Origin of the sequence: Mycobacterium sp. PSTR-4-N (genome assembly GCF_022348085.1) — a bacterium.
Classification (GTDB): Bacteria; Actinomycetota; Actinomycetes; order Mycobacteriales; family Mycobacteriaceae; genus Mycobacterium.
Window position 1 is genome coordinate 1 of the sequence record NZ_JAKRFN010000002.1, and the last position, 111,215, is coordinate 111,215.

Here is a 111,215-nt window from a genome sequence, read left to right on the forward strand (position 1 = left end):
TCAGCGTGGGCGCCAGGCACCTGCCCTCCCTCGGCAGCACCACCGACCACAGAAATCACGCCCCGCCCCGGGACGTCGGCCCACTACGGCCTCCACACCCCTTGACTCGACCTACAGCCAGCTAACCCTTGACGAGCTCGACGGCCTTGGTGACGAGGTCGCGGGCGCGTCCGGTGTCGATGCGGGCGACGGGCCGATCGGCGACGACGAGCGGATTGGCGGTGACGATCACGATGAACGTGCCGAAGTGCGCGACGTAGTTGTAGAGCTCGCCGGTGCGGGGCCCCTCGGCGGTGACCGTCTGCAGCACACGGTGGGTACCGACCGCCTGCACGCCGTCGACGTCCGGCGCGTCGACCACCTCGACCAGCCCGCGGATGCCGGGCCCCGCGAGCGAGACCTTGCGGCACTGGTCGGTGGGCGCCGGGACGGGCACCGGTTCGGACGTCTCGACGGCGATCACGACGTAGCGGACCCCCTCACCCTCGGCGGTCAGCGCGGCCATGTTGCCCTTGACGTCGGCCGGGACGTTCTGCTGTTGGGCCACCTTCCCGCACTCCGCGGGAGCGAAAGTCAGTCCGGCAGGCAACTTCTGGCCGGCGAGCAGCCGCGGATCGATGGCTGCCGGGCCGGCGTCGGAAACGGTGAACGGCGCCGGGAACTCACTTCGCAGGTCCTTGACGCGGGTGATGTCGGCTCGGGAGTCGTCGTCGGAACTCTGACCACCGCACGATGCCAGAAGTCCCGCGCACAGCAGCAGCGTCACCGACTTCGAGTACGACATCGCCGCCAATGTACCCGCGGCGCCCGCCCGCCCTGTGCTCAGCCGCGCAGCGCCGACACGGTTTCGGTGAGCAGCCGGGCGGCGAAGTCCGGACCCAGCGGAGTCTGCGGGGACCCGGGATCGGTGACCAGCGAGACCAGACACACGTAGCGGTCCAGCGATGCGATGAATGTCTGTGCGTGCAGCCGGGTTTCGGTGCCGCCTTCGACGACGGTGACTGCATCGGTCCGCATGCCGACGACGTCGGCGCCGGCGATGGTGGGAGCGGGCACGCCGACGACGGTGGCGGTGGTCGGACCGGCCGACACGGTCCACCTGCCGCAATCCCGTGGCAGGGCGTGTCCATCGCCCGGCACGGCGGCGATCACCGCGTACGCGATTCCACCGGGCCCGGACCCCGACCAGCCCCGGGAGGTCGACGGGTCAGCAGCCGGGGCGGCCAGGACGGCGCACTGCGGTGGCTCGGTCACGGCGGGAACCCGCATGCCCCACAACGCCACCGGCGCCGGCGGGCCCTGATAGGTGGTGATCTCGTAGCCGGCAGGCAGCGCTGAACGGCTGCGCTCGACGCGCGCCGGGTTGATCGGTGCCGCGGGCTTGGCCGGAGACGGTGTGACCGCGACCGGCGCCGGGCCGGAACCGCACGCCGCCAGCCCCGCCGCCATCGCCACAGCAAGCATGCCGGAGGCCAACCGCACGCTCTGTTGGTACCACGCCGCCGGACCTGCAACGGCGATCGACACCAGGTCGGGCGTCGATCAACTCGATCGCCCGTCGAGTTGGTTATGCTCGCGCTGGCCATCGGCGGACAGGAGACGACATGACCACCTCTACGCGGGCCGGGCTCATCGCGCTGGCCGTCCTCACGCTCGGCGGCGGGTTGTCGGCCTGCTCCAACGACACGTCGGGCACCCCGTCCAGCGCGTCGTCGTCGGCCACATCCTCGGTGTCGTCGACGGCACAGGCCGCTCCTCCCAGTTCGTCGGCCGCGCCCGCGCCGATCGTCACGCTCGCCGACTACATCCGGGACAACAACATCGTCGAGACACCGGTCGCGCCGGGAGATCCCGGCTCACCGACGATCGAGCTGCCCACGCTCGAGGGCTGGGAGGACATGGGCGGCAACGCTCCCGAGGGTTCGTACTCGGCCTCGGTCTTCACCGGCGACCCGGCCGCCGCCGCGGACCCGGCGACCGTCATCACCAAGGTGGTGAAGCTGACCGGCAACGTGGACCCCGCCAAGGTGCTCGAGGTGGCGCCGGGTGAACTCCGTGCCCTGCCGGGTTTCGACGGCCCTGAATCGGGTGTGCCGAACAAGTTGAGCGGCTTCGATGCAACGGTCATCGGCGGCACCTACACCAAGGACGGGGCGCCCCGCATGGTTGCTCAGAAGACGGTGGTCATTCCCGGCCAGGAGGGTCTGTACGTGCTGCAGATCAACGCCGAAGGCACACCGGAGCAGGCGAACGCGCTGATGGACGCGACGGCGGCGATCGACGACCAGGCGACGATCACGCCCTAGCGGTCACGCCCGGGAGATCGCCGATGCCTCGGCGATCTGCTCCGGCGTCGGGCGCACCCCGGTGTAGCGCTCGAATTGTTCGGCGGCCTGCAGGGCGATCACCTGCGCTCCGGTGATCACGGCTGTCCCGGCGCGGCGCGCGGCCGCGATGAGTGGTGTCTCCGACGGCAGCGCGACCACATCGAACACCGTGTGCGCGTGGCGGATCGATTGCTCGTCGAAAGACAGGTCGTGTTCCTCGGCGCCTCCCGCCATGCCGATCGGCGTGACGTTGACGACGATGTCGGCGGTGGGCGTCGCACCGGTGTCGGGTTCGTACGAGTAGCCCAGTCGCTCGGCCAGCGACCGGCCGGCCTGTGTGTTGCGGGCGAGGATCGTGCCGGCGCGGAAGCCGCGGTCGGCGAACGCCGCGCCGACCGCGCTGGCCATCCCTCCGCTGCCCCGGATCAGCACCGATTGCTGCGGGTTCAGGCCGTGGTCGTCGATGAGCTGTTGCACGGCAAGGTAATCGGTGTTGGACGCGGTCAGCCTGCCGTCATCGTTGACGATCGTGTTGACCGACTGCAGCGTCTGCGCCGAGGGCTCCACCTCATCGACGAGCTCGAGCACGTCAGCCTTGAACGGCATCGACACCGAGCATCCGCGAATGCCGAGCGCGCGAACGCCACCGATCGCGGCGACGATGTCGGTGGTGGTGAAGGCCTTGTAGATGAAGTCCAGCCCGAGCACGTCGTAGAGATGGTTGTGGAAGCGGGTGCCGATGTTGCTGGGGCGCCCGGCCAGCGAGATACACACGCGGGTGTCCTTGTTCAGCACAGGTTTACGGTCGCCCGGCCTCATCCGACGGCCCTGATCACCTGGCGCGCGACGTCGCGGATCTGCTGCACGAGCTCGGCGTCGAACGGGAGGTCCGAGGGTTTCGGTACGTCGATCTCGGTGACCACGACACCCAGGTCATCACGGTGCCAGACAGCGCCGGATCGGTCGAGGATCGCCCGCATGGGCATGTTGTCGGAGAGCACACGCGCGGTGAATCGACGCACCCCGTCATCGTGCGCCGCCACCGAGATGGCGCGCATCAGAAACGTTCCGATTCCTCGGCCCTGGTAGGCGTCCCCGACGATGAAGGCGATCTCCGCCTCTTCGGGATGACGTTCGTCGCGCACGAACCGGGCGTCGGCCACCACGGGACCGTCGACGCCTTCGGTCAACACGAACACGAAGTGGTCGAGGTAGTCCACCTCGAACAGGTAGGTCATCAGTGATTTCGTGGGCGATCGGACGGACTGGAAGCGGCGGTACAGCGTCTCGCTGGAGAATCCGACGGGCCCCTGGGCCACGCGTGCGCTGTCGCCCGGCAGCACGGGGCGCAGATAGAGCACGCTGCCGTCGCGCATCATCACCGGGATCGGGGTGATGAACGCAGCCAGGCGCTGACGCGCCGTGCGCACCAGCTTGTCCATCATGCCGGGGATCTCCAGCATCGTGGCGAACGCCTCGCGGCCGCCCACCCAACCGGTCAGGGACTCGGTGGCGATCACGGTCGCGGTGCGCGGAGCGTCGCGCAGCAGCGCGATCTCGCCGACGATCAATCCGGGGCTCAGGTCGACCACGGTGTCGTGGCCATCCGCCCCCGCGTGGCTGACCTCGGCGTGACCCGACCCGATCAGCAGGAAGCTCACCGCGAGTTCACCCTGCTGCATCAGCACCTGCCCGGGGGCGGCCGCCAGCGGCCGCAACTGCTGGGCCAACGGCACCAACGTCGGGACCGCGACACCGGCGAACACGTCGAGGGCGGCGAGGTCGTCAGCTTCCACGGCGCTCACCCCGGACATTCTTCGAGGCTACGGGCGCCCGTCGACACCCGGCAAGGAACGGCCACATGCGACCGGTGTGACGCCCCGCATATTGCTAGGGCACTAACTATTAGGGCACCATGGTTTCGTGACCGCCGCCGCTGACATCGACCCGCTCGCTCTCGAGCAGCAGGTGTGCTTCGCGCTGGCGGTCACCAATCGCGCGGTACTCGCCGTCTACCGTCCCCTGCTGGAGCCGCTGGGCCTGACCCACCCGCAGTATCTGGTGATGCTCGCGCTCTGGGACCATCGCAAGGCAACCGCGGACGGTCACGCACCGCTGTCGGTCAAGCAGATCGCCACCACGCTGCAATTGGATTCGGCCACCCTGTCGCCGATGCTCAAGCGTCTCGAGGCACTGGGATTGATCACCCGCACCCGCAGCGCCACCGACGAGCGGACCACCGACGTCGAGCTGACCTCAGAAGGCATCGCGCTGCGCGAACGGGCACTGGCCATACCGACCACGGTGGTGTCCCGGCTGGGTGTCGACCTGGCCGAACTCGAATCCCTGCGCGCCGTCCTGACCCGCGTCAACACCGCCGCCCTGGCCGCCGGCGCCCTACACGCCTGAACCCCACCACGAGGAGCCGAGATGTCCGCCGACAAACCCACCTTCTGGCAATACCTGACCTACTGCTACGGCCGCCGCCTACCGGCATCGATGCAACGCTGGGTCGCCGAGGACCTCGCCGGGGAAGGCGCGGTGCGCCGGCACATGATCCGCTATTCGATCCCGCCGATCTTCGTGCTCGCCCCGTTCTGGCTGATTCCGGTCAATCTCTACATGCACCTGGAGATGACGGCCCCGATCTACGTCTGGGCGGTGTTGATGGCGCTGGCGTTGAACAAGCCGTGGCGGCGGCACCGGCTGGCCGTGCACGGGCTCGACCCAAACCTGGTGGACGTCATCAAACGCAAGAAGCAGGCGCAGATGCACGAAGACTACGCCCGCCGCTTCGGCGCACGGCCCGAATCAGCGGAATGGCAGCAGAACAGCAGCCCGTTCTAGAGCCCGCATCGGCGATCAGCCCAGGCCCGGCGTGGGCACCAGCACTTCGGTGATGTTGCCCTCCACGTCGACCTGGTTGGCCGGGTCGTTGAGGTTGATGTCCGAGTAGTCGGTGTGCCGCTTACTGGCCTGCCCATCGATCGAGCGCTCGTCGCCGGGGATGTAGTAGCAGAAGCCATCCCACTTGCGGCAGATGTCGACCACCTTGTAGGGCGTGTTCGGCGGGATGCCGAACCCCTGATTCGCCCGCCAGCGGTTCTTGCCCTCGGGGTCGGTGTAGACGAACCCGGTGCCGCGCCGCTCGGGAGCGCCGGTGGTGACGAACCGCAACTCGCTCGGCGGCGGCGCGCTGGGATCGAACGAGAACTGACGCAGCCACCGGTAGATGACGTTGGCGCCCAACGAGTGCCCGAACACGACTTTGGGGCCCGGCGTGTTCCTGATCCATCCGTCGAGCCTGGCCACACCGTCGTCCAGGCTGGCCTGACCGATGGCAGGGCCGAGGAGACCGACGTTCATGTAGTTGAGCGGTTCGCAGACATTCGGCGGCGCGCACAGCGAGCCGTGCAGCTGCTGCATGGTCCGCTCCGGCTTGTCCAGCGCGCCCGCCAGAACTGCCACGCGGGCCCCCGAACCCGCACCGTCGTCGACGTCGGCGTGCGCGACCGCGGGCATGACGCCACACAGCGCCATCATCACGGCCGCGAGGCTCACCAGTCGTGCTGTCATCACGTCGTCCCCAGTCCCGATAGTCCCGATCGAATCTCTGATGGGTGCATCGCAAGCCCAGACCACAAGGTTACGTCCGCGATCGACGTGCCGGCCGATGCTCGCGATTCCGACCGAGGACCTCTCGCCCTTTAGCATACCCCCAGGGGTATGGTAGAAAATCCAGCGAGGGGTTGAGCCGCCGCCTCGGCACGGGCGGGGCGGCTCGCTCGACCGCACGAGAAAGGAACATCCGTGAAGGTGCTCGCGAGAGGGTGGGTCTTCCTCGTCGCCGCGGTGGCCGTGACCGTGGGCGCTGTCACGGTGATCAACCTGCGCGACGCGTTCGGCTCCGAGGCGGTGTTCTCCGCGTCCGGCCGTAGCGCGGAGCCGCTCGCGCCCACATACGTCAAGCGCGTCACCTACGAGGTCTACGGCCCCAGCGGGTCGACCGGCAGCATCAACTACCTCGACGAGAACGCGAACCCACGAGAGGTCGAGTTCGCTTCCCTGCCCTGGACACTGACGGTCTCGACCACCGCGCCTGCCGTGCTGGCCAGCCTCGTCGCCCAGGGCGACAGCGACAGCGTCGGCTGCCGCATCACGATCAACGGAGAGGTCGAGGACGCCCGCTCGACTACCGGCCACCACGCGCAGACCTCATGCCTGGTGAAAGCCGGATGAGCGGCGAGGGCGAGCCCAGGCCGGCACCCATGCGGTTCATCCGCCGATTCGCCGTGCCGATCGTGCTCGCCTGGCTTGCTGTGACAGTCGTCCTGAACGTGGCGATCCCACAGATCGAGGCCGTGGCGCGCAACCACGCGGTCACCATGTCGCCCCAGGACGCACCCGCGATGATCGCGGCCAGGAACATCGGAGCGACGTTCCAGGAGTCCGATTCAGACAGCATCGCGATGATCGTTCTCGAAGGCGACGGCGAGCTCGGCGCCGAGGCACGCCAGTACTACGAGACCTTGGTGCGCGCTCTGCGGGCCGACACCCACCACGTGCAGCACGTCCACGACGTCTGGGGGGACCCGCTGACCGCAGCCGGGGTGCAGAGCCGGGACGGCAAAGCCGCCTACGTCCAGATCAACCTGGCCGGCGACCAGGGCAGTACAGAAGGCATCGCGTCGATCGAATCGGTGCGCGACATCCTCGACCGCTCGTCGCCACCCACGGGGCTGCGGGTGTATCTGACCGGCCCGGCGGCGTTGACCGCCGACATGAACGAGGCCGCCGACAGGAGCATGCTCGTCATGATGGGCGTCACCGGCGTCGTCATCATGGTCATGCTGCTGATCACCTACCGCTCCCTGTCGACCATGCTGATCGTCCTGGTCATGGTCGGACTCGAGATGGGCACTGCCAGAGGCGTCGTCGCGCTGCTGGGGAACAACGGCATGCTCGGCTTCTCGACGTTCGTCGTCGCCATGCTGTCGTCGCTCGCGATCGCAGCGGGAACGGACTACGCGATCTTCCTGATAGGCCGCTACCAAGAGGCACGCCGAGCGGGCCAGGATCGGGAAGCCGCCTACTACAGCATGTTTCGCGGTACCTACCACATCATTCTGGGTTCGGGGCTGACCATCGGCGGCGCCACGCTGTGCCTGCACTTCGCCCGGTTGTCGTACTTCAAGGCACTGGGTATCCCCTCGGCCCTCGGACTGGTCGTGGTGGTGGCGGGCGCGCTGACCGCTGCACCGGCGGTGGTCGTGATCGCCGGCCGCTTCGGCCTGCTGGACCCCAAGCGTCCGGTGAACGTGCGACGGTGGCGCCGGATCGGCACCGCGACCGTACGGTGGCCGGGGGCTGTGTTCGCCGCGACACTGGCCGTCGCCCTGGTCGGCATCGCCTTCGTCCCCACCATGAAGGTCAACTTCAACGATCGCTACTACATCTCACCGGATCTGCCGTCCAACGTCGGATACACCGCTGCGGAGCGCCATTTCACCGCTGCGACCATGAACCCCGACATCCTGATGGTCCAGACCGATCACGACATGCGCAACAGCGCCGACATGATCGTGCTGGACCGAATCGCCAAGGAGATCTTCCGCACCCCGGGGATCGCCATGGTGCAGAGCATCACCCGACCACTCGGCGGCCCGATCCAGCACACCTCGATCCCGTTCCAGATCAGTGCGTCGTCGGTTCCGATCCAGCAGAACCTTCAATTCATGAGGGACCGGACAGCGGACATGGTCACGATGAGCGACGACATCGGCGGCATGATCGCCGCCATGCAGCGACTCCAGGCGTCACTGGCACGTATGGGCACGGTCACCCACCGCATGGTCGGCGACACCGCCGAGATCAAGACGGCGATCGACGAGGTTCGTGATCACCTCGCCGACTTCGACGATGTCGTGCGCCCTCTTCGCAACTACTTCTATTGGGAACCACACTGTTTCACCATCCCCGCCTGCTCGGCGATCAGATCCGTCTTCGACGCGATGGACGGCGTGAACACCTTCAGCGACACGATGACCGGGCTGATCCAGGACATCCGGCACGCCGACGCCGTCATCCCGGAGATGCTGGCGCAGTTCCCGCCCGTGATCGCGGTCGCCGAATCCCTGCGCGCCACCTTGCTCACCATGCACAGCAGCTTTTCCGGGCTGATCACCCAGATGTCGCAGATGACCGACACCGCGAGCGCCATGGGGCAGGCCTTCGACGCCTCTCGGAGCGGCGATTACTTCTACCTACCGCCCGAGGCGTTCACCAATCCGGACTTCGAGCGCGGACTGGCGCTGTTCCTCTCACCGGACGGAAAGGCCGCGCGCTTCATCATCACCCACGAGAAGGATCCCGCCACGCCGGCGGGGATCGCCTCGGTGACACCGACACTCGAGGCGGCTCATCAGGCCGTCAAGGGCACGAACCTCACGGATGCGACGTTCTCGCTGACCGGCACCGCGGCGATCTACCGAGACATCCAATCGGGTTCGCAATACGACCTCCTGATCGTCGGCATCGCTGCGCTGACGCTCATCTTCGTCGTCATGGTGCTGATCACGAGGGCCCTGGTGGCCTCGCTCGTGATCGTCGGCACGGTGCTGCTGTCCCTGGGCGCAGCGTTCGGACTCTCCATTCTCGTGTGGCAGTACCTCTTCGGCCTCGAATTGAACTGGATCGCACCGGTGTTCGGCCTGATCATCCTGCTGGCGGTTGGCTCCGACTACAACCTGCTGCTCGTGTCGCGGTTCCAGGAGGAGATCGGCGCCGGGTTGCGCACCGGAATCATCCGGTCGATGGGCGAGACCGGAGCTGTGGTGACCGCGGCAGGGTTGGTGTTCGCGTTCACCATGATGTCGATGGCGGCCAGCGATCTCATCTCGATCGGACAGGCGGGCACCACGATCGGTATCGGCCTGCTGTTCGACACCCTCATCGTGCGATCGCTGATGACCCCCTCGATCGCCGCACTTCTGGGGCGGTGGTTCTGGTGGCCCCTCAAGGTCCATACGCGCCCGGTCCGCACAGTGTGACCGGTCGCGCCAGTGAAAGGAGAAACGATGATGTGTCGAGCAGTTCAGTGCCGTACGTGCGGGAAGACCACGTGGTCAGGCTGCGGGGAGCACATCGAGGCCGTCCGCCGCGGCGTCCCGCCGGGCGAGTGGTGCGGCGGTCACGACGATGCGCCCTCGGCGGGCAGAAGATGGAACCCGTTCGGCAAGAGACGAGTTCAGTGACACCCCGGTGAGCTACGTCGCCGGATAGGCGTGCACGAGAGCGGATGCCAGCTTCGGTACGGCGTGCGTGAGGGTGTGTTCGGCCTCGTGCGCGATGCGGTGCGCGTCGGCGAGACTGACGTTCGGGTCGATGTCGAGTTCGGCATCGGCGTGGAGGCGGTGCCCGATCCACCGCATCTTCACGCTGCGGACGGCGGTGACACCGGGCGCGGCCGCCAGTGCCGCCTCGGCCCTGTCGACGAGCCGCGGATCGACGCCGTCCATGAGACGACGGAAGATGTCACGGATCGCCGTGCGCAGCACCGCGAGGATCGCGACGGTGATCACGACACCGATGACAGGGTCGGCCAGCGGAAAGCCCAACGCACTGCCGGCTGCGCCGAACAGCACCGCCAGCGAAGTGAATCCGTCAGTGCGAGCATGTAATCCGTCGGCCACAAGAGCCGCTGAGCCGATCTTCCTGCCGACGCGGATTCGGTACAGCGCGACCCACTCGTTGCCGAGAAAGCCGACCAGGCCCGCGACGGCGACCCAGCCCACATGCTCGATGGGCACCGGGTTGATCAGGCGGCGCACGGACTCGATGCCCGCGATGACTGCGGACAGCGCGATCATCGCGACGACGAACAGGCCGGCGAGATCCTCGGCCCGGCCGAAGCCATAGGTGTAGCGCCGCGTCGCCGCTCTGGTGCCCAGAGCGAAGGCGATCCACAGCGGGATCGCGGTCAGGGCGTCGGAGAAGTTGTGGATGGTGTCGGCCAGCAATGCCACCGACCCCGAGACGGCGACGATGCCGATCTGGGCGAGCGCTGTGACGCCGAGGACGAAAAGGCTGATCTTCACCGCGCGGATCCCGGCGGCGCTCGATTCGAGCGCGCTGTCGATGCTGTCCCCGGCATCGTGACTGTGCGGGGCGAAAATCTCGCGCAGCGCTGCGCCGACGGTGCCGCCGTGATGATGGTCGTGCTCGTGATGGTGGTGAGGAGGGTGCGCGTCGTGACTCATGCCGGCTGCTCTCCGGTCGTCTCTGAGTGCAGGACAGCGAGTTCGGAGGCGTCGCGATGATGCCCGGGGACACCGGGCCCGGCGTGTTCGGCGTTGTACACCGCGTCGGTGACCAGTTGCCGCACGTGCTCGTTGTCCAGGCTGTAGTAGATCGTGGTGCCGTCGCGGCGGGTACGGACGAGCCGCGCCATCCGCAGTTTGGCCAGGTGCTGGGACACCGAGGGGGCAGGCTTTCCGATGTGGGCGGCGAGATCGTTCACCGACATCTCCCGGCTGCCCAGAGCCCACAGCACCTGAACTCGCGTGGCGTCCGCGAGCATGCGGAACACCTCGACGACGAGGTCGACCTGGTCATCGGGAAGTCGACGCGTGCATCCCCGCGTATCTGCATGCATACGCAGATAGTAGGAACCTGCGACGCAGTCGGCAAGCAGCATATACCCCCGCTGGTATCGTGAGAGCGAGCCCGATGACGTGCCGAAACGAGGAGCAGAGATGTCGTACGCGCTGTCGACCACCGTCCACACGAGCTTCGCCGACGCGGTCGAGAAGACCCGGCAGGCGCTCGCCGAGCAGGGGTTCGGGGTGCTCACCGAGATCGACATGAAAGCGACGCTGAAGGCCAAACTCGGCGAGGACATAGAGGACTACCTGATCCTCGGGGCCTGCAATCCCCCGCTGGCGCACCGCGCCGTCGAGGCAGACCGTCAGATCGGATTGCTGCTGCCCTGCAACGTCGTCGTGCGCAGCGATCCGTCGCAGGACGGCGTGGTGATCATCGATGCGATGGACCCGAAGGTGATGGTGCAGGTCTCCGACAGCGCACAACTCAGTGAGGTGGCGGACGATGCCGCAGCCAAGCTGCGCGCCGCCCTTGCATCTCTCGACGCACCCTAGACTTCGTACCCTAGCCGGGAAACGGTTCGGGGCGTAGATCTGCTGACATGGCACGCTCAGAGCTGCGCCGGGCAGAGAGCGGTGCGCGACCGCGGTGGAGTCGGCGTGACTTCCTCGCGGGCAGTGTCGCCGCAGCCGCAGCGTTGACGGCCTGCGGTCGACTCCCCGTGTCACCTACTGACCGCGGGTTCGACATGATGGCAGCGATCGAGCGCACGGAAGCGCAGCGCCCGCACTCGGGCCGCACCGTGTCGGCCACCCTGACTCCGCAGCGCGCACCTGTTGATCTGGGTGGAATCGATGTCCACACCTTGGCCTACGGCGATGCCGTTCCCGGTCCACTGATCCGGGCGAACGTGGGCGACGAGCTCGCCGTGACGGTGCACAACCGCCTCGATCACCCCACGTCGGTGCACTGGCACGGCATCACCCTGCGCAACGACATGGACGGCGCCGCCCCCGCCACGCCGAACATCGGCGCCGGGCAGTCGTTCACGTATCGGTTCTCCGCCCCGCACCCGGGCACCTACTGGGCGCATCCGCACACCGGCCTCGACGCCGACTACGGCCTGTACCTGCCCGTGATCATCGATGATCCCCGCGAACGCGGTGACTACGATGCGGAATGGATTGTCGTACTCGACGATTGGACTGATGGCGTCGGACCGAGCCCTGACCGGCTGTTCGACGCTCTCCGCAACCGGGGCATGGGCCGAATGCCCGGTATGGGCCGGATCGGTTCCAGCCTCCTCGGCGGTGACGCCGGCGACGTCCGCTATCCCGCCTACCTGATCAACGGGCGCGTCCCGGCCGCGCCGACCAACTTCATTGCGCGGCCCGGGCAGCGCATCCGCATCCGTCTGATCAATGCCGCGTCCGACACAGCGTTCCGCGTCGCCATGGCCGGCCACCCGCTGACCGTCACGCACACCGACGGCTACCCCGTCGTACCGACCGACGTCGATGCATTACTGATCGGAATGGGCGAACGCTACGACGTCCTCGTCACCGCGCGGGATGGCGTCTTTGCGCTCGTCGCCGCGGCCGAGGGTAAGAACGCGCTCGCCCGCGCCCTGCTGACGACCGCGGCGGGCGGCCCGCCTGATATCGACTTCCTGCCGACCGAACTGAATGGTCGAGTCGGCACCGTGCGCACGTTCACCGCGCCGCCCGAGGCGAACCTGTGGTCGGGGAGATCGGACGTGAACCTGCAGGCGCGCCTCTCGGGCGGCATGATGCGCTACGACTGGGCCATCAACGGAGCGTCCTACGAGAGCCGTCAGCCTCTCGGGATCAGGCAGGGTCAGAGTGCCACCCTGTCCTTCGCGAACACGACGATGATGTGGCATCCCATGCATCTGCACGGCCACACTTTCCAGATCGTCACGGCCGACGGCAGGCCGGGCGCTCGCAAGGACACCGTAATCGTGGCGCCGAGACAGAACGTCGGTGTCGCTTTGCTCGCCGACAACCCTGGGATCTGGATGTTGCACTGTCACAACACATATCACCAGGCCGCCGGCATGATGACCAGCCTCGACTACACGGCGTGACGCGCCGCTGCGGCCCACGGCTGGGCTACGCTTGGATGGCGGTCGGCATGGTGCTGTTCTGGGCACTGGTCATCGGCGGCATCGTGATGCTGATCCGTCTCGCCACCGGCAACCACGCCGCCGGCGGAGCGACCCCACCTGACACCGATGCACGGCAGTTGCTCGCTCTGCGGTTCGCCCGCGGGGAAATCGACGAGGCGGAATTCCGCGGCAAGCTCGCCGTCCTGCGTGACCACGTCCACCTGTGAGACGCGCAGACCAGGGCGGCCTGGTCAAACTCTGTGGAGCTAAGGGGAATCGAACCCCTGACCTACTCGATGCGAACGAGTCGCGCTACCAACTGCGCCATAGCCCCTGATACCGGTAGCAGGCTACCAGTCGCCGGTCAGCGGCAGAAATCGCCTGGACTACTGCCCCGCCGCCCGAGGCAAGTCGTAGTGCCGGGCGAAGGCCACGTATTCGAGATGCTCGAACTCCGGGTCCTCGTCATCGATCTCGAGGACGGCGGCGCCGGGCCGGCGCAACCGTGACGGGACGACGTCGAACTCCTGATCGCTGGTGTTCTCGACCCCGAGCCGTGACCGCGAGATCCGCTGTGCGCGGCGGCGCCGCAATTGCTCCTCGATGCGGGTCTGACGCCGCAGATACGCCAGGTACAGCAGGGTGATCGACGCGATCGTGGCGCAGGCCCACCACATCGACGCCGACCAGGTGAGTGCCGCCACCGCGCTGGCGAGGATCAGGACCGCCATCACGGCCAGCGTGCGGGCGCGGAAGCGATACTTACGCGCGCTCACCGCCGCCGCGGTCGTTGACTCACGCCGGCGGCGACGCGAATCGGCGATGCGCAGGTCGGTGTCCGCGGGCGGCTCCAGACCTGAGGAATCCTCGACGTACTCGTATTCGTCCTCGTTACGAACCTGCTCACCACGGGGTGCGTCGTCGTCGGCGGCGGACAGCTCTTCGGCGTCCTCGAGGTCGTCGTCCGCGTCGTCGTGGACGCTCTCGCCGTCGTTGCGGAGGTCATCGAGGTCGTCCACCTCGGCGCGGGCGTCCACGCGAAGCGTCCCGGTGGTCGTCACCGTGTCCGCGGCCGGCAACGCGTCGGACTCCTCCACCACGTCGACGTCGAGGTAGTCGGGCTCGTCGCTCTCCCGCGTGTCGGCGGCCACCATCACCACGGCGTGGCCAGGCGCGTCGTCGGCCTGCACGTCGCCGTCGTCGTCGGACGGTTGCCAGTGCGGATCGCTGCGATGCCCCGCAGCCGGCCCGCGCCGGCGCAGCCGCGCACCGGCACCGCTGTTGAGCACACGGGTGGCCAGAGCGACATCGCTGGTGCGGCGCACGGCGTCGCGCTTGCTGATCAACATCGGCACCAGCACGAACAGCCAGAGCACGACGAGGGAGATCCAGAGGAGAGATTGGGGGATGCTTGGCATGGCGCCTGCTCCTTTCCCCATCAGGCTAGGTCTGTTCGACCAGCGCATCCGTGAGCGGCGCGCCGGGACAATTACACACCTGTAATTCGCTGAGTACAAGCACCAAACGTCACACGTGTCACATCAGCCACAGAGGGGCCGGCAAAGGGGCGCTCACGCCCACGACGCCCGCCCCGCCCGCACCAGTGCGGAGGTCACCGAACCGTTGACCTCCTCGATCGTGAGCGCCACCAGCAAGTGGTCCCGCCACGCGCCGTCGACGTCCAGATAGCGCCGCAGCAGGCCCTCCTCTCGGAAACCGGCCTTTGCCAGAACCGCACGGCTCGCGGAGTTCTCCGGACGCACCGTGGCCTCCACCCGGTGCAGCATCACCGGCCCGAAGCAGTGGTCCAGGCCCAATGCCAGCGCCCCGGTGGCAACTCCTCCCCCGACGAACTCGCGAGCCACCCAGTACCCGATCCACGCCGACCGCAGCGCGCCGTGCGTGACGTTTCCGATGGTCAACTGACCTGCGAATCGTCCGTCCAGTTCGATCACGTACGGCAGCATCCGCCCCTTGCGCGCCTCGGCCCGCAATCCCGAACACACCGCAGGCCATGATGAGACCGCATGGCGCAGTTGCCAATCCATGTCCGTCGACGGCTCCCACGGCTCGAGGTGCGCGCGATCGGCCAACCGGATCCTGCTCCACTGCGCCGCGTCGCGCAGACGCACGGGGCGCAGTCGAACCGTGCCCGCGGACACCCGCAGTGGACCGACAGGTTGCGGCCAACCGGGGTGCTGCGAACGGGAGCCGAGGAGGTTCATCACGTCAGGGCGGGTTCGGTCTCAGCCGCGCTGAGCCAGGAACGCGACGTCGACGATCTCGCCGGTGCGGATCTGCTCGGCGTCACTGGGCACGATCACCAGGCAGTTTGCTTCGGCGAGCGTGGCCAACAGATGCGACGACGCGCCCGGCGCCCCACCGAGCGCTTGCACCAGGTACTCGCCGGTGTCCTGATCGCGCATCAACTGCCCCCGCAGGTAACCCTTGCGGCCGACCACCGAGGTGATCGGCGACAGCGCCCGCGCCTGCACGATCCGCCGCATGGGCTGTCGCTTCCCCAGCGACAGACGCAGCAGCGGCCGCACCATGACCTCGAAAACGACCAGCGCGCTGACCGGATTGGCGGGCAGCAGGAACACCGGTACGCCATCACTGCCGAGCTGACCGAAACCCTGCACCGATCCAGGGTGCATCCCGATGCGGGTCACCTCCATGTCGCCCAACTGAGCCAGCACCGAGCGCACACCCTCGGCCGCCGCGCCACCGACCGCCCCCGCGATCACCACCGCTTCGGCTCGGCCCAGCTGCCCTTCGACGACCTCGCGCAGCTGCGCGGGATCGGTGGGCACGATGCCGACACGGTTCACCTCGGCGCCGGCATCCCGTCCGGCAGCAGCCAACGCGTAGGAGTTGACGTCGTAGACCTGACCGTTGCCGGGAGTGCGCGAAATGTCGACGAGCTCACCGCCCACACACATCACCGACAAACGCGGTCGCGGATGAACCAGCACGCGCTCCCGGCCCACCGCGGCCAGCAGGCCCACCTGTGCGGGACCGATGATCGCCCCCGCGCGCACGGCGACGTCGCCGGGCTGAACGTCGTCACCGGTACGGCGCACGTACGCTCCCGAGCGGACTCCGCGAAGCACACGCACCCGCGATTCCCCGCCGTCGGTCCATCGCAACGGCAACACCGCGTCGGCCAGCGTCGGCATCGGCGCGCCGGTCTGCACGCGTGCGGCCTGGCGCGGCTGCAACCGACTCGGCGTGCGAGATCCGGCCTCGATCAGCCCCATCACCGGGAGGCTGAGGTCTCTGTTGTCGGGCTCTTCGCCGTCACCGCCGTCCGGACCACCGCCGATACCCAGCACGTCGACACTGCGGACCGCGTACCCGTCGATCGCCGCCTGATCGAACCCCGGCAGCGGTCGCTCGGTGACCACCTCTTCGGCGCACATCAAGCCTTGGGCCTCGGCGATCGCCACCCGTACCGGCCGCGGCGCCACCGCGGCCGCGGCTACCCGAGCCTGCTGCTCCTCCACCGAACGCACAGCATGCCTTTCTTCTGTTGAGCGCCTACGCGCTCCGCAGAAGATACGCGTGATCGGTGGCGCTAGTGCTCGGCCGAATCCTGCCCGAGCCCCAGCCGCTCGACCAACCACCGCCGTAATTCGGGCCCGTAGTCGTCTCGCTCCAAGGCAAAGTCAACCGCAGCCTTCAAGTAGCCCCCGGGATTTCCCAGATCGTGTCGAGATCCGCGGTGGACCACGACGTGCACCGGATGTCCCTCGTCGATCAGCAGCGCGATGGCGTCGGTGAGTTGGAGCTCGCCGCCCGCACCGCGCGGAATCCGCTTGAGCGCGTCGAAAATGGCCCGGTCCAACACGTAGCGCCCGGCCGCCGCATACGGCGACGGCGCCTCCTCGGCCTTGGGTTTCTCCACCATGCCCTTGACCCGCAGCACGTTCGGGTTGGCGGCGTCGGGCACGGTCTCGACGTCGAACACGCCATAGGCACTGATGTCCTCGCGGTCGACCTCGATGGCACACAGCACCGAACCACCACGCTTGGCGCGCACCTTCGACATCGTTTCCAGCACGCCCGTGGGCAGCACCAGATCATCCGGCAGCAGCACGGCGATCGCGTCCTCATCGGGCGAGAGGCTGTCTTCCACACACCCGATCGCGTGCCCGAGCCCTTTCGGCTCCGCCTGCACCACAGACTCGACCTTGATCAGTGCCGGCGCGCGTCGCACCTTCTCCAACATGCTCTTCTTGCCGCGCGCCTCGAGCGTCCCCTCGAGCACCAGGTCCTCGACGAAGTGCGCGACCACGCCGTCCTTGCCCTCCGAGGTGATGATGATGAGCCGTTCGGCGCCGGCCTCGGCGGCCTCGGCGGCCACCAACTCGATGCCGGGCGTGTCGACGACGGGCAGCAACTCTTTGGGAACCGTCTTCGTCGCGGGCAGGAAACGGGTTCCCAGCCCCGCGGCGGGGACGACCGCGGTGTGCGGTATGGGAACTTCAGGCCGATTCATCGTTCACACACTAACCTCTCGGGGTCGGTTGTTCTCTCCTTACCCGGCACGCGGAAGGCTACTCAGTGCGCGAGACGAAAACACAGGTACGCGCCGCAATCCTGGCCGCGCGTGCGGCGTCGACGCCCCAGCAACGGACCGCCGAGGCCGCCGCACTGACAGCTCACGTGCTCGGGTGGGTAGCCCCCGGCTCCACGCTCTGCGCCTATGTACCGGTCGGATCGGAACCCGGGTCCACGGATCTGCTGGACGAACTGACCGACCGCGGGGTGCGGGTGCTGCTGCCCGTGGCGCGCGAGGACCACGATGGCGTTCCCGACGCTCTGCGGTGGGGCGTCTACCGCGCGGGCGGGCTGATCCGAGCGCCGTTCGGACTTCGGGAACCGCGCCCCCCACATCTGCCGCCGGAGGTCGTGGCCGAAGCGAGCACGGTGCTGGTGCCGGCGCTGGCCGTGGACCGTCACGGAACGCGGCTGGGCCGCGGCGCCGGCTTCTACGATCGGACGCTGCAGCACGCTGCCGCCACGGCGGCGCTGATAGCGGTCGTCCGGGACGACGAATTGGTCGACGCGCTACCGCAGGAGCCGCACGACGTCCGGATGACTCATGCGGTGACGCCCGGGCGCGGGATCGTCGCGCTGGAGCGGGAATGACAGCCACCCGCTGGCGGTTCTAGCACTTGAGTCGGTAGAGTGCTAACAAGCGTGACGACCTCGGAGGAAGCTGTGCCCACCTATTCTTATGCGTGCACCGAGTGCGACAACAAGTTCGACGTGGTGCAGGCCTTCACCGACGATTCGCTGACCGAGTGCCCGCAGTGCAGCGGTCGGCTCCGCAAAGTGTTCGGCAAGGTCGGCGTGGTGTTCAAGGGCAGTGGTTTCTACCGCACCGACAGTCGTGAATCTGGTAAGAGCTCGACGAGTGCCGGCGCCAAGAGCGCCGGCTCGGAGTCGAGTTCATCGAGCTCGTCGGACAGCTCGAGTTCCGCGGCGAGCACCTCATCCACTTCATCGTCGGAGTCGTCGTCCGGTTCCTCGTCGAGCTCCTCGTCGGCACCGGCCGCTGCCGCCTCCAGCTAGGGCTGTTATCCACAGGCACTGAATCGCCGGCTGACGCTGCGAGGTCGGCGCCCTAGCGTGGTCGCATGTCCGGCTCGCTCGACCCCACTGCACTGCACCGGTTCACCCGAGCGCTACGTCCCGACTGGGTGCGCACGGTGCTCGCTCGCCGAATTCTCGCTGCGGCCCTCGTCATGCTCGCCGCGGCCGCCGCGTGGCGTGACGATCCTCGCGACGACTCCATCGACGTCGTCGTCGCCGCCCGCGATCTCACCCCAGGCTATGCATTGACCGCGCAGGACGTGCGGCTCGAACGACGGCCCAGTGCAACGGTTCCCGACGGTGTGCGGACGCGCATCGACGACGTCGCGGGGAGCACGTTGGCCGGCCCGGCCCGCCGCGGTGAGGCGTTGACCGACGTACGCCTGCTCGGGCCACGGCTCGCCGAATCGGCCGCCGGCCCCGACGCCCGCCTCGTCGCCGTGCCTCTCGCGGATGCCGCCCTCCTCGACCTGATCCGTGCCGGCGATGTCGTCGACGTGGTGGCCGCTCCTGCGTCCGCCGACACCGGCGCCGAAGCACGCGTCATCGCCACTGACGCGGTCGTCGTGTTGGTGTCGACCAAGAACGGCGGGATCACCGCTCAGAGTGCCAACCGTGTTGTCCTGATCGCACTTCCGTCCCTGTCGGCGAAGTCGGTCGCGGGTGCGGCGCTGATGCAGGCCGTCACCCTGACCCTGCACTGATTCACTTGACCGTGAGGTAGATGACGCTGCCGATGCGAGTCAGGTGCTGATCGTCGAAGTTGGCGTCCCACACGCGCTTCCAGATGTCAGGGCCGGTGGTCATGTTCACGACCGTCGCCTCGTCGAGCGGCACCCTCGACTGACGGGTGACCACGACCCGGTTGCCCGCGGCTTCCAACTCACTGATCGTGTCTTCGGCGCTGGCCGCAGTGGGTGCGGCGAGTGCCGGTGCGGCCAGCCCCAACGCCATGGCAGTGAGAGCGGTAGCTGTTGCGGTGGCGATGCCGGTTTTGCTCATGCCTGTTAAACCCGCAGCTCAGGCGGATCATTTCCGGTGGCAGAAAGTGTTCGATCGATGGCAGGAACGGTTAACGTGGAGCCCTGTCAGTCCACAACTGCGATCGGAGGACCAGCATGATCAAGGGATTCAAGGAATTTCTCGCCCGCGGTAACGTCATCGATCTCTCCGTGGCGGTGGTCATCGGTACTGCGTTCACGGCGTTGGTGAAAGCCTTCACCGACAGCGTCATTCAGCCGCTCATCGACCGGATCGGCGCCGGACCCGACAAAGAGTACGGAATCCTGCGGGTGCCCCTGGGCGCCGACAAGTTCGTCGACTTCAACGCGGTGCTGTCTGCAGCCATCAACTTCATCCTCGTCGCCGCAGTCGTGTACTTCGTGATCGTGCTGCCGTACAAGAAGCTCCGCGAGCGAGGCGAGGTCGAGCAGGCACAGGACACGGAGCTGAGCCTGCTCACCGAAATCCGTAACCTGATGCAGGAGAACACCGGTTCGGCAGGAAAGCACGTCAGCGAGCCAGGCGCCGGACCGAGCCCGGACACCGCGAAACACACCAGCGCAGACCGCGACTGACCGCTGCCACGACGAAGGGCCCCCGGCTTCCGCCAGGGGCCCTTCGGGTGGAACTTCTCAGGGGTTGTTGATGTCGAACGGGATCGCCATCCAGTTCGCGCACCACGGCCCGTCGTACACGCACGCGCTGATGTCACCGGCAGCACCGGAGAACACCCACGCCCGAGTGCCGGGAACGCCCCGGGTCGACGTCCGAACCTCGCCGCCTTGCGAGGCGAGCGCCTCGCCGAAGCCGGAGGTCCGCACCTCACCCTGTGCGTAGACGCCGGACGAGCCATTCGACACGTCGGGCGAGCGCACCGCGCCGTCGGCCTCGCGGCCGTTGCCCGGCGTCGAGGGGTCGGCGCTCATGTCGTCGGCGCTGGCGGTGCCCACGCCGATCGTCATGAGCGCGGCGGCGGCGGCGAGACCGCTCAGCCCCATTGCGATCGGCTTCGCCAATCGCGCGGAAACGGAAGTACCGTACTCGGCCACCGGCCGTCCCTTCTCTCTGAACTGGTTGAAGCTAGGTCCGCTCAGATTACCAGTGTTGACCTCATCGTGCGCAGGTAGCGCAATGTCGAAAATCATCATCGTCACCGTGAGTTTTCCCGTGCCGGAGTGGGTAATCCGACTAGTTCATGTTCCAGGGTTCGCCGTAGGTGGTGACGCTGTCCCCGTCCTTGGAGATCAGCCGCGCGTACGGCCGCAAGAGCACACCACCGGCAGCACCGGTGACCGTGCCGTGCGCGTTCGACACCGCGACCGCACCGTGGTCACCGGAGACGTCCACCGAGAACGTCGCGACCTCCTGGATACCCGGACCATTGCCCAGATCCGCCGAGATCGAGACCCCGGGCAGCAGCGGCGGCGTCGAGATCGGCGGGAACAGGTCGATCCCGCCTCCACCGTTGATGCCGACGACGTCCTGCGCGTCCAGTGCGATGTTGGGCGTGGTGTAGCTGAAGTTGATGCCCACACCCAGCGACCACGGGAAACCGATCTGGTATCCCAACTCCAGCGTGCCGGCGAAGTCGCTCGCGCCGTCGCCCACGACGGAGTACACCGCCTTGCCCGAGTGGAACCACTCCCGGGTCAACCGGTTGCGGTCAAGAGGGAACACCCCATTGAGGAACGTGTCCCACTGCTGGATGGTCAAGGTGCGGCCCTTGCCGTCCACCAGACTGAGTTCGTTGTCCAGCCCTGCGTGTGACGTGCCGGTGCTGACGAGCAACGCCGCGAGGCTCATGCTCAGTGCTACCAACACCCGAGTGATCAGCTTCATGCTCTCCTCAGCCCGTTGACGGTGAATTATTGGAAATTTCTCATCTTTGAGGACATGAAAATAACCAGCGGCGCGTCGAACGGCTTGCCAGCCAAGCTGTTTGGTAACCAACTGCCAGGCTGGTCACAGGAAACGGCCCCTGACCGTGGTCAGGGGCCGTTCATGACGGTGAGCTGATGACTCAGTTCATGTTCAGTTCATGTTCCAGGGTTCGCCGTAGGTGGTGACGCTGTCGCCGTCCTTGGAGATCAGCCGCGCGTACGGCCGCAAGAGCACACCACCGGCAGCACCGGTGACCGTGCCGTGCGCATTCGACACCGCGACCGCACCGTGGTCACCGGAGACGTCCACCGAAAACGTCGCGACCTCCTGGATACCCGGACCGTTGCCCAGATCCGCCGAGATCGAGACCCCGGGCAGCAGCGGCGGCGTCGAGATCGGCGGGAACAGATCGATCGGACCGTTCGCGGTGCCGATCACATCCTGCGCATCGAGCGCGATGTTGGGGGTGGTGTAGCTGAAGTTGATGCCCACACCCAGCGACCACGGGAAACCAATCTGGTACCCCAGCTCCAGCGTGCCGGCGAAGTCCTTCGCGCCGTCACCGACCACCGAATACACGGCCTTGCCCGAGTGGAACCACTCGCGGGTCAACCGGTTTCGGTCAAGCGGGAACACCCCATTGAGGAAGGTGTCCCACTGTTGGATGGTCAAGGTACGGCCTTTGCCGTCGACGAGGCTCAGTTGGTTGTCCAGCCCGGCGTGCGACGTGCCGGTGCTGACGAGCAACGCCGCGACGCTCATGCTCAGTGCTACCAACACCCGAATGATCAGCTTCATGCTCTCCTCAGCCCGTTGACGGTGAACTCATGGGGAACTTCTCATCGTCGAGGAGATGAAGTTATCCAGGTGCGCGGTGAATCGCTTGCTCGCCAAGCTGTTTGATAACCACTTCCCAACCTGGTCACAGGAGGGTTCCGCATCATGAGGATGTGCAGGTCGTGCAGGAGTGCCGGACACGAGAGAAGCGGCCCCTGACCGGAGTCAGAGGCCGCTTCCGCAGTCGAACGATGGTGCGTTAGTTCATGTTCCAGGGTTCGCCGTAGGTGGTGACGCTGTCACCGGCCGACGAGATCAAACGTGCGTAGGGGCGCAGGAGCACACCGCCGGCAGCACCGGTCACCGTGCCGTGCGCGTTCGACACCGCGACCGCACCGTTGGCACCGGAGACGTCCACGGTGAAGGTGGCGACCTCCTGGATGCCCGGGCCGTTGCCCAGATCCGCCGAGATCGACACGCCCGGGAACAGCGGCGGCGTCGAGATCGCCGGGAACAGGTCGATGCCCACGCCGTCGACGCCGATCACGTCCTGACCGTCGAGCGCGATGTTGGGGGTGGTGTAGCTGAAGTTGATGCCCACGCCCAGCGACCACGGGAAGCCGATCTGGTAACCCAGCTCCAGCGTGCCCTCGAAATCATCGGCACCTTCGCCGGCCACGCTGTACACAGCCTTGCCCGAGTGGAACCACTCACGGGTTAGGCGGTTGCGGTCAAGCGGGAACACACCGTTGAGGAACGTGTCCCACTGCTGGATCGTCAGAGTCCGACCCTGGCCGTCGACCAGGCTCAGCTCATTGTCCAGCCCTGCGTGAGAGGTGCCAGTGCTCACGAACAACGCCGCGACGGCCGCGACCATCGCGATCAGCACCCGAGAGATTGTCTTCATGATGATCCTTTTCAGGTGGCGAGAGCGACGGAGTGCCGGCCACCAAGGACCGGCACTCCACCGAACTCATGGGCGATGCCCGTGTGTCAGTTCATGTTCCAGGGTTCGCCGTAGGTGGTGACGCTGTCACCGGCCGACGAGATCAGACGTGCGTAGGGGCGCAGGAGCACACCGCCCGCAGCACCGGTCACCGTGCCGTGCGCGTTCGACACCGCGACCGCACCGTTGGCACCGGAGACGTCCACGGTGAAGGTGGCGACCTCCTGGATGCCCGGGCCGTTGCCCAGATCCGCCGAGATCGACACGCCCGGGAACAGCGGCGGCGTCGAGATCGCCGGGAACAGGTCGATGCCCACGTCGCCGACGCCGATCACGTCCTGACCGTCGAGCGCGATGTTGGGGGTGGTGTAGCTGAAGTTGATGCCCACGCCCAGCGACCACGGGAAGCCGATCTGGTAACCCAGCTCCAGCGTGCCCTCGAAATCATCGGCACCTTCGCCGGCCACGCTGTACACAGCCTTGCCCGAGTGGAACCACTAACGGGTCAGGCGGTTGCGGTCAAGCGGGAACACACCGTTGAGGAACGTGTCCCACTGCTGGATCGTCAGAGTCCGACCCTGGCCGTCGACCAGGCTCAGCTCATTGTCCAGCCCTGCGTGAGAGGTGCCAGTGCTCACGAACAACGCCGCGACGGCCGCGACCATCGCGATCAGCACCCGACTGATTGCCTTCATGTTCTCCCTTGCTCAGTAGAACGGGTCCCCATGTCGGGGCACCGGTTGCTCGTGCCTGGCCGTACCGCTACACCACACACCTCGCAAGAACTTCATGTGAGTGGAATTAAAAAGCCCACATTTTGTTCTTACGAATCACTCATCGTTTTGACGAGAGGAACATAACGAGGAGGCATCCGACCGGCAACGCGTACGTCTGTGTGGTGTCGTGAGATGCACGACGCGGCCATCGTTTGCTGACGACTCCCCGAGAGCCGACTACCCCCTCCTCGCAACGGCGGGGGTGTGTCGAAGAACTCCGTCGCTGATCTTGACCCCGCACCAACGTCTTCGTAACTCGCGGCGCGTGCGTTACACCAGCTTCCTGTACTGCGGCTGTGGTGAACCTACAGGTCAGCCGTGATCGCTGTGATGGGGCGGAATGTTGTCGCGCAACCACCGATCACGATCGTCGTCGTCTCTGGCGTGGTCGGGATCGCGCTCACCGGTCGGCATCTCGGGCAATGTCTCACCGAACACCTTGTTAACTACATCTCGAGATGGCCGGGGTTGTTCGGTCATTGAGCCCACCCTGTGTGACAAAGATCACAGTGCGGTCGCGACTGCCGTTCACCTTCCGTTAACACTGCAGGTAGCGCATGCGGGACGCATACGAGAACGCGGGCCGGAGAGGAAGCTCCTCCGGCCCGCGTGCGGACTAGCTGCTGCCAGCCCATGGCGATTAGATCTCCAAACTGGATAGCTGCGCGATGATGTGCGCGGCCAGTGGCCCGAGGGTGGCCATACCGTCGCGGACCGCGGCCCGTGACCCGGCGAGGTTCACCACCAGGGTGCTGCCGGACACGCCGGCGAGGCCACGAGACAGCCCGGCGTCCGCGGTGCCCGCCGCCAGGCCCGATGCGCGCAGCGCCTCGGCGATGCCGAGAAGCTCCCGGTCGAGCAGATCGCGGGTGGCCTCGGGGGTGACGTCGCGCGGGGTGACGCCGGTGCCGCCGACCGAGACCACGAGATCCACGCCGCCGATGACGGCCGTGTTCAACGCGTTGCGGATCTCGACCTCGTCGGAGGACACCACGATGACGCCGTCGACGACGAATCCGGCCTCACCCAGCAGTTCCGTGACCAGAGGCCCGCTGTGGTCCTCCTCGTCGCCGTGCGCCGTACGGTCGTCGACGACGACGACGAGGGCCCGGCCGACCAACGTGTGGGGCTGTTCCATGGGCACAACCGTATATGTCGGCACGGACAACGTCGCAGCCACTCGAAGGGTGGGCCGCGGCGGACCCTGAACCACCCTCACTGTGCCGCCTTACCCAAGGTCACGTCGACCGTTTGCGGCCGGCCGGAGGGATCCAGATAGGTCAGCGTCACCTTGTCGCCGGGTGCCTTGGACCGCACCGCGGCGACGAGCGCGTCAGCGCTGTCGATCACCCGGTCGTCGAGCTTGGTCACCGTCACCCCGGCGGGGAGACCCGCGGAGGATGCCGCACCGTTCGGCGTGACCTCGACGATCTTGGCGCCGTCCCCGCCGGCGTTGTTGCCCACCTGCACGCCGAGCGAGGCGCGCGACGCGCTGCCGGTCTGGATCAGCTCGTCGGCGATCCGCTTGGCCTGGTCGACCGGGATCGCGAACCCCAGGCCGATCGAGCCGCCCTGGGCTGCACCCGAATCGGCACCCATGGTGGCGATGGCGGAGTTGATGCCGACCAGCTCACCGTTCATGTTGACCAGGGCGCCGCCCGAGTTGCCGGGGTTGATCGCGGCATCGGTCTGGATGGCGTCGAGCACGGTGTTCTGGTTCTGGGCATCACCGCCGGCGGCGACCGGGCGATTCAACGCGCTGATGATGCCCGTGGTCACCGTGCCTTCCAGGCCCAGCGGTGATCCGATCGCGACGACGTCCTGGCCGACCCGCAGGTTGGCAGACGATCCGATGGCGATCGGCGTCAGGCCGGAGACACCCTTGGCACGCACCACGGCGATGTCGCTACCGGGATCGGTGCCCACGATGTCGAACGGCACGTTACGGCCGTCGGAGAAGGTGACCTTGGTCTCCGGGCCGCCGCCGGGGCCGGCCGCCGCGGCGACCACGTGGTTGTTGGTCAGGATCAGCCCGTCGGTGGACAGGATGACGCCGGAGCCCTCCTCGGACTGGCGGCCCTCGTTCACTTCGAGCTTGACCACGCTCGGCACGACCTTTGCCGCGACCTGCTCCACGGAACCGGTGGGCACGCTGGCGGCCGGCTGACTCGGGGCGGCGCCCGATGCGCTGAAACCCGTGGAGTTGTGGGCCGGGTGCACGAGCGTCGCGACACCACCGCCGATTCCTGCGGAGACGATCGCGATGACCACGGCTCCTGTGGCGAGACCCGTTGCCCGAGAACGCTTCTTGGGAGCCGGCGCAGCCGGCGGGAAACCGGGACGCGGGTACGGGTTCGGCATCGGCGCCCCGGCGTAGGGATCGTAGGGAGAGCGGTACGCCTGCCGCTGCTGCTCCGTCGCATACCGCCAGTCCCAGCCGGGTTGCTGCTCATGGGATCCGGAGCGCGCAGCGCCGACCTGACCGTGCGGCGCCTGGCCCGCCATGCCGGGCTGCTGACCCGGATGCGGCCCCGGTGAGTACCTCGGATGGTTGGTCATGTCGCTGCGGTGTCTTCCTCGAGTAGGGGTGGTGCTTCACCAACGAAGTGCGTGAGTCAAGAGTGCCCAGCCGGGCTGAGAGTGCCCTGAGAGTCCCTTCGGTACACGCCCAGATTCTGTCGCGGCCATGGAACCATCGTCGCTGGTGACACGCGTCACCGCGGGGATGACTCAGCGCGTGTCTCCGTGATCTCCGCAGGAATCGGCGCTCGACCGGGCAGCACCATGTGCATCGACGTTCCCGGCGGATCCCCGCCGTCGACGGTGTCGGTGACCAGCAGCGTGCCGCCGTGTTTGGAAACCACCTGCTTGACGATCGCCAGCCCGAGCCCGGACCCGGGCATCGCGCGGGCCGCGGTGGAGCGGTAGAACCGCTCGAACACGAGATCTCGTTCGTTCGCGGGGATTCCCGGCCCGTTGTCCGACACCACCAGGGCTGCGTGATGGGCGTCGATCTGCCTGAGCCGGACCCCGACGCGACCGCCCGGCGGACTCCACTTGGCCGCGTTGTCGAGCAGATTGAGAACAGCACGCCCGAGCCCGGCCGCATCGCCGTACACCTGCCAGGGCGTGACGGCCACGTCGAACTCGATGTCGTTGCGGCGGCGGCGAACCCGCTCCAGCGAGCGATCGATGACGTCGGCGATATCGACGATCTCGTGCACCACCCGGCCGGCATCCTCGCGGGTGAGGTCGACCAGATCACCGACCAGCGTGGACAATTCCTCGATCTGCCCCATGACGTCGGCTTGCAGGTCGGCCATCTCGTCTTCCGGGATGCGCGGGGCACCCGGCCGCATCGACGCCATCAGCAGTTCGACGTTGGTGCGCAGAGAGGTCAGCGGCGTGCGCAGCTCGTGTCCTGCGTCCGTGACCAGCCTGGCCTGGCGATCGCGTGATTCGGCGAGCGCGCGCAACATCATGTTGAACGCCTCGGTGAGCCTGGCCAGTTCGTCGTGGCCGACGACGGGAATGGGCCGCAGGTCATCGGTGCGGGCCACGCGTTCGGCGGCCTGGGTGAGCCGGCGAACGGGCCGCAAGCCGGCGCTGGCCACCATGCCGCCGGCGATGGCGGCGATCGCCACCCCGATCCCACCGACGGAAAGGAGCACGGTGCCGAGGTTTTTCAGGGCCTGGCCGGTCGGAGAGAGACTCTTCCACAGCAACAGGGTGGTGCCGTTGTCGAAGTGCCGGGCCAGTAGGCGGCTGTGGCTCACGGTGCGCAGCGAATACGGCTGCCTGCCGGCGATCACATCCTTCTCGACATCGCCGAGGGCCGGGATCTGCCCGTCTTGATTGGCCGCGTAGATGGCGCGGCCAGGGATCACGAACATCGCCTTGATGTCGGAATACGCCGTGCCTTCGATGATCTTGCCGGGATCGACGGTCAGCGATCCGCTCTCCTGCAGCATGTCGGCTCGCGACGTCAGCTGGTTGTCGATGTCCTGATACAGGGTCTGCGCCATCACCGCATACACCGCGACACCCATCAGCACGACGGCCATCAGCACCATGGACATCGCCAGCAGCATCACGCGCCAGCGCAGCGACACCGAACTGCCGGCCGGTGGCTGGTGATACTGGCCCGGCCACGCGACGTCGGGGTGCGGCTGCATCAGGGCGGCGTCTCCCGCAGGACATAGCCGACGCCCCGCACGGTGTGGATGAGGCGCGGCTCTCCCTCGGCCTCGGTCTTGCGGCGCAGATAGCCGACGTACACCTCGAGCGCATTGCCCGACGTCGGGAAGTCGAAGCCCCACACCTCTTCGAGAATGCGGCTGCGCGTCAACACCCTGCGCGGATTGGCGATCAGCATCTCGAGCAACGCGAACTCGGTACGCGTGAGACTGATCTGCCGCTCGCCGCGGGTGACCTCGCGGGTCACCGGGTCGAGCGAGAGATCCGCGAACGTCAGCGCGGCCGATTCGCTCGAATCGTCGAGCGTGGTGCGGCGCAGCAGCGCCCGCATGCGCGCCAGCAATTCTTCGAGGGCGAACGGCTTCGGAAGGTAGTCGTCGGCGCCGGCGTCGAGACCGGCCACCCGTTCGGACACGGAATCGCGGGCCGTCAGCACGAGGATCGGCAGATCGTCACCGGTGCTGCGGAGCTGGCGGCACACCTCGAGCCCGTCGAGGCGAGGCATCATCACATCGAGCACCACAGCATCGGGGCGATCGGTGGCGATCAGATCGAGCGCTTCGCGGCCGTCCTGGGCCAGCTCCACGGAGTAGCCGTTGAAAGACAGGGAGCGGCGCAGCGATTCGCGGACCGCGCGGTCATCATCGACGACGAGTATGCGCACCGCCACAGTCTCGACCCCGTGTCTGAGAGAGTGCTGAGAGCCGCGCCGACGAAACCTGAATGTTTCCGGTACGCGACCGCGTGGTTAGCGGCGGTCCAGATCGATCAGACCCAAGCGCGCGGCCTTGAGCAGGCGGCGCGGCACCTTGCGCTGCTGACCTGCGACGCTCACGTTGACGAGTCCGGTAGCCGTGGCCTTCCACTGCGCGCGCCGGCTCCGGGTGTTCGCACGCGACATCCTGCGCTTCGGGACAGCCATGATCGAGCTCCATCTGTTTCGGGGTGTCCATCGGTGCAACCCACGGACGTGAACCAGTACTGCCTGCGAGCCTGGGCGAACCGGACGCGGGCAATTGGTCCCCAGGATAGCCGGTGAGCTGGACGGGCTCCAAACTCGACCGATCTCGAAGGATGTTCGGCCGCGAGCGACACGCGGTCGGGTCTTGACGTGCTACCGCCGGTAGCCGCTAACCTACCGGTTGGTTGGGCGCTCAGCCCGCCGGAGCGACGGGAGACTGCGTGACGCCGGTGTCGGACCGCGATCCCGTGCGGATCGGCAACTGCTCGGGCTTCTACGGCGACCGGCTCTCGGCGATGCACGAGATGCTCAGCGGCGGCGATCTCGACTACCTGACCGGCGACTACCTGGCCGAGCTGACCATGCTCATCCTGGGCCGCGACCGCATGAAGGATCCCGATCGCGGCTATGCCAAGACGTTCCTGCGCCAGCTCGAGCAGTGCCTGGGCCTGGCGGTGGACCGCGGTGTGCGCATCGTCGCCAACGCAGGCGGCCTGAACCCCGCGGGCCTGGCCACCGCCGTCCGCGACCTGGCCGAGCGCCTGCAGATCACCGTCGCCGTCGCCCACGTCGAGGGCGACGACCTGCTCCCGCGTACCGAGGAGCTCGGACTCGGCCGTCCGCTGACCGCGAACGCCTACCTGGGCGCGTGGGGCATCGCCGACTGCTTGAAGGCGCGCGCGGATGTCGTGGTGACGGGCCGCGTCACCGACGCGTCGGTGATCGTCGGGCCGGCCGCGGCGCATTTCGGGTGGCAGCGCGACGACCTCGACCACATCGCCGGTGCGATCGCCGCGGGCCACATCATCGAATGCGGCACCCAAGCCACCGGCGGCAACTACTCCTTCTTCACCGAGATCGACGACCTGACCCATCCGGGCTTCCCGATCGCCGAGATCCACGCCGACGGCTCGTCGGTCATCACCAAGCATCCGGGCACGGCCGGCGCCGTCACCGTCGGCACGGTCACCGCCCAGCTGCTCTACGAGATCGGCGGCGCCCGCTACGCCAACCCCGACGCCACCCTGCGGGTCGACTCGATCACGCTGACCGACGACGGACCGGACCGGGTCCGTGTCAGCGGCGTCACCGGAGAGCCACCACCGCCGACCCTGAAGGTCAGCCTCAACAGCCTCGGCGGGTTCCGCAACGAGATGACGTTCGTACTGACCGGTCTCGACATCGAGGCCAAGGCTGCGCTCGTACGTCGTCAGCTGGAGGCGAATCTGACGGTCCGGCCGGCCGAGATGCAGTGGTCACTCGCCCGCACCGACCACGCCGACGCCGACACCGAACAAACCGCCAGCGCCCTGTTGAGCTGTGTCGCGCGCGACCCCGACGCTGCCGCGGTCGGCCGCCGATTCTCCTCCGCCGCAGTCGAATTGGCGTTGGCCAGTTATCCCGGGTTCACGAGCACCACGCCACCCGGGGACGGCCAGGTCTATGGCGTGTTCACCGCCGGTCACGTTCCCGCCGAGCAGGTGCCGCATTTGGCGGTGCATCCGGACGGCACCCGCGTCGACATCGCACCCGCCGCACAGACCCGTGCCCTGGAAGCGGTCCCCGACGGCGAGCCACCGCAGTGGAGCGCCGACGGTCCGACACGGCGGGTACCGCTGGGCACCATCGCCGGAGCGCGAAGCGGCGACAAGGGCGGCAGCGCCAACGTCGGGGTGTGGGTGCGGACCGACGAACAGTGGCGATGGCTGGCGTCCGCGTTGACCGTCGAGAAGCTGCGCGAGCTGCTCCCCGAGGCCGCCGAGCTGCCGGTGACCCGACACCTGCTACCCAACCTGCGCGCCGTGAACTTCGTGATCGAGGACATCCTGGGTCAAGGCGTCGCGTCCGCGGCGCGTTTCGATCCCCAGGCCAAAGGGCTGGGCGAATGGCTGCGCAGCCGAACCATCGACATCCCCGAGGAGTTTCTGTCGTGAGCATCTGGACCACACCGGAGCGGGAAGATCTGCGAAAGACGGTGCGCGCCTTCGCCGAACGCGAAGTCCTGCCCCATGTCGACGAATGGGAGCGCATCGGAGAGCTCCCCCGCGACCTGCACCGCAAGGCCGCCCAGGCCGGGCTACTGGGCGCCGGCTTCCCCGAGACAGCCGGCGGCGAGGGCGGTGACGGCGGCGACGCGCTGATCATCTGCGAGGAGATGCACCAGTCAGGGGCACCCGGCGGAGTGTTCGCCTCGCTGTTCACCTGCGGTATCGCGGTCCCCCACATCATCGCCTCCGGCGACGAGCACCTCATCGACACCTACGTGCGACCGACGTTGCGCGGCGAGAAGATCGGCTCGCTGGCGATCACCGAACCGGGCGGCGGCTCGGACGTCGGGCACCTGACCACGCGCGCCGTCCGGGAAGGCGACGAGTTCGTCATCAACGGCGCCAAGACCTACATCACCTCCGGGGTGCGCGCCGACTTCGTCGTCACCGCGGCGCGTACCGGCGGGCCGGGAGCCGCGGGGGTGTCGCTGATCGTCGTCGACAAAGGAACGCCCGGTTTCGAGGTGAGCCGCAAGCTCGACAAGATGGGCTGGCGTTCCTCGGACACCGCCGAACTGTCCTACACCGACGTGCGCGTCCCCGTCGCCAACCTCATCGGCGCCGAGAACAGCGGCTTCTTCCAGATCGCCGCCGCGTTCGTGTCCGAACGTGTCGGCCTCGCCGCGCAGGCCTACGCCAGCGCGCAGCGGTGCCTCGACCTCACCGTCGAGTGGTGCCGCAATCGCGAGACCTTCGGCAAGCCGCTGATCGCGCGGCAGTCGGTGCAGAACACGCTGGCCGAGATGGCGCGGCGCATCGACATCGCGCGGGTCTACACCCGCCACGTGGTGGAACGCCAGATCGCCGGCGACCACAACCTCATCACCGAGGTGTGCTTCGCGAAGAACACCGCCGTCGAGACGGGAGAGTGGGTGGCCAATCAAGCGGTGCAGCTGTTCGGCGGTATGGGCTACATGGCGGAATCGGAGATCGAACGCCAGTATCGCGACATGCGCATCCTCGGCATCGGTGGTGGCACCACCGAGATCCTGACCTCGCTGGCCGCCAAGTCGCTGGGCTTCCAGGCGTGACGCTCCGTTCGACACTGGACCCGCGCTCCCCCGCCTACCGCGAGGCCGCCGACGCGATGGCGATCAAGCTGGCCGAGCTCGACGCCGAGCATGCCAAGGCGCTGGCCGGCGGTGGCGAGAAATACGTCAGCCGCCACCACGCCCGCGGCAAGATGACCGCGCGCGAACGGATCGAAGCGCTCATCGACCCCGACTCCCCGTTCCTCGAGCTGAGCCCACTGGCCGCGTGGGGCAGCGACTTCACCGTCGGCGCGAGCGTCGTCATCGGGATCGGCGCGGTCGAGGGCGTCGAATGCCTGATCGTCTCCAACGACCCCACCGTCAAGGGCGGCACCAGTAATCCGTGGACGTTGCGGAAAATACTGCGCGGCAACCAGATCGCCCTGGAAAACCGGCTGCCGGTGATCTCCCTGGTGGAGTCCGGTGGCGCGGACCTTCCCACGCAGAAAGAGATCTTCATTCCCGGCGGGCAGATGTTCCGCGACCTGACCCGGCTCTCGGCGGCCGGTATCCCGACGATCGCCTTGGTGTTCGGCAACTCGACCGCGGGCGGCGCCTACATCCCCGGGATGAGCGATCACGTCGTGATGATCAAGGACCGATCCAAGGTGTTCCTGGCCGGCCCTCCCCTGGTCAAGATGGCGACCGGGGAGGAGTCCGACGACGAGTCCCTCGGCGGTGCCGAGATGCACGCCCGCACATCGGGTCTCGCGGACTACTTCGCCGTCGACGAACTGGATGCGATGCGCATCGGCCGGCGCATCGTCGCGCGGCTCAACTGGCACAAGCAGGGCCCGGCGCCGAAGCCGTACATCGAGCCCCTGTTCGAATCCGAGGAACTGCTCGGCATCGTGCCGCCGGATCTGCGCATCCCATTCGATCCGCGCGAGGTGATCGCGCGCATCGTCGACGGTTCGGAGTTCGACGAGTTCAAACCGCTCTACGGCGGCTCACTGGTGACCGGGTGGGCCACGCTGCACGGCTTTCCGCTCGGCATCCTCGCCAACGCGCGCGGTGTGCTGTTCAGCGAAGAGTCGCAGAAGGCCACACAGTTCATCCAGCTGGCCAACCGCTCGAACACACCACTTCTGTTCCTGCACAACACAACCGGATACATGGTCGGAAAGGCGTACGAGGAGGGCGGCATGATCAAGCACGGATCGATGATGATCAACGCCGTCTCCAATTCGACCGTCCCGCACCTGTCGCTGCTGATCGGGGCGTCCTACGGTGCCGGCCATTACGGCATGTGCGGGCGCGCGTACGACCCCCGGTTCCTGTTCGCCTGGCCGAGCGCGAAGTCGGCCGTGATGGGCGGCACCCAGTTGGCAGGTGTGCTGTCGATCGTCAGCCGAGCTGCGGCGCAGGCTCGCGGTCAGCAGGTGGACGAGGCCGCCGATGCCGCACTGCGCGCGGCCGTGGAGGCGCAGATCGACGCCGAGTCGCTGCCGATGTTCCTGTCGGGCCGGCTCTACGACGACGGCGTCATCGATCCGCGGGACACCCGCACCGTGTTGGGCATGTGCCTGTCGGCGATCGCCAGCGCACCGATCGAGGGGACGTCGAACTTCGGCGTCTTCCGGATGTGAGCGGCCGGCCGATGAGCGCATGCGCGAAGAGCAAAGGGTAACGATGATCACTCGCGTTCTGGTCGCCAACCGTGGCGAGATCGCCCGTCGGGTGTTCGCCACCTGTCGGCGGTTGGGCATCGGCACCGTCGCGGTCTACACCGATCCTGACGCAGCGGCACCGCACGTCGCCGAAGCCGACGTCCGGGTGCGCCTCGAGGGCACCCGTGGGTACCTTGACACCGCCCAACTGATCGCAGCCGCGCGGGCCGCGGGCGCCGACGCCGTCCACCCCGGGTACGGATTCCTTTCGGAGAACCCCGACTTCGCGGCCGCCGTGATCGACGCGGGCCTGACGTGGATCGGACCGCCCGTGGCCGCGGTGGCCGCGATGGGCTCCAAGATCGAAGCCAAGAAGATGATGGCCGCTGCCGGTGTTCCGGTGCTCGACGAGCTCGACCCCGACACGGTGACCGCCGACATGCTGCCGGTACTGATCAAGGCCTCGGCCGGCGGCGGGGGCCGCGGCATGCGCGTGGTCCGCGAACTCGGCGAGCTGCCCGGGCAGGTCGAGGCCGCGCAACGCGAGGCAGAGTCGGCGTTCGGCGACCCGACGGTGTTCTGCGAGCGCTACCTCGACGCCGGGCATCATGTCGAGGTGCAGGTGATGGCCGACATGCACGGCACGGTGTGGGCGGTCGGCGAGCGGGAGTGCTCGATCCAGCGCCGTCATCAGAAGATCATCGAAGAGGCGCCCTCCCCGTTGGTGGAACGCACTCCGGGCATGCGGGACAAGCTGTTCGAGGCGGCCCGGCTGGCCGCCACCGCGATCGGATACACAGGCGCCGGCACCGTCGAGTTCATGGCCTCTGATGGGGGAGACTTCTTCTTCCTCGAGATGAACACCCGCCTGCAGGTGGAACACCCCGTCACCGAACTCACGTCGGGTGTGGACCTGGTGGAGTTGCAGCTGGCAGTCGCCGACGGTGCGCCGCTGGACGCGCACCCACCCGCGTCCTCCGGCTCGTCGATCGAGGCACGGCTCTACGCCGAAGACCCCGCCAAGAACTGGCAGCCGCAGGCCGGCACCGTGCACCGATTCGACGTGCCCACGGCAGTCGTGCATTTCGAGCTGCTCGACCGGGCGGGGGTGCGTCTGGACTCCGGGGTGGGCGACGGCTCGGTGATCTCGGTGTTCTACGACCCGATGATCGCCAAGGTCATCTCCTGGGCGCCCACCCGGGACCGCGCCGCCGCGCTGCTGGCCGACGCGCTGACCCGCACCCGGCTGCACGGTGTGCGCACCAACCGTGACCTCCTGGTCAATGTGCTGCGCCACCCCGCGTTCATGACCGGCGCCACCGACACGGCGTTCTTCGACACCCACGGCCTCACCGAGCTCGCCGCCCCGGTGGCCGACGACGCAACGATCGGGCTGTCGGCGATCGCTGCGGCGTTGGCCGATGCCGCTCACAATCGCAGTACCGCAACGGTTTTCGCAGGCATTCCGAGCGGGTGGCGCAATCTCGCGTCGGGTTGGCAGACCAAGAGCTACGTCGATGACGAGGGCGGCACGCACGACGTCGCCTACCGCGTTACCCGCGACGGCGTCCGTGTCGCCGATCGCGACGACGTCACGCTGGTCACGGCGACACCCGAGACGATCGTGCTCGCCGTCGCGGGGGTGGACCGTCCGTTCACCGTCGCCCGCTACGGCCCCCTCGGTGATGACGTGTACGTCGACTCCCCCACCGCGGCGGTGCACCTGACGGCGCGACCGCGGTTCCCGGACCCGGCCGACGCCGTGGCACACGGTTCGCTGCTCGCGCCGATGCCGGGCTCGGTGCTGCGGGTGGGTGCCGCCGTCGGCGACACCGTCACCGCGGGCCAACCGCTGGTGTGGCTGGAGGCGATGAAGATGGAACACACCATCGCTGCGCCGGCCGACGGAGTGTTGGCCGAACTCAACGTCACCGCGGGAACGCAGGTGGAAGTGGGCGCCGTACTGGCGCGCGTCGATTCAGGAGAGGCGTCATGACCGGATTCGTGGAGACCGAGGAACAGCAGGCCCTGCGCAAGGCGGTGGGCGCGATGGCCGCCAACTACGGGCAGGACTACTACCTGGAGAAAGCCCGCGCCGGCCAGCACACCGACGAGCTGTGGGCCGAGGCAGGCCGCCTCGGCTTCATCGGGGTGAACCTGCCCGAGGAGTACGGCGGCGGCGGGGCCGGCATGTACGAGCTGAGCCTGGTCATGGAAGAGATGGCCGCGGCGGGGTCGGCGCTGCTGATGATGGTGGTCTCGCCCGCGATCAACGGGACGATCATCGCCAAGTACGGCACCGACGAGCAGAAGCAGCGCTGGCTGCCCGGCATCGCCGACGGCACGATCACGATGGCGTTCGCGATCACCGAACCCGATGCCGGCTCCAACTCGCACCGCATCACCACCACGGCGCGCCGGGACGGCAGCGACTGGATCCTGTCCGGCCAGAAGGTCTACATCTCCGGCGTCGACCAGGCGCAGGCCGTGCTCGTCGTGGGTCGCACGGCCGACCACAAGACGGGCAACTTGAAGCCCGCGCTGTTCGTCGTGCCGACCGACACCCCCGGCTTCACGTTCACCAAGATCCCGATGGAGATCGTCAGCCCCGAGTTCCAGTTCCAGGTGTTCCTCGACGAGGTTCGGCTGCCGGCCGATGCGCTCGTCGGATCCGAGGACGCCGCCATCGCGCAGCTGTTCGCCGGGCTCAATCCCGAGCGCATCATGGGTGCCGCGAGCGCGGTCGGGATGGGTCGCTTCGCGATCGACAAGGCGGTCGACTACGTCAAGACCCGGCAGGTGTGGAAGACGCCGATCGGCGCGCATCAGGGGTTGTCCCACCCGCTCGCGCAGAACCACATCGAGGTCGAACTGGCCAAGCTGATGATGCAGAAGGCCGCCAGCCTGTACGACTCGGGTGACGACGTGGGCGCGGCCGAGGCGGCGAACATGGCCAAGTACGCCGCCGGTGAAGCGTCGGTGCGCGCCGTCGACCAGGCGGTGCAGTGCCTCGGCGGTAACGGTCTGACCAAGGAGTACGGCATCGCGTCGGTGCTGACCGCGTCGAGGCTGGCCCGCATCGCGCCGGTCAGCCGTGAGATGGTGCTCAATTTCATCGCGCAGACGTCGCTCGGGCTCCCCCGGTCCTACTGATGCTGGTGACCTACGAGCGCGACGGCGCGGTGGTCCGGCTGACGCTCGATTCACCGCACAACCGCAACGCGCTGTCGACTGCGCTGGTCGCGCAGGTGCAGGAGGGGTTGGAACGCGCGTCGGCCGACCCTGACGTACGGGTCGTCGTGCTCGGTCACACGGGCGGGACGTTCTGCGCGGGGGCCGACCTCGCCGAGGCGGCCGGCCGGGATCCCTCCGAGCTGGCCGTCGATCGGGCGCGGGAGATGACGCAGTTGCTGCGCCGCATCCTGACCTGCCCGCGTCCGGTCATCGCGGCCGTCGACGGCCATGTCCGCGCGGGCGGGCTCGGGCTGATCGGCGCCTGCGACATCGTGGTGGCCGGCACGGCCAGCACGTTCGCGCTGACCGAGGCCCGCATCGGGGTGGCTCCGTCGATCATCTCCCTGACGTTGCTTCCGAAGATGACCGCACGCGCCGCCGGCCGTTACTTCGTCACGGGCGAGAAGTTCGGCGCGGCGGAAGCCGCACAGATGGGTCTGGTCACGCTGGCGGCCACGGACGTGGCCGCCTCCGTCGACGACCTGACGGCTGCGATCGCGCAGGCCTCACCGCAGGGCCTGGCCGAATCCAAGGCGCTGACCACTGCCGCGATCCTCGAGGACTTCGATCGACGGGCCGAAGCGCTGACGCAACGTTCGGCGGCGCTGTTCGTCTCCGACGAAGCCCGCGAGGGCATGCTCGCCTTCCTGGAGAAACGCAAGCCCCGCTGGATCGGCTGACAGCTCACAGTTTGGCCACGGACCTTGCATGTATCGCTGATCGTCGTAACCTGGGGGCGATGTGCGGACGTAGCAGGAGGCCCCGATGAGCAGCCCCGCGTCGCGGAGCCGCTCGATGCGCGCTGCCGACACCGATCGCATCCAGGTCGCACAGTTGCTGACCGATGCGGCGGCGTCGGGCACGATCGGCGTCACGGAGTACGAAGCCAGGCTGGCCCGGGCGTACGCGGCTCAGACCTGCGACGAACTGGATCGGCTGTCGGCGGATCTGCCCGGGGCGATCACGCGCGGGCGCAGCGGCACCTGCCGTCCCGCCCCGTCGAGCACCCTGCTGGCGATCCTGTCGGGCTACGAACGGCGTGGCCGGTGGAACGTGCCGAAGCGGCTGACCACGTTCGCGTTCTGGGGCGGCGGCGTCGTCGATCTGCGGTACGCCGATTTCACCGCGCACGACGTCGAGATCCGGACGTACACGATCATGGGTGGCCAGACCATCCTGGTGCCGCCGGAGGTGAACGTCGACCTGCGCGGCGTGTCGGTGATGGGCAGCTTCGACCACAGCATCGACGGGGAAGGCGCCCCCGGTGCGCCCTGCGTGCGGATCTCCGGGTTCGCTCTATGGGGCAGCGTCACGGTCAAGCGGAAGAAGCGTAAGTCGGCCTGAGCGCCACGTCGGATCGGCGGGACTAGCGTCGCCGCTTCGACCCGAGGTAGTCGCCGACCACTGCGGCGCCGAGCCCGTCGAGGTCCGGAACCACGACCCGGCCACCCACGCGCCGCGCCACCTGATCGATGAACCTCGCCAGACCGGGGTCGCTACCGAGCCGGAAGATCGTCACCTGCGCGCCCAACTTGGCGACCTCGTCGAACCCCTTCACGGTGTGGGCGATCGTGCGGGGATGCGGTGGGTAGTCAAAAAAGACAGCAGAACGTCCATCTCGATCGAAATCCTCGAGATGGGCTGTCGGCTCGCCGTCGGTGACGACGAGGACGACCGGCTGTGCGTTCGGGTGTCTGCGCAGGTGCCGGGTCGCCAGCGCAAGCGCGTGGTGCAGGTTGGTGCCCTGCTCGTAGACGCCTTCCAGACCAGTCAGTTCGGCGGCCGTCACCGTGCGCGCGTAGCGGCCGAACGCGACGATCTGCAGCGCGTCGGAACGGAAGCGGGTGCTGACGAGGTGGTTCAGCGCCAGCGCGGTCTGCTTCATCGGCAGCCAGCGGCCCTCCATCACCATCGAGAACGACGTGTCGACGAGCAGCGCGACGGCGGCCTGGGTGCGGGTCTCGGTCTCGGAGATCTCGACGTCGTCGACGGTGATGCTGATCGCGCCGGTGCGCTCACCGGTACCTGCCTCCCGCAAGACGGCGTTGGTGAGCGTCCGCGTCACGTTCCACGGCTCGGTGTCGCCGAACTGCCACGGCCTCGTCGCGCCGGTCAGCTCACCGGCGGCACCGGCACGCCGGGTGTCGCGCTCACCGTGGCGGCCCGAAAGCTGTTGAGCCACATCGCGAAGCGCGGTCTGCCCGAGCTGGCGCATCGCCTTGGGCGACAGTCGCCACTGCCCGTCGGCACCGCGGTCGAGAAAGCCCTGGTTCATCAGCGCGCGTTCTAGTTCGGCCAGGGTGCGCGCGTTCACGGCGGCTTCGTCGCCGAGCTGGCGGGCGAGCATGTCGAGGTCGACGTCGTCCATCGTGGCGCCCGAATAGCTCTGGGAGAGCTGCTCGGCGAGTTGCTCGAGCTCGGCGATGTCGGCCAGGGCCTGCGCGCCCTCGCCCATGCCGAGCGGGTCGTCGCCGGAGAAGCGCTCGGAGCCGTTCCAGTCCTCCCCCGGTCGGGCGGCCTGCAAATGCGCGTCGAGCCGGTCCAGCGCGTTCATCAGCGACGGGGAGCCGAACGCCTGCTGCGCCAGCGAGTCGAGCTCGGCACGCTGCTGCTCGGACAGGCTGTTGCGGAAGCGCTGCGCGGCCGCCGCCCGTTTGGCCAGCGAGTCGAGCAGCTCGTCGATGTCACGGGGATTCTCCGGGAAGAACTCGCCGTGCTTGGCCATGAAGTTCTCGAAGTCCTGCTGGCTGTCCTCGCCCTTGGCGTGCTTGTCCAGCAGGTCGTTGAGGTCGTCGAGCATGTCGTTGACGCGCTGGCGATCCTGGTCGGTCGCGTTCTCCAGTGCTTCTTTCATGCCCGCGAAACGCTGATCCAGCATCTCGCGGCCCATGAGGTCTTTGATCTGCTCGTACTTCTGCCTGGCCTCGGGGGAGCGCCAGTCGTACTCGGAGAGCTCCTGGACGGCCTTGGCCGGCGACGGTGACAGCGAGTCCAGTTGCAGCTCACCGAACCTCGCGTCGTCGTCGAGCGCACGCGCCAGTTCTTTGCGCTCGGCGAGCACCGCCTCGTCGAGCAATTTCTTGATGTCGGCCAGCGTGCCGTCGAGGTTGTTGCGCTGCAACAGTTCCCGGCGCCGACGGTTCGCCTCGGCGGCCAGTTTGTCGGCACCGGGCATGTTCTTCGACCCGCGACGCAGCAGTTCCTGCAGTGCACGCCGCGGCGACGTGCCCTCCATCACGTCCTGGCCGATGGCTTCCAGCGCCTCGCGCAGATCCACCGGAGGCGCCAGCGGGTCCGGCCCGCCGGTGTATCGCGAATACCGCGAGAAATGTTTAGCCATAGATGGTTTCGCCTTCTCCGGACACCTTGTCGATCCGCTTGGCGAGGTACAGCGCCTCGAGCGCGAGCTCGATCGCCGCCGCCCGTTGACCTTCCGTCGACGCCTCGAGGCGGCGCTGGATCTCCGCGACGGCGGGCACCTCGGGCAGTGCGGCGAGCACCTCGCGCGCCGACACCCGCTCCCCCGTCGTGACCGGCGAGCCGTTCTCGACCGCGGTGACGATCGGTCCGACGTCGATACCGCCGAGCAGCCGCTGCGCAGTCTCGGCCGTGGCGCGCCGCAGCAGGTGTTCGAGTACCGCCTGCTCTCGGCCCTCTTCGCCGGACTCGAATTCCAGCTTGCCGCGCAGCACGTCGATCACGGTGCCGAGGTCGACCACCCGCGCCACCGGGTCCTGTTCGCCGAGCAGCGCGGCCCGGTGCCGCGCGGAGGCGGCGACGGTCTCCGCCGCGGCGATCGCGAACCGCGCCGAGACGCCGGAGCGCTGGTCGATCGCGGTCGATTCGCGCAGGGCGCGCGCGAACCGGGCGAGGATCGCCATCAGGTAGGGCGGCACCTCGGCGGCCAGGTGCGCTTCCTGGGTGATGACGCCGACCTCGGCGTCGAGCTCGAGCGGGTAGTGCGTGCGGATTTCTGCGCCGAAGCGGTCCTTGAGCGGGGTGATGATGCGGCCGCGGTTCGTGTAGTCCTCCGGGTTGGCGCTCGCGACGACCAGGACGTCGAGCGGCAGCCGTAGCGTGTAGCCCCGGACCTGGATGTCGCGCTCCTCCATCACGTTGAGCATCGCGACCTGGATGCGCTCGGCGAGGTCGGGCAGCTCGTTGACCGCGACGATGCCGCGGTGCGCCCGCGGGATCAGCCCGTAGGCGATGGTCTCGGGGTCGCCGAGGCTGCGCCCCTCGGCCACCTTGATCGGGTCGATGTCGCCGACCAGATCGGCCACGCTGGTGTCGGGGGTGGCGAGCTTCTCGGTGTACCGCTCGCTGCGGTGCCGCCACGCGATCGGCAGGTCGTCACCGGAATCGGCGGCCCGCCGGATCGACTCCGGGGTGATGGGGCTGTACGGGTGCTCGCCCAGTTCCGCGCCGGCGATCACCGGCGTCCACTCGTCGAGCAGTCCGCTCAGCGCGCGCAGCAGACGGGTCTTACCCTGCCCGCGTTCGCCCAGCAGCACCATGTCGTGGCCGGCGATCAGAGCGCGTTCCAGCTGCGGGATGACGGTGTCGTCGAAGCCGAGGATGCCCGGCCAGATCTGTTCGGCGGTTGCGCCTGAGCTCAGCGCGGCCAGCAGGTTCTCCCGGATCTCGGCCTTGACGCTGCGCTCCTGATGCCCGGAGGCGCGCAGCTCGCCGACGGTGCGGGGCAGGTCTGCGGTGGCGGGCGAGGGTTGGAAAACTGAAGTCACCACTCCACGCTACGACTGTTCCCGGCGAGCGCGCGGGTCTGCACGCAACACACCGCATCTTGCAGGCATTTTGCGCGCGCTCGCCGGAGGTCGTCAGTGCGCGAAGTGACGCGCTCCGGTGAGGTACAGCGTGATCCCGGCTTCCGCGGCAGCCGCGGTCACCTCGTCGTCGCGCATCGAGCCGCCGGGATGCACGACGGCTGTGACGCCGGCCTGCGTCAACGTCTGCAGCCCGTCGGGGAACGGGAAGAACGCATCCGAGGCCGCGACAGCGCCCTGCGTGCGATCACCGGCCCGCTCGACCGCCAGCCGCGCGGCGTCGACGCGGTTGACCTGACCCATGCCGACGCCGACGGTGGCGCCGTCCTTGGCGATCACGATCGCGTTCGACTTGACCGCCCGGCAGGTCCGCCACGCGAACACCAGGTCGGCCAGCACGGCGGGATCGGCCGGCGTACCGGTCGCCAACGTCCAGTTCGCGGGGTCGTCACCCGAGGCGTCGACGGCGTCGCGCTGCTGCACCAGCAGGCCGCCGCTCACCTGCCGGAACTCCGTACCCCCGTCCTGCGGCTCCGAGGCCACCAGGATGCGGATGTTCTTCTTCCCGCTCAGCACCTCCACCGCGCCGGGCTCGTAGGCGGGCGCGACGATCACCTCGGTGAAGATTCCCGCGACCGTCTCGGCCATCTCGACGCTGACCTCGGTGTTGGTGGCGATCACGCCGCCGAACGCCGACAGCGGGTCGCATTCGTGGGCCTTGCGGTGCGCGTCGGCCACCGACACTGCCGAGACCGCGATGCCGCAGGGGTTGGCGTGCTTGATGATCGCCACGCAGATGTCCTCGTGATCGAACGCCGCCCGCCACGCAGCATCGGCATCGGTGTAGTTGTTGTACGACATCTCCTTGCCGTGCAACTGTTCTGCCTGAGCCAGACCCGGCCAGCCGCCGTCGTCGCTGTACAGCGCGGCCTGCTGATGCGGGTTCTCGCCGTAGCGCAGCACCGCGGTGCGCCGGAACGTCGCGCCGAACCACGGCGGCAGAGAGGCGGCGCCGGCCTCGGCGTCAGCCTCGGGCGCCAGCACCGACTCCATCCACGACGCCACCGCGACGTCGTACTCCGCGGTGTGACGGAAAGCCAACGACGCCAACTTCTTTCGCTCTGCGAGCGTGAACCCGCCGGCGCGTACCGCGGCCAGCACACCGTCGTAACCCAGCGGTTCCACGACGACCGCGACGCTGGGATGGTTCTTGGCCGCCGCGCGCACCATCGACGGACCGCCGATGTCGATCTGCTCGACGCACTCGTCGACGCCGGCCCCGGAATTCACGGTCTGGGTGAACGGATACAGGTTCACGACGACGAGTTCGAAGGCTTCGACGCCGAGGTCCTCGAGCGCCGAAACATGCTCGGCCTTGCGCTGATCGGCGAGCAACCCGGCGTGCACGCGGGGATGCAGGGTCTTCACCCGGCCGTCGAGCACCTCGGGGAACCCGGTCACGTCCTCCACCGGGGTCACCGGAACACCGGCTTCTGCAATGGTTTTCGCCGTCGAACCGGTCGAGACGATGCTGACGCCCGCCTCGTGCAGACCCTGGGCCAGCGGCACCAGCCCGGTCTTGTCGTAGACGCTGATCAGGGCGCGGCGGATACGCCGCCTGCCGTCGTTGTCGGTCATCCTATGGTCGCCTTTCGTCCTGTCCAGGTGACGCCGCGGGTGGCCAGCGCCGCCAGGACATCCACCAGAAGTTCTCGTTCGATCACCTTGATCCGTTCGTGCAGCGTGGCTTCGTCGTCGCCGTCGAGCACGGGCACCGCCTGCTGCGCGACGATCGGGCCGGTGTCGGTTCCCGCGTCGACGAGATGGACGGTGCAGCCGGTGACGCGGACGCCGTAGGCCAGTGCGTCGGCGACGGCGTGTGCGCCGGGGAACGCCGGCAGCAGCGCCGGATGAGTGTTGACCACCCGTCCCGGGAATCGCGAAAGAAACTCCGATCCAAGGATTTTCATGAAGCCCGCCGAGACCACCAGGTCCGGCTCGTGCGCCGCCGTGGCCGCAGTGATCGCGGCATCCCACGCGTTGCGATCGGGGTGGGCGCGCAACGGCTCGGTGAACGTCGGGATCGCCGCCCGCTCGGCGATCTGCAGTGCCCTGCACTCGCGGTCGGTACCGACCGCGACGACGCGCGCGGGGTAATCGCCGACCGCGGCCTCGAGCAGCGACGCGAGCAAGGAGCCGGTGCCGGATGCGAGGACCACGAGCCGCGACGGCGCACTCGGGGGGACCCGGACCGGTGGCTGCACGGCTGGAAGCCTAGTGGGTGGTGCCGTCGCGGCCCGAACGCATGTCGTCGTCGGCCACGAAATGGTCCTCCGGATCGTCCAGGTCATCCGGGTCGTTCAGGTCGCCGGCGGTGGCGGAGTCCCGGTGCGCGGGCGTCGGCTCGACGAGCGGCTCGGTTGCCGGCTCGACGACGGGTTCTCCTGCGGCGCTCTCGGGGTCGACGACGACGGTGTCGGGATCGACTTCGACATCGGCGGGCTCGGGCTCGTCGTCCGGAGCCTCGACGGGCGTGGACGTGCGCACCCGGGGTGCGAAACCGCCCGACATGGCGACGGTCAACGCACCGATGCCGGCGAACCACACGAACACAGCAGGACCGAACGTGGCCTGGTCCACGCCCACGTCGCCGAAGTTGCCCAGCGGCCCGCCGCCCGCGTAGCCCAGCAGCGCCATCGTCGCGGCGCCGAGAGCGGAGGCCACCAGCACCTTCGCCAGCGCCTGCGGGGGAGGCAGCGCCCGCCGCGCACACTGCTGACCGAGCGCCACCCCGGACACCGCTCCCACGATCAGCAGCGCCACCCACACAGGACCCAGCGGTGGAGTGGGCACGGCCGCCAGCACCGGTAGGGCCGGTACGTCACCGCCCAGCACCGTGAAGGCGCTGAAGGTGGCCAGACCGACATGGGCGCTGGAGCCCACCGCGACCGCCGCGGCGCCCACCACGACATTGGGCAGGTACAGCAGCGAGAGCACCGTCAGGCTCAGTTGGCCGAACAGCGAGTCGGTGATCGAGTAGAGATCGTCCATCGTCGACCAGTGCACGATCAATGACCCCGCCACCACCGCCGCGGACAGCGCGCACAGGGCGAGCACCCCGACCGCCGCGCCACGGAACGCGTCCGGCAGCCAGGCGGGCAGCGGCGGGCGCAGCAGCCGCCGGCCCACCCGGGCCCCGACGCCCGCGGCGGCTCCCAGCAGGTGCACCGTCAGCACGCTGGCGAAGGCCCGCGTGGCATCCGGCGTCTGCAATTGCGTCAGCACGGAGGCGGCGTCGTGGATCACCGCCAGACACAGCGCCGCGATCAGCAGCGGCCCGCCCACGGCTGAGGCCACCACCCAGCGGGTCACGAACCACGACGTGTGAGTCACCGCAGCCGCGGTGGTGCGCGCCGTGCCGTAGACCATCGCCAGGGCCGGCAACAACGGCATCACTCCGAGCGCACTGCCCCCGATCGACACCGGCACCTGATGCACACCGAGCCACATGCTCGCGATGGCACCGAGCGCCCCCGTCATGTCGCTGTTGGCGATGAGCAGCTGCAGCAGCACGATCGCCGCGATGACCACCAACGCGACCAACGACGGCCCGAACGCCACCCGCAGCAGTTCACGAGCCTGGCGTGGGCCCGCTGAGCCTGGCGTGTTACCCGCGCGTGGGGCTGTGTTCACGGGACGGGCCGCTCCTGGAAGACGCTCTCGGACGCGCGACGGTCACGCACGCGGGCTCGAGACTACGACGCGCTGGACACCACGACGCGCCTGACACCACGACGCTGGTGACACTACGAGGAGGACTGGCCCGACTGCGAGGACGGCGAGGACTGGTGTTGTGTGGGGACCTGCGTCGTCGGGGCGCCGCTCGACGGCGGCTGGCCGTAGGTCGGGTAACCGGTGGGCGGCGTCGGCGAACCCGACTGACCACCGGAGGGCTGCTGACCCGACTGCGGGCCCGACGGCTGCTGCCCCGACGGGGACGTGGCGGGGAATCCGCCGGTCGACGGGCCGGAGCCGGGGTAGCCGCCGTACGGCGTCGGGTAGCCGGGACGCTGCTGCTGGGGCTGACCGTGCTGCTGCTGACCGGGCTGGCCCGGCTGCTGGCCGTAGTACGCGCCGGGGTACTGGCCGTATTGTGGCTGCTCGTACTTCGGCCGCGGGGCCGGCGCCGTGAGGACACCGGCGTCGAACAGCAGGACGACGACCGCGACCGCGGCCTGCAGCAGCGTGAACGCGGTCACCAGCCACAGACCCCACGCGACAGTGGTGCCACTGGGCTTGTTGAGCACTTCCGAGATGACCAGCAGGAATCCCAGTACGGACGCGACCGCGGCCACCGCGACCCGGTGCTTCTGCTTGGGCAGCAGGCCGACACCGGCGACGAGCGCACCGAGGAGCGATGCGACGACGGCGATGCCCAGTCCGACAGAGCTGCCGCTGAGCTCACCCAGACCCGGGAAATCGGAGGACTCCACGGTGAACTGCGGCGCGAAGTACGACAGGTAGGCGAGCAGACCGAGGCCGGCGACGGCCGCGCTCAGGTACTCGGGCAGCCTGCTGGGACCGTCAGCGCCGGGGCCGGGTTCACCGACCCGGGCGAACTGCTGCGTCGGCGCGCTGAACTGTGTGGTCGGCTGCTGACCCGGCTGGTAGCCGTGGCCTCCGGTCGGGCCTTGCGGATACGACATGACATCTCCTGTGGTGTGCGGGCGCCTGAATCGACATCATCGATCGACACGGTCAGTCGATGTGTCGACGCAGGCGACTGCGATCCCGACGGATCGCCTGAGCGATTCGATGAACCACGCTAGCGCACGTCGCTGGGGACCCCGCGCGGCGGAGGCGGCCACTAGGCGGGGATCAGCACCGGTGTGTCGCTCGCCGACCGTTCGGTGGCCTCGATCTCGCGGACGAGCGGCAACACCTTGTCGCCGAAGTACTCGATCTCCTCCTGGAAGTGCAGGAATCCGCCGAGGATCAGGTCGACGCCCCGCTTGCGATACGCCGCGATGCGCTCGGCGATCTGTTCCGGCGTGCCGATCAGCTGGGTGCGGAAGCCGTCGTTGTACTGCACGAGGTCCGCGAAGGTCGAGTCGGCCCACATTCCCTTGCCGTCGGCCGTGGAGTTGCCGGCCTGCTGCACCGCCGAGCGGAAGCCCTCGACTGCGGGGCGGTTGGCCTTCTCGACGATCTCGCGCAGCACGTCTTTCGCTTCTTTCTCGGTGTCTCTGGCGATGATGAACCCGTTCAGACCGAACTTCACCTCGCGGTCGACCTCCCGGGCATGGTTGCGGACGTCGACGATCTGCTCGGTGACGCCCTCGAAGTCCTTGCCGTTGGAGAAATACCAGTCCGCGTAGCGGCCCCCGTTGCGACGGGCGGCGGTCGAGTTTCCGCCCTGGAAGATCTCCGGGTTCGGCCGCTCGGGCGTGTTGACCGGTTTGGGCTTGAGGGTGAACTCGTGGATGCGGTAGAAGTCGCCGCGGAAATCCACGTCGTCCTCGGTCCAGATCTTGCGCAGGACCTGCAGGAATTCGGCGCTGCGGCGGTAGCGCTCGTCGTGTTCGAGCCACGGCTCACCGAGGTGGGTGAACTCGTCTTTGAACCAGCCGGACACGACGTTGACGGCGAACCGGCCGTGCGAGAGCTGGTCGGCGGTGGCGCCGAGCTTGGCCAGCACGCCGGGCTGCCACAGCCCCGGGTGGACGGCGGCGATCACCTTGAGCCGCTGGGTGGCCAGCAGCAGCGCGAGGCTGAAGCTGGTCGACTCGTGCTGGTACTCCGCGCCGTAGCTGGCTTCGTAGCGCACCTGGGACAGCGCGTAGTCGAACCCGTTGTTCTCGGCCGTCTGCGCGAGCTTGACGTTGTAGTCGTAGTTCCAGTCGGTTCGCTGCTCGATATCGCTGGTCACCAGCCCGCCGCTGACGTTGGGCACCCAGTAGGCGAAGGAGACGTTCTCGGCGATGCGTTCGGTCGTCATGAGGTGCCATCGAAGCGGGCCACCGCGCCGGGGTCATCGGTATTGATCGCGGTGAGGCGAACTCATCCCATGACGATCGGGGTGGCCTCGATGCCGTTGAAGCGCGACGCGGTGACCGCGGTGTAGGCGCCCATCATCGGGCTGACGAGGATGTCGCCGACGACGAGCGCGGGCATCGGGTAGTCGCGAGCGATCACGTCGGCGCTGTCGCAGGTCGGTCCGGCCAACGTCACCGGGTGCAGGGCCGGCTCGCTCTGTCCCATCAGCTCGGCCAGCGCCAGGATCGGCGGGTGGACGTCCTCGGTCATCACGTTCGAATAGCTGCCGTAGAGCCCGTCGTCGAGGTAGTGCCACATCCGGCCCGCTCGCTCGCCGCTGCCGACCACCGTCGTGAGCAACGTCATGCAGTCGGCGGCGAGAAACCGGCCCGGCTCGCACAGCAACCTGAAGTCATCGCGCCGCGTCCCGAGGACGTCGTCGACGATGGCGCCGATCTCGGAGATGGGCGGTTCGGGGTCGCGATAACTGACGGGGAATCCGCCGCCGATGTCGATCGTGCGCGTCGGTACCCCCAGGGTGGCTTCGATGTGACCGGTGAGGTCGAGGGTGTGCTGGAGTGCCCGTCGGAACGGTTCCGTCGAGCTGCTCTGGCTGCCCACGTGGAAGCTGAACCCTGCGAATCCGACTCCGCTGGTCAGCACGTGCTTGACCAGCAGTTCGGCGTCCGCGGGCGCCACTCCGAATTTGGAGGACAGGTCCGATTTCGCTGCGGGATTGGCGTAGGCGAGGCGGACCAGGAGCTCGATGTCGGCGGGGCGGCCCGTGAACTTCTGCACCTCGGCGACGTTCTCGACGACGAACGTGCGGATTCCGGCGGCGTAGGCGTGATCGATGTCGGCGGGCTTCTTGATGGGGTTGGTGTGGATGCCGCGGTGCATCGGCAGACCGAGGCGGCCGAGGAGATCCACCTCGCCGCGCGTCGCCACGTCGAAGCCGCCGCCGCAGATCGCGACGGTGGACAGCACGACGGGGTGCGGCAAGGCCTTGACCGCGTAGTGCACGTCGAATCCCGGCAGCGCAGTCTGCAGTTCGCGCAGACGTCGCGCGACCCGATGCGGTTCGAGCACGAGAAGCGGGGTGCCGTACGCCTCGGCCAGCCGGGTCCAGTGCGACGCAGCGCCGCGCAGCTGCTCACGCAGCTGAGACCGTCGGTGCGGGTTCATGACCGCTCCCTTTCTCGATCGGACGGCGATGCGCCAGCAGCGTGGTGAAGCGTTCGTAGCTGAAGACGGCGCACCCGTAGAACGCGACGTCGGAGACCAACTTGCCGAAGATCCAGCCGGCCGCGACGTTGCCGAACACCGCAGGCCCGAGATAGAAGGCGAGCGGCCGTACGGCGATGCTGTCGATCAGTTCGGCGGGGCCGAACTCGATCGCGACACTGCGTAGCGCCAGCAGCACGGACACGACGATGCGGGCGCCGCGGCTGCGGTGGCTGTGGTCGCGGTAGGTCCAGCGCAGAGCGGTCAGGAATGCCGCCGCGTAGTAGCCGCCCGATGCGCCGACCGTCGCCGCGACGGCTGCGGCGGCCAGTGACCCGGTGGCCGCGTAGACCGCCGCGGCGGCTCCGAATTCTCCTGCGGTGCCGGCTATTTCGCACGGCAGGTAGCGTCGTATCCATTCCCCGACCCGGTCCCGGATCGGCGTCGTTGCGTTCATGCCGGAACTGTCCCGCGGCCGCCGGTCCAGGTCTTGAGTAGCCCGCTACCCGAATCGGAGCATCCGGCTACTCACGCACCCCACTTGCGGACGCATATTGGAACACGTTCTAATTCTTTCCATGGACTTTGGGTTGGTGCTGTTCACCTCCGACCGCGGCATCACGCCCGCGGCGGCCGCCTCGCTCGCCGACGAGCACGGCTTCTCCACCTTCTACGTGCCCGAGCACACCCACATCCCGATCAAGCGCCAGGCCGCTCACCCGACCACCGGCGACGAGACCCTGCCCGACGATCGCTACATGCGCACCCTGGATCCGTGGGTGTCGCTGGGCACCGCGGCCGCGGTGACGTCGCGGGTCCGGTTGTCCACCGCGGTGGCGCTGCCCGTCGAGCACGACCCGATCACGCTGGCGAAGTCCATCGCCACGCTGGATCACCTGTCCGGCGGCCGGGTGTCCCTTGGCGTCGGATTCGGTTGGAACACCGACGAACTCGCCGATCACAACGTGCCTCCCGCGCGCCGCCGCACCATGCTGCGCGAGTATCTGGAGGCCATGCGGGCGCTGTGGACCGAGGAAGAGGCCGCCTACGAGGGCGAGTTCGTGAACTTCGGTCCGTCCTGGGCGTGGCCCAAGCCGGTGCAGTCGCACATCCCGGTGCTCGTCGGCGCCGCGGGCACCGAGAAGAACTTCAAGTGGATCGCGAAGTCGGCCGACGGCTGGATCACCACCCCGCGTGACTTCGACATCGACGCACCGGTGAAGCTGCTGCAGGACACGTGGGCTGCCGCCGGTCGGGACGGAGCGCCGCAGATCGTCGCGCTGGACTTCAAGCCCGACCCGGACAAGCTGGCCCACTGGCGCGAGCTCGGCGTCACCGAGGTGCTGTTCGGTTTCCCCGATCGCAGCCCCGACGAGGTCGCCGCCTACGTGGAACGGCTCGCAGGCAAGCTCAGCGCGCTGGTGTGAATTGATGCGCCGGAGGCCCCGGCCGCAACCACGCTGTTCTAGCGCAGAACCGCCCGGTTGCCGTCGTCCGTCGCCGTGACCGAGATGTTCGCGCCCAGCGGGTCGCCGTCAGACATCAGCGCGACCAATTCCTCGTCGGTCGTGGTCGCCATGAAGCGGGAACCGTCGGCGTCGAGACGTCCGACGATGATCCCGGTGCGCACCGGCCAGTCGTAGTGCACCGAGTACGTCTCGACAACACCCGATCCCTCGGGTTTCTTGGTCACCGGAACCGTCGGCAGCGCAGCCACCTGCTCGGTGAGCTCGGCGCTGCGGGACGTCCGCCATTGCGCGGGTTGGGTGGAATAGATGCCGGCCGAATACTTGCTCATGATGCCGCCGTTGGCGCCGACGAAGCCGAATCGCCCTGGCTTGTCGCGCATCTGGACCACGGTCTCGGCGATCGCGTGCGCCGAGTAGCTGTTGCCCGGACCCCCGAAGTAGGGCAGGCCGCCGGTCAGGGTCAGGCCGCGGGGATCGTCACCGGACACTCCGAGCGCCTCGCTCGCCACGAACACCGGAAAGGGGAAGCAGCTGTACAGATCGAATGTCGCGATGTCGTCGACACCGACGCCGGCCACGCGCAGCGCCTCGTGAACCGCATGCACGGCCGCAGGGCTGGCACCCATGTCCGCCCGGCTCAACAGAGCCTGCTCGACGAGATCCGAGTGCCCGTGCACGAACACCCACTTCTCCTGCGGTACCCCGTGGCGCCGGGCCGCCTCGACGGACATGACGATCAGTGCGGCACCTTGGTTCACGGTGTCGCGAGCGACGAGATACCGCGGATAGGGATCGCAGATCATCCGGTTGTCGTCGGTGACCGTTTCGATCTCCTCGACCGAGCGCTCCACCGGGGACGACGAGAACGGGTTCTTCGCAGCGACTTTCGACATCGGCGCGAACAGCTCGGCCATCGCGTGGCGATATTCCTTCACGCCGACGCCGAGGCGGGCCCGGCGTGCGTTGTCGAGCAACCCGTATTGCACCGGGGCGCCGGTCAATCCGTGCGTCACGGTGTATTCGTCGATGTAGCTGTAGATCCCGTGCCCGCGGTCCTCGAGCTGACCCTCGACATGCTCGGTGAAATCGGGCTTGTCATCTCGGTCGGCGAAGTACTTGGCCGTCGACCCCGGCTCCGACCCCATGATCATCACCACGTCGGCGTCCCCGGCGACGATCGCGTTCCCTGCCTCGGCGACCAACTTCTGCGGGCCCTGCCCGCCCACAGGCTCGAGCACGACGCGTGCCGGGTTACCTCCGAGGCGCTGCATCACCGAGCGCGGATAGTTGTTGGACTTGCCGAGCGTCGCCGGCATCGGACCCGAGATCTCGAACTGGCGCAGCCCGAAGACCGTGTCGATGGCGCCTGCCACTGAGGACGCATCCGCACCGGTGTCGGCGAGCGCCGCCCGTGCGGCCTCGGTCGCCAGCTCCACGGCCGACATGCCGCGGTAGCCGGGGTCGTCGATGCGCTCGGTGAACTGGCCGACGCCGACCAGGATCGGGGTGCGCGGATCGATCGGCATGACGGGCCTCCTGACAGGTGTTGATTCGAGAGGCTAATAGAACCGGTTCCAGTTCTTGTATCGGGGTCGACCGGGTACTCCTCCAGCATGGCCCGCGGCGAACATCCCCAACGCACGGTGTTCTACGGCGCATGTCTGGTGGCGGCGGCGTTTCTGTCGTGCTGGGTGGCGGCGTCGGTGCACATCACCTGGGTATCGACACTCATCTACATCGCCGCTGCGGTCGCGGCCTGCGTCGGCGCGGTGATGACGCTGCGCGACTACGGGTGACGCACCGCGCGCTGGAACGCGACGAGCGCGCGCCTTTGTACGGTTGCGACGGTGTGTCGCTGTACAAACGCGCGCGCTCGCGGATGGAAGGGAGCTACAGGTTCTCGAAGATCTCCCGGGCCAGCTTCGCGGTCTCCGACGGCGTCTTGCCGACCTTGACCCCGGCGGCCTCGAGAGCCTCCTTCTTGGCGGCCGCGGTGCCCGACGAGCCGGACACGATCGCGCCCGCGTGCCCCATGGTCTTGCCCTCGGGCGCGGTGAAGCCCGCCACGTAGCCGACGACCGGCTTGCTCACATTGGCCTTGATGTAGTCGGCTGCCCGCTCTTCGGCGTCGCCGCCGATCTCGCCGATCATCACGATGACCTTAGTCTCAGGATCCTTCTCGAACGCCTCGATGGCGTCGATGTGCGTGGTGCCGATGACCGGGTCGCCGCCGATACCGATCGCGGTCGAGAAGCCGAGATCACGAAGCTCGTACATCATCTGGTAGGTCAGCGTGCCGGACTTCGACACCAGGCCGATCGGGCCCTTGCCGGTGATGTTGTTCGGCGTGATGCCGACCAGCGACTCGCCCGGGGTGATGATGCCGGGGCAGTTGGGCCCGATGATCCGGGTCTTCTCGCCCTTGTCTTTGTTGTAGGCCCACGCGAAAGCGGTGTCCTGCACCGGAATTCCCTCGGTGATGACCACGAGCAGCGGGATCTCGGCGTCGATCGCCTCGATGATGGCGTCCTTGGAGAAAGCCGGCGGCACGAACGCGATGGAGACATCGGCGCCGGTCTCCTTCATCGCCTCGGCGACGCTGCCGAACACCGGCAGCTCGACCTCCTGGCCGTCGGAGTTCTCGTGCTTGACCGTGGTGCCGGCCTTGCGCGCGTTCACACCGCCCACGATCTGGGTGCCGGCCTTGAGCATCAGCTTGGTGTGCTTGGTGCCCTCGCCGCCGGTGATGCCCTGGACGATGACCTTGGAATCCTTGTTGAGGAAGATAGACATTTCTTCGTTTCCCTAAGTCCGCTACTTGTTAGCCAGCTCGGCGGCCTTGTCGGCGCCGGAGTCCATGGTGTCGGCCTGGATGACCAACGGATGGTCGGCCTCGGCGAGAATGCGCCGGCCCTCGTCGACGTTGTTGCCGTCCAGTCGCACGACCAGCGGCTTGTTGGCCTCGTCGCCCAGGATCTGCAGAGCCTTGACGATGCCGTTGGCGACCGCGTCGCAGGCGGTGATTCCGCCGAAGACGTTGACGAACACGCTCTTGACCTGATCGTCACCCAGGATCACGTCGAGGCCGTTGGCCATCACCTCGGCCGACGCGCCGCCGCCGATGTCGAGGAAGTTGGCCGGCTTCACGCCGCCGTGCTTCTCCCCCGCGTAGGCGACGACATCGAGGGTGGACATCACCAGGCCCGCGCCGTTGCCGATGATGCCGACCTGGCCGTCGAGCTTGACGTAGTTGAGGTCGTTCTCCTTGGCCTTCAGCTCGAGCGGATCGGTGGCGTCCTTGTCCTCGAACTCGGCGTGCTCGGGATGGCGGAAGTCGGCGTTCGCATCGAGAGTGACCTTGCCGTCGAGCGCGAGGATCTGATCGTCCGGCGTGCGCACCAGTGGGTTCACCTCGACCAGCGTGGCGTCCTCTTTGACGAAGACCTCCCACAGCTTGGCGATGGTGACCGCCGCGGCGTCGAGCACCTCGGCGGGCAGGTGACCCTTCTCGGCGATCTCGCGAGCGAACGCCTCGTCGACGCCCTTGGTCGCGTCGACGGAGATGCGAGCCAGGCGGTCCGGCTTGGTGGCGGCGACCTCTTCGATCTCCACACCGCCCTCGACCGAGCACATGGCCAGGTAGGTGCGGTTGGCCCGGTCGAGCAGGAAGGAGATGTAGTACTCCTCGGCGATGTCGCTCGCCTCGGCGACCAGCAACTTCTTGACGACGTGACCCTTGATGTCGAGGCCCAGGATGTTCTGGGCGTGGGTGAGGGCGTCGTCCGGCGTCGCGGCGTACTTCACACCGCCGGCTTTACCGCGGCCGCCGACCTTGACCTGCGCCTTCACCATGACCGGCTTGCCGATCTCCTCGGCGATGGCCTTCGCATCCTCGGCGCTGTCGGTGACCCGACCCGGCGTGGTGGGAACGTTGTGCTTGGCGAACAGTTCTTTCGCTTGGTACTCGAAGAGGTCCATGGACTCTCAGACCATCCCTGTCTGTCGGCGGCTGGTAGATGTGTGCCCGACGGGCTCCGGGGGAACTGTATCGACCCGGCTTTTCCTCATTGGCACCGCCCGCCTGACATGTGGTCGATCTCACCCGGCCCCAATCGTGATTCAGGTCACATTCTTCGATCGACTACAGTCCCGGGTTGGCATCTCCATTGGAATTTGGTTAACGTCCTGTGGTCTAGATAACGGTCTGGTCACGACGGCTCACGACAGATTAGGACGTCTCAGGTTGGCTCAGCATCGATCGCCTCGCTTCTCTGAGGCCCTCGCGGCACCTGAAGCCACTGAAGTCACCGACATCATTCCGTTCAACGAGTTCGGCGCGCTCGGCGATCTGCGCGACCTCGATTGCGCGTCCGACGACGTGTTCGACCGTGACACCCAGGTCATCCACGCCCCCGAACTCGACGATCTGCTGGACACCGACGATCTCGAACCCCTGCGCCTCGTGCCCGCCGAATTCCGCGCCTCGAGCAGCACCCCACGCAGCTCACGCGCGTACCGCGCCAGCCACACAGACCGCAGCGACGGCACAGCCACCACCGACGTCATCGACATGCGTGGCCGCACCGGTCAGCACCGCAAGCCCGAGGTCCCCGTCAAAGGCCGCCTGATGGTCGCCGCGATGGCCGTGGGTGCGACCGCCGCCGGGGCGTACAGCGTCACCACGGCCGCGGAGAAGCAGCCTGCAGAGACGGTGCTCGCGTCGGACACGACCACGATGGGCGGCTCCGGCGTCATCACCGGGTCGGTGGACGGCATGCAGATCGTCACCGTGGCCCCCGCGGCGAACTCCGCGATCCACGCCGAAGAGATCACCAAGGCTGCCGCCTTCGCGCAGGAACGCGCGGAACGCGAAGCGCGCCTGGCCCGCCCGCAGTTCGCGATGCCGACCCGCGGGGTGTGGACGTCCGGCTTCGGCTTCCGCTGGGGTGTCCTGCACGGCGGCATCGACATCGCGAACTCCATCGGCACCCCGATCCTGGCAGCCGCCGACGGCGTCGTCATCGACGTCGGCCCGACCGCCGGCTACGGCGCCTGGGTCAAGCTCAAGCATTCCGACGGCACCGTGACCCTGTACGGCCACATCAACACCTGGCTCGTCAGCGTGGGGCAGCGCGTCATGGCCGGCGATCAGATCGCGACGATGGGCAACCGAGGCAACTCGACCGGCCCCCATCTGCACTTCGAAGTGCTTCTCGGCGGCACCGACCGGGTCGATCCCGTCGGGTGGCTGGCCAAGCGGGGATTGTCCCCCGGCAGCTACGTTGGCTGAGTGGCCGGCGACGCAGGCGAGGCACCCGAGCAGCACGGTGACGCAGAGACACGGATCCTGCGTCGCGCACCGCTGAACACCGGCTCGCAACCCGTCTCGGAATCGGCCGAGCCGGCCACGTCGATCATCAGGCGTCATCCGACCGGTGAGTTCCCCGCGTCGGCAGAGCCCGCGACCGGATATCTGCCGCGGGCCCAGCCCGTCGCCGTCGGCCCTCCGCGCGCACCGCACGTGCCCGCCCGCTCCGCGATCGCCACCGCCGTCGTCAGCATCCTGTCCGGGTGGGCGACCGCGGTCATCGCGACCAATCTGATCTCCGGCTGGTCGGCGACCGACCCGCTGTTCTGCGTCGCCATCGGCTTCCTCGCCGCGATCTCCGCGGCCGCGACCATCGGCGGGTTGATCGCGCTGCTGCTGCGACGCAGGATGGGCCGGCTGCTGGTGATCGTCGGCGCGGCGATCGCGCTGCTGATCTTCGCGGGGCTGTTCGTCGCGGGCGCCGCACTACCGGCCCTCGTCTACGCCATGCCGGTGCTCCCGGTGGCGTCGATCGTGCTCGCGCTGCTCCCTGAGACAGCGCGCTGGGGACGGTCCTAGAGCTTGCTGACCGGCGCGTGGTTGTGCATGAGCTTGACGCGCCCGGCGCTGCCGAAGTCGATCAGCGACATCGCCGACTCCCCCATCCCCGACACCTCTTCCACGCGACCGAGACCGTACTTGTCGTGGGTGACGCGGTCGCCGGGCTCGAGCACCAGCAGCGGCCTCTTACCTGCCGACGAACGCGCGGGCGATGGGCGGGGCGTACCGAACCGGCCCGCCCCGCTCACCGGCGCCGAGAAGTGCGACGGCGGGGCCTCGACGCGCCGCCAATTGATCAGCTCCTGCGGAATCTCCCGCAGGAAGCGCGATTCCGGGTTGAGCATCGGTTGCCCCCATGACGAGCGGACCTTTGCTCGGGTGAGGTAGAGCCGCTGACGGGCCCGGGTGATGCCCACGTACGCCAGCCGGCGTTCCTCCGAGAGCTCCACGGGGTCGCCGAGGGCCCGCATGTGCGGGAACATGCCGTCCTCCCACCCGGTCACGAAGACCACCGGGAACTCCAGGCCCTTGGCGGTGTGCAGCGTCATCATCGTCACCACGCCGGACCCGTGTTCGGGGATGTCGTCGGCGTCGGCCACCAGCGACACGCGTTCGAGGAACGAGGCCAGCACCCCGGTGTCGGGGACGTCCTCGTCCTCGGGCTCGGCGTCCTCCTCGGCGAGAGCGCGTGCGTTGGCCAGATCGATGCTGAATTCGTGTGCGACGCTGACCAATTCGTTGAGGTTGTCGAGGCGGGCCAGATCCTGCGGATCGCTCGACGATTCGAGCTCGGCGCGATATCCGGTGCGGTCGAGCACCGACTCGACCAGCTCACCCAGTTCGCCGTCGAGCCCGCCCCGGAGCTCGTCGAGCATCTCGACGAAGCCGGCGATCGCCTTCTCCGCACGGGTATTGAGCATCGGTACCTTGCCCTCGGCGGCGGCCACCAGGGCATCGTTGAAGCTTCCGCCGGTGTTCTCGGCGTGCACCGCCACGCATGCCTCGGCGCGGTCACCGATGCCGCGGCGGGGGGTGTTCAGGATGCGCCGCATGCTGACCGAGTCACCGGGATTGTCGAGCACCCGCAGATAGGCGACGATGTCGCGGATCTCGCGGCGCTCGTAGAAGCGCACGCCGCCGACGACCTTGTACGGGATGCCCGCGCGGATGAACACCTCCTCGAGGGCGCGGGAGGAGTTGTTGGTGCGGTAGAACACCGCGACGTCGTTGTACGAGAAATCGCCCTGGCTGTCGGCGAGTGCGTCGATCTCCTGCGCGACGAACCGGGCCTCGTCATGCTCGTTGTCGGCGACGTAGCCGACGATCAGTTCCCCTTCGCCCGCGTCGGTCCAGAGCCGCTTCTCCCGGCGACCGGCGTTGCGCGCGATGACGGCGTTGGCCGCGTTCAGGATCGTCTGCGTGGAGCGGTAGTTCTGTTCGAGCAGAATCGTTGTGGCACTGGGATAGTCGCGCTCGAAATCCTCGATGTTGCGGATCGTGGCGCCGCGGAACGCGTAAATGGACTGGTCGGCGTCGCCGACGACGCACAGCTCGGCGGGCGCGACCCCATCGACCGTTTCGGTGCCGACGAGCTCTCGCACCAGCACGTACTGCGCATGGTTGGTGTCCTGGTATTCGTCGACGAGGATGTGCCGGAAGCGACGCCGGTAGTACTGCGCGATCTGCGGGAACGCCTGCAGCACGGCGACCGTCTCGCCGATCAGGTCGTCGAAGTCCAGCGCGTTGGCCGCGCGCAGGCGGCGCTGGTATTCGGCGTAGACCTCGGCGATCACGCGGGCGAGATCCTCGGCGGCCTCGGAGGCCTCGGCGGCCGCCTGCTCGGGACCGATCAGCTCGTTCTTGAGGTTGGAGATGCCGTTGGACAGCAGACGCGGTGAGAACTTCTTGGTGTCCAGGCCCATGTCCTTGCCGATCATCAGCAGCAGACGGCGGGAATCGTCGGCGTCGTAGATCGAGAAGTTCGAGTTCAGGCCGGGCAGCAGCGACGCCTGGTTGCGCAGAATCCGCACGCAGGTCGAGTGGAACGTCGACACCCACATGTTGCGGGCCCGCGGACCGACCAGTTGCGCCACACGCTCGCGCATCTCGGCCGCGGCCTTGTTGGTGAACGTGATCGCGAGCACCTGGCCCACGCCGACCTCGCGGGCCGCGAGCAGGTAGGCGATGCGGCGGGTGAGTACCGCGGTCTTTCCGGAGCCCGCTCCGGCGACGATGAGCAGCGGGGTGCCCTCGTGGAGGACGGCCTGCCGCTGCTGGGGATTGAGCCCGTCCAAGAGCTCATCGGTTTCAGTGGTAACGATCGACATACTGCCCCAAACCTACCGCCGAACGGTGACAGTCTTTGCGCTGGCACGTCAGGTGATGGCACACTCAGTGAGTGCTTTGTCAGGAGCAACGATTTTTCTACGGGTACCGGCCAGCGGTGCCCGTGGTCTAGCTGCTTCCCCCTTCAGCCCCGCGGTCCGCTTCCGGACCCGGGGCTCGTTTTCTGTGTGAGGCCCGGAACCGGATGAGACCAGACCAGTCACACGACGAGAATCCGGAGAACGACATGACGACCGACACCGCACAGACGCCCGATATCCCAGACATTGCTGACCTGCGCCAGGAGATCGATCGCCTCGACGCGGCGATCCTCGAGGCCGTGCAGCGGCGCACCGAGGTCTCGCAGATGATCGGCAAGGCTCGGATGGCCTCCGGCGGTACCCGCCTGGTGCACAGCCGCGAGATGAAGGTCATCGAGCGCTACAGCGTGCTGGGCCCCGAGGGCAAGAACCTCGCGATGCTGCTGCTGCGCCTGGGCCGCGGCCGCCTCGGCCACTGATCTTTTGGCGATTCGGCGTGATTGCCGTCGCTGAGCGACGACAGGCACGCCGAACTCACTGGGGCTTGACGGCGTCGACCAGCCAGGGCGTGAGCCACTCGACTGCTTCTGGCGTGGGGTGCACTCCGTCGGCGCGCACGACCATCCCGTTGACCTTGGCCTGGTAGTAGCCGTTGGGGCTGAGCTTGCTGTTCAGGTCGAGCACCGTGACGTTCCGGCGTGGTTCGGCGACGCTGCGCAGCAGCGTGTTCCATGCGTCGACGCGCTTGGGCTGATCCTCGGGATAGAGGCTGCCGTCGGCTTTCTCCGCGCGCCGGTTGTAGGGCTCGGTCGTGACGACGATGCGGGCGCCGGTCGAGCCCAGGATGTCAAGCGCCCGGGTGAGCTCGCCCCGCAAGTAGGCGTCATAGCCCGGCTCGCCGATGTGCGTCCACCGGCCCTCGTTCATCCGGTCGACCACCTCCCACCGGCCGACCATCAGCAGAACCACATCGGGTTTCTCGTAGCCGATGCGCTGCGCCCACCGCGCCGGCCAGGAATCGCATTCCGGCTTCTGCGGCAGTTCTTGACCCACGTATTCATAAGGCCCGCCGCGTGCGATGCCGCAGCCGATCGTGGTGAAGTCGGCGAAGTCGACACCGGGGGTGTCGGGCAGGTAGCGCATGATCGTCCAGGCGATCGAATCGCCGAAGACGGCCACCCGCACGTCCCCCGGGGCGCGCTGGCGTACCGGTTGGGTGACCGCGACCGGAATCTCGGGGGCGATCAGGGCGGCCGAATCGATCAACGGCCCCGCCCCGGGCTTGGGGAACGGCGCACCGGACGGAAGCACGGTCATCGCGACCACCGCCGCGGTCGCGGCCGTCGCCGCCGACAGCCGCAACATCGGCACGAACGCCGGACGCCAGTCCCGGATCGGCTGCTCGATCAGCCACCACGACACCGCAGCCACGGCGATCGTCGCCGCACAGCGCAGCGCGAACAGCTTCCACCCCTCCGACCCGGTCCGTTCACCGTTGAGCAGTAGGAAGATCGGCCAGTGCCACAGGTACACGCCGTAGGAGATGGCCCCCAGGCCCACCAGCGGCCCCATCGACAGCATGCGCGCGGCCGGACCGGTCTGATCCAGCGCCACCGGGGCGATCACCAGCACCGCCGCCACGGCGACGACGACGAGCAGTCCACCCCGGAACTCGGCCGCCGTGCCGACGGCCAGGTGCGCCGCCGTGGCGAGGACCAGCAGCCCCAGGACCGGGAGCAGCCAGGCCAGCCAGCGGGCCCAGCGGGAACGCAGTGTCACCAGACCGGCTGTCATCCCGCGCCAGTCCCGCACCACCAACGCCGCCGCGGCAGCGCCGACCAGTAGCGCCTGCATTCGGGTGTCGGTGCCGAAGTACACCCGGTGCAGCGAGTCGTCCGACGCCAGCGCGACCGACGCCGCCGCCGAGCCGAGGACGCCCAGCGCGGCCACCACGAACACCGCAGTACGCACCATCGTCGGGGTGACCGGCACACCACGGCGATAGGCGATGGCGCCCAGCCCCGCGACGATTCCGACGATCAGCAGCGGCCACAGTAGGTAGTACTGCTCTTCGACACCGAGGGACCAGGTGTGCTGCAGCGGTGACGGCGGCGCGCCGGTCGAGAAGTAGTCGGTGTGCTGGGCGACGAACATCCAGTTCGACATCCAGAACAGCGCGGCGACGGCCTCCTCACGCAGACCGGCCACCGACTCAGGCGCGAACAGATCGCGGGCGACCGCCACCGCCAGCACCATCACCACGAGCGCGGGAAGTAACCGGCGCGCACGACGCACCCAGAATCCGCGCAGACCGATCCGCCCGGTTCGGGTCGTCTCGTCGATCAGCAACGAGGTGATGAGGAACCCGCTCAGCACGAAGAACACGTCGACGCCCAGGAATCCGCCCGGCAAGCCCGGCACGCCCCCGTGGTCGGCGAGCACCAGCCCGACCGCGATGGCCCGTACCCCGTCGAGCGCCGGAATCCCCCGGCCCGAACCGACATAGCGGCGTGGGCCCACCCGGATCGGCGCCGCGCTCACGGCAGTCAACTCGTGTGGCCCTCCTTGCCTTCGAACAAGGAAGCCTATTGAGGATCGGGCGCGGAAGCGGGAAGGCGCGCGCTACTTCGTCAGCGCAATGTATTTCGTGTCGAGGTACTCCTCGATGCCCTCGCTGCCACCCTCACGGCCGAACCCGGACTCCTTGACCCCGCCGAACGGCGCGGCGGCGTCGGAGATCACGCCACGGTTGACGCCGACCATGCCGGATTCGATGCCCTCGGCCACCCGCAGCGCGCGATCCAACGACTGTGTGTAGACGTAGGCGGCCAGCCCGTACTCGGTGTTGTTGGCCGCGGCCACGCCCTCGTCCTCGGTGTCGAACCCGGTGATGGGGGCGACGGGTCCGAACACCTCCTCCTTGAGGATGCGCGCGTCGGCCGGCACGTCGGTCAGCACGGTGGCCGGATAGAAGTTCCCGGGGCCGCCCGGCGCGACGCCGCCCACGGCGACCGTCGCGCCGCGGGAGACCGCGTCGGACACCAGCTCGGTGACGGTGGCGACCTGCTTGGCGTTGATCAGCGGGCCCAGCGTCGACTTCTCGTCGAGGCCCTTGCCGAGGGTGAACTCGCTCATCCGCTTCACCAGCTTCTCGGTGAACTCTTCGCGCACGGCGTTGGCGACGTGAAACCGGTTGGCCGCCGTGCACGCCTCGCCGCCGTTGCGCATCTTCGCCAGGATGGCTCCGTCGACCGCGGCGTCGACGTCGGCGTCGTCGAACACGATGAACGGTGCGTTGCCGCCCAGTTCCATCGACGTCCGCAGCAGCTTGTCCGCCGACTGCTTGACCAGTGCTTTGCCCACGCCGGTGGACCCGGTGAACGTCAGCTTGCGCAGGCGACCGTCGTCGATCAGCGCCTCGGTGACACCGCCGGGATTGCTCGTCGGCAGGATCGACAGCACACCCTTGGGCAGGCCGGCCTCGTCCATCAGCTTGGCCAGCAGCAGCATCGTCAGCGGCGTCTCCTGGGCCGGCTTGACGATCATCGTGCAGCCGGCGGCAAAGGCGGGCCCCATCTTTCGGGTCCCCATGGCCAGCGGGAAGTTCCACGGCGTGATGGCGTAGCAGGGGCCGACGGCCTGTTTGGTGACCAGGATGCGGCCGGTGCCGGCCGGGCTCGCGGTGTAGCGCCCGTCGATGCGGACCGCCTCCTCGGCGAACCACCGGAAGAACTCGGCGCCGTAGGTCACCTCACCCTTGCTCTCGGCGACGACCTTGCCCATCTCCAGCGTCATCAACGCCGCGATGTCGTCGGCGCGCTCGGTGATGGTCTCGAACACCGACCGCAGGATCTCGCCGCGCTTGCGCGGTGCGGTCGCGGCCCACTCGCCCTGCACTGCGCACGCGGCGTCGAGTGCGGCGCGCGCGTCGTCGGGGGTGGCGTCGGCCACCTTGGTGATCACCTGGTCGTCGCTGGGGTCGAGCACGTCGAACGTCGACGAGCCCTCCCGCTCCTCACCACCGATCCACAGACCGGTGGGGACTGAGTTCAGCAGCGCGGCTATATCCATACCCCACGTCTTACACCCTCGGTCAAGTCGCGGCACTAGGGTTCTTTTCATGGGCTCCTCCGACATCACGGCCACATCGGCATGGCAGGCACTGTCCCGGCACCATGAGCAGATCGGCGGCACCGATCTGCGTCAGCTCTTCGCCGACGATCCGGCTCGGGGAACCGAGCTGACGCTGACCGTGGGCGACATGTACATCGACTACAGCAAGCACCGGGTGACCCGTGAAACGCTGGATCTGCTGCTCGATCTGGCGCGCGCAGCCGGGTTGCCCGAGCGGCGCGACGCCATGTTCTCCGGTGAGCACATCAACACCTCGGAGGACCGCGCTGTCCTGCACACCGCGCTGCGGCTGCCCCGCGATGCCGAGTTGAGCGTCGACGGCCAGGACGTGGTGGCCGACGTGCACGAGGTGCTCGACCGGATGGGGGAATTCACCGATCGGCTGCGCAGCGGCGAGTGGCGCGGCGCGACCGGTGAGCGCATCACCACGGTGGTCAACATCGGTATCGGTGGCTCCGATCTGGGGCCGGTGATGGTGTACCAGGCGCTGCGGCACTACGTCGACGCGGGCGTGTCGGCGCGGTTCGTGTCCAACGTCGATCCCGCGGACCTGGTCGCGAAGCTCGACGGACTGGACCCCGCCAGCACGCTGTTCATCGTTGCGTCGAAGACGTTCTCGACGCTGGAGACCCTGACCAACGCGACGGCGGCGCGGCGCTGGCTCACCGATGCGCTCGGCGAGGACGCGGTGAGCAAGCACTTCGTGGCGGTGTCGACCAATGCGAAACTGGTCGACGAGTTCGGCATCGACACCGAGAACATGTTCGGCTTCTGGGACTGGGTGGGTGGCCGGTACTCGGTCGACAGCGCCATCGGGTTGAGTGTCATGGCGGCGATCGGCAAGGAGCGGTTCGCCGAATTCCTCGAGGGCTTCCATCTGGTCGACGAGCACTTCCGAACGGCGCCGCTGGAGGCCAACGCGCCGGTTCTGCTGGGATTGATCGGGCTCTGGTACAACAACTTCTTCGGTGCGGAAACCCGTGCGGTGCTGCCGTATTCGAACGACCTGTCTCGGTTCGCGGCGTATCTGCAGCAGCTCACCATGGAGTCCAACGGCAAGTCGGTGCGCGCCGACGGCACGCCGGTGACGACGCGCACGGGCGAGATCTTCTGGGGCGAGCCCGGCACCAACGGCCAGCACGCGTTCTACCAGTTGATCCATCAGGGCACCCGGCTGATCCCGGCCGACTTCATCGGGTTCAGCGAACCGACCGACGACCTGCCCACCGCCGACGGCACCGGCAGCATGCACGACCTGTTGATGAGCAACTTCTTCGCCCAGACGCAGGTGCTGGCCTTCGGCAAGACCGCCGAGGAAATCGCCGATGAGGGCACACCGTCAGATGTGGTGCCCCACAAGGTGATGCCGGGCAATCGGCCGAGCACGTCGATCCTGGCGACCAAGCTGACGCCGTCGGTCGTCGGTCAGCTGATCGCGCTCTATGAGCATCAGGTGTTCACCGAGGGCGTGGTGTGGGGCATCGACTCGTTCGACCAGTGGGGTGTGGAGTTGGGCAAGACCCAGGCCAAGGCGTTGCTGCCGGTACTGACCGAGGACGAACCGCCTGCGGCGCAGTCGGATTCGTCGACCGACGCGCTGGTGCGCCGCTACCGCGCGGAACGCGGTCGTTCAGCGTGAAGTCGGCTCACCAGACGCGGACGTAGTCGATCAGCATCTCGGCCGGATAGCTGCCACCGCTGGGATCGCCGCCGCCGGAGCCTGCGACGGCCAGGTCGAGGATCGGGAACAGTTGATAGCCCGGCTCGTTGAACTGCCAGTCGGGCAGCGCGTGGGCCGGCACGTCGAAGTACGGTGCGGCGCCGTCGGTGTAGTCCCGCCAGAACCGCATGCCCGCGTCGTCCCACTGCACCCGCCAGGTGTGCCAGGCGCTGTCCACGCTGATGGTCTGGCTGACGTGTTCGCCGCCGTTGAGCTTGGCGTGCACGGCGGTGCCGGGCGCCCAGTGGCCGTTGCCGTACCACTCCATGATGTCGACCTCGCCACCGTTGACGGGGTTGTTGTTGGCGAGATACCACGCCGGCCAGCAGCCGGGGGTCAGGCAGTTGAGCTTGATGCGGGCTTCCCAGTTGTGCCCGATGCCGCCCCGGAAGGTGCCGAAGATCTTGCCGCTGTAGTAGGTGTCACCGTCCTTGGCGGCGTGGAACACCAAGTTCGACTTGCCGTCGAGGTAGACGTTGCGACGGTCGTCCCGGTACTGGCCGACGTTGCCGGGCAGCTCCCAGTAGGTGGGGTCCTCCATGGATTCGCGCGCGGTGGCGATCTCCCACTTCGACCGGTCGGGCGCCGAGCCGGCAGGGCCGTCGAAGTGGTCTTCGAACAGGTACTTGCCGGCCGGCGGCGGTGCGGCAGGGGCGGGACCGCGCCACGGCGTGGCCTGGGCCGGGGCACTGGGGAGGGCCGCGCCGAGCAGGCCGATCCCCGTCATCGCCATCACGGTGCGTCGGTTGAGATGCCGGTCCGTCATCGGTCCATGAAAGCACCCGCGCCCGCGGGCGAACCTGTCAGGCGAAGCGTTTGGTGTATTTGGGCGGCAGCAGCTTCATCACCTCGACCAGCGGCCACCACGGCCAACCGGGGACGACGGCGCGGCCCTTTTCCTTCTCGATCGCGTCGACCATCGCTTTGACGCCGGTCTCGTTGTCGACCATCAGCATCGTCGTGTTCGACTTGGCGGTCATCTCGGATTCGATGTAGCCGGGCTCGAGCACGGTGATCTTGATGGGTCCCGAGGGGTATTCCGCGCGCAGCGACTCGCCCAGGGAGGTGACACCGGCCTTGCTCGCCGCATAGGCGGCCTTGTGGCCGGGCACGCCGACGTTGCCCAGGACGGAGGAGACCAGGACGAGGTGGCCCTTGCCCGCCGCCTTGAACATCTCCATGGCGGTCTCGATCTGCACAAGGGCGGCAACGAGATTCGTCTCGATCGTGGCCTTGTTGGCCCACAGTTTGCCGCCGCCCAGCGGATAGCCCTTCCCGATGCCGGCGTTGACGATCACGCAGTCGATACCGCCGAGCTCATCGGAGAGTGCACCGAAGACCTTGGGCACCTGATCGTGGTCGTTGACGTCGAGAGCGGCCACGGCCACGCGCACGCCGGGATAGCGGGCGGTGATCTCGGCCTTGAGCTCGTCGAGGTTGTCGAGGCGTCGGGCGCACAGCGCGAGGTCGCGCCCCTTGGCGGCGAACTGGCGGGCCATTCCGGCGCCGAGCCCCGAACTCGCACCGGTGATCAGGATCTTCTGCCGAGTCATTGCCGCAGGATAACCGAGTTAGACAAGTGCACCGACATCGAGGTCCCCCGGTCCGCCCGCTGCGTGAGCGACGTCAGCGGCTACTTCAGCAGGCGCGACATGCGCCGGTCCGCGAGCACTTTGCCACCGGTCTGACACGTCGGGCAGTACTGAAACGACTTGTCCGCGAACGAGACTTCGCGCACGGTGTCGCCGCAGACCGGGCATGGCATGCCCGTGCGGGCGTGCACCCGCAACCCGGATCGCTTCTCGCCCTTGAGCGTGGCGGCCTGCTGGCCGACCGACCGCGAGACCGCATCGGTGAGCACCGAGATCATCGCGTCGTGCAGCGCGGCGAGTTGCGCGTCGGTGAGCTTGTTGGCCGTCGCGAACGGCGACAGCCGGGCCACGTGGAGGATCTCGTCGCTGTAGGCGTTGCCGATCCCGGCGATCACCTTCTGGTCGGTGATGACGGTCTTGATGCGCCCGGAATTTGTCTGCAGCACATCGGCCAGCCCGTCGACCGTGAGCGCCAACGCATCGGGTCCCAGCGACGCGATCTGCGGCACGGCCATCGGGTCGGTGGTCAGCCACACCGCCAGTCGCTTCTGCGTGCCGGCCTCGGTCAGATCGAACCCGAGCCCCTCCTCCCCGAGATGCACCCGCAGCGCGATGGGTCCCTTGCCCGGCTTCGGCGGGACCGGTGACAGCTTGTCCGACCATCGCAACCACCCGGCACGCGACAGATGGGTGATCAAGTGGAGGTCTCCGGCCTGCAGCCCCAGGTATTTGCCCCAGCGGTTCGCACCGGTCACCTCCTGACCGTGCAGCGCGGACAGCGGCGGGTCGAACGTCTTGAGCACCGACAGCGCGCCGACATCCACCCGCCGCACGATCTGCCCGACCGCATGCCGGCGCAGATGATCGGCGAGGGCTTCGATCTCGGGTAGTTCGGGCATCTGTTCAGTCTGCCTTGACGAGCAGTGAGAGCACCCAACTCACGATCGACAACACGATCGCCGCCCAGATCGCGGTCCACCAGAAGTCGTCGATGGACAGACCCCAGTGGGTGGTGCGCTCGGTGATGGACGAGGTGATCCAGAGCATCAGCGCGTTGATCACGATGTGGATCAGGCCGAGCGTGAGGATGTAGAGCGGGATCGAGATGATCTGCACGATCGGCTTGATGATGGCGTTGACCAGCCCGAAGATGACGGCCACCACGAAGACGATGCCGATCCGGGCGGCGGTCGAATCGCCCCCGACGAAGGCGATCCCCGGGACGACCAGGGTCACCACCCACAGCGCCACCCCGGTGAGGGCGGCACGCAGCAGAAACGAGGTCACATCGGTCATCATGCCCCGTCGGCGTTCCCGACAGCCAGTACCGAAAGTACCCGGTACCGCAGGTATTGACATGGTGGCGCACGGCTCCTTAACGTCGTGAGCACCACGACGAAGGGACGTCGACGATGACGGCTCCACCCGCCCCGCGCAGCACCGCCCCGACCCGCGACGTGTTCGCCGATCGACTGCTCAAGGGATCGGTCAAGAAATCGTTCGCCCCGATCGTCGACATCGACTGGGATGCGCCGCTGGAGCCGGACAAGTTCTTCCTGCCGCCCAGGCTGGTGTCATTGTACGGAACGCCCCTGTGGGACAGCATGTCTCGCGACGAGCAGATCGAGCTGTCACGCCAGGAGCTGGCGAACACGCTCTCGGCCGGAATCTGGTTCGAGAACATCCTCAACCAGGCCCTGCTGCGCAAGATGCATCAGGACCCGACGGCGCGGGCCACGCACTACGAGCTCACCGAACTGGGCGACGAGACCCGCCACATGGTGATGTTCGGCAAGGCGATCCAGCGCATCGGCGCGAAACCGGTGCGACCCAAGCTGTATCAACGCGTGATCATCAACATGCTGCCGTTCGCGTTCCAGGGCTCACTGCTGTGGGTCGCCGCGCTGGTCGGCGAGGAGATCTTCGATTCCCTGCAGCGTCAGATGATGGACGATCCGGAGTTGCAGCCCCTGGTGCAGCGCCTGATGCGCATCCACGTCACCGAGGAGGCCCGCCACATCCAGTTCGCCCGCGACGGTCTGCGCAAACGCGCGCCGCAGCTGGGTCGGGTCTCGCGGATGTGGGTCGGCAACGTCAACGGGGCCGGCGGGTTGTTCTTCCGGCACTTGTTCACCAACCGTGTCCAGTACGCGCGGGTGGGCCTGGACTCGCGCGAGGCGCGGCGGGTTGCGCGCAGGAGCCCGCATCGCCGCGAGGTCCAAGTCATGGGCTTCGCTCCGTTGGCGGCGTTTCTGACCGAGGTCGGCCTGATGGGTCCGGTCGCCCGACGCGCGTGGACGCGCAGCGGGTTTCTGTGACCGAGACGGTCATGTACGTCAGCGACTCGGTCTCCGCCGAGTTCGACGAGCGGACACACGTGTGGCGGGTGGGCGACCGCACGGCACGCGTCTTGATCGCAACAGACGGCACGCTGCCCGACGGGACCGCACCGCCACCAGACGGACTGGTGCCCTATCTCGGCGTCGCGGTGTCCGGCGTGCCGAACTACTTCCTGCTGACCGGTCCCGACACCGCCGCGCAGAAGAGCTACATCGCCAAGTGCCTCGCTCACCTCGGCCGCACGGGTGGCTCCCGCATCGAGGTCCGTCCCGCGACCCAGCGGATGTTCAGTCGGCGGGCCCGATCGGGTGAGCACCGCGGCGGTCGCTACTGGCGAGTGGTCGGCACGAAGATCCCTTCGGCGTTCGAGGTGCAACACACCGGCGAGGACATCGTCGACGATGACGCCGTGTACGACGGCATCGCCACCGTCACGGTCGACGGTGACGACCACCGGGCACGGGTGCGACTGACCGGATGGCTGGACCCGGTCGACGGCCTGTTCCATTGGCGTGGAACTTTTTTCGCGGAGATGACTGGTCTGCGACTGCCTACCGATGTCGAGATCGCCGCGGACGGCGAATCGGTGCCGGCGCGGCTGACGGAGCGGACCTCGCAGGGTGGCCTCACCGTGGTCGGCGCCGGAACCCCGCCCTTCGCTCTGGCAACCACCGACATCGAGATTCCTGACGTCTGAGAGCCGGTACGGCCGTTGCGGCCCGCGCGATCTAGAACACGTTCTAGTATGCGGTGCAGGGACGAGCAGGAGGCGATGTGCGGTTCACCTTTGCAGAAGCGATGACCGATCCGACGTACTACATCCCGCTGGCCAAAGCCGCCGAGGCCGCGGGCTATCACGCGATGACGATTCCCGACAGCATCGCCTACCCGTTCGAGTCCGACTCGACTTACCCGTACACGCCCGACGGCAGCCGGGAGTTCCTCGACGGCAAAGCGTTCATCGAGTCGTTCGTCCTCACCGCCGCCCTGTGCGCGGTGACGACCACCCTGCACTTCAACCATTTCGTGCTCAAGCTGCCCATCCGCCCGCCGGCCCTGGTCGCCAAGCAGGCGGGATCGTTGGCCGCCCTGTTCGACAATCGGCTGGGACTCGGGGTGGGCACCAGCCCCTGGCCCGAGGACTACGAACTGCTGGGCGTGCCGTTCGCCCGGCGCGGCAAGCGGATGGACGAATGCATCGAGATCATCCGCGGCCTCACCTCGGGTGAGTACTTCGAGTTCCACGGCGAGTTCTACGACATCCCCAAGACGAAGATGACGCCCGCGCCGTCGCGCCCGGTGCCCATCCTGATCGGCGGGCACGCCGACGCCGCACTGCGCCGCGCCGCCCGCAATGACGGCTGGATGCACGGCGGTGGCGACCCGGAGGAACTCGACGCACTGCTGACGAAGCTGGCCCGCTTCCGCGAGGAGGAGGGCAGCGCCGACAACGAGGACTATCAGATCCACGTCATCTCGATCGACGCCTACACCCTCGACGGCGTCAAACGGCTCGAGGACAAAGGCATCACCGACGTCATCGTCGGGTTCCGCGTCCCGTACATCACCGGCCCGGACACCGAACCGCTCGAGACGAAGATCCGCAATCTGGAGATGTTCGCCGAGAACGTGATCGCGAAGCTATAGCACGGGATCGGTAGAGTTCGACCGATGACACGCGGTGCCTACGACGTTCCCGACGCCTTCGATGCCGGCGCCGACGCCTACGACGGTCTGGTCGGCTCGAACCCGGGTTATCACGAGCACCTCCGACTGTCGGCGCAGCGCATGCAGCTCCCCGACCAGGGACGCGGGCTGCGGCTGCTCGACATCGGCTGCGGCACCGGGGCGTCCACGGCCGCGCTACTGGAGGCCGCACCGCACGCGGAGATCATCGGCGTCGACGGGTCGGCCGGAATGCTGGAGCAGGCCCGGGCCAAGCAGTGGCCGGACTCCGTACGCTTCGTGCACAGCCGCGCCGAGGGTCTCGCCGAGGCGGGGGTCACCGGACCGTTCGACGGCATCCTGGCGGCCTATCTGGTGCGTAACCTCACCGACCCCGATCCGGTGCTGCAGACCCTGCGCGGACTGCTGGCCCCCGGCGGCGTGTTCGCCGCGCACGAGTACTCGGTGCGTGATTCCGCCGTCGCCCGGGTGACGTGGAATTTGGTGTGCGCCGCGATCATCATTCCGGCGGGCAAGATCCGGTCGGGTGACGCCGGGCTCTACCGCTACCTGCGCACCAGTGTCAACGACTTCGACGGCGCCTCCGCTTTCCGGGAACGACTGAAGCGCAATGGTTTTGTCGATGTGCGCAGCCTGACGGTGTCGGGGTGGCAGCGCGACATCGTGCACACGTTCCTGGCCAACGCCCCCCGCTGAGGACATCGCCGCGCTCACTTCCCATGGTGTGACGGGATTAACACTGCCGAGGTTGGGGCACACACCGGCATGGCGTTCAAACTCACGTATTCGGATGGGCAGGAATCCACGCACGACGACGACACCGTCTGGGAACTCGACGACGGTGTGCTGAAGCTGGGCCGCGAGAAAGACAAGTGGTCGGTGCTGTTGTCGCCGAGTCACTGGGCAGTCCTCGAACTGGTCTCCTCGTCGTCGGACTCCGACAACAAAGATTCCGACAACAAGGACTCCGACAAGGACTCCGACGACAAGGATTCCGACGACGCGGACGACAAATCCGAGAAGGATGGCGACGACAAGAAGTCCGACAAGGACGACGACTAGTCCCACACCTGTTGTGCGGCAGCAGCGTTCGCTGCTGCCGCACACTGTCGCGGCCAAGGAGGCCTCCGATGAGTTCGCATCACACCGCTGCGTCGGATCACGACCGGGCCACCGCACCGGGCCAGTTGACCGGCGCGGCGATCATCGTGGCCCTGGTGTCCGCTGTGTCGGGCATGTTGTACGGCTACGACACCGGCATCATCTCCGGGGCGCTGCTGCAGATCACGGAGGATTTCGGGATCGAGGAGTCGTGGAAGCAGGTGATCGCGGCGAGCATCCTGCTCGGCGCCGTGATCGGCGCTCTGACCTGTAGCTACCTGTCGGAGAAGCGGGGCCGCAAGGGCACGCTGGTGATGCTCGCGGTGGTGTTCGTCGTCGGCGCGCTGTGGTGTGCCATCGCGCCGAATCCGCTGATCCTCTCCCTGGGTCGATTGGTCCTCGGCTTCGCGGTCGGTGGTGCAACGCAGACGGCGCCGATGTACGTGGCCGAACTGGCGCCGCCGAAGTATCGCGGCCGGCTGGTGCTGTGCTTCCAGATCGCGATCGGGGTCGGCATCGTCATCGCGACGATCGTCGGTGCCACCGAACACATTCCCTGGCGATGGTCGATCGGTGCCGCCGCCGTCCCGGCCGCGGTCATGCTCGTGCTGTTGATGCGGCTGCCCGAGAGCCCTCGCTGGCTGGTGAAAAACGATCGGGGCGACGACGCCCGAGACGTGCTCGAAGGAGTGCGGCCGTCGGGCTACGACGTCGACGGAGAGCTCGCGGAGATGGCCGAGCTGACCCGCAAGGAGCAGACCGCGAAGACCAAGGGGTGGCCGGGCCTGCGTGCGGCGTGGGTCCGTCCGGCGCTCGTTCTCGGTTGCGGCATAGCGATTTTCACGCAGCTCAGCGGCATCGAGATGATCATCTACTACTCGCCGACCATCCTGACCGACAACGGTTTCTCGGATTCGGTGGCGCTCCAGGTGTCCGTCGCGCTCGGGGTCAGCTATCTGGTGGCGCAGCTGGTCGGGCTGTCGATCATCGACAGGGTGGGCAGGCGCAGACTCACGCTGATCATGATCCCGGGTGCCGCCCTGAGCCTGTTCGTGCTCGGCGCACTGTTCGTCACCGGCAACAGCGGCCGGGAATCGGTGCCGTTCATCATCGCGTGCCTGGTCGTGTTCATGCTGTTCAACGCCGGCGGGTTGCAGCTGATGGGGTGGTTGACGGGTTCGGAAACCTATCCCCTCGCGGTGCGGCCCGCCGGAACCGCGGTGCAGTCCGCGGCCCTGTGGGGAACCAACCTGCTCATCACGCTGACGCTGCTGACGCTGATCAGCGGGATCGGCGTGGGCCCGGCGATGTGGCTCTACGGGTTGTTCAACGTGGCGGCGTGGTTGTTCGTGTACTTCCGCATGCCCGACCTGACGGGTCGGAGCCTGGAGGACATCGAGGACAAGCTGCGCGACGGCAGGTTCCGTCCCGCCGACTTCGCGCGCTGATCTGACACACTCGGCGGTCATGCGCATCGACACTCTCGTGGTCGCCGATCCCCCGTCGGCGTGGACCGACGCCGGCTTCACGGTCGACTCCGGCGAGACGTGTCACATCGGCGGGGTCGGCATCGACCTGGTCGGACGGGACAGCGGCTCCGGCATCGTCGGGTGGTCGCTCGGCGAGCTACCACGTCATGCAGGCCACGACGTGGACGGCATCCCGACAACGAGATCGCATACCGCCGTGCCGGTGCCTGTGTCCACCGTCCACCGCAACGGTGTCACGGCGATCGACCACGTCGTGCTGATGTCACCCGATCTCGACCGCACTGTCAGCGCGCTCAGTGACCTCGGTGCCCTTCCGCGGCGGGAACGCGACGCCTGGGTGGGCGAGCGGGCGGTCCGACAGATCTTCTACCGCTTCGGCGCGACGATCGTCGAAGTGGTCGGCTCACCGACAACATCGAACCCGGGCCCGTCGACGCTGTGGGGCATCACCTTCGAGGTCACCGACATCGACGAGGCGGCCCGGTTCTTCGGCGATCGCACCTCGACGGTCAAGGCTGCGGTGCAGCCCGGTCGGAGGATCACCACGCTGCGCCATCACGAACTGGGCCTGTCCGTGCGCACGGCGCTCATCTCGGCGCGCCCGCCCCGTACGTGATCAGGACAGCGCGATACCCAACTCGTCGGCGAACACCTTGATCATGTGCTGAACGGCGATCTCGTTGCGGCCGATGATCATGTGGTCGTGCTGACCGCGGCGCACCCCCTCGCCGCATTGCGGCAGCATTGCGAAATCCTCGTCGCGCACCGCGGCGTGCACACTGTCGTAGACGGCGTCGTACGTCGCACGCATGTCGTCGTTCTGGGCGGGGACACGTGCCATCCAGCTGTGCCGAACAGTGCAGCGGGTGGGCTCCCCGGCGGGCAGGATGTCGATGATCTCCACTCCGACCGGGCTGTTGGCGAGGATGAGGTTCGGGTAGATCCAGTAGATGACACCCATGTTCGTCGACGGGTCTCGCGGTGCGGAGGCGTCGGAGTCGAGGTTGGTGATCCAGGTGAACGGGAATCCGATGCGATGGTGCCGACCGAACTCGTCGTAGATCGCGGTGTTGGCCAGCGTGTTCTGTCCGATCACGCTCTGCCCGTGCACGAATGGGAAGTGATAACCCTCGGCGAAGGCCTCCAGCGCACCCTTCCACGAGACACCTGAGGTGAACTCGCGATCTGCGTGGTAACCATAGGACTCGTAGCTCCACCGCTCGAGATCCGTTGCCACGGTTCCGAGATGAGCATCCAGGTCCATCGTCGCGTCGGCGGACAGGACAGCCCAGATGAAGCCATACCGTTCCTCGGAGGGCAGCTCGACGAGGCCGTAGTCCTTCAGGTTCATCGAGTCGAAGCCGGCGCGCCCGGGCACCATGAACAATTCACCGGTGTTCTTGTAGGTCCAGGCGTGATAGGGGCAGACGAACCGTGATGCGTTGCCGGAACCGCAGGCCGGCATGGCGCCACGGTGCCGACAGTAGTTCAGCAGCACGCGGCTGGTCCCCTGCCTGTCCCGGGTGACCAGGAGCGAATCGCCGAGTACCGAACGGACCACGTAGTCGTTGCTGTTCGGCAGTTGCGCTGACGGCACGATCGCCAGCGGCACCCGGCGCAGGATCTGCGACTCTTCGACGTCAGTGGTCTTCGGGTCGCGGTAATAGTGCAGCGGCACCCGTAATTCGCGATCGGCCATGTCGGTGGTACCGGCGACCGCGTGCGCGAGCGCCCGTTCGGTCAACGCCTCGTCATCGCAGGAGGTGGAAGCAACCATGGGCCTGACCATACATCTATCGTCAAGTGTATTGTCAATGGTCGACGCCACGACGTGCGACGATCGCTGCATGCGTAGGCACGGATGGTCGGGAGACATCCCCCGCGACGACGACGAGGCGGCGCGCCGGATCCTCGACGCCGCCCGCGAGGCGATCGACGGCGGCCGACCCGCGACGGTCTCGTCCGTGGCGCAGACGCTGGGCATCACCCGGCAGACCGTGTATCGCTACTTCCCCACCCAGGAGGCACTGCTCGCCGCCACGGCCCTGTCCTCGATCGACGCCTTCCTCGACCAGCTCACCGCCAAGCTCGGCGACATCAGCGACCCCACACAGGCTGTTGTCGAGGGCATCGCCTACACCCTCGAGCAACTCTCGCACGACCGGTACCTGCGCTTGGTCGTCGAACCCGGGAAGGCATCCGCGTTCACCGCGGGCGTGACATCCGATGTCGCGATCGGTTTCGGCCGATCGATCCTGGAACGCTTCGACATTGACTGGCGTGCAGCTGGTTTCGACGGTGCACAGCTCGACGGTCTCGTGGAGTTCATGCTGCGGACGCTGCAGTCGTTCATCATCGACCCCGGCGGGCCGGGCCGCCACGGCGAGGGGTTGCGGCAGTATCTGCACGACTGGATCGCCCCGGCCATCCGCGCGCGGGCGGCGACGACGTCGGCGCGGTGACGCGGCGAGTCATCGGGCGCACCGGCGGGCCCGTTGCCTATCCTCTGCGCATGCAGGTCGAGACTTCCGGTGACGTCGTGGTGATCCACACCGACGGCGGCTGCCGACCGAATCCCGGACCGGGCGGCTGGGGTGCGGTGTTGCGCCAGCGCCAGCACGTGCGCGAGATGTGCGGCGGCGAGTCCGGCGTCACGAGCAACAACCGCATGGAGCTGATGGCCCCCATCATGGCGCTCGAGGCGTTGACCCGGCCCGTGGTCGTACACCTCTACACCGACAGCACCTACGTACGCAACGGCATCACGAAGTGGGTGCACGGCTGGGAACGCAACGGCTGGCTCACGGCCGCCAAGCAGCCGGTGAAGAACGTCGACCTGTGGCAGCGTCTCCAAAAGGCTTGTGCGCGACACGATGTCGAGTGGTTCTGGGTGAAGGGCCACTCCGGCATCGACGACAACGAACTGGCCGATGTGCTTGCCACCCGCGGCATGGCCGAGGCGATCGCGGCAGGCGTCGCGATCTAGCGGCATTCACGCGACCCGGTTGTCCGGTGGTGCGGGTCCGCCGGGTTCTGATGGGTCGGCCGATTCCTGGGTGGGCTCCTCGTCGTCGGGTGGTCGGAGGAGGCGTTCGGGGGTGTGGTGGGTGTTGATGCGGGTTTGGCCGGTGTCGAGGTTCGGCGGTGGGGTCCATTCGACGTCGTGGCGGGTGTTCATCGTGGTGGTCCAGCCACCGTCTTTCACCGAGCGATTGTCGGGTGGGCAGGCCAAGCCGAGGTCGTCGATGTTGGTGAGCCCACCATCAGCCCAATCTTGGGTGACGTGGTGGACCTGGCAGCCGTAGGCGCCGACGGGGCAGCCGGGTTTGGTGCAGCCTCCGTCGCGGGCGATCAGCATGATCCGCTGCGCCGCCGACGCCACCCTGCGGGTGCGGAACAGGTCCAGCGCCGATCCGGTGGCCCGGTCGAACACCGCCAAATAATGCGAGGCGTGCGCACCCGTGCGGATCACGTCCTTGATAGGCAGCCGAGTACCGCCACCCGTCGTCCCGATCCCGGCCCGGGATTCCAAGTCTTGCAGCGTGGTCCGCACGATCACCGTCACCGGTAACCCGTTCAATTGGCCCAACTCGCCACTCATCAGGGCGATCCGTCCGACCGCGACCAGCGCATCGTGCTGGCGCTGGGCCAGGCTGCGATGATCACCGTCGATCTGCGCCTGGGTCGGCGTCCCCGACGTGCACGGCTCGTCATCGTCGGGGTTACACATACCGGGGGCGGCGTATTTCGCGAAGATCGCCTCCCATATCGCCGCCGCCTCCGGGGTCAGATCGGCCCGCCACGCGGTCATCCCGTCCCGACCCTGCCGCCCCTTCGTCAGCGAGCGTTTCCGGGTGCGTTCGGTGTCGTCGGGTTCGGGGCCGTCCTGGTCGAGGAGAAACAGTTCCAGTTCTGCGGCGTCGTGGGTGGCTTTGGGCCCGGCGCCGGTGGCGATGCGCACTACATCAGCTTCGAACTGCTCCCGCGTGGTCACGTCGCAGAACCCGGGCAGCTTGTCGACGACCTTGCGGATGATCTCCACATGCTCCGGCGTGATCCGGCCCTGCGCCTGCGCGGAGGCGGTCTCCGCGAGCACCGGCGGTAACGGTGTCCCGGTGAGCGACTGGCGGGGAGCCAGCAGCGCGGCCTCTGTCAGGCGACGGTGCGCTTCGGAGCCGCTGATCCGGTATCGGATCGCCAGCACGTCGCGCCAGTTCTTGGCCCCCATCTGCACCGCAGACGTCTCCTCCTGCAACCGCGCCAGGGCGCGATGTCCGGCGGCCGGCAATCGGCAGGACGCGGATTGCAGCTCATCGAGCAGTTCCACGACGTCCGCGGCGGTGGATAGGTTCAGATCGGCGGCGAGCACGGCATCGACCCCGGCCCGCAACTGCGCCACCGCCTCCGCCACACCCACCGACATACTTCGAACATACATTCGACCACCGACAAGTTGACTGACTCAAACTTTCTGGCAGGGTCGCCGGAGAATGATGGTGACACGTCCAGAGGGACTGTCAGATGTCCAGATCGCGGAAGATGAAAGTCAGCAGCCTGGTGGCGATTTGTCTATCCCGCGCCGAATGCACGCTGGCAGTTAGACGCCACCGGCTACGTCCTCACCGGCTGCCGCCAGTGCGTCATCTTCCAGCTCATCGATGATCACTCCCGCTACGCGGTCGCCTCCCATGTCGTCTGGAGTGAAACCGCCGAGGCCGCGATCGCCGTGTTCGACAAGGCTGTTCGCCGTCATGGCGTACCCCAACGACTGCTGACCGATGACGGGATCGCGCTCAACCTGTGATGCCTCAGGACATCGGTGACACCCTGTCGTCACGGTGGGCATCACCGACTACTCCCACACCACCTCGTCAGGCCTTTTGTCCGGTCGCAACCCACGCCAACTCGGTTGTCGCAGGCGCCCGTCCGACGTCCTCTCGCTGTAGCGAACCTCGCCCACCAACTCCGGCCGCACGAATGTCACCCCCTTCGCGTCGGGTCCGGTCAGTCGAGCGGTGAAGGGTGACTCGTCGGTGTGCAACGGCTCCAGCATCCCCTTGAGCGACGCCAGATCCTTGTCCGTGAACCCTGTGCCGACGCGTCCGACGAAGTGCAGGCCATTGGTCGGATCGTCTGGGTCGGGCACCCCGAGCAGCAGCGCACCGATTCCACTGGTGCGACCCTCCCCCGCGCGCCATCCTCCGATGACGACTTCCTGTGTGCGCCAGAGCTTGTCCTTGATCCACGATTTCGATCGCCGGCCCGGCTGATATGTCGAGTCCCACTTCTTGGCGACCACACCCTCGTAGCGACTCTTCTCGACGTGGGCCAGCGCCTCGGCGCCGTCACCCTCCAGCAGGTCCGGGACGATGGGCGCCCCGCCGCGCGCCAGCGTCTCGAGCAGCTTGCGCCGGTCGCGATACTTCGCCCGCAGCAGTGAGCGCCCGTCCAGCGCGAGGATGTCGAACGCCCAGAACTCGACGTTGGTGTCGCGGGTGCGGTGCTGCATCGCTTGAAAACTCGGCACACCGTCGGCGTCCAGGGCCACGATCTCCCCGTCGAGGATCACGTGGTGGTCGGCGAGATCAGCTGCCAGTGACTGCAATTGGGGGAACTCACGGGTGACATCCCGACCGCTTCGCGACGTCAGCGTCAGCGTGCCGTGGTCGGCGTCGACCAGCAGCCGGTAGCCGTCCCATTTGCCTTCGAACGCCCACACCGCCGATGTCAGGTGAGCCACGGACCCGTGCGTGGCGAGCATCGGCGACATGTCCTCCGGTGTGAAGGTGTGCTGCTCCTTCATCCGATGCGCCAACCAGTTCTTGCCGTCCGTCTGGATCAGCGCGTACCGACCCGTGATCTTCGACCCGTGCAGGGTGACGATCACCTCGCCTTTGCGGCCCTCGATGGGCTTCTCGCCGTCGACCCCGGGATCGAGGAACTTCTCTGTCTCGTACGTGCCGGAGTCCCACACGATGACCTTGCCGCCGCCGTACTCGCCGGCTGGGATCTCACCTTCGAATGTCGCGTATTCGAGCGGGTGATCCTCGGTGTGCACGGCGAGGTGGTTCACCGACGGTGTCTCGGGAAGGTTCTTCGGTACGGCCCACGACACCAGAACACCGTCGCGCTCGAGTCGGAAGTCGTAGTGGAGCCTGCGCGCGTGGTGCTCCTGGATCACGAAGGTGTCGTTGGCGCCGCGGACCGGCGACGCCGCCGGCACCGGTTCAGGGGTCTTGCCGGGATCGCGCATCCGCCGATACGTGCTGAGCCCGTCGGCGACGGGAGCATCGGCGTCCAGAGCGTGGAGCAGATCGCCGTCGCGTTCGACGCGTTCGAGGACCTCGTCGAAACGCAGGTGCCTCACGTCGGGATCCTCGAGCTCTTCCCAGGTTCGTGGTGCCGCAACAGTCGGTTCGGCGCGTCCGCGCATCGAATACGGCGAGATCGTGGTCTTGGCGCCGTTGTTCTGGCTCCAATCCAGGAACACCCGGCCTGCTCGCAGACTCTTGGTCATCGTCGCGGTGACCAGCCCCGACATCGACTTCTCGAGTTGCTGCGCAACACGTTTGGCGAGAACCGATGCCCCACGCGAGCTGACCGGCTCGGTGAGCGGCACGTACAGGTGCACACCCTTGCTGCCGCTGGTGACGGGATAGGTGCGGAGCCCGATTCCCGTCATCAGCTCGCGGACCGCGAATGCGACCTCCGCGATTTGCGGCATGGTCACACCCTCGCCGGGATCCAGATCGAACACCACCCGCGTCGCAGGCCCCGGTTCCCCCGCTCCGCCCTCGTTCCCGCCGGTGTCGAACCGCCATTGCGGAACGTGCACCTCCAGCGCGGCCTGCTGAGCGATCCACGCCAGCCCCTCGCGGGAGTCGATGATCGGGTAGGTCGTGCTACCCGACCTGTGATGAATCGTGGCCCGATGCAACCAATCCGGCGCCGACGACGCGAGCTGCTTCTCGAAGAAGTCCGCCGCGTCGACGCCGTTGGGCCACCGTTTTCGGGTGACCGGACGGCCCGCGATGTGCGGCAACATGAACTCCGCGATCGCGACGTAGTACTCGAACACGTCGGCCTTCGTGGTGCCGGTCGCCGGGTAGAGCACCTTGTCGGGGTTCGTCAATCGAACCCGCTCGTATCGCTCCACCCGGCCAGTATCCCGCGGCACCCCGAGACGGGGCGAGGAACCAGTCGTCAGCTCGTGCACCCGCTGGGCGTGACAGCGCCGATCCCCCGTCGGATGGCGCCTGCACGTCAGTTCAGCCGTTCACCCGACTTCGGGTGGAACAGGTGCACCGCTGCGTCGTCCCGGATGCGCAGCGTCGCCGTCGCGGCGAGCTTGGGCGCGGTGCGCGGGTTACAGCGGGCGACGAGTTCGACCCCGGAGCCGGCGTGGGTGTAGACGTACGCTTCGCTGCCGAGGTCCTCGACGAGGTCCACCACGACCTCCACGCCGTCACCGTCGTCGGAGAGCTCGAGCTGCTCGGGCCGGATGCCGAAGGTGACCTCCAACAGGCCCGCGTCCGAGATCTTCGTCAGATCGCCGCGCTCCAGCGGCAGCACGGAGTCACCGATCTTGACGCCGTCGGACGCGACGGGCAGCGTCACCAGATTCATCGCGGGCGAGCCGATGAAGCCGGCGACGAATGCGTTGGCGGGCCGGTCGTACAGCTCGTTGGGCGAGGCGAATTGCTGCAGCTTGCCGAATCGCAGCACGGCGACTCGGTCACCCATGGTCATCGCCTCGACCTGGTCGTGCGTGACGTACACGGTGGTGGTGCCCAGACGCCGTTGCAGTGCCGCGATCTGTGTGCGTGTCTGCACGCGCAGCTTGGCGTCGAGGTTCGACAGCGGCTCGTCCATGCAGAACACCTGCGGCTCGCGGACGATCGCGCGGCCCATCGCGACGCGCTGACGCTGACCGCCGGACAGCTTGGCCGGCTTGCGATCCAGGAACTCGGTGAGGTCGAGGATCTTGGCGGCCTCCTCGACTTTGCGGCGCCGCTCGTCGGCCGGAACGCCACGCAGTTTGAGCGCGAATCCCATGTTCTCGGCGACGGTTTTGTTGGGGTACAGCGCGTAGTTCTGGAACACCATCGCGATGTCGCGATCCTTGGACGGCACGCCGACCATGTCTTTCCCGCCGATCCGGATGTGGCCCTCGTCGATGTCCTCGAGGCCCGCCAGCATCCGAAGCGCGGTGCTCTTACCCGACCCGGACGGGCCGACGAGCACGACGAACTCGCCGTCGGCGATCTCGAGGTCGAGTGAGTCCACGGCCAGCTTGTCGGAGCCGGCGTAGATGCAGGACGCGTTCTCGTAGGTGATCGATGCCATGTGAAACTCCTTGCTCTGTCTGAGGTCTGGGTGGATTACTTGATCGCGCCGAACGAGAGGCCGCGCACCAGCTTGTTCTGCGCGAACCATCCGCAGAGGATCACGGGGAGGGCGGCCATGGTCGCGGCCGCGGACAGCACGGCCCAGTACTGCCCCTGCCCGGCGATGAAGCCGACCAGGTACACCGGCATGGTCTGCGCGTTCACGGCCGTGAGATTCACCGCGAAGAAGAACTCGTTCCAGGCGAAGATGATGCAGATCAACGCCGTCGCCGCGATGCCGGGTGAAACCAGCGGGAGAATCACCTCGCGCACCGAACGCCACAGGCTCGCCCCGTCGAGGCTGGCTGCCTCGAGTAACTCACCGGGCACCTCGAGGAAGAACGAGCGCATCATCCACACCGCGATCGGCAGGTTCATCGCCGTGTACATGATGATGAGGGCCCAGATGTTGTCCAGTAGACCGATGTTCGAGACGATCACGTAGAGCGGCAGGATCACCGCGACAACCGGGAGCATCTTGGTGCTCATGAAGAAGAACAGCGCGTCCTGCGTCTTGCGGACCGGCCGCAGCGACAGCGCGAACGCCGCCGGGACGCCCAGCAGCAGCACCAGGATCGTCGAGATTCCGGTCGCGAACACCGAATTCAGCATCGCCGGCCCGATCCCCTGACCGAAGACGGCCTTGAACTGATCGAGCGTGGGTGTGAAGAAGAAGGTCGGCGGATTCGTCGCCGCCTGCCCCTCGGACTTGAACGCTGTCAGGACCATCCACAGCACCGGGAAGAAGAAGCCGAGACCGGCGACCCACGCCACCAGGCCCCACACGTCGAACGTGCGGCCTTTCTTCTTACTCGCCAACCGCGGAGCGTCTCCGGAATCGGTGTTTTCCGTAGTGTCAACCATATTCGCCGTGCTCATGGCTACGCCGCCTCTTCCTTGCCGGAGAACGATTTGAAGATCAATCGGAGTGCGAAGTTCGCGATGACGATCGTGAAGATCACCACCACCACGCCCATCGCGGCAGCCTGGCCCATGTCGAATCCCAGGAACGCGCGCTGGTAGATGTAGAACGGCAGGTTCGAGCTGGCCACCCCCGGTCCGCCCTGCGTCATCATGTAGATGGCGTCGAAGGTGTTGATCAGGTAGATCGCGCCCAACACCACGCCGAGTTCGATGAACCGCCGCAGGTGCGGCAGGGTCAGTTCGCGGAACAACTGGAAGCCCGTCGCGCCATCGACGCGGCCGGCCTCGAGCTGGTCGCGCGGCATCGACGTCAGGCCCGCGAGGATCAACAGCATCATGAACGGCGTCCATTGCCATATCAATTCGACCATGACCATGGTCAGCGGGAACTGGCCGATCCAGTCCACCGGCCCGATGCCGACCAGACCGAGGAACCAGTTCAGAATGCCGTTGTTCGGGTCGAGGATCGTCGTCTTCCAGATCAACGCCGCGGCGACGGGGGTGATCAGGAACGGGGTGATGAGCAGTGTGCGCACGACACTGCGACCGGGGAAGGCGCGATCCAGCAGCAGCGCGAACAGCAGACCAAGGAACGCCGAGATGATCACGACGCCCACGATCAGGACCACGGTGTTGACGGCCACCGACCAGAACTGACTGTCCTGGATGACGGCGAGGTAGTTGCCCAGGCCGACGAATCGGCTCGAACCGGGCCGCACCAGATTCCATGACAACGTGGAGTAGTACAGCGTGAGCACGAACGGGATCTGCGTGACGATGATCATGAAGATCAGGGCCGGCAGTAGCGGTCCCCGTCGACGCCAGCCCTCGGCTCGGCTGACGCCGGCGTTCTGGCCCTCCTTGATCTTGCGGACGCGTTCGGCGACGGCGTCATCCGTGGCCGAGGAGTTCTCAACGGTTGTGGTCATCCCTGCTGCTCCTGGTAATCACGGCCGACGACCTCGGCGTACTGCTGGGCTTGGGCGAGCGCGTCGTCCACCGACTTCTGCCCGGCGATCGCCGCGCTGATCTGTTGACTCACCCGAGTTCCGAGATCCTGGAACTCCGGGATCCGCACGAACTGCACGCCCTCGTACGGAACGGGTTGAACGGTGGGCTGTTCAGGATCGGCATTCTCGATCGACCGCAACGTGAGCGGACCATAGGATTTCGAGATCGCCTGGTACTGCGGTAGATCGGTGTAGGTCGAGGTGCGACTTCCGGGCGGGACACGAGCCCAGCCCAACTTCTCGCCCACGAGCTTGATGTAGTCCTTGCTCGTCATCCACGAGATGAACTTCCATGCGCCGTCGGGGTTCTTCGCGGCCTTCGGTATCGCCAGCGCCCAGGTGTAGAGCCAACCCGAATTCTCCTTCTTGACGATCGGCGCCGGCAGATAGCCGATCTGCCCCTGCAGTTCCGGGTAGGTCTTCGGATCCTCGAGGACCGACACCGCGGAGGTGGCGTCGTACCACATGGCGGTCTGGCCCTGGCCGAACAGGTTGGCGCACTCCTGGAATCCCGTCGATGAAGCACCGAGTTCACCGGCCTGGTTGATGAGGTCGACGTAGAACTTCACCGCCTCGGCGACCTCTGGACTGTCCAGCTGTGCGTTCCAGTTCTGGTCGAACCACCGGCCGCCGAAGGTGTTGATCACCGTGTCGAGTGGGGCGAGCACCTCACCCCAGCCGGGCTTGCCACGCAGGCAGATCCCGGCGTCCGAGACACCCTTGGCCTTGATGGTCTTGGCCCAGTCGGCCACCTCGGACCACTGGGGCTGGTAATTGGGATCCTGCGGAACCTGTATCCCCGCCTTGGCGAACATGTCCTTGCGGTACATCAGGAAGGACGACTCACCGTAGAACGGCACGGCGTACATGTCGCCCTGCTCGTTCGACAGTGACTTGCGCAGCGACGGGATGAAGTCCTGCTCGTCGTAACCGGGAGTGTTGCGTGCGTATTCGGACAAGTTCCGCAACCAGCCGTCCTTCGCCCACTCCGGCGTCTCGAAATTGGAGATCATCACCACGTCGAACTCGCTGCCGCCCATCGCCGTCGACATGGTGATCTTGGCGCGCGCCTGGTTCTCCGAGAGCGTGACGAACTTGAGCGTGATGCCCGGGTTCTCGGCCAGGAACTCCCGCGAGAGTTCCTGCGCGTCGGTCATCTGGGAGTTCGACACCAGCGCGATCGTCACCTCGTTGTCCGACGCACCGAGACTGCCCGCACCCGAGCAGCCCGCCGTCAGCGTCACACCCGTCGCCGCCGCGCATGCGGTGACCGCGCGCAGCAGTTTGGATAATCTTCGCCTCACCAGTTCCACCTCCACTATCCGTTGTTCAAAAGCCATCGGGCACAATCGATGTCGCAGACCAGCATCTTCGCCAGTCCGCCCCGCAACGCTGCGCGCGTGGCAATGTGTTTGGCCGCCCCGCTGGCGACCAGGATGGTCTTGGGGCATCTGCGGATGTCCTCGAGCGGCACGGACATCGAGCGCCGCGCGAGCTCGGTGACCACCGGGGTGCCGAACTCGTCGAAGAATCGGCCGCCGATCTCCCCGACGGCCCCGAGGGCGACGAGCTCGTCGAGCATGCGAACGTCGAGGAAGCTGGCCTCGAACAGGGTGGTCGACGTCGACGCCGCCCCGGTGCCGAACAGCATCGCGTCAGCGTGGCGGCCCGTCTCGAGCGTCCGCGAGATCACCGAGTCAGCGCTCATCGACGCGACCGTGGACCGATCGGCGTAGAGCGGCGCCGGCAAGCGGATGGCCTCGGCGCGGAGCGCATCGGCGCTGCGGCTGAGGATGAACTCCATGCCGGTCTGGTAGGCGGCCGTCGACATGGCGCCGTCCAGCTGCACCACGGTGCGGCAGCTGGCCCCACCCGGCACCAGCGCGCTCGCGACCGCGACCTGTTCCGGCCCCCAGGTGAAACCGAGGACGTCGTCGGCCGACAGTCGCCTCATGAGCAGAGCCGCGGCGGCGCGTCCGACGCTCGCGAACGCCGCAGGCCGGCCGGGTGCGCCGACGTCGATGCCGTGGCCGGTGACGACCGCCTCCGTCAGCCCGAACGTCGCTTCGAGCTCGCGTTCCTCGTCAGCATGCAGGCTGCCCTGCAGCGTGGCCGGCACCACCACCTCGATGCGGACGAGCCCCTTGGCCTTGGCTCGGGAGATCAGTCGTCCCGCGGTCGGCCGCGACACGCCAAGTCGGCCGGCGATCTGCGCCTGTGTGAGCCCGTCGAGGTAGTAGAGCGTCGCTGCGCGCAGGGCCAACCGCAGGTCATCGGCACCGACCGACGCGAGGTCGGGAAGATCGGCCTGAGCCGTCCGACCGTTCGACGTCGGGTTCGCCACGATGCCGCGCCGCCTTTCCCGCGTGAGCATTTGCTCACGGGTGCGAGTAGATGCTCATCACGCTAGCATCATGGATGTGACGTACACAACACTTGCCGACTTCAAACCCGTCCCCCGTCTCGGCCGCGGCGAGCCGGACCGCGACACGATCGGGGCGAGTAGCGTCGGGACTGTGGTGACCGTGTCATGAAACTCAATGCCGAGAATCAGCCGCGCATCCCGATCGACAAGCCGACCTACGACCGGGCCCACACCGGCGTCGGTATCGTGCATTTCGGCGTCGGCGGCTTCCACCGCGCGCATCAGGCCGCCTACGTCGACCGCCTCCTGAACGCCGGTCGGGCCGACGGGTGGGGCATCTGCGGCGTGGGCGTACTGCCCGCGGATCGCAGGATGGCCGACGTGATGGCCGCGCAGGACTGCCTGTACACCTTGCTGCTGGAGCACCCCGACGGGACCCGAGAGGCACGGGTCATCGGATCGATCGTCGACTACCGATACGCGCCCGACGATGCGGAGGGCGTCATCGAGCTGCTCGCCGCGCCGAGCACACGCATCATCTCGCTCACCATCACCGAGGGCGGTTACCAACTCGACGACCTGCCGGAGATCAACGTGTTCGGCCTCGTGACGGACGCACTGGCCCGCAGGCGCGAGCGCGGCGTGCCCTCCCCGACGATCGTCTCGTGCGACAACATCGAGGGCAACGGTGACGTCGCACGACGCGCGTTCACCGAGTACGCCGACTCCGTCCATCCGGGACTCTCGGACTGGATGGCCGAACACACCCGTTTTCCCAACTCCATGGTCGACCGCATCACACCTGTCACCACCCCCGCGGTGATCGACACGGTGGCAACCGAATTCGGTGTCGATGATCTATGGCCCGTGATCGCCGAGCCGTTCACCGCATGGGTGCTCGAGGACACGTTCTCCGACGGCCGGCCTCCGTGGGAGGACGCTGACGTCCTGCTGGTCGACGACGTCACCCCCTACGAGTTGATGAAGCTGCGGCTGCTCAACTCCGGTCACCAGACCCTGTGCTACTTCGCCTATCTGGCGGGCTACCGGCTGGTGCACGACGCCGCGGGCGATCCGCTGTTCGCCGAGTTGCTGCGGCGCTACTTCGCCGAGGCCGAGCCGACGCTGCCGCCGGTTCCCGGCATCGATCTCGCCGACTATCAACGCACCCTGATCGAGCGCTTCGCCAACCCGGGAGTGCGCGACACCATCGCCCGACTCTGTGCGTACTCCTCTGACCGGATTCCGCAGTGGCTTGTTCCCGTCATCGAGGCGAATCTGAAAGCCGATCGCAGCGTGAACATCTCGGCCGCGGTGGTCGCCAGTTGGGCGCGTTATGCCGAGGGAGTGGACGAGCAGGGCGAGCCGATCGCCATCGAGGACAACCGCGCCGCGACACTGGCACCGCTGGCCGAAGCCCAGAAAGACAACCCGACCGCGTTCATCGAGAACACAGCTCTCTTCCGTGATCTCGCACGGCAGCCTCGCTTCGTCGAGGCCTATCGCGAGTCGCTCGAGTCGCTGCACCGCGTCGGCGCGCGCGCCACGCTGGAGGTGCTCCTGAACGGTGATGCGCAGTGAGCAGACAACGAGCACTCGTGATCGGTGAAGCGCTGATCGACATCGTGATTCGCGACGGCGACATCACCGGTGAGCACGTCGGCGGAAGCCCGTTGAACGTGGCCGCCGGGCTGGGCCGGCTCGGTCGAGGCGTCGACTTCCTCACCCACATCGGCGAGGACGAGCACGGCCGTCGCATCGCCGAGCACCTGCACTCCTCCGGCGTCGAGCTGGTGACCGGCAGCAGCACGGCCGACCGCACGCCGACCGCACGGGCGATACTGGATGAGCACGGCGGAGCCACTTACGAATTCGACATCGCCTGGCAGCTGAGCGGAATCCCCGAGGTACCCCCGCCTCTGGTGGCGCACACGGGTTCGATTGCCGCGGTGCTGGAACCGGGATGTCGCGCGGTGGCTGCGCTGCTCGACACCTATCACCCGTCGGCGACGGTGACCTTCGACCCCAACGTCCGGCCGTCGCTGATCGACGACGCTGACGCCGCCCGCAACCGCATCGACCGTCTGATCGAGCGCAGCGACATCGTCAAGGTCAGCGACGAAGACCTGGCCTGGTACGACAAGGAGCATTCCCCGGAGGAGATCGCGCGCACGTGGCTCGACCTCGGGCCGGCCGTCGTCGTCGTGACGCTGGGCGAGCGGGGCGCGCACGGGGTCGTCGCGGGGGGCAGCGTCGACGTCGCGGCACCGGCGGTCGACGTGGTCGACACGGTGGGTGCGGGAGATTCGTTCATGGCAGGGCTCATCGACGCGCTCTGGGACATGAACCTGCTGGGCGCCGAACGCCGGCGCGACCTGGGCCGACTCTCCGAGTCAGCGCTGGCCCGCGCCCTGGAGACCGCCGCGCTGTCGTCGGCGCTCACCGTTTCCCGCGCGGGCGCCGACCTCCCCGATCGGGCGACCCGCGACGCGGCCGCGGCCAGGTCCGGCCCGCATGCGGGTCGACCCGGCTAGCCTGGGGTGATGCGGTCCATCTGGAAGGGTTCGATCGCCTTCGGGCTGGTCAATGTCCCCGTCAAGGTCTACAGCGCCACCGAGGACCACGACATCAAGTTCCATCAGGTGCATGCCAAGGACAACGGGCGGATTCGGTACAAGCGCGTGTGCGAGGTGGACGGGGAGGTCGTCGAGTACCGCGACATCGCCAAGGCCTACGAGTCCGAGGACGGCCAGACGGTCATCATCACCGACGACGACATCGCCACCCTGCCGGAGGAACGCAGCCGCGAGATCGAGGTGCTCGAGTTCGTGCCCGCCGGCGACCTCGACCCCCTGATGTACGACCGGAGCTACTTCCTGGAACCCGACGGAAAATCGTCCAAATCGTATGTGCTGCTTGCCAAGACGTTGGCAGAGACCGACCGTGTGGCGATCGTGAACTTCGCGCTGCGCAACAAGACACGACTGGCCGCACTGAGGGTCAAGGACTTCAGCAAGCGTGACGTGATGATGATCCACACCCTGCTGTGGCCCGACGAGATCCGCGATCCCGACTTCCCGGTGCTGGACAAGGATGTCGAGATCAAGCCGGCGGAGCTCAAGATGGCCAGCCAGGTGGTCGATTCCATGACCGACGACTTCAATCCCGACCGCTACCACGACGACTACCAGGAGCAGCTGCACGAGCTGATCCAGGCCAAGCTCGAGGGCGGCGAGGCTTTCACCACCGAGGAGCAACCCACCGAGCTCGACGAATCCGAGGACGTCTCGGATCTGCTGGCCAAGCTCGAGGCGAGCGTCAAGGCGCGCAAGGAGCAAAGCTCCGGGAAAGACGAGCCCGCCAAGAAGGCGCCCGCGAAGAAGGCCGCCAAGAAGGCCCCGGCCAAACAGGCCGCGAAAAAAGCTCCGGCCAAGAAGGCTGCGAAGAAGGCCGCCGCGAAGAAGTAGAACGTGTTCCAGAAATAGCCCACGGGACGGCGGCGCGCTTGCTAGCGTCACGGCCGTGATCCTGGACAGATTCCGGCTCGACGATCAGGTGGCCGTGGTGACGGGCGCGGGCCGCGGCCTCGGCGCGGCGATGGCCGTCGCCTTCGCAGAAGCGGGCGCTGACGTGCTGATCTCCGCGCGAACGCAGTCCCAGTTGGAGGAGGTCGCCGAGCAGGTTGCCGCAACGGGCCGGCGCGCGCACGTCGTGGTCGCCGACCTCGCCCACGCCGAGGACACCGCGGCGCTGGCAGCCCAGGCGGTCGAGGCGTTCGGCAGACTAGACATCGTCGTCAACAACGTCGGCGGGACCATGCCGAACGCGCTGCTGAACACATCCACCAAGGACCTGCGCGACGCCTTCGCCTTCAACGTCGCCACCGCCCATGCGCTCACGCTCGCCGCGGCGCCGCTGATGCTCGAGCACTCCGGCGGCGGCAGCATCATCAACATCACCTCGACGATGGCGCGGGTCGCCGGACGCGGCTTCGCGGCCTATGGCACCGCGAAGGCCGCGCTGGCGCACTACACCCGCCTCTCGGCGCTCGACCTCGCTCCGCGCATTCGCGTCAACGCGATCGCGCCGGGCTCGATCCTCACCTCCGCGCTCGACATCGTGGCGAGCAACGAGGAGTTGCGCACACCGATGGAGAAGGCCACACCGATGCGCAGGCTCGGCGATCCCCTCGACATCGCCGCGGCCGCGGTCTATCTCGCCTCCCCGGCAGGCGCCTATCTCACCGGCAAGACCCTCGAGGTCGACGGTGGCATCACGTACCCGAACCTCGAACTGCCCATCCCCGATCTGTGAAGGACACCATGACGATTCGCGTCGCTGCCATCGGAACCGGAAACGTCGGCAAACACGCTCTGGCGCAACTGATCACGGACCCGAAGTTCGAGCTGACCGCGGTGTGGGTGTCCTCGGACGCCAAGGCCGGCACCGACGCGGGCGAATTGGCCGGACTCGGGGTGTCGACCGGGGTGCCGGCCACCACCGATCTCGACGCCGTGATCGCCACGGGCCCCGACTGCGCGGTCTACACCGCGATGGCCGACAACCGGTTACCCGAGGCGCTCGAGGACTACCGACGCATCCTGGCCGCCGGCATCAACGTCGTCGGCAGTAGTGCGGTGTTCCTGCAGTACCCGTGGGGAGTGTTGCCCGACGAGATGGTGAATCCGATCGAGGAGGCGGCCAAGGCGGGCAATGCCAGCGTCTTCGTGAACGGCATCGATCCGGGTTTCGCGAACGATCTGCTGCCGATGGCACTGGCCGGTACCTGTCAGAGCATCCAGCAGATCCGCTGCATGGAGATCATCAACTACGACACCTACGACAGTGCGACGGTGATGTTCGACGTCATGGGGTTCGGGGGGAGTCTCGACGAGACGCCGATGCTGCTGATGCCCGGCGTGCTCAGCTTGGCGTGGGGATCGGTGGTACGGCAATTGGCCGCGGGCCTGGGCCTCGAGCTCGACGAGGTGACCGAGACGCACAGCCGGGTGCCCGCCCCGGAAGATTTCGACATCGCCTCGGGCCACATCGCCGAAGGGACCACGGCAGCAATCCGGTTCGAGGTTCGCGGCATGAAAGACGGCGAGGTGGCGGTGGTTCTCGAACACGTCACCCGACTGCGCGACGATCTCTGTCCGGACTGGCCGCAGCCTGCGCAGCACGGCGGTTCCTACCGCATCGAGATCACCGGCGAGCCGTCCTACACGGTGGACCTGTGTCTGAGCAGCCCGAACGGCGATCACAACCACGCGGGACTGGTCGCGACGGCCGCCCGCGTGGTGAACGCCATCCCCGCGGTCATCGATGCCGCGCCGGGAATCGTGACAGCGCTCGACTTACCTCCCGTGACTGGCAAAGGTCTGTACGCTAAGCCCTGAACCTGCTGAAAGGACTCCGCATGAAGGCCCGCCTGACCACTTTCGCCGCTGTGCTCGTCGCCGGCGGAGCCTCCCTCGCGATCGCCGCTGCGCCCGCTGCGTTGGCCCAGCCGTCCTGCGTACAGACAGGTGAGGGCGGCGGCTTCCAGGGCGGCGCCAACACCGTGTGTGAGTCACCCGGCAATTCGCAGATCGACTCCCGTCCCGGCGTGTACGCCGAGCCCTGGGAGGGCGGTTTCGGCTGGGGTTACGGCCCCTACGTGCTCTGAGCCGACCGTGACGCGTCGAGTTCTGCGCTGCATGGCACTCGTGGGTGCGGGTGCCGCAATCGCCTGGGGCGGGACGGGTGTCGCGACCGCCATGCCGAAGTGCAGCGACGTCGGCAAGACGATCACCTACTGCGAGACCAACGGCAGCACACAGATCACCGCGACGCCGCCGCCCTGGAACTGGGGTGGCTGGCAGGGCGGTGGCTACTACCCCTTCGGCGCGTTCGGCTACCTGCCCTGACCCCTGTGATCCCGGGCGGCGCATTGCCACGCCGCCGAGTTTACGGCTAACCTAACTTTTCTCTTCGCATCAACGAACAGAGAAGGATCGCGGGTGAAGCCCGACGTCGCTACACCGACCCGTCCCCTGTGGTTGCTGCTCGGCCCCGCCTTCGTCGCGGCCATCGCCTACGTCGACCCCGGCAACGTCGCGGCCAACGTCAGCGCGGGAGCCCAGTTCGGCTTTCTGCTCGTCTGGGTGATCGTCGCGGCCAACCTCATGGCGTGCCTCGTCCAATACCTGTCGGCCAAACTGGGTTTGGTGACGGGCCGGTCGCTGCCCGAGGCCGTGTCGGACCGGATGGGCATCCCGACGCGGTTGGCCTACTGGATGCAGGCGGAGCTGGTGGCGATGGCAACCGATCTCGCCGAGGTCGTCGGCGGTGCCATCGCGCTGTACCTGCTGTTCGATCTGCCTCTGCTCGTCGGTGGGGTGATCACCGGCGCGGTCTCCCTGGTGCTGCTGCTGATCAAGGATCGCCGCGGCCAGACAGTCTTCGAGCGCGTCATCACCGGCCTCCTGGCGGTCATCGCCGTCGGCTTCTTCACCAGCCTGTTCGCAGCGCCTCCCCCCGCCGGTCCAGCCATCGCCGGTCTGGTGCCGCGGTTCGACGGCCCCGAGAGCATCCTGCTGGCCGCCGCCATGCTCGGCGCGACGGTCATGCCGCACGCGGTGTACCTGCATTCGGGGCTGGCGCGCGATCGGCATGGGCACCACGCACCCGGCCCCCGGCGCAAGGCACTCCTTCGCGCCACCCGCTGGGACGTCGGCGCGGCGATGCTGGTCGCCGGGGCGGTGAATCTGTCGATGCTGCTGGTGGCCGCGACCACCCTGCAGGGCGTACCGGACACCGACTCGATCGAAGGCGCGTTCGCCGCGGTGCAGGGCACGCTCGGCCACACCGTGGCGCTGCTGTTCGCGATCGGGTTGTTGGCATCGGGCCTCGCGTCGTCATCCGTCGGCGCCTACGCCGGAGCGATGATCATGGACGGTTTGCTCCGCCGGTCGGTGCCGTTGCTCACCCGGCGGTTGATCACGTTGCTGCCCGCGCTGGCGGTGCTCGCGGCAGGCGTCGACCCGAGCCGCGCTCTGGTGTTGTCGCAGGTCGTGCTGTCCTTCGGCATCCCGTTCGCGCTCATCCCGCTGGTTCGGCTGACCAGTGACAGATCGCTGATGGGCGGTGACGTCAACCGGCGCATGACCACGACCCTGGGCTGGTTGGTTGCCGGGTTGATTACTCTGCTCAACGTGGTGCTCATCTATCTGACGCTGTCCGGCTGAATGACGGCGCGACACCACTACTTCGCGTACGGGTCGAATCTGTCGGTGCGGCAGATGGCGCAGCGCTGCCCGGATGCCACCGATCCGCAACCCGCCACCCTGGCCGACCACGACTGGCTGATCAACGAACGCGGCGTCGCCACCGTCGAACCACAACCGGGCGGGGTGGTGCACGGCGTGCTGTGGCGCGTCTCCGATCACGACCTGGCGACGCTGGACAGCGCCGAGGGCGTACCCCTGCGCTACCGCCGCGACGCGCTGACGGTGCACACCGCCCACGGCCGGCGCACCGCCTGGGTCTACATCGACCATCGCGTCGAGCCGGGCCCGCCGCGCCCCGGATACCTCGAACGGATCCTCGAGGGCGCCCGACACCATGGTCTGCCGACCCGCTGGATCGACTTCCTGCAGCGATGGGACCCGACGCGGTGGCCCCGCCGCGAACACGACCCGGATTCGACTCCACCACAATCACTCTCGGAGCTGCTGAGCACGCGGGGAGTCAGCGAGCACAGTGAGCTGCGGTCGGAGTTCGGGTTCCTGGCCATCCACGGTGGTGGACTCGAGCAGATGACCGATGTGATCGCACGCCGCGCCGCCGATGCGGCGAACGCGTCCCTCTACATCGTCCACCACCCCGACCACTACCCTCACCATCTCGCGTCAGCGCTCTACGATCCGGCACACTCACCTCGGCTGGCGGATTTCCTCGACCACGTCGACGTCGCGGTGTCGCTGCACGGATACGGCCGGATGGGGCGCAGCACCGAACTACTCGCCGGCGGTCGGCACCGCGCACTCGCCCGGCACCTGGCCGACCACATCGCGATTCCCGGCTACCGCGTGATCACCGACCTCGACGCGATACCCCGCGAACTGCGCGGCCTTCATCCGGACAATCCGGTCAACCGCACCCGTAGCGGCGGCACTCAGCTGGAACTGTCCGCGCGGGTCCGCGGCAACAGCCCGCGCAGCGGCCTGCCGGGTGACGACGGTCTGGCTCCCGCCACGTCCGCCCTGGTGCAGGGATTGGTGCGGGCCGCCCGGGCCTGGCCCCCGGGCTGACGGAGAGACACCATCTGGGCGCAATCCGCAACCCGGGCTGCTCCGAATACCGGTTGTGAAGCAACACGGCGGCGCCGCGCACACCACCACGGCGCTCTACCGCACCCGGATCACCCACCTACGGCGTGCTCCGGTACATCACTATTTCGAGCACAAGAGCTACAGCTGGCTGGTCGACCTCGACGACATGCCGCAGGTGCCGGGATGGCTCCGTCCGTTCGCGACCTTCGACCCCGCCGACCATCTCTGGCCCGCGCCCGTCGACACGCTGCGCGGTCGCGTCGACGCGTTCCTTGCCGACAAGGGCATCGACCTGTGCGGCGGCCGCGTCACCGCGTTGCTGCAACCCCGGGTCCTCGGCTCGGCGTTCAACCCGTTCAGCTTCTACTGGTGCCACGGCCCGGACGGCGGGGTGCGGTACGTGATCGTCGAGGTACAGAACAGCCGCGGTGAGCGGCACGCCTACCTACTGCCGCCGTCGGGCGACTGGCCGGCAATGGTCACCAAGAAGCTGTACGTCTCGCCGTTCAACGACGTCGACGGGCACTACCTGATCAATGCGCCGCATCCGGACGAGCACCTCGACCTGCGCATCTCGTTGCATCGCGAGAACCACCCGGCGTTCGTCACGACCATGCGGGGAGACCGCAGAGCGGCCGGGATCGGACAGATCCTCGCGCTGCAGGTCATCTCGCCGCTGGCGCCGAAGATGAACTCGCTGAGCATGCGGGTGCAGGGCACCATGTTGCGCCTGCGCCGCGTTCCCGTCGTGCCGCATCCGGCGGAGGAGCGAGAGAAGGTGTATCACTCGTGATCGACGGGGACACCTGATGACCGCGACCTTGCCCCCCAGGTCGAAGCCCACGACTTCGACGGACAGCCTGCGGGCAGCCGCTAGGCTACCGCTCGTGACCGCCGAACTCGACGCTTTACTGCGCCAGGTGGCCCGCCAGGACGTGGACGCCTTTGCCGCCCTGTACGACCAGACCCGGTCCCGGGTCTTCGGCCTGGTTCTGCGCGTTCTGCGCGACCCGGGGTACAGCGAGGAGACGACGCAGGACATCTACCTGCAGGTCTGGCGCAACGCACACACATACGACCCGTCGGCGGGCTCACCGCTGGCGTGGCTGATGACGCTGGCGCACCGTCGCGCGGTGGACCGGGTGCGCTCCGAGCAGGCCGCCAGCACCCGGGAATCGCGGTATGGCGCCGCCAACGTCGAGCCGCCCGCCGATCACGTCGCCGACGAGGTGATCCTTGACGAGGAACGGCGCCAGGTCGCCGCGTGCCTCGGGGCGCTCACCGACACCCAACGAGAATGCATCCAGTTGGCGTATTACGACGGTCTTACCTATGTGCAGGTTTCCGAGCATCTTTCGACGAATCTTGCCACCATCAAGTCGCGGATGCGTGACGCCATTCGCGGTCTCCGCCGATGCCTGGGGGTGACATGACCAGCCCGGAAGAACTGCTGTCCCTTGCGACGCCCTATGCGCTGCATGCGCTCAGTGACCATGAGGTCGACGACATCGACCGTCAGCTCAGCGACGCCTCGCCCGACGTGGCCGAGGCGTTCCGCGCCGAAGTCCGCGCCGTGCGCGAGACGATGGCGGTGATCGCGGAAGCCACCGCAGTCGAGCCGCCGCCCGAACTTCGCGCACAGGTGTTGAGCCAGATCCAGCGCGACGGCGGCCGCGGTGGCGCGGTGCGCTCCCTCGGACCGAAGCGCCGACGGTGGGCGACCGTCATGCTCGCCGCGGCAGCGGTGGTGGCCGTCGGACTGGGCGCCCTCGGGGTCGGTGTGGCGATGCGGCCGAGCGCCTCCGAGTCGACCACCGACCAGATCTTCGCAGCGCCCGACGTGCGGACCGTCTCGGGTGACATCCCCGGCGGGGGCACCGCGACCCTGGTGTTCTCCCGGGAGCGGGATTCCGGCGTGCTCGTGATGAACAACGTGACACCGCCCAAGCCCGGGACGGTCTACCAGATGTGGCTCGTCGCCTCCGACGGTCCGCATTCGGCGGGGACGATGGACGCCGGTGCTGTCACGCCGTCGACGACGGCGGTGCTCCCGGATCTCGGTGCATCGAGCGCGTTGGCGTTCACGGTCGAACCGCCCGGCGGGTCGAAAGAACCCACCACGCCGGCTTTCGCTGAACTGCCGCTGGTCTAGAACTCGAGCGTCGCATCACCTGCGACGGCGAGCACGTCGCGCACATCGTGTCCGCGCCGCCATGCCCGTCGTTGCCGCATCGCTCCGTTGCCGTGCTCGAACACCGCGGCCACGCCCCGGCGCACGACGTCCTCGTCGCCGGTGCGCTCCAGCGCCGGGCGCACCCAGTCGAGCAGCTGGTGCAGCAACGTGCGCATCGGCGCGGCCGTGTTGCTGCGCAGGTCCACACCGGTTCCGTCGAGGCCGTCACGCGCGGCCTTCCAGTACGCCGCCTTCAGCGTCCAGGCATCCACTGTCGGCTGGGCCTGACCGCGCTCTTCCTCCGTGAGCGCGGTCATCACAGCCGCGCGCGACAATGTCGCCAGCAGAGCCGTCTCCCCCACCGTCGCCGGCACGTCGGCGACCCTGATCTCCACCGTCGGGAAGTTCGCCGAGGGCCGCACATCCCAATAGACCATGCCGTCGTCGCGAATCACCTCGGACTGCACCAGCATCCGTACCGCGGCGTCGTAGTCCGCGGCGGAGTCGAAGAGCGGCGGCGGCCCGGCGCTGGGCCAGCGCGCCCACAGCACGCTGCGCCAGCTCGAGTGACCGGTGTCGGCGTTGCGGTAGATCGCCGAGTTGGCCGTCAACGCCAGCATCACCGGCAGCCACGGGCGCAGCCGGTTGGACACCGCGACCGCCGCGTCGCGGTCCGGTACGGCGACGTGCACGTGGCACCCGCAGATGCCCTGCTCGTGGGCGATCATCCCGAAGCGGTCGCCGATATCGCGGTAGCGCGGGGTGTCGGTGACCGGGAAGTCGTGCGGCAACGTCGGCGGCAGACCCACCGCGAGTAACCGGGCACCGGCCTGACCAGCGGCGTCGGCGACGGTGCCGCGCAGACGCGCCAGCGCGGTGTGGAGCTCCTCCGCGGTCTGCATCACGTCGGTCGCCGTTTCGATCTGACAACTGGTGAGCTCGAGTTGGAGGTCGAGCCCCAGGTCGGCGGCGCGCTCGGCGACGTCGCGGTTGCGGGGTAACGGTGCGCCAGTGTCCGGATCGACGAGGAGGAATTCCTCTTCGACGCCGATCGTGGGGATGTCTGCCATAGGGGTGAAGAACCTGCCGAGATTTTGATCCGGCCCGTCGGATAGTTCGACGACGGGCCGGATCGGCGGGAAAAGACTGCAGCCTTAGTGCCCCTGGCGGATCCCCTTCAAACCTGTCCCTACGATCGAACCGTGGCTGCAGAGTTGCGATTTGGTATCGGCGTCATGCGTGGCACCTCACGCGGGCAGCTGCACGACTTCTCACGGCAGGCCGAGGACTCCGGCTACGACGTGGTGCACGTGCCGGACCACCTCGGCGGCCCGGCGCCGTTCCCGGTGATGACGACGATCGCGATGGCGACCTCGACGCTGCGGGTCGGCACGTTCGTGCTCAACGCGGCGTTCTACCGGCCGGCGCTGCTCGCGCGCGACGTGGCGGCGTTACGGGACGTGTCCGAGGGCCGGCTCGACCTCGGGCTGGGCACCGGTTATGTGGAAGAGGAGTTCGAGGCGGCGGGCATCCCGTTCCCGAGCGCCGGCGCACGGGTGGAGCACCTGCGCGAGACCTGCGCCTATCTGGCCGAACACACACCCGACGTGCCGATCATGATCGCCGGCAACGGCGATCGGGTGCTGCGGCTCGCGGCCCGGATGGCCGACATCGTGGGTCTCACCGGAGGCGACCGGGCACCCGGCGCCGACGAGGATCCGCTGGCGGACAGAATCGCGTTCGTGCGCGACGCAGCCGGTGAGCGCTTCGATTCGCTGGAACTGAACATCGCGATCACCGCGATGCCGCTGGACGGTTCGGGCGTACCGGATCTGACCATTCCGCGCCACTTCCTGCCCGGGCTGTCCGACGACGAGCTGCTACGCCATCCGGGGGTGCTGTCGGGGTCCGCCGCGGACATGGCCGATCGGATTCGCGGTTACCGGGATCGGTACGGCATCAGCTATGTGACGGTGCAGGACCGGCACGCCCGCGCGTTCGGCGAGGTCATCGCGCTACTGAAATAGGTTGCGTTACAGCCACAGATACAGCCCGGACAGCAGCGCCCACATGCCGATGCAGTACGCCTCGAACGCGGCGCGCAGCGGGATCGGGGCGTGCCGCAGCTCCATGAAGTCGAGTCCGACGAGGCGCACCTTGATCGCGGCGATACCCAGCACGGCGACGGCGACCATGGAGCCGGTGCCGTGGTCGGCGCCGAGCGCCCAGGACAGCAGTGTGGCCGCGACGAGGACGAGCCAGCTCAGCCCGGCGCGGTTCTTGAGCAGCCCGAGGATCGTCACGTCAGCTCACCAGGTAGAGCAGCGCGAAGAGGAAGATCCAGAGCAGGTCCACCAGATGCCAGAAGCATGCCGCACCCTCGACCAGCGCGGTGCGGGTGAGGCTGAGTTCGGTGCGCCGCGTCTGGGTCGCCAGGAACGTCAGGGCACCAACGCCGAGGCAGACGTGGAACAGGTGCAGGCCGGTGAGGATGACGTAGTAGAGATAGAAGTGGTTGGCGCCCGGGCCGTGTCCCGCTTCTGCGAGCGCCACGTATTCGGTGATCTTGAGACCGATGAAGACCAGGCCGCAGAGGATCGCGGCCCCCGCTGCGCGGGTGGCGATGGTGCGCTGCGCGGCTCGCATGGCGTTCAGCGCGAGCACTACGCACAGCGAACTGGTCAGCAGTACCAGCGTGTTGGCCACGCCGACGCCGATGTGCAGGGTGGTCCGTGCCTGATCGAAAAGCTCTGGGGCTGTTGCGCGTTCGAAGAGGAAGGTGACGAAGAACGCACCGAAGACGGCCATGTCGCCGAACAGGAAGACCCAGGTGCCACTTTCGGCGGGGACCCGGCGAGCAGTGGTCGTCACCCGGAAAGCGCCCGCTGAACGGTGATCGATTTCAGGATCACCGCTGTCGTGGCGAACAGCCAGACGACGAGCACCAATCCGGGGATGTAGAACGCGAACACCCCGTTCCAGGCGAGCGGTCCGTCGTTGAAGACGACCACGACACACCCGGGCAGAGACAGCGTGGCCACCCACAGGTTGAGGTAGCCGTACCACCGCGGGAACGTCGGAGTGTCGGCCTGATCGGTGAACGCGGCGATGGCCAGCGTGACGTTCTGCACGATGATGGTCCCGACGATGCCGATGAACCACAGCCAGAAGACATCGTTGAGCGCCTGGGTGAGTTCGGCGGACCGGTCCTCAGGCCGGAAGGCGGCGACGCCGAGGAAGAACTGCGGAAAGATCAGCGCCGGGACGAACACGGTGGCGGCCATCAGCTGCGTCATCGACAGCATGCCCCAGCCACCCTCGGCGCGTTTGATGCGCAACACGATGACGGCGAGGAACGGCAGCGCGAGCGCGGCGCTGAGAAGCGCCCCGGAGACACCGAAGCGGATCCACAGTTTGTGGTCGACGAAGAAGGCGGCGATCTCGTCTGCCGATGCGGCCGGCGACAGGGGCGGAAAGAGTTGCGCGACGCCGGAGAAGCTGGCGCCGTAGAGAAGGATCATGATGCTGCCGGACCAGGCACCGATGCGTTGCAGTGTCAGCTCCACGACCGGGACGCTACCGGCGGAGGTCACGAGTTTTGTCACTTTTGCCATATGTGACGGGCTGGGGTTCAGCAGCCGCTGACCGGTAAGCTCCCAGCGTCGCCCCCGTAGCTCAGGGGATAGAGCACGGCTCTCCTAAAGCCGGTGTCGCAGGTTCGAATCCTGCCGGGGGCACTTTTTTGCGGTTCGCCGAATGTTCGGTTTATGACGCGTCTTGCGAGTGCGGGCGTCACATTCCGTGCGTTCGGCGCCTCGTCCGGCCTCAGGCGCCCCGGGTGTCGATCACGCGCTGCGCGATATCGGTCAGCTTGACGTTGCTGTCCTGGGAGAGCCGCCGCAGCATGTCGAACGCCGCCACGTCGTCGACGTTGTAGCGCTCCATGATGATGCCCTTGGCCTGCCCGATGCGATCCCGCGTGGACAGCGCCGATTGCAACTGCTCGTGATGCCGGCTGGCGAGGATCGCCGCGGCCGCATGGGCGGCCAGAACCGCGCCGATGTTCTCGTCGGCTGCATCGAACGCGTTCGGCGCGACAGCGAACAAGTTCAGCGCACCCGCCGTTTGCGAGCTGGTGTACAGCTTGAACGACAGGCCGCTGCGCACGCCCAGCTCGGCGGCCGCGGCCGAGTAGCGCGGCCAGCGGGGCTCGGCGGCGAAGTCGTCGGAGCGCACGATCGTCTCCTCGAGGGCAGCCTCCAGACACGGGCCCTCGCTGTACTTCATCTGAAGCCGGTCCAGCTCGTGCGGCAACTCGGACGTGCCGGCGACGGACTCGAAACGGCCCGCTTTGCCGACGAACAGGATGCCGGCCGCGTCGGTGCTGGGAATCAGCTCCAGCACCTCTCGGGTGACATCGGACAGCACGTCTTCAACACTGCGTGGCGAGGCGACCGCTCGAGCGAGCTCGGCCATCCGCTGTGCCAGATCGCGGTTGGTCGAACCGGTCATGACCTCGTGAACTCCTTCATCGAAGGGAACCGTACACCGAGCCGGGTTTGCGGCGCTCGCGTGCGGGCAATGCAGGGCCGCGGACAGAAGCGTCGGTCGACCGAGGCTGCTGTCAGGTCTCGTCGGTTCAGACACCAGCCGGCGAGACCGCCTCGGGGTCTGTCACTCTGTTAGGTGAAGTAGTAGCGTCACGCGGATGAGCACCGTGGACGTCTGGATTCTGGGCGGCTATCAAAGCGACTTCGCTCGCAACCTCGACCGGGAGGGGGCGGATTTCGCCGCGCTCACCGCGGAGGTCGTCGACGAGACGCTGTCCGCCGCCCGGGTGGACGCCGCCGACATCGGCGTCGTGCACGTGGCCAATGCGTTCGGTGAGCTGTTCGCCCGCCAAGGTCACCTCGGCGCGATGCCGGCCACCGTCTGCGACGGCCTGTGGGACACCCCCGCCACCCGCCACGAGGCCGCTTGCGCATCCGGAAGCGTCGCCACGCTCGCCGCCATCGCCGACCTGCGCTCCGGCGCCTACGACAGCGCGTTGGTGATCGGCGTCGAGCTCGAGAAGACCGTGCCCGGCGACACCGCAACGGCCATCCTGGGCACCGCCGCGTGGACCGGCCACGAGGGCGCTGACGCAAAATACATTTGGCCGCACATGTTCGACACCGTCGCCGCCGAATACGACCGTCGCTACGGGCTCGACGACGCGCATCTGCGCGCCATCGCCGCGCGCAATCTCGCCAACGCGCGCCGAAACCCCAACGCCCAGACCCGGACCTGGGCCGTGCCAGACCCACTCACCGACGACGACATGAGCAACCCGAGGGTCGAGGGCAGGCTGCGCCGCTTCGATTGCAGCCAGATCACCGACGGCGGCGCGGGCATCGTCGTGGTCACCGACAGCTGGCTGCGCGCGCATCCCTCGGCCCGCCCGCTGGCCCGCATCGACGGCTGGGGCCACCGCACCGTCGGTCTCGGCCTGGAGCAGAAACTGCAGCAATCCGCGCAGTCGGCGTACGTACTGCCCCATGTGCGGACGGCAGTGCACGACGCCTTCCACCGCGCGCAGGTCACTCTCGACGACATCGACGGCTTCGAGGTCCACGACTGCTTCACGCCCAGTGAGTATCTCGCCATCGACCACATCGGATTGACCGAGCCCGGACAGTCGTGGCAGGCCATCGAGAGCGGGGACATCGACCCCGGCGGCCGGTGCCCAATCAATCCCAGCGGAGGGCTCATCGGCGGCGGCCACCCCGTCGGTGCGTCCGGTGTCAGGATGCTGCTCGACGCGGCCCGCCAGGTGAGTGGCACCGCCGACGGCGTCCAAGTGGACGGCGCAACCACCTTCGGCACCCTCAACTTCGGCGGCAGTACCGCCACCACCGTCACCTTCGTCGTCGGGAGACCCTCATGAGCCTGCGCACCCACCCCGAGGTGGTCGCCTCCTTCCTGTCCACGCTGCCGCCGGACGACGACCACCCGTACCGCACCGGCCCGTGGCGGCCGCAGACCACCGAGTGGGACAGCGACGACCTCGACGTCGTCGCCGGCGCCGTCCCCGACGATCTGGACGGTGTGTATCTACGCAACACCGAGAACCCGCTGCACCCCGCGCTGAAGAACTACCATCCCTTCGACGGTGACGGCATGCTGCACATCGTCGGCTTCCGGGACGGAAAAGCGTTCTACCGCAATCGTTTCGTGCGCACCGACGGATTCCTCGCCGAGAACGAGGCCGGTGGCCCGCTGTGGCCGGGAATCGCCGAGCCGATCGAACTGTCTCGCCGCGATCACGGCTGGGGCGCACGGACATTGATGAAGGACGCGTCGTCGACGGACGTGATCGTGCATCGCGGAGTGGCGTTGACCAGCCATTACCAGTGCGGCGACCTCTACCGCATCGATCCGTGCACCGGCGACGCGTTGGGCAAGGAAGACTGGAACGGCGGCTTCCCCCATGACTGGGGGGTGTCCGCGCACCCGAAAGTGGACGGCGGTGAACTGCTGTATTTCAGCTACAGCAAGCAGGCGCCATATCTGCGCTACGGCGTGGTCAGCGACGCCGGCGACGTGGTGCACACCGTCGACGTGGAACTCCCCGGCCCACGACTGCCTCACGACATGGCGTTCACCGAGAACTACGTGATACTCAACGATTTTCCGCTGTTCTGGGATGCCGCGCTGCTCGAGCACAACATCCACCTGCCACGCTTCCACCGCGACACCCCGTCGCGGTTCGCTGTGATCCCCCGTCGCGGGGACGCCTCGCAGATCCGCTGGTTCGACGCAGACCCCACCTACGTCCTGCACTTCCCCAACGCTTACGAAGACGGCGACGAGATCGTGCTCGACGGCTTCTTCCAAGGCGATCCCGAACCTGCCGACAACGGGATGGGCAACAAGTGGCAGCGCGCTTTCCGGTTCCTCGCCCTCGACCGGATGCAGGCCAGGCTGCATCGCTGGCGATTCAACCTCGTGACGGGCGAGGTCCGTGAGGAGCAATTGACCGACAGCATCAGCGAATTCGGCATGATCAACCCCGACCGCGCCGGACGTGCACACCGCTACACCTACGCGGCGACGGGCAAGCCCTCCTGGTTCCTCTTCGACGGGCTGCTCAAACACGATCTGCACACCGGCCGCGAGGAGCGCTACGCATTCGACGACGGCGTCTACGGCAGCGAGACCGCGATGGCGCCGCGGCCGGGCGGTACCGCCGAAGACGACGGATACCTCGTCACGTTGACCACCGACATGAACGCCGACGCGTCGTACTGTCTGGTGTTCGACGCCGCCCGGATCGCCGACGGCCCGGTGTGCACACTCGAACTGCCCGAACGGATCTCGAGTGGCACCCACTCCACCTGGGCAGCCGGGTCGGAGTTGCCCCACTGGCGCGACAGCGATTCGGCGGCCGCCGCGATCGGATTGTGACCGACACCCCGAACGCCGTCGCACGGATGCTGGGCGTTCTCGGCGACGAGTGGAATCTGCTGATCATCCAGCAGACGCTGCTCGGGGCCACCCGCTATGGCCATTTCGTCGATGCGCTCCCCGTGTCGCACGCCGTGTTGTCCGGCCGGCTGCGCACCTTGGTCACCGAAGACCTGCTGGGCCGCCGCGAATACCAGACACATCCGACCCGTGTCGACTACACGGCCACGCCGAAGAGCCGCTCGCTGTGGCCGATGCTCACCTCGATCTGGGAGTGGGAGCGCACCTGGGTGCCCGACCATCCGCGCCCGCTGCCCGCCATGCGCCACACCACCTGCGGGACGCTGTTCACGCCGAGGTTGACCTGCCGATCGTGTGAGGCAGCCGTCGCGTCGGAGAAAGAGCTTGTGGCGCAGTGGGGTCCGAGTGGCAGCTGGGCGCGCTCGATCCCGTCGACGACGAACCGCCGCCGCTCGGCGGGGCGGCGCGCCGCAGTGCTGTTCCCGCAGACGATGACCGTCATCGGCGACCGGTGGGGATTCGCGCTGCTGGTGGCCGCGTTCGTCGGAATCGGCAGGTTCACCGACTTCCAGACCGAGCTCGGGGCGCCGCCGGCCACGATCTCCGGGCGGTTGGCCGTCTTCACCGCCGAAGGGATTCTGCACACGGTCGCCGGTCACTATGTGCTGACCGACAAGGGACGAGCGCTGCTTCCCGTCCTCGTCTGCGCGCTGGCGTGGGCACAGCGCTGGTACCCCGATCCCGACGGACCGGCCGTTCGCATCACCCACGTGTCGTGCGAGCACCGATTCCACCCGCGGCTCACCTGCGATCAATGCCTCGAGCCGCTGCGCGGGGCGCAGATAATGACGTCATGACCACGCTCGCGGACCGGACGACGACCGCACTTCTCGTCATCGACGTCCAGAACGACGTCGTCGGCGGCGCTTTCCGGCGAGACACCGCGGTGGCCAACATCGCTCGGCTGGTCGAGCGCGCGCGCCGCGAGGGGACGGCAGTCGTGTGGGTCCGGCACCACGACGATCAATTGCCCCACGGCAGCGCCGGCTGGCAGATCGTGGCGGAGCTCTCCCCCGCCGACGGCGAACCGATCGTCGACAAGACCTACGGCGACGCGTTCGAAGCGACATCTCTGGAACGCACACTGGCCGACCTCGGCGTGGGCCGACTCGTCGTGACCGGGGCGGAAACCGATGCGTGCGTGCGCAGTACGCTGCACGGCGCCTTCGTCCGGGGTTACGACGTCGTCCTCGTCGCCGACGCCCACACCGCAGGCGACAAGACGTCGTGGGGCGCTCCGCCGGTGCCCGCCGTCATCGATCACACGAACCTCTACTGGTCACATCAGGCCGCGCCTGGACGCGTCGCCGAGGTCATCCCCACCGACGCGATCGCGTTCGCCGACAGCTGACGGGACCCGCGAAAAGTTCTTGGCACTCTCCTGCGTCGAGTGCTAATCTCGCTGGTGCACAGTGATTTGGTCGCCCGCCAGGGTGGCGGGCTTCGGACGATGTAGGAGGTGGATTGCTGTGCTTCGCTTCGATCCGTTCAGTGACCTCGACGCTCTGACCCGGGGCCTGATGACCACCCAGACCGGTTCGAACCGGGTCCCACGTTTCATGCCCATGGACCTCTGCAAGATCGACGACCACTACGTGCTGACCGCCGATCTGCCGGGTGTCGATCCGGGCTCGGTCGACGTGAACGTCGACAACGGCACGCTCACCATCTCTGCCCACCGCACCGCCCGTTCCGACGAGTCGGCGCAGTGGCTGGCCAACGAGCGATTCTTCGGTGGCTATCGCCGGCAGCTCGCCCTCGGCGACGGGATCGACACGAGTTCGATCTCGGCGACCTATGAGAACGGCGTGCTGACGGTGACGATTCCTGTCGCCGAGAAGGCCAAGCCGCGCAAGGTGGAGATCCAGCACGCCGGCACGCAGGCGTCCATTTCTCCCACCACCGTCGACGCCGACCAGTAACAACCGACAACCGCTGCGGTCCAACCGGTTTCGCCCGGTTGGACCGCAGTCTCACATCAACCTCGCGGCAACGTCAGAACGAACCGCGCCCCCGGCCGATGGGCCACGTTCACCAGATCGCCGCCGTGCGCACGCGCGAGTGCTCGGGCGATCGCCAGGCCCAGCCCGGCGCCGCCGCGGTCACGGTCGCGCGCCTCGTCGAGCCGGACCAACCGCTCGAAGATCCGTTCCCGTTGATCGTCGGGAACGCCGGGTCCGGTGTCGGTGATGGTGAGCACGGCGCGATCACCCACCGCCCGGACATCGATGTCGATTGCCCCGCCCGCCGGAGTGTGCCGGCGGGCGTTGTCGACGACATTGGCGAGAATCTGCGCGATGCGCATGGGATCAACGACGACGGCCAGTGTCTCGTCACCACGTCGCCGAATCTGCAAACCGGGGGCGAGCACGGCGCTGCGGTCGCGCTCGGCGTCGGCCAGTGCCACCAGGTCGCACGGCTGCAGGTCGAGCGGTGACCCGGCGTCGATGCGGCTGAGGTCGAGCATGTCGGAGACCAGCCTCCCCGCCCGGCGGGCCTCGCTGAGCACCAGTTCGGCCCGGTGCCGCTGGCGTGCGGACTCAGGGTCGTCGTGCTGGATGGCAGACGACACGAGTTGATCTGCGGCGGCGTGGATTCCGGCGATCGGGGTGCGCAGTTCGTGGGCGGCATCGGCCAGGAATCGGCGGGTCGCGGCTTCCGCCTGCGCCGCGGCCTGCGCAGATTGATACGCGCGGTTCTCCGAATACTGCAACGCATCCACCATGATGTCGAAAGCTGCTGCGGCCCGGCCCAGTTCGGTTCCCGGGCGGTCCGGGCGCACCCGCCTGGCGCGGTCGCCAGAGGCGATCGACTCGGCGACCTGGGTCAGGCGGGTCAGCGGCAGCATCGTGGCGCGAGCGATCAGCGTCACGCCCAGCGCGGTGACCAGCAGCACGGCGATGCCCGCGACCACCATGAGGATGCGCAGTTGCCGTAGCAGCGCAGAGGTCGCGGTCGTGTCGGCGACCAGGATGAGCCGGCTGCCGTCCGGTAACCGATGGTCGATCACCGTCGCCGTCGCATCCGGCGGCGGGGGTGGCCGGCGCCCGTCGGGCGGCCCGGGTCCGCGATCACGCCCCGGCGGGCCGGGCGGGGGCGGCGGCGCGACGTCCTCGCCGATCGTGGTGTCCGGGTCGATCCCCGGATCGCCGTACCGCTCGCCGTCGACGGTGAAGACCGCGGCCCGCACACCGCCTCCGTCGACATCGGCGGCCCACTGGGACGGCGGAACCCCGGCGCGGGCCAACGCATCGACACGGGTGACACCGGCCTGCAGACGACTGTTGAGGTCCCGGCGGGCCTGAGCGCCGATCAGCACGTCGATGACCACGCCGAGGACGAGGAGCAGCGCTGCGAGAAAAACCAGGACGGCGATCACCACGCGCCGTTGCAGCGACGGCGTGGCGGTCATCGTGCCTGCAACCGGTAGCCGATGCCGCGCACCGTCTGCAGAATCCGCGGGCCGTGGGCCTCCATCTTGCGCCGCAGGCTGCTGATGTGGACGTGCACCAGGTTGTCGTCGTAGGAGGCGTACCCCCAGACCGCGTTGAGGATCTGGTGGGCGCTGACGATGCGGCCACGTTGATCGAGCAGGAAGTCCAGCAGCCGGAACTCGGTGGCGGTCAGATCGAGCGGGACGCCCGCGCGCGACGCGACGCCGGCGCCGCGGTCGACGACGAGGTCACCGGTCTGCACAGTGGCGGGCAGGCGCCCTCGGCGGCGCAGGACGGCACCGACCCGCGATATGAGTTCCGGCACCTCGAACGGCTTGACGACGTAGTCGTCGGCGCCGCCATCGAGACCGCGCAGCCGATCGGTGAGGCCGTCGCGCGCGGTCAGCATGATCAGGCCGACGTCGCCCCACTGGCGGATGACATCGGAGAGCGCGAAGCCGTCCCGCCCGGGCAGCATGATGTCCACGATCACCAGATCCGGTCGGTAGCCGTCGAGTGCACGCTCCAGGTCATGGCCGTCGACACGGCCATCAGCGGCGTATCCGGCATGCACGAGGGCTTCGACGACCATCTCGCGGATGGCTGATGAGTCTTCGACGACGAGCACGCGCGCCGCGGCACGGTCGGTGTCTGACGGGGCGCCCATGGATTCATTCTGGCCGGTGCTCGCTGAAGCGGGTCTGAAGAATCGCGCCATCGCCGCCGCTCTTCAGGTTGGCTTCATGACCAGGCCCTAGCGTCGCGCTCAGCTCGAGTTCCACGACGAAGGAGGACCCATGGCCGACGATGAACGCCCGCAGGAGGATCGGACGGACGAGCACATCGATGACACCCCGGCGACCGACCGCATTCCCGAATCCGCGCCGCACTACGCAGCTCCGGTCGCGGCCGCCGAGCCGAAGGCGCGGTGGGCGTCGGTGCGCGAACCCGCGCGCCGGCATCCCGTCGGTGTGGCCGTCGGCGCCGCCGCGGCCGGACTGGTGATCGGATTCCTGGGCGGCACACTCGCCGACGCCCATCCGACGATGTCCCTGTCGGTCGGCACCGCGTCGGTCGCGCAGCCTGCGCCGCCAGGTCCGGGATTCTGGGGCCCTGGTGGACCCGCCGGGCCGGGTGACCCGGGAGGACCGGGAGGACCGGGCTGGGGTCCTGGCGGACCGGGTGGACCACATGGTCACGACCACGGGCCGGGCGGGCCTGACCGAGGACCCGCAGGTCCGGGGGGACCGGGTGGGCCCGGTGGGCCGGGTGGGCCCGGCGGGCCGGGGCGCGACGGTGGGCCCGGTGGGCCTGGTGGGCCGGGGCGCGACGCTCCTCCGCCACCGCCTCCCGGGGGCCCCGACGCCCCCGGCGATCCGCGCGGTCCCGGCCGGGACGGCACCCCGCCTCCCCCTCCGGGTGGACCCGCCAGACAGGGACCGAGCTCCGCCGGCCAGGCGCCCGCTCCGAGCACGCCACCGCTACCCGCCGAACGGGGCGCGGCGCCCCAGGCGTGACCCGCGTCAGCCGTTGCGGTCCAACCGGAATCGCAGGTTGGACCGCACGGCCGGCCATTCGATGTCGAGAATCGAGTACACCACCGTGTCGCGCCGCGACCCGTCTGGCATCACCTGGTGGCTGCGCAGGATGCCGTCGAGTTTGGCGCCCAACCTCTCGATCGCGGCGCGGCTGTCCCGGTTGAAATGATGTGTACGCAATTCGACTGCGAGACAGCCCAACTGATCGAATGCGTGGCCGAGCATCAACAGCTTGGTCTCGGTGTTGACCGCGGTGCGCCGGGCTGAGGCGACGTACCAGGTGTGGCCGATCTCAAGGCGGCGATTCGGCCCGTCGACATTCAGGTAGCTCGATGATCCGACGATCGCACCCGAGCGGTCTCGCACCACGAACGTGAGCCCTGTCTGCGGATTCTGAACTGCCAGCCGGCCGGTCACCCACTGCGCCGCAGCCCCGGCCCTCGGCGCGGCGGTGAACCACAACGCGCCGAGCTCGCCGTCGGCGGCCAAAGCCTCGATCTCCGCGAGATGGTCGTCGCGCAGTGGTTCCAGGGACACCGCGCGCTCGCCGGTCAGCTGAACCGGCTCGACGAACCCGCTCATTCCCTGGCGCCGACGATCGCGGGCGAGCGCTTCCACGCCGCGAGCATGGTCCAGATCGAGAGCAACACCGCCGCGGCTGCCACCCCGCCGACGACGTAGAGACCGTAGGCGGCCGACACCGGCGGATACACGTAGAGCCGGTAGAACCACACCGCCAACACCACGATGATCACCGAAATAGCAAGCGCCGCAGTCGAAGCCATCCGTCCCGACACGCCACGGGCAGCCATGGCACCAGCCACCGCCAGCGTCGCCGCCAACAGCACGATCAGCTGTCCGACACCGAAACCGGGCGGCGGCACCGGCATCGCACCGGCGACGCCCCCGATCCCGTTGGCCCGTCCCCCACCTCCTGCCGACGAGCGCAACCACGGCAACCAGGCGCTCACCGCCACCACCAGCGCGCACACTGCCACCAGCCAGCCGGGACGGGCGCGAGACATGGGCAAAGACTACTAGGGTGAGCCGATGAGCGATCTCCCCGAATGGGCGCGTCGGCTGAACCTCTCTCCGCACCCAGAGGGCGGCTGGTTCACCGAGACGTGGCGCAGCGAGCTCACGGTGCCGGAGTCGGCACTGCCACCGGACTACACGGGAAGCCGCAACGCGGGCACCGCGATCCTGTTCCTGCTGATGCCCGGCCAACAGTCCGCGTGGCACACCGTGCGCAGCGCGGAACTGTGGCTCTACCACTTCGGCGGTCCACTGCTGCTCGACGTCGGTGCCGAACAGGACGGCGCCACCACCCATGTGCTCGGCACCGACATCCTCGCCGGTGAGCACCCGCAGTTCGTCGTGCCGCCCGGACATTGGCAGCGCGCGCGCCCTCAGAGCGACGACCCCTGTCTGGTCAGCTGCGTCGTCGTGCCCGGATTCGACTTCGCCGACTTCGCACTCGGGGCGCCTACCGACTGAGCAGATCGACTGCGGCGCAGACCAGCGCCGCGTTGCCGTCGGCCGCCGATCCGTCGGGCAGCCGCAGCGTGTCCTCCATCCCGATGCGGGCCTGCAGTCCGCGCGCCCCGGCGTGCTGCAGCAGCGGCCAACAACTCTCGTCGAGCCCGTGCAGAAGCACCGGCGCAGGGGAATCCGCCGCGGCAACCCGCGCCAGCACCTCGTCGGCCGTAGCGATGTCCCCGTCGGCGCCCATCTCGACCATCACCCGCAGGCAGTGGGCGGCCACCTCGGAGTTCGCCCACGCCTGCGCCGCGTCGGCGTGGAAGATTCCCGCCTCCACGCCGATACCGCGGGACAGAAGTAGCTCTGCCAATTCCGGCGAACCCGGTTCGTGCCAGTTCACCGATGCGAAATCGGGCAGCACCGACCAACTTTCGATCGCCTCCCGGCGCTGCTGGGCGTCCGGCAGCGCCCAGAAACCGGTCGTCACACCCAGCGGCAATCCGGGGGCGGCCTCGCGGACCGCGGTCACGGCCGAGGCCACATCATCGGCAAGGAGCGAGTCTGCTCCCCGGGCGTCCTTGGGGTGAAGGTGCACGGCCCGCGCCCCCGCGGCGTGGGCAGCCACCGCTTCGGCCGCCAGCTCCTGCGGCGTCACGGGGAGTCCCGGATGCTGATCAGGGGTTCGCGCGCCGTTGATGCAGGCCTTCAGGTAGAACGTGTGCTCGGCCATACCGACCATCTTGACGCTCCGGCCGTCGTTTGGCAGTTTTCCCCTTGGCTTTGCGCACGCCGCCTGTCGATGAGTGGCGGGGAAAGGTATGGTCAGCGGAGCCAGTTCGTGGCCGGGCGGGTCAGCAGCGTACCCGCGCCGTGGGCCGCAGGTGAATCTCGATCTCAGATGAGGATGGACGAATGTCGAACACCGAAACCGATCAGCCGCAGGGCACGGCCCAGTCGAAGTGGCTGTCGAAGTCTGCGTCGGACACCCGCGGCTCGGACAAGCAAGAGGTGCAGTTCCACTACGACATCTCCAACGAGTTCTTCAAGCTCTGGCAGGACCCGAACCAGGTCTACAGCTGCGCGTACTTCGAGAAGGACGATTACACCCTCGAGCAGGCCCAGATGGCCA

Annotated in this window: 113 protein-coding genes, 2 tRNA genes and 4 pseudogenes (1 of these 119 running past the window's edge); 57 read left to right on the plus strand and 62 right to left on the minus strand. The window is 67.8% G+C overall.

Annotation, left to right across the window (positions count from 1 at the left end; genetic code table 11):
• Positions 1–121: 121 nt before the first annotated feature.
• Positions 122–784, minus strand: a complete 663-nt coding sequence (locus MHN84_RS03270; RefSeq protein WP_241203215.1) for a DUF5642 family protein — start codon at positions 782–784, stop codon at positions 122–124.
• Between the two features lie 38 nt (positions 785–822).
• A complete protein-coding gene (locus MHN84_RS03275) occupies positions 823–1,527 on the minus strand; it encodes a DUF5642 family protein (RefSeq protein ID WP_241203216.1) in 705 nt (234 codons plus the stop codon).
• A gap of 77 nt (positions 1,528–1,604) precedes the next feature.
• On the opposite strand from MHN84_RS03275, the gene MHN84_RS03280 reads away from it, so the two are divergent.
• On the plus strand, positions 1,605–2,306 hold the full coding sequence (locus MHN84_RS03280) for an LpqN/LpqT family lipoprotein (protein ID WP_241203217.1): 702 nt from the start codon (positions 1,605–1,607) through the stop codon (positions 2,304–2,306).
• A gap of 3 nt (positions 2,307–2,309) precedes the next feature.
• On the opposite strand, the gene MHN84_RS03285 is transcribed toward MHN84_RS03280, so the two are convergent.
• Both MHN84_RS03285 and MHN84_RS03290 read right to left on the minus strand, forming a co-directional pair.
• A complete protein-coding gene (locus MHN84_RS03285) occupies positions 2,310–3,146 on the minus strand; it encodes a shikimate 5-dehydrogenase (RefSeq protein WP_241203218.1) in 837 nt (278 codons plus the stop codon).
• Positions 3,143–4,141, minus strand: coding sequence for a GNAT family N-acetyltransferase (locus MHN84_RS03290; protein WP_241203219.1), 999 nt, complete (start codon positions 4,139–4,141; stop codon positions 3,143–3,145). The genes MHN84_RS03285 and MHN84_RS03290 overlap by 4 nt, the downstream gene beginning before the upstream one ends.
• Before the next feature lie 109 nt (positions 4,142–4,250).
• Here MHN84_RS03290 and MHN84_RS03295 point away from each other — a divergent pair, with 109 nt between their 5' ends.
• Both MHN84_RS03295 and MHN84_RS03300 read left to right on the plus strand, forming a co-directional pair.
• The gene (locus MHN84_RS03295) at positions 4,251–4,736 is read left to right on the plus strand and encodes a MarR family transcriptional regulator (RefSeq protein ID WP_241203220.1); all 486 of its coding nucleotides are present in this window, start codon (positions 4,251–4,253) and stop codon (positions 4,734–4,736) included.
• A gap of 21 nt (positions 4,737–4,757) precedes the next feature.
• The gene (locus MHN84_RS03300; RefSeq protein WP_241203221.1) at positions 4,758–5,174 is read left to right on the plus strand and encodes a DUF5313 domain-containing protein; all 417 of its coding nucleotides are present in this window, start codon (positions 4,758–4,760) and stop codon (positions 5,172–5,174) included.
• 15 nt (positions 5,175–5,189) lie between these two features.
• Here the strand turns inward: MHN84_RS03300 and MHN84_RS03305 are convergent, their stop codons facing one another.
• Entirely contained in the window at positions 5,190–5,903 is a 714-nt protein-coding gene (locus MHN84_RS03305; protein WP_241203222.1) for a PE-PPE domain-containing protein, read from the minus strand.
• 234 nt (positions 5,904–6,137) lie between these two features.
• Here MHN84_RS03305 and MHN84_RS03310 point away from each other — a divergent pair, with 234 nt between their 5' ends.
• The gene (locus MHN84_RS03310) at positions 6,138–6,566 is read left to right on the plus strand and encodes an MmpS family transport accessory protein (protein WP_241203223.1); all 429 of its coding nucleotides are present in this window, start codon (positions 6,138–6,140) and stop codon (positions 6,564–6,566) included.
• A 29-nt stretch (positions 6,567–6,595) separates the two neighbouring features.
• Positions 6,596–9,376 (plus strand): RND family transporter, encoded by a 2,781-nt coding sequence (locus tag MHN84_RS03315; RefSeq protein ID WP_241203531.1) that lies wholly within the window; start codon positions 6,596–6,598, stop codon positions 9,374–9,376.
• A 216-nt stretch (positions 9,377–9,592) separates the two neighbouring features.
• Here MHN84_RS03315 and MHN84_RS03320 read toward each other — a convergent pair whose 3' ends face one another.
• Together MHN84_RS03320 and MHN84_RS03325 are read right to left on the minus strand one after the other, a co-directional pair.
• Positions 9,593–10,585 carry a cation diffusion facilitator family transporter gene (locus MHN84_RS03320; protein ID WP_241203224.1) on the minus strand — a complete coding sequence of 331 codons (993 nt, stop codon included), beginning with the start codon at positions 10,583–10,585 and terminating at the stop codon, positions 9,593–9,595.
• Positions 10,582–10,980: a metalloregulator ArsR/SmtB family transcription factor gene (locus MHN84_RS03325; RefSeq protein ID WP_241203225.1), complete on the minus strand. Its 399-nt coding sequence runs from the start codon at positions 10,978–10,980 to the stop codon at positions 10,582–10,584. Before MHN84_RS03325 ends, MHN84_RS03320 begins: the two co-directional genes overlap by 4 nt.
• Before the next feature lie 100 nt (positions 10,981–11,080).
• Between MHN84_RS03325 and MHN84_RS03330 the strand changes: the two genes are divergently transcribed.
• From MHN84_RS03330 to MHN84_RS03340, 3 genes are read left to right on the plus strand one after another with little or no spacing between them, the layout of a single operon-like run.
• Positions 11,081–11,482, plus strand: a complete 402-nt coding sequence (locus MHN84_RS03330; RefSeq protein WP_241203226.1) for a DUF302 domain-containing protein — start codon at positions 11,081–11,083, stop codon at positions 11,480–11,482.
• A 47-nt stretch (positions 11,483–11,529) separates the two neighbouring features.
• Positions 11,530–13,035: a multicopper oxidase family protein gene (locus tag MHN84_RS03335; RefSeq protein WP_241203227.1), complete on the plus strand. Its 1,506-nt coding sequence runs from the start codon at positions 11,530–11,532 to the stop codon at positions 13,033–13,035.
• Positions 13,032–13,283, plus strand: a complete 252-nt coding sequence (locus MHN84_RS03340; RefSeq protein ID WP_374238305.1) for an SHOCT domain-containing protein — start codon at positions 13,032–13,034, stop codon at positions 13,281–13,283. The genes MHN84_RS03335 and MHN84_RS03340 overlap by 4 nt, the downstream gene beginning before the upstream one ends.
• A gap of 34 nt (positions 13,284–13,317) precedes the next feature.
• On the opposite strand, the gene MHN84_RS03345 is transcribed toward MHN84_RS03340, so the two are convergent.
• The 5 genes from MHN84_RS03345 to MHN84_RS03365 all read right to left on the minus strand — a co-directional run bounded on the left by MHN84_RS03345 (position 13,318) and on the right by MHN84_RS03365 (position 17,557).
• Positions 13,318–13,390: transfer RNA gene (locus MHN84_RS03345), tRNA-Ala, on the minus strand.
• A gap of 52 nt (positions 13,391–13,442) precedes the next feature.
• On the minus strand, positions 13,443–14,474 hold the full coding sequence (glpR, locus tag MHN84_RS03350; RefSeq protein ID WP_241203228.1) for a gephyrin-like molybdotransferase receptor GlpR: 1,032 nt from the start codon (positions 14,472–14,474) through the stop codon (positions 13,443–13,445).
• A gap of 153 nt (positions 14,475–14,627) precedes the next feature.
• Positions 14,628–15,281, minus strand: a complete 654-nt coding sequence (locus tag MHN84_RS03355) for a GNAT family N-acetyltransferase (protein WP_241203229.1) — start codon at positions 15,279–15,281, stop codon at positions 14,628–14,630.
• Positions 15,282–15,302: 21 nt separating this feature from the next.
• Positions 15,303–16,571, minus strand: a complete 1,269-nt coding sequence (gene glp, locus MHN84_RS03360) for a gephyrin-like molybdotransferase Glp (protein WP_241203230.1) — start codon at positions 16,569–16,571, stop codon at positions 15,303–15,305.
• Between the two features lie 62 nt (positions 16,572–16,633).
• Positions 16,634–17,557 carry a UTP--glucose-1-phosphate uridylyltransferase gene (locus MHN84_RS03365; RefSeq protein WP_241203231.1) on the minus strand — a complete coding sequence of 308 codons (924 nt, stop codon included), beginning with the start codon at positions 17,555–17,557 and terminating at the stop codon, positions 16,634–16,636.
• Positions 17,558–17,622: 65 nt separating this feature from the next.
• Between MHN84_RS03365 and MHN84_RS03370 the strand changes: the two genes are divergently transcribed.
• The 3 genes from MHN84_RS03370 to MHN84_RS03380 all read left to right on the plus strand — a co-directional run bounded on the left by MHN84_RS03370 (position 17,623) and on the right by MHN84_RS03380 (position 19,361).
• Positions 17,623–18,210 carry a 5-formyltetrahydrofolate cyclo-ligase gene (locus tag MHN84_RS03370; RefSeq protein ID WP_241203232.1) on the plus strand — a complete coding sequence of 196 codons (588 nt, stop codon included), beginning with the start codon at positions 17,623–17,625 and terminating at the stop codon, positions 18,208–18,210.
• Between the two features lie 72 nt (positions 18,211–18,282).
• Positions 18,283–18,636: an FmdB family zinc ribbon protein gene (locus MHN84_RS03375; RefSeq protein ID WP_241203533.1), complete on the plus strand. Its 354-nt coding sequence runs from the start codon at positions 18,283–18,285 to the stop codon at positions 18,634–18,636.
• A gap of 65 nt (positions 18,637–18,701) precedes the next feature.
• Positions 18,702–19,361, plus strand: a complete 660-nt coding sequence (locus MHN84_RS03380) for an SAF domain-containing protein (protein WP_241203233.1) — start codon at positions 18,702–18,704, stop codon at positions 19,359–19,361.
• A 1-nt stretch (position 19,362) separates the two neighbouring features.
• Here MHN84_RS03380 and MHN84_RS03385 read toward each other — a convergent pair whose 3' ends face one another.
• Positions 19,363–19,659: a hypothetical protein gene (locus MHN84_RS03385; protein WP_241203234.1), complete on the minus strand. Its 297-nt coding sequence runs from the start codon at positions 19,657–19,659 to the stop codon at positions 19,363–19,365.
• 116 nt (positions 19,660–19,775) lie between these two features.
• Here MHN84_RS03385 and mscL point away from each other — a divergent pair, with 116 nt between their 5' ends.
• Positions 19,776–20,234 carry a large-conductance mechanosensitive channel protein MscL gene (gene mscL / locus MHN84_RS03390; protein WP_241203235.1) on the plus strand — a complete coding sequence of 153 codons (459 nt, stop codon included), beginning with the start codon at positions 19,776–19,778 and terminating at the stop codon, positions 20,232–20,234.
• A 57-nt stretch (positions 20,235–20,291) separates the two neighbouring features.
• Here the strand turns inward: mscL and MHN84_RS03395 are convergent, their stop codons facing one another.
• The 11 genes and pseudogenes from MHN84_RS03395 to rpmF all read right to left on the minus strand — a co-directional run bounded on the left by MHN84_RS03395 (position 20,292) and on the right by rpmF (position 29,158).
• Positions 20,292–20,807, minus strand: coding sequence for a hypothetical protein (locus tag MHN84_RS03395; RefSeq protein ID WP_241203236.1), 516 nt, complete (start codon positions 20,805–20,807; stop codon positions 20,292–20,294).
• Positions 20,808–20,847: 40 nt separating this feature from the next.
• Positions 20,848–21,498 carry an MspA family porin gene (locus tag MHN84_RS03400; RefSeq protein ID WP_241203237.1) on the minus strand — a complete coding sequence of 217 codons (651 nt, stop codon included), beginning with the start codon at positions 21,496–21,498 and terminating at the stop codon, positions 20,848–20,850.
• A gap of 192 nt (positions 21,499–21,690) precedes the next feature.
• Positions 21,691–22,338, minus strand: a complete 648-nt coding sequence (locus MHN84_RS03405) for an MspA family porin (RefSeq protein ID WP_221356194.1) — start codon at positions 22,336–22,338, stop codon at positions 21,691–21,693.
• A 238-nt stretch (positions 22,339–22,576) separates the two neighbouring features.
• Positions 22,577–23,224 (minus strand): MspA family porin, encoded by a 648-nt coding sequence (locus tag MHN84_RS03410; protein WP_241203238.1) that lies wholly within the window; start codon positions 23,222–23,224, stop codon positions 22,577–22,579.
• A gap of 86 nt (positions 23,225–23,310) precedes the next feature.
• Positions 23,311–23,958, minus strand: a pseudogene (locus MHN84_RS03415) (MspA family porin).
• A gap of 393 nt (positions 23,959–24,351) precedes the next feature.
• Entirely contained in the window at positions 24,352–24,519 is a 168-nt protein-coding gene (locus MHN84_RS03420; RefSeq protein ID WP_241203239.1) for a hypothetical protein, read from the minus strand.
• Positions 24,520–24,679: 160 nt separating this feature from the next.
• Positions 24,680–25,177 (minus strand): molybdenum cofactor biosynthesis protein B, encoded by a 498-nt coding sequence (locus MHN84_RS03425; RefSeq protein WP_241203240.1) that lies wholly within the window; start codon positions 25,175–25,177, stop codon positions 24,680–24,682.
• 77 nt (positions 25,178–25,254) lie between these two features.
• Complete coding sequence (locus MHN84_RS03430) at positions 25,255–26,598, minus strand: S1C family serine protease (protein WP_241203241.1); 1,344 nt, start codon at positions 26,596–26,598, stop codon at positions 25,255–25,257.
• A gap of 155 nt (positions 26,599–26,753) precedes the next feature.
• Positions 26,754–28,214 (minus strand): HAMP domain-containing sensor histidine kinase, encoded by a 1,461-nt coding sequence (locus tag MHN84_RS03435; protein ID WP_241203242.1) that lies wholly within the window; start codon positions 28,212–28,214, stop codon positions 26,754–26,756.
• On the minus strand, positions 28,214–28,900 hold the full coding sequence (locus MHN84_RS03440) for a response regulator transcription factor (RefSeq protein WP_221356181.1): 687 nt from the start codon (positions 28,898–28,900) through the stop codon (positions 28,214–28,216). The genes MHN84_RS03435 and MHN84_RS03440 overlap by 1 nt, the downstream gene beginning before the upstream one ends.
• 84 nt (positions 28,901–28,984) lie before the next feature.
• Positions 28,985–29,158, minus strand: a complete 174-nt coding sequence (gene rpmF / locus MHN84_RS03445; protein WP_241203243.1) for a 50S ribosomal protein L32 — start codon at positions 29,156–29,158, stop codon at positions 28,985–28,987.
• 287 nt (positions 29,159–29,445) lie between these two features.
• Between rpmF and MHN84_RS03450 the strand changes: the two genes are divergently transcribed.
• From MHN84_RS03450 to MHN84_RS03480, 7 genes are all read left to right on the plus strand, one after another.
• Positions 29,446–31,131 (plus strand): acyclic terpene utilization AtuA family protein, encoded by a 1,686-nt coding sequence (locus tag MHN84_RS03450; protein WP_241203534.1) that lies wholly within the window; start codon positions 29,446–29,448, stop codon positions 31,129–31,131.
• On the plus strand, positions 31,128–32,276 hold the full coding sequence (locus MHN84_RS03455) for an acyl-CoA dehydrogenase family protein (RefSeq protein ID WP_241203244.1): 1,149 nt from the start codon (positions 31,128–31,130) through the stop codon (positions 32,274–32,276). Before MHN84_RS03450 ends, MHN84_RS03455 begins: the two co-directional genes overlap by 4 nt.
• Positions 32,273–33,865, plus strand: coding sequence for an acyl-CoA carboxylase subunit beta (locus MHN84_RS03460; protein ID WP_374238306.1), 1,593 nt, complete (start codon positions 32,273–32,275; stop codon positions 33,863–33,865). Before MHN84_RS03455 ends, MHN84_RS03460 begins: the two co-directional genes overlap by 4 nt.
• Before the next feature lie 43 nt (positions 33,866–33,908).
• Entirely contained in the window at positions 33,909–35,882 is a 1,974-nt protein-coding gene (locus tag MHN84_RS03465; RefSeq protein ID WP_241203245.1) for a biotin carboxylase N-terminal domain-containing protein, read from the plus strand.
• Positions 35,879–37,039: an acyl-CoA dehydrogenase family protein gene (locus MHN84_RS03470; RefSeq protein WP_241203246.1), complete on the plus strand. Its 1,161-nt coding sequence runs from the start codon at positions 35,879–35,881 to the stop codon at positions 37,037–37,039. The genes MHN84_RS03465 and MHN84_RS03470 overlap by 4 nt, the downstream gene beginning before the upstream one ends.
• Positions 37,039–37,800 (plus strand): enoyl-CoA hydratase family protein, encoded by a 762-nt coding sequence (locus tag MHN84_RS03475; protein WP_241203247.1) that lies wholly within the window; start codon positions 37,039–37,041, stop codon positions 37,798–37,800. The genes MHN84_RS03470 and MHN84_RS03475 overlap by 1 nt, the downstream gene beginning before the upstream one ends.
• A gap of 85 nt (positions 37,801–37,885) precedes the next feature.
• Positions 37,886–38,464: a DUF1707 domain-containing protein gene (locus MHN84_RS03480; protein ID WP_241203248.1), complete on the plus strand. Its 579-nt coding sequence runs from the start codon at positions 37,886–37,888 to the stop codon at positions 38,462–38,464.
• A 22-nt stretch (positions 38,465–38,486) separates the two neighbouring features.
• On the opposite strand, the gene MHN84_RS03485 is transcribed toward MHN84_RS03480, so the two are convergent.
• From MHN84_RS03485 to MHN84_RS03525, 9 genes are all read right to left on the minus strand, one after another.
• Complete coding sequence (locus MHN84_RS03485) at positions 38,487–40,460, minus strand: VWA domain-containing protein (RefSeq protein ID WP_241203249.1); 1,974 nt, start codon at positions 40,458–40,460, stop codon at positions 38,487–38,489.
• Positions 40,453–41,865 (minus strand): sigma 54-interacting transcriptional regulator, encoded by a 1,413-nt coding sequence (locus MHN84_RS03490; RefSeq protein ID WP_241203250.1) that lies wholly within the window; start codon positions 41,863–41,865, stop codon positions 40,453–40,455. Before MHN84_RS03490 ends, MHN84_RS03485 begins: the two co-directional genes overlap by 8 nt.
• 93 nt (positions 41,866–41,958) lie before the next feature.
• Positions 41,959–43,542 (minus strand): bifunctional phosphoribosylaminoimidazolecarboxamide formyltransferase/IMP cyclohydrolase, encoded by a 1,584-nt coding sequence (gene purH / locus MHN84_RS03495; protein ID WP_241203251.1) that lies wholly within the window; start codon positions 43,540–43,542, stop codon positions 41,959–41,961.
• Positions 43,539–44,168 carry a phosphoribosylglycinamide formyltransferase gene (gene purN / locus MHN84_RS03500; RefSeq protein ID WP_241203252.1) on the minus strand — a complete coding sequence of 210 codons (630 nt, stop codon included), beginning with the start codon at positions 44,166–44,168 and terminating at the stop codon, positions 43,539–43,541. The genes purH and purN overlap by 4 nt, the downstream gene beginning before the upstream one ends.
• Before the next feature lie 10 nt (positions 44,169–44,178).
• The gene (locus tag MHN84_RS03505; protein ID WP_241203253.1) at positions 44,179–45,597 is read right to left on the minus strand and encodes a DUF6350 family protein; all 1,419 of its coding nucleotides are present in this window, start codon (positions 45,595–45,597) and stop codon (positions 44,179–44,181) included.
• Between the two features lie 113 nt (positions 45,598–45,710).
• The gene (locus MHN84_RS03510) at positions 45,711–46,610 is read right to left on the minus strand and encodes a DUF5336 domain-containing protein (RefSeq protein ID WP_241203254.1); all 900 of its coding nucleotides are present in this window, start codon (positions 46,608–46,610) and stop codon (positions 45,711–45,713) included.
• Positions 46,611–46,771: 161 nt separating this feature from the next.
• Positions 46,772–47,902: a dimethylsulfone monooxygenase SfnG gene (gene sfnG, locus MHN84_RS03515; RefSeq protein ID WP_241203255.1), complete on the minus strand. Its 1,131-nt coding sequence runs from the start codon at positions 47,900–47,902 to the stop codon at positions 46,772–46,774.
• A gap of 62 nt (positions 47,903–47,964) precedes the next feature.
• Positions 47,965–49,125 carry a type III PLP-dependent enzyme gene (locus MHN84_RS03520; protein WP_241203256.1) on the minus strand — a complete coding sequence of 387 codons (1,161 nt, stop codon included), beginning with the start codon at positions 49,123–49,125 and terminating at the stop codon, positions 47,965–47,967.
• On the minus strand, positions 49,094–49,621 hold the full coding sequence (locus tag MHN84_RS03525) for a hypothetical protein (protein ID WP_241203257.1): 528 nt from the start codon (positions 49,619–49,621) through the stop codon (positions 49,094–49,096). The genes MHN84_RS03520 and MHN84_RS03525 overlap by 32 nt, the downstream gene beginning before the upstream one ends.
• Before the next feature lie 121 nt (positions 49,622–49,742).
• On the opposite strand from MHN84_RS03525, the gene MHN84_RS03530 reads away from it, so the two are divergent.
• Entirely contained in the window at positions 49,743–50,591 is an 849-nt protein-coding gene (locus MHN84_RS03530; RefSeq protein ID WP_241203258.1) for an LLM class F420-dependent oxidoreductase, read from the plus strand.
• Positions 50,592–50,629: 38 nt separating this feature from the next.
• Here MHN84_RS03530 and MHN84_RS03535 read toward each other — a convergent pair whose 3' ends face one another.
• Positions 50,630–52,159 carry an acetyl-CoA acetyltransferase gene (locus tag MHN84_RS03535; protein ID WP_241203259.1) on the minus strand — a complete coding sequence of 510 codons (1,530 nt, stop codon included), beginning with the start codon at positions 52,157–52,159 and terminating at the stop codon, positions 50,630–50,632.
• 87 nt (positions 52,160–52,246) lie between these two features.
• On the opposite strand from MHN84_RS03535, the gene MHN84_RS03540 reads away from it, so the two are divergent.
• Positions 52,247–52,429 (plus strand): hypothetical protein, encoded by a 183-nt coding sequence (locus tag MHN84_RS03540; protein WP_241203260.1) that lies wholly within the window; start codon positions 52,247–52,249, stop codon positions 52,427–52,429.
• A gap of 94 nt (positions 52,430–52,523) precedes the next feature.
• Here the strand turns inward: MHN84_RS03540 and sucD are convergent, their stop codons facing one another.
• Positions 52,524–53,426 (minus strand): succinate--CoA ligase subunit alpha, encoded by a 903-nt coding sequence (gene sucD, locus MHN84_RS03545; RefSeq protein WP_241203261.1) that lies wholly within the window; start codon positions 53,424–53,426, stop codon positions 52,524–52,526.
• A 21-nt stretch (positions 53,427–53,447) separates the two neighbouring features.
• A complete protein-coding gene (sucC, locus tag MHN84_RS03550; RefSeq protein ID WP_241203262.1) occupies positions 53,448–54,611 on the minus strand; it encodes an ADP-forming succinate--CoA ligase subunit beta in 1,164 nt (387 codons plus the stop codon).
• Positions 54,612–54,876: 265 nt separating this feature from the next.
• On the opposite strand from sucC, the gene MHN84_RS03555 reads away from it, so the two are divergent.
• Together MHN84_RS03555 and MHN84_RS03560 are read left to right on the plus strand one after the other, a co-directional pair.
• Positions 54,877–55,923: a M23 family metallopeptidase gene (locus MHN84_RS03555; protein WP_241203263.1), complete on the plus strand. Its 1,047-nt coding sequence runs from the start codon at positions 54,877–54,879 to the stop codon at positions 55,921–55,923.
• Positions 55,924–56,520, plus strand: a complete 597-nt coding sequence (locus MHN84_RS03560; protein WP_241203264.1) for a hypothetical protein — start codon at positions 55,924–55,926, stop codon at positions 56,518–56,520.
• On the opposite strand, the gene pcrA is transcribed toward MHN84_RS03560, so the two are convergent.
• The gene (pcrA, locus tag MHN84_RS03565) at positions 56,517–58,829 is read right to left on the minus strand and encodes a DNA helicase PcrA (protein ID WP_241203265.1); all 2,313 of its coding nucleotides are present in this window, start codon (positions 58,827–58,829) and stop codon (positions 56,517–56,519) included. The two genes, MHN84_RS03560 and pcrA, sit on opposite strands and share 4 nt — an antisense overlap.
• 203 nt (positions 58,830–59,032) lie before the next feature.
• On the opposite strand from pcrA, the gene MHN84_RS03570 reads away from it, so the two are divergent.
• On the plus strand, positions 59,033–59,347 hold the full coding sequence (locus MHN84_RS03570; protein ID WP_255729898.1) for a chorismate mutase: 315 nt from the start codon (positions 59,033–59,035) through the stop codon (positions 59,345–59,347).
• Between the two features lie 55 nt (positions 59,348–59,402).
• On the opposite strand, the gene MHN84_RS03575 is transcribed toward MHN84_RS03570, so the two are convergent.
• Both MHN84_RS03575 and MHN84_RS03580 read right to left on the minus strand, forming a co-directional pair.
• The gene (locus tag MHN84_RS03575) at positions 59,403–61,418 is read right to left on the minus strand and encodes an acyltransferase family protein (protein WP_255729899.1); all 2,016 of its coding nucleotides are present in this window, start codon (positions 61,416–61,418) and stop codon (positions 59,403–59,405) included.
• Between the two features lie 72 nt (positions 61,419–61,490).
• A complete protein-coding gene (locus MHN84_RS03580) occupies positions 61,491–62,939 on the minus strand; it encodes an NAD-dependent succinate-semialdehyde dehydrogenase (RefSeq protein ID WP_241203267.1) in 1,449 nt (482 codons plus the stop codon).
• Positions 62,940–62,988: 49 nt separating this feature from the next.
• On the opposite strand from MHN84_RS03580, the gene pgi reads away from it, so the two are divergent.
• Positions 62,989–64,641 carry a glucose-6-phosphate isomerase gene (gene pgi / locus MHN84_RS03585; RefSeq protein ID WP_241203268.1) on the plus strand — a complete coding sequence of 551 codons (1,653 nt, stop codon included), beginning with the start codon at positions 62,989–62,991 and terminating at the stop codon, positions 64,639–64,641.
• A 7-nt stretch (positions 64,642–64,648) separates the two neighbouring features.
• Here the strand turns inward: pgi and MHN84_RS03590 are convergent, their stop codons facing one another.
• From MHN84_RS03590 to MHN84_RS03610, 5 genes and pseudogenes are all read right to left on the minus strand, one after another.
• A complete protein-coding gene (locus MHN84_RS03590; RefSeq protein ID WP_241203269.1) occupies positions 64,649–65,488 on the minus strand; it encodes a family 16 glycosylhydrolase in 840 nt (279 codons plus the stop codon).
• Between the two features lie 37 nt (positions 65,489–65,525).
• Entirely contained in the window at positions 65,526–66,275 is a 750-nt protein-coding gene (locus MHN84_RS03595) for an SDR family oxidoreductase (protein ID WP_241203270.1), read from the minus strand.
• Between the two features lie 80 nt (positions 66,276–66,355).
• On the minus strand, positions 66,356–66,829 hold the full coding sequence (locus MHN84_RS03600) for a zinc finger domain-containing protein (protein ID WP_241203537.1): 474 nt from the start codon (positions 66,827–66,829) through the stop codon (positions 66,356–66,358).
• Between the two features lie 138 nt (positions 66,830–66,967).
• Positions 66,968–67,213 (minus strand): annotated as a pseudogene (locus MHN84_RS03605) (DNA-formamidopyrimidine glycosylase family protein); the annotation flags it as partial.
• A 4-nt stretch (positions 67,214–67,217) separates the two neighbouring features.
• Positions 67,218–67,601, minus strand: a complete 384-nt coding sequence (locus MHN84_RS03610) for a phage holin family protein (RefSeq protein WP_241203271.1) — start codon at positions 67,599–67,601, stop codon at positions 67,218–67,220.
• Between the two features lie 125 nt (positions 67,602–67,726).
• Here MHN84_RS03610 and MHN84_RS03615 point away from each other — a divergent pair.
• The 7 genes and pseudogenes from MHN84_RS03615 to MHN84_RS03645 all read left to right on the plus strand — a co-directional run.
• Positions 67,727–68,629, plus strand: a pseudogene (locus tag MHN84_RS03615) (diiron oxygenase); the annotation flags it as partial.
• A complete protein-coding gene (locus MHN84_RS29860; RefSeq protein ID WP_241203272.1) occupies positions 68,629–69,351 on the plus strand; it encodes a DUF4873 domain-containing protein in 723 nt (240 codons plus the stop codon). The pseudogene MHN84_RS03615 and the gene MHN84_RS29860, both read left to right, overlap by 1 nt.
• A 77-nt stretch (positions 69,352–69,428) precedes the next feature.
• Positions 69,429–70,301 (plus strand): LLM class flavin-dependent oxidoreductase, encoded by an 873-nt coding sequence (locus MHN84_RS03625; protein WP_241203273.1) that lies wholly within the window; start codon positions 69,429–69,431, stop codon positions 70,299–70,301.
• A 24-nt stretch (positions 70,302–70,325) separates the two neighbouring features.
• The gene (locus tag MHN84_RS03630) at positions 70,326–71,036 is read left to right on the plus strand and encodes a class I SAM-dependent methyltransferase (RefSeq protein WP_241203274.1); all 711 of its coding nucleotides are present in this window, start codon (positions 70,326–70,328) and stop codon (positions 71,034–71,036) included.
• A 69-nt stretch (positions 71,037–71,105) separates the two neighbouring features.
• Positions 71,106–71,402, plus strand: coding sequence for a hypothetical protein (locus MHN84_RS03635; RefSeq protein ID WP_241203275.1), 297 nt, complete (start codon positions 71,106–71,108; stop codon positions 71,400–71,402).
• Between the two features lie 68 nt (positions 71,403–71,470).
• Positions 71,471–72,889 (plus strand): sugar porter family MFS transporter, encoded by a 1,419-nt coding sequence (locus MHN84_RS03640; RefSeq protein WP_241203276.1) that lies wholly within the window; start codon positions 71,471–71,473, stop codon positions 72,887–72,889.
• Positions 72,890–72,908: 19 nt separating this feature from the next.
• The gene (locus MHN84_RS03645; protein ID WP_241203277.1) at positions 72,909–73,547 is read left to right on the plus strand and encodes a VOC family protein; all 639 of its coding nucleotides are present in this window, start codon (positions 72,909–72,911) and stop codon (positions 73,545–73,547) included.
• Here the strand turns inward: MHN84_RS03645 and MHN84_RS03650 are convergent, their stop codons facing one another.
• Positions 73,548–74,708 (minus strand): aromatic ring-hydroxylating dioxygenase subunit alpha, encoded by a 1,161-nt coding sequence (locus MHN84_RS03650; protein WP_241203278.1) that lies wholly within the window; start codon positions 74,706–74,708, stop codon positions 73,548–73,550.
• Between the two features lie 70 nt (positions 74,709–74,778).
• Here MHN84_RS03650 and MHN84_RS03655 point away from each other — a divergent pair, with 70 nt between their 5' ends.
• Both MHN84_RS03655 and rnhA read left to right on the plus strand, forming a co-directional pair.
• Entirely contained in the window at positions 74,779–75,393 is a 615-nt protein-coding gene (locus MHN84_RS03655) for a TetR/AcrR family transcriptional regulator (protein WP_241203279.1), read from the plus strand.
• A 50-nt stretch (positions 75,394–75,443) separates the two neighbouring features.
• Positions 75,444–75,917, plus strand: coding sequence for a ribonuclease HI (gene rnhA, locus MHN84_RS03660; RefSeq protein ID WP_241203280.1), 474 nt, complete (start codon positions 75,444–75,446; stop codon positions 75,915–75,917).
• A 6-nt stretch (positions 75,918–75,923) separates the two neighbouring features.
• Here rnhA and MHN84_RS03665 read toward each other — a convergent pair whose 3' ends face one another.
• Entirely contained in the window at positions 75,924–77,369 is a 1,446-nt protein-coding gene (locus tag MHN84_RS03665; protein WP_241203281.1) for an HNH endonuclease signature motif containing protein, read from the minus strand.
• A 150-nt stretch (positions 77,370–77,519) separates the two neighbouring features.
• On the opposite strand from MHN84_RS03665, the pseudogene MHN84_RS03670 reads away from it, so the two are divergent.
• A pseudogene (locus MHN84_RS03670) lies at positions 77,520–77,729 on the plus strand (DDE-type integrase/transposase/recombinase); the annotation flags it as partial.
• Positions 77,730–77,783: 54 nt separating this feature from the next.
• Here the strand turns inward: MHN84_RS03670 and MHN84_RS03675 are convergent.
• From MHN84_RS03675 to MHN84_RS03700, 6 genes are all read right to left on the minus strand, one after another.
• Positions 77,784–80,087: an ATP-dependent DNA ligase gene (locus MHN84_RS03675; protein ID WP_241203282.1), complete on the minus strand. Its 2,304-nt coding sequence runs from the start codon at positions 80,085–80,087 to the stop codon at positions 77,784–77,786.
• 107 nt (positions 80,088–80,194) lie between these two features.
• Entirely contained in the window at positions 80,195–81,277 is a 1,083-nt protein-coding gene (locus MHN84_RS03680; protein WP_241203283.1) for an ABC transporter ATP-binding protein, read from the minus strand.
• Between the two features lie 35 nt (positions 81,278–81,312).
• The gene (locus MHN84_RS03685; protein ID WP_374238307.1) at positions 81,313–82,197 is read right to left on the minus strand and encodes a carbohydrate ABC transporter permease; all 885 of its coding nucleotides are present in this window, start codon (positions 82,195–82,197) and stop codon (positions 81,313–81,315) included.
• A 2-nt stretch (positions 82,198–82,199) separates the two neighbouring features.
• Positions 82,200–83,171 carry a carbohydrate ABC transporter permease gene (locus MHN84_RS03690; protein ID WP_241203285.1) on the minus strand — a complete coding sequence of 324 codons (972 nt, stop codon included), beginning with the start codon at positions 83,169–83,171 and terminating at the stop codon, positions 82,200–82,202.
• Positions 83,168–84,535, minus strand: coding sequence for a sugar ABC transporter substrate-binding protein (locus MHN84_RS03695; RefSeq protein ID WP_255729932.1), 1,368 nt, complete (start codon positions 84,533–84,535; stop codon positions 83,168–83,170). The genes MHN84_RS03690 and MHN84_RS03695 overlap by 4 nt, the downstream gene beginning before the upstream one ends.
• A 35-nt stretch (positions 84,536–84,570) precedes the next feature.
• Complete coding sequence (locus MHN84_RS03700) at positions 84,571–85,596, minus strand: sugar-binding transcriptional regulator (RefSeq protein WP_374238308.1); 1,026 nt, start codon at positions 85,594–85,596, stop codon at positions 84,571–84,573.
• Positions 85,597–85,782: 186 nt separating this feature from the next.
• Here MHN84_RS03700 and MHN84_RS03705 point away from each other — a divergent pair, with 186 nt between their 5' ends.
• The 12 genes from MHN84_RS03705 to MHN84_RS03760 all read left to right on the plus strand — a co-directional run bounded on the left by MHN84_RS03705 (position 85,783) and on the right by MHN84_RS03760 (position 96,084).
• Entirely contained in the window at positions 85,783–87,198 is a 1,416-nt protein-coding gene (locus tag MHN84_RS03705) for a mannitol dehydrogenase family protein (RefSeq protein WP_241203287.1), read from the plus strand.
• On the plus strand, positions 87,195–88,151 hold the full coding sequence (locus MHN84_RS03710; RefSeq protein ID WP_241203288.1) for a PfkB family carbohydrate kinase: 957 nt from the start codon (positions 87,195–87,197) through the stop codon (positions 88,149–88,151). The genes MHN84_RS03705 and MHN84_RS03710 overlap by 4 nt, the downstream gene beginning before the upstream one ends.
• 9 nt (positions 88,152–88,160) lie before the next feature.
• Entirely contained in the window at positions 88,161–89,084 is a 924-nt protein-coding gene (locus tag MHN84_RS03715) for a Ku protein (RefSeq protein ID WP_241203289.1), read from the plus strand.
• A gap of 55 nt (positions 89,085–89,139) precedes the next feature.
• Positions 89,140–89,931, plus strand: coding sequence for an SDR family oxidoreductase (locus MHN84_RS03720; protein WP_241203290.1), 792 nt, complete (start codon positions 89,140–89,142; stop codon positions 89,929–89,931).
• Positions 89,932–89,939: 8 nt separating this feature from the next.
• Positions 89,940–91,016: a diacylglycerol kinase gene (locus MHN84_RS03725; RefSeq protein WP_241203291.1), complete on the plus strand. Its 1,077-nt coding sequence runs from the start codon at positions 89,940–89,942 to the stop codon at positions 91,014–91,016.
• A 20-nt stretch (positions 91,017–91,036) separates the two neighbouring features.
• Complete coding sequence (locus MHN84_RS03730) at positions 91,037–91,285, plus strand: hypothetical protein (RefSeq protein WP_046364374.1); 249 nt, start codon at positions 91,037–91,039, stop codon at positions 91,283–91,285.
• Between the two features lie 31 nt (positions 91,286–91,316).
• Positions 91,317–91,526 carry a hypothetical protein gene (locus MHN84_RS03735; RefSeq protein WP_241203292.1) on the plus strand — a complete coding sequence of 70 codons (210 nt, stop codon included), beginning with the start codon at positions 91,317–91,319 and terminating at the stop codon, positions 91,524–91,526.
• A gap of 93 nt (positions 91,527–91,619) precedes the next feature.
• Positions 91,620–92,846, plus strand: coding sequence for an Nramp family divalent metal transporter (locus MHN84_RS03740; RefSeq protein ID WP_241203293.1), 1,227 nt, complete (start codon positions 91,620–91,622; stop codon positions 92,844–92,846).
• Positions 92,847–93,911 carry a poly-gamma-glutamate hydrolase family protein gene (locus tag MHN84_RS03745; protein ID WP_241203294.1) on the plus strand — a complete coding sequence of 355 codons (1,065 nt, stop codon included), beginning with the start codon at positions 92,847–92,849 and terminating at the stop codon, positions 93,909–93,911.
• Positions 93,912–93,966: 55 nt separating this feature from the next.
• Positions 93,967–94,725, plus strand: a complete 759-nt coding sequence (locus MHN84_RS03750) for a DUF1365 domain-containing protein (protein WP_241203295.1) — start codon at positions 93,967–93,969, stop codon at positions 94,723–94,725.
• A gap of 16 nt (positions 94,726–94,741) precedes the next feature.
• Positions 94,742–95,365, plus strand: coding sequence for a sigma-70 family RNA polymerase sigma factor (locus tag MHN84_RS03755; RefSeq protein WP_255729911.1), 624 nt, complete (start codon positions 94,742–94,744; stop codon positions 95,363–95,365).
• Entirely contained in the window at positions 95,362–96,084 is a 723-nt protein-coding gene (locus tag MHN84_RS03760; protein WP_241203297.1) for an anti-sigma factor domain-containing protein, read from the plus strand. The genes MHN84_RS03755 and MHN84_RS03760 overlap by 4 nt, the downstream gene beginning before the upstream one ends.
• Here MHN84_RS03760 and MHN84_RS03765 read toward each other — a convergent pair.
• Entirely contained in the window at positions 96,081–97,175 is a 1,095-nt protein-coding gene (locus MHN84_RS03765; protein ID WP_241203298.1) for a glutamate--cysteine ligase, read from the minus strand. The genes MHN84_RS03760 and MHN84_RS03765 overlap by 4 nt on opposite strands.
• Positions 97,176–97,307: 132 nt before the next feature.
• Between MHN84_RS03765 and MHN84_RS03770 the strand changes: the two genes are divergently transcribed.
• Positions 97,308–98,132, plus strand: a complete 825-nt coding sequence (locus MHN84_RS03770) for an LLM class F420-dependent oxidoreductase (protein WP_241203299.1) — start codon at positions 97,308–97,310, stop codon at positions 98,130–98,132.
• A gap of 6 nt (positions 98,133–98,138) precedes the next feature.
• Here the strand turns inward: MHN84_RS03770 and MHN84_RS03775 are convergent, their stop codons facing one another.
• The 3 genes from MHN84_RS03775 to MHN84_RS03785 are packed head-to-tail and all read right to left on the minus strand — an operon-like array spanning position 98,139 to position 99,719.
• Entirely contained in the window at positions 98,139–98,408 is a 270-nt protein-coding gene (locus MHN84_RS03775) for a cytochrome C oxidase subunit IV family protein (RefSeq protein WP_241203300.1), read from the minus strand.
• A gap of 1 nt (position 98,409) precedes the next feature.
• Positions 98,410–98,976: a cytochrome c oxidase subunit 3 gene (locus MHN84_RS03780; protein ID WP_308192910.1), complete on the minus strand. Its 567-nt coding sequence runs from the start codon at positions 98,974–98,976 to the stop codon at positions 98,410–98,412.
• Positions 98,973–99,719, minus strand: coding sequence for a hypothetical protein (locus MHN84_RS03785; protein WP_374238309.1), 747 nt, complete (start codon positions 99,717–99,719; stop codon positions 98,973–98,975). The genes MHN84_RS03780 and MHN84_RS03785 overlap by 4 nt, the downstream gene beginning before the upstream one ends.
• A gap of 50 nt (positions 99,720–99,769) precedes the next feature.
• Here MHN84_RS03785 and MHN84_RS03790 point away from each other — a divergent pair.
• Positions 99,770–99,842 (plus strand) — tRNA-Arg (locus tag MHN84_RS03790).
• An 88-nt stretch (positions 99,843–99,930) separates the two neighbouring features.
• On the opposite strand, the gene MHN84_RS03795 is transcribed toward MHN84_RS03790, so the two are convergent.
• Positions 99,931–100,617, minus strand: a complete 687-nt coding sequence (locus MHN84_RS03795) for a GAF and ANTAR domain-containing protein (RefSeq protein WP_241203301.1) — start codon at positions 100,615–100,617, stop codon at positions 99,931–99,933.
• A gap of 196 nt (positions 100,618–100,813) precedes the next feature.
• On the opposite strand from MHN84_RS03795, the gene MHN84_RS03800 reads away from it, so the two are divergent.
• The 5 genes from MHN84_RS03800 to MHN84_RS03820 all read left to right on the plus strand — a co-directional run bounded on the left by MHN84_RS03800 (position 100,814) and on the right by MHN84_RS03820 (position 105,554).
• On the plus strand, positions 100,814–102,031 hold the full coding sequence (locus tag MHN84_RS03800) for an acetyl-CoA acetyltransferase (protein WP_255729913.1): 1,218 nt from the start codon (positions 100,814–100,816) through the stop codon (positions 102,029–102,031).
• Positions 102,028–103,551, plus strand: a complete 1,524-nt coding sequence (locus MHN84_RS03805; RefSeq protein ID WP_241203302.1) for a carotenoid oxygenase family protein — start codon at positions 102,028–102,030, stop codon at positions 103,549–103,551. The genes MHN84_RS03800 and MHN84_RS03805 overlap by 4 nt, the downstream gene beginning before the upstream one ends.
• Positions 103,552–103,577: 26 nt before the next feature.
• Entirely contained in the window at positions 103,578–104,429 is an 852-nt protein-coding gene (locus MHN84_RS03810; protein ID WP_241203542.1) for a helix-turn-helix domain-containing protein, read from the plus strand.
• Positions 104,426–104,983, plus strand: coding sequence for an isochorismatase family protein (locus MHN84_RS03815; RefSeq protein WP_241203303.1), 558 nt, complete (start codon positions 104,426–104,428; stop codon positions 104,981–104,983). The genes MHN84_RS03810 and MHN84_RS03815 overlap by 4 nt, the downstream gene beginning before the upstream one ends.
• 118 nt (positions 104,984–105,101) lie before the next feature.
• Positions 105,102–105,554 carry an Hsp20/alpha crystallin family protein gene (locus MHN84_RS03820; protein ID WP_241203304.1) on the plus strand — a complete coding sequence of 151 codons (453 nt, stop codon included), beginning with the start codon at positions 105,102–105,104 and terminating at the stop codon, positions 105,552–105,554.
• 56 nt (positions 105,555–105,610) lie between these two features.
• On the opposite strand, the gene MHN84_RS03825 is transcribed toward MHN84_RS03820, so the two are convergent.
• Both MHN84_RS03825 and MHN84_RS03830 read right to left on the minus strand, forming a co-directional pair.
• A complete protein-coding gene (locus MHN84_RS03825) occupies positions 105,611–107,044 on the minus strand; it encodes a HAMP domain-containing sensor histidine kinase (protein ID WP_241203305.1) in 1,434 nt (477 codons plus the stop codon).
• A complete protein-coding gene (locus MHN84_RS03830; protein WP_241203306.1) occupies positions 107,041–107,733 on the minus strand; it encodes a response regulator transcription factor in 693 nt (230 codons plus the stop codon). The genes MHN84_RS03825 and MHN84_RS03830 overlap by 4 nt, the downstream gene beginning before the upstream one ends.
• Positions 107,734–107,863: 130 nt before the next feature.
• Here MHN84_RS03830 and MHN84_RS03835 point away from each other — a divergent pair, with 130 nt between their 5' ends.
• A complete protein-coding gene (locus MHN84_RS03835) occupies positions 107,864–108,583 on the plus strand; it encodes a hypothetical protein (RefSeq protein WP_241203307.1) in 720 nt (239 codons plus the stop codon).
• Positions 108,584–108,589: 6 nt separating this feature from the next.
• Here the strand turns inward: MHN84_RS03835 and MHN84_RS03840 are convergent, their stop codons facing one another.
• Both MHN84_RS03840 and MHN84_RS03845 read right to left on the minus strand, forming a co-directional pair.
• Positions 108,590–109,186 (minus strand): GNAT family N-acetyltransferase, encoded by a 597-nt coding sequence (locus MHN84_RS03840; RefSeq protein ID WP_241203543.1) that lies wholly within the window; start codon positions 109,184–109,186, stop codon positions 108,590–108,592.
• Complete coding sequence (locus tag MHN84_RS03845; RefSeq protein ID WP_241203308.1) at positions 109,183–109,629, minus strand: hypothetical protein; 447 nt, start codon at positions 109,627–109,629, stop codon at positions 109,183–109,185. The genes MHN84_RS03840 and MHN84_RS03845 overlap by 4 nt, the downstream gene beginning before the upstream one ends.
• 25 nt (positions 109,630–109,654) lie before the next feature.
• Here MHN84_RS03845 and MHN84_RS03850 point away from each other — a divergent pair, with 25 nt between their 5' ends.
• Positions 109,655–110,101, plus strand: a complete 447-nt coding sequence (locus MHN84_RS03850) for a cupin domain-containing protein (RefSeq protein WP_241203309.1) — start codon at positions 109,655–109,657, stop codon at positions 110,099–110,101.
• Here the strand turns inward: MHN84_RS03850 and MHN84_RS03855 are convergent.
• The gene (locus MHN84_RS03855) at positions 110,091–110,816 is read right to left on the minus strand and encodes a 3-keto-5-aminohexanoate cleavage protein (protein ID WP_241203310.1); all 726 of its coding nucleotides are present in this window, start codon (positions 110,814–110,816) and stop codon (positions 110,091–110,093) included. The genes MHN84_RS03850 and MHN84_RS03855 overlap by 11 nt on opposite strands.
• A 182-nt stretch (positions 110,817–110,998) precedes the next feature.
• Here MHN84_RS03855 and MHN84_RS03860 point away from each other — a divergent pair, with 182 nt between their 5' ends.
• Positions 110,999–111,215, plus strand: partial view of a cyclopropane mycolic acid synthase family methyltransferase gene (locus tag MHN84_RS03860; RefSeq protein WP_241203311.1) — the start only. The gene runs 731 nt beyond the window's last position; the window shows 217 of its 948 coding nt (coding positions 1–217); it begins with the start codon at positions 110,999–111,001; its stop codon lies beyond the right edge, outside the window.

What these genes read in the sequence shown, in the direction of transcription:
- MHN84_RS03270 (WP_241203215.1), bottom strand. Translation starts at nt 784, where the DNA reads ATGTCGTACTCGAAGTCGGTGACGCTGCTGCTGTGCGCGGGACTTCTG.
- MHN84_RS03280 (WP_241203217.1), top strand. Translation starts at nt 1,605, where the DNA reads ATGACCACCTCTACGCGGGCCGGGCTCATCGCGCTGGCCGTCCTCACG.
- MHN84_RS03285 (WP_241203218.1), bottom strand. Translation starts at nt 3,146, where the DNA reads ATGAGGCCGGGCGACCGTAAACCTGTGCTGAACAAGGACACCCGCGTG.
- MHN84_RS03290 (WP_241203219.1), bottom strand. Translation starts at nt 4,141, where the DNA reads ATGTCCGGGGTGAGCGCCGTGGAAGCTGACGACCTCGCCGCCCTCGAC.
- MHN84_RS03300 (WP_241203221.1), top strand. Translation starts at nt 4,758, where the DNA reads ATGTCCGCCGACAAACCCACCTTCTGGCAATACCTGACCTACTGCTAC.
- MHN84_RS03305 (WP_241203222.1), bottom strand. Translation starts at nt 5,903, where the DNA reads ATGACAGCACGACTGGTGAGCCTCGCGGCCGTGATGATGGCGCTGTGT.
- MHN84_RS03315 (WP_241203531.1), top strand. Translation starts at nt 6,596, where the DNA reads ATGCGGTTCATCCGCCGATTCGCCGTGCCGATCGTGCTCGCCTGGCTT.
- MHN84_RS03320 (WP_241203224.1), bottom strand. Translation starts at nt 10,585, where the DNA reads ATGAGTCACGACGCGCACCCTCCTCACCACCATCACGAGCACGACCAT.
- MHN84_RS03325 (WP_241203225.1), bottom strand. Translation starts at nt 10,980, where the DNA reads ATGCATGCAGATACGCGGGGATGCACGCGTCGACTTCCCGATGACCAG.
- MHN84_RS03330 (WP_241203226.1), top strand. Translation starts at nt 11,081, where the DNA reads ATGTCGTACGCGCTGTCGACCACCGTCCACACGAGCTTCGCCGACGCG.
- MHN84_RS03335 (WP_241203227.1), top strand. Translation starts at nt 11,530, where the DNA reads ATGGCACGCTCAGAGCTGCGCCGGGCAGAGAGCGGTGCGCGACCGCGG.
- glpR (WP_241203228.1), bottom strand. Translation starts at nt 14,474, where the DNA reads ATGCCAAGCATCCCCCAATCTCTCCTCTGGATCTCCCTCGTCGTGCTC.
- MHN84_RS03355 (WP_241203229.1), bottom strand. Translation starts at nt 15,281, where the DNA reads ATGAACCTCCTCGGCTCCCGTTCGCAGCACCCCGGTTGGCCGCAACCT.
- MHN84_RS03365 (WP_241203231.1), bottom strand. Translation starts at nt 17,557, where the DNA reads ATGAATCGGCCTGAAGTTCCCATACCGCACACCGCGGTCGTCCCCGCC.
- MHN84_RS03380 (WP_241203233.1), top strand. Translation starts at nt 18,702, where the DNA reads ATGTCCGGCTCGCTCGACCCCACTGCACTGCACCGGTTCACCCGAGCG.
- MHN84_RS03385 (WP_241203234.1), bottom strand. Translation starts at nt 19,659, where the DNA reads ATGAGCAAAACCGGCATCGCCACCGCAACAGCTACCGCTCTCACTGCC.
- mscL (WP_241203235.1), top strand. Translation starts at nt 19,776, where the DNA reads ATGATCAAGGGATTCAAGGAATTTCTCGCCCGCGGTAACGTCATCGAT.
- MHN84_RS03395 (WP_241203236.1), bottom strand. Translation starts at nt 20,807, where the DNA reads ATGATGATTTTCGACATTGCGCTACCTGCGCACGATGAGGTCAACACT.
- MHN84_RS03400 (WP_241203237.1), bottom strand. Translation starts at nt 21,498, where the DNA reads ATGAAGCTGATCACTCGGGTGTTGGTAGCACTGAGCATGAGCCTCGCG.
- MHN84_RS03405 (WP_221356194.1), bottom strand. Translation starts at nt 22,338, where the DNA reads ATGAAGCTGATCATTCGGGTGTTGGTAGCACTGAGCATGAGCGTCGCG.
- MHN84_RS03410 (WP_241203238.1), bottom strand. Translation starts at nt 23,224, where the DNA reads ATGAAGACAATCTCTCGGGTGCTGATCGCGATGGTCGCGGCCGTCGCG.
- MHN84_RS03420 (WP_241203239.1), bottom strand. Translation starts at nt 24,519, where the DNA reads ATGACCGAACAACCCCGGCCATCTCGAGATGTAGTTAACAAGGTGTTC.
- MHN84_RS03425 (WP_241203240.1), bottom strand. Translation starts at nt 25,177, where the DNA reads ATGGAACAGCCCCACACGTTGGTCGGCCGGGCCCTCGTCGTCGTCGTC.
- MHN84_RS03430 (WP_241203241.1), bottom strand. Translation starts at nt 26,598, where the DNA reads ATGACCAACCATCCGAGGTACTCACCGGGGCCGCATCCGGGTCAGCAG.
- MHN84_RS03435 (WP_241203242.1), bottom strand. Translation starts at nt 28,214, where the DNA reads ATGCAGCCGCACCCCGACGTCGCGTGGCCGGGCCAGTATCACCAGCCA.
- rpmF (WP_241203243.1), bottom strand. Translation starts at nt 29,158, where the DNA reads ATGGCTGTCCCGAAGCGCAGGATGTCGCGTGCGAACACCCGGAGCCGG.
- MHN84_RS03465 (WP_241203245.1), top strand. Translation starts at nt 33,909, where the DNA reads ATGATCACTCGCGTTCTGGTCGCCAACCGTGGCGAGATCGCCCGTCGG.
- MHN84_RS03470 (WP_241203246.1), top strand. Translation starts at nt 35,879, where the DNA reads ATGACCGGATTCGTGGAGACCGAGGAACAGCAGGCCCTGCGCAAGGCG.
- MHN84_RS03475 (WP_241203247.1), top strand. Translation starts at nt 37,039, where the DNA reads ATGCTGGTGACCTACGAGCGCGACGGCGCGGTGGTCCGGCTGACGCTC.
- MHN84_RS03480 (WP_241203248.1), top strand. Translation starts at nt 37,886, where the DNA reads ATGAGCAGCCCCGCGTCGCGGAGCCGCTCGATGCGCGCTGCCGACACC.
- MHN84_RS03485 (WP_241203249.1), bottom strand. Translation starts at nt 40,460, where the DNA reads ATGGCTAAACATTTCTCGCGGTATTCGCGATACACCGGCGGGCCGGAC.
- purH (WP_241203251.1), bottom strand. Translation starts at nt 43,542, where the DNA reads ATGACCGACAACGACGGCAGGCGGCGTATCCGCCGCGCCCTGATCAGC.
- MHN84_RS03510 (WP_241203254.1), bottom strand. Translation starts at nt 46,610, where the DNA reads ATGTCGTATCCGCAAGGCCCGACCGGAGGCCACGGCTACCAGCCGGGT.
- sfnG (WP_241203255.1), bottom strand. Translation starts at nt 47,902, where the DNA reads ATGACGACCGAACGCATCGCCGAGAACGTCTCCTTCGCCTACTGGGTG.
- MHN84_RS03520 (WP_241203256.1), bottom strand. Translation starts at nt 49,125, where the DNA reads ATGAACCCGCACCGACGGTCTCAGCTGCGTGAGCAGCTGCGCGGCGCT.
- MHN84_RS03525 (WP_241203257.1), bottom strand. Translation starts at nt 49,621, where the DNA reads ATGAACGCAACGACGCCGATCCGGGACCGGGTCGGGGAATGGATACGA.
- MHN84_RS03530 (WP_241203258.1), top strand. Translation starts at nt 49,743, where the DNA reads ATGGACTTTGGGTTGGTGCTGTTCACCTCCGACCGCGGCATCACGCCC.
- MHN84_RS03535 (WP_241203259.1), bottom strand. Translation starts at nt 52,159, where the DNA reads ATGCCGATCGATCCGCGCACCCCGATCCTGGTCGGCGTCGGCCAGTTC.
- MHN84_RS03540 (WP_241203260.1), top strand. Translation starts at nt 52,247, where the DNA reads ATGGCCCGCGGCGAACATCCCCAACGCACGGTGTTCTACGGCGCATGT.
- sucD (WP_241203261.1), bottom strand. Translation starts at nt 53,426, where the DNA reads ATGTCTATCTTCCTCAACAAGGATTCCAAGGTCATCGTCCAGGGCATC.
- sucC (WP_241203262.1), bottom strand. Translation starts at nt 54,611, where the DNA reads ATGGACCTCTTCGAGTACCAAGCGAAAGAACTGTTCGCCAAGCACAAC.
- pcrA (WP_241203265.1), bottom strand. Translation starts at nt 58,829, where the DNA reads ATGTCGATCGTTACCACTGAAACCGATGAGCTCTTGGACGGGCTCAAT.
- MHN84_RS03570 (WP_255729898.1), top strand. Translation starts at nt 59,033, where the DNA reads ATGAGACCAGACCAGTCACACGACGAGAATCCGGAGAACGACATGACG.
- MHN84_RS03580 (WP_241203267.1), bottom strand. Translation starts at nt 62,939, where the DNA reads ATGGATATAGCCGCGCTGCTGAACTCAGTCCCCACCGGTCTGTGGATC.
- pgi (WP_241203268.1), top strand. Translation starts at nt 62,989, where the DNA reads ATGGGCTCCTCCGACATCACGGCCACATCGGCATGGCAGGCACTGTCC.
- MHN84_RS03590 (WP_241203269.1), bottom strand. Translation starts at nt 65,488, where the DNA reads ATGACGGACCGGCATCTCAACCGACGCACCGTGATGGCGATGACGGGG.
- MHN84_RS03595 (WP_241203270.1), bottom strand. Translation starts at nt 66,275, where the DNA reads ATGACTCGGCAGAAGATCCTGATCACCGGTGCGAGTTCGGGGCTCGGC.
- MHN84_RS03600 (WP_241203537.1), bottom strand. Translation starts at nt 66,829, where the DNA reads ATGGCCGTGCCGCAGATCGCGTCGCTGGGACCCGATGCGTTGGCGCTC.
- MHN84_RS03630 (WP_241203274.1), top strand. Translation starts at nt 70,326, where the DNA reads ATGACACGCGGTGCCTACGACGTTCCCGACGCCTTCGATGCCGGCGCC.
- MHN84_RS03635 (WP_241203275.1), top strand. Translation starts at nt 71,106, where the DNA reads ATGGCGTTCAAACTCACGTATTCGGATGGGCAGGAATCCACGCACGAC.
- MHN84_RS03640 (WP_241203276.1), top strand. Translation starts at nt 71,471, where the DNA reads ATGAGTTCGCATCACACCGCTGCGTCGGATCACGACCGGGCCACCGCA.
- MHN84_RS03645 (WP_241203277.1), top strand. Translation starts at nt 72,909, where the DNA reads ATGCGCATCGACACTCTCGTGGTCGCCGATCCCCCGTCGGCGTGGACC.
- MHN84_RS03650 (WP_241203278.1), bottom strand. Translation starts at nt 74,708, where the DNA reads ATGGTTGCTTCCACCTCCTGCGATGACGAGGCGTTGACCGAACGGGCG.
- MHN84_RS03655 (WP_241203279.1), top strand. Translation starts at nt 74,779, where the DNA reads ATGCGTAGGCACGGATGGTCGGGAGACATCCCCCGCGACGACGACGAG.
- rnhA (WP_241203280.1), top strand. Translation starts at nt 75,444, where the DNA reads ATGCAGGTCGAGACTTCCGGTGACGTCGTGGTGATCCACACCGACGGC.
- MHN84_RS03665 (WP_241203281.1), bottom strand. Translation starts at nt 77,369, where the DNA reads ATGTATGTTCGAAGTATGTCGGTGGGTGTGGCGGAGGCGGTGGCGCAG.
- MHN84_RS03680 (WP_241203283.1), bottom strand. Translation starts at nt 81,277, where the DNA reads ATGGCATCGATCACCTACGAGAACGCGTCCTGCATCTACGCCGGCTCC.
- MHN84_RS03685 (WP_374238307.1), bottom strand. Translation starts at nt 82,197, where the DNA reads ATGAGCACGGCGAATATGGTTGACACTACGGAAAACACCGATTCCGGA.
- MHN84_RS03690 (WP_241203285.1), bottom strand. Translation starts at nt 83,171, where the DNA reads ATGACCACAACCGTTGAGAACTCCTCGGCCACGGATGACGCCGTCGCC.
- MHN84_RS03705 (WP_241203287.1), top strand. Translation starts at nt 85,783, where the DNA reads ATGAAACTCAATGCCGAGAATCAGCCGCGCATCCCGATCGACAAGCCG.
- MHN84_RS03715 (WP_241203289.1), top strand. Translation starts at nt 88,161, where the DNA reads ATGCGGTCCATCTGGAAGGGTTCGATCGCCTTCGGGCTGGTCAATGTC.
- MHN84_RS03725 (WP_241203291.1), top strand. Translation starts at nt 89,940, where the DNA reads ATGACGATTCGCGTCGCTGCCATCGGAACCGGAAACGTCGGCAAACAC.
- MHN84_RS03730 (WP_046364374.1), top strand. Translation starts at nt 91,037, where the DNA reads ATGAAGGCCCGCCTGACCACTTTCGCCGCTGTGCTCGTCGCCGGCGGA.
- MHN84_RS03735 (WP_241203292.1), top strand. Translation starts at nt 91,317, where the DNA reads ATGGCACTCGTGGGTGCGGGTGCCGCAATCGCCTGGGGCGGGACGGGT.
- MHN84_RS03745 (WP_241203294.1), top strand. Translation starts at nt 92,847, where the DNA reads ATGACGGCGCGACACCACTACTTCGCGTACGGGTCGAATCTGTCGGTG.
- MHN84_RS03755 (WP_255729911.1), top strand. Translation starts at nt 94,742, where the DNA reads ATGACCGCGACCTTGCCCCCCAGGTCGAAGCCCACGACTTCGACGGAC.
- MHN84_RS03760 (WP_241203297.1), top strand. Translation starts at nt 95,362, where the DNA reads ATGACCAGCCCGGAAGAACTGCTGTCCCTTGCGACGCCCTATGCGCTG.
- MHN84_RS03765 (WP_241203298.1), bottom strand. Translation starts at nt 97,175, where the DNA reads ATGGCAGACATCCCCACGATCGGCGTCGAAGAGGAATTCCTCCTCGTC.
- MHN84_RS03785 (WP_374238309.1), bottom strand. Translation starts at nt 99,719, where the DNA reads ATGGCAAAAGTGACAAAACTCGTGACCTCCGCCGGTAGCGTCCCGGTC.
- MHN84_RS03795 (WP_241203301.1), bottom strand. Translation starts at nt 100,617, where the DNA reads ATGACCGGTTCGACCAACCGCGATCTGGCACAGCGGATGGCCGAGCTC.
- MHN84_RS03800 (WP_255729913.1), top strand. Translation starts at nt 100,814, where the DNA reads ATGAGCACCGTGGACGTCTGGATTCTGGGCGGCTATCAAAGCGACTTC.
- MHN84_RS03805 (WP_241203302.1), top strand. Translation starts at nt 102,028, where the DNA reads ATGAGCCTGCGCACCCACCCCGAGGTGGTCGCCTCCTTCCTGTCCACG.
- MHN84_RS03810 (WP_241203542.1), top strand. Translation starts at nt 103,578, where the DNA reads ATGCTGGGCGTTCTCGGCGACGAGTGGAATCTGCTGATCATCCAGCAG.
- MHN84_RS03815 (WP_241203303.1), top strand. Translation starts at nt 104,426, where the DNA reads ATGACCACGCTCGCGGACCGGACGACGACCGCACTTCTCGTCATCGAC.
- MHN84_RS03825 (WP_241203305.1), bottom strand. Translation starts at nt 107,044, where the DNA reads ATGACCGCCACGCCGTCGCTGCAACGGCGCGTGGTGATCGCCGTCCTG.
- MHN84_RS03830 (WP_241203306.1), bottom strand. Translation starts at nt 107,733, where the DNA reads ATGGGCGCCCCGTCAGACACCGACCGTGCCGCGGCGCGCGTGCTCGTC.
- MHN84_RS03835 (WP_241203307.1), top strand. Translation starts at nt 107,864, where the DNA reads ATGGCCGACGATGAACGCCCGCAGGAGGATCGGACGGACGAGCACATC.
- MHN84_RS03840 (WP_241203543.1), bottom strand. Translation starts at nt 109,186, where the DNA reads ATGAGCGGGTTCGTCGAGCCGGTTCAGCTGACCGGCGAGCGCGCGGTG.
- MHN84_RS03845 (WP_241203308.1), bottom strand. Translation starts at nt 109,629, where the DNA reads ATGTCTCGCGCCCGTCCCGGCTGGCTGGTGGCAGTGTGCGCGCTGGTG.
- MHN84_RS03850 (WP_241203309.1), top strand. Translation starts at nt 109,655, where the DNA reads ATGAGCGATCTCCCCGAATGGGCGCGTCGGCTGAACCTCTCTCCGCAC.
- MHN84_RS03855 (WP_241203310.1), bottom strand. Translation starts at nt 110,816, where the DNA reads ATGGCCGAGCACACGTTCTACCTGAAGGCCTGCATCAACGGCGCGCGA.